We start from the raw sequence: 115,343 nt of genomic DNA on the forward strand, positions 1-115,343 counted from the left end.
GTCCTTAGCTCAGCTGGATAGAGTACCTGGCTACGAACCAGGCGGTCGGAGGTTCGAATCCTCCAGGACGCGCCACTCATTGAAAAAGCCTCGCAATTGCGAGGCTTTTTTGTATCTAGACATCTGAAATATGGCGTAGGATCACTAGAGCCTATGTTCCTTCTTTTTAAAAGCGAATATGTGCGTATCTAAGCAATTTGCTATCAAGTTTCTGTCGCATTGTGTGAAATCATCTTGATTATCCCTCCTATACACTGACTTCCATTTTTCATTTCAATTACTCTCATGTAGTCACTTTGTTTGTTATTTGTTTATTTATTGTTAATCTTGTTCATCTTTTTGTTTTTGTTGGTTTTTACTGCGTGAGTCCCGATTTGATTTTGAAATCTAAATCGCAGTTTTTATTTATGTCCTCCTTTACTCTGTTCGTAAGGTGATAGCGATTTGAAGTGATTATTTTGTCATGAACTGTGATCTGGGTAGTGAATAAATAATCATTTATCAGGATTACTACAAACCTTCCTTAAACAAAATTGACAAAATTTAACCAATCGAGATAATCCATGGGTCGGGATTTGACACTATTAAAGTCCTGCACGTTGTCAGGATGACAAAGAAAGGAAGCAACATGACTAATATAGGAAGCCTGCTAGTAGATGCGGCCACCCTGATGCTAACGGGGATGGCGGTCGTATTTATTTTCCTCACTATTCTTGTTTATCTCGTTCGGTTAATGTCGAAATTGGTACCAGAAGAAGTACCAGAGCCGATCGCAGCACCAAAAACAAACACTAATATTCAATCAACCTCTTCAGCTGTTAGTCCACAAGTAGTGGCGGCGATCTCGGCTGCGATTCATAAACATCGCGCCTCATTCGCGAAGTAGCCGAACTAGGATTAAAAAGGAGTTTAAGAGCATGTCTAAACCACTAGCTATTACTGATGTGGTCCTTCGTGATGCCCATCAATCACTATTTGCTACGCGTATGCGTATTGAGGATATGCTGCCTATCGCAGCTGAGTTGGATAAGGTTGGTTACTGGTCTCTAGAGACTTGGGGTGGTGCAACATTTGATTCTTGTATTCGATTCTTAGGGGAAGACCCTTGGGAGCGTTTACGTGAACTAAAAAAAGCGATGCCTAATACACCAATGCAAATGCTACTGCGTGGTCAAAACCTTTTAGGATACCGCCATTATGCCGACGACGTAGTAGAGAAGTTTGTTGAACGCGCGCATGCTAACGGCATGGATGTATTCCGTATTTTTGATGCAATGAATGACGTGCGAAACTTCCAGAAAGCCGTGAAAGCAACGGTTGATGTTGGTGCGCATGCTCAAGGTACGTTGTCTTACACAACGAGCCCAGTGCATAACGCAGACACTTGGGTTGACTTGGCAAAACGCCTAGAGGATTTAGGTTGTCATTCGCTGTGTATTAAAGATATGTCTGGCTTACTTAAGCCTTATGAAGCGGAAGAGCTTATCACGCGTATCAAAGCGTCTTGTGATGTGCCATTGGCACTTCATTGTCATGCAACAACGGGGCTGTCTACAGCAACAGCGGTAAAAGCAGTAGAAGCCGGTATTGATATTCTCGATACTGCGATTTCTTCAATGAGTTGTACTTACGGTCATACACCGACTGAAACGGTAGTCGCTATGCTAGAAGGCACCGAGCGAGATACCAATTTGAAACTCGAGCAACTGGAACCTATCGCCGCATATTTCCGTGAGGTACGTAAGAAGTATGCGAAGTGGGAAGGCCAGTTAAAAGGAGTCGATTCACGCATCCTGATTGCTCAAGTGCCTGGTGGTATGCTGACCAATATGGAAGGCCAGTTGAAAGAGCAGGGTGCTGCGGATCGCATTGATGAAGTATTAGAAGAGATCCCTCGTGTACGTGAAGATCTTGGTTTCATTCCATTGGTGACTCCAACTTCACAGATCGTCGGTACGCAAGCGGTGATTAACGTTCTTACTGGCGAGCGCTACAAGAGTATTACCAAGGAAACCGCTGGCCTATTGAAAGGTGAGTACGGTCAAGCGCCAGCCGAGTTAAATGCAGAACTGCAAGCGAAAGTGCTTGATGGTAAAGAGCCAATTACCTGTCGTCCTGCCGATTTACTTGAGCCTGAAATGGAGACGCTTACGGTTGATCTGATGGAGAAAGCGAAATCAGAAGGCATTAAGCTAGCAAGTGAGCGTGTTGATGACGTACTCACTTATGCACTTTTCCCTCAAGTTGGGCTTAAGTTCCTTAAGAATCGTGAAAACCCAGAAGCATTTGAGCCTGCACCAACGCTAGAAGCTGCGAAGCCTGCTGTACCTGTAGCTCAACCGGCAACTGGTGGTGTAGAAACTTATAGTGTACGTGTTGACGGGCAGGTGTATGAGGTGGAAGTTGGCCCTCAAGGTGAACTGACATCTGTTGCTCCTTCTAATGCACCGGCAAAATCGGCTACACCTAGCGCACCTTCTAATGCTTCAGCAGAAGCGGTACCTGCTCCTCTTGCAGGTAACATCTTCAAAGTGAATGTTCAGCCTGGTGCTGAGGTAGCTGAAGGCGATGTATTGCTCATCCTTGAAGCGATGAAAATGGAAACTGAAGTACGAGCGGCGCGTGGTGGTGTGGTTCAAGAGCTGAACGTTAAAGAAGGCGATGCTGTCACAGTAGGTGCGCCTCTGTTGAGCCTGGCGTAAGGGAGTATCATGGACGGATTGTTAACCCTTTGGGCAGAAACAGGGATCGCTAACTTCGAGTTCGGCCAAATCTGTATGATGCTGGTTGGTTGTACTTTGCTGTTTTTGGCAATTAAAAAAGGATTTGAACCTTTACTGTTATTGCCGATTGGTTTCGGTGCTATTTTGGCGAATATTCCAAATGCTGGCTTTACTGAGCCTGGTGGCTTGCTCTACTACGTTTACTACATTGGGATTGAATCGGGTGTGTTCCCGCTATTGATCTTCATGGGTGTGGGCGCGATGACCGACTTTGGTGCTTTGATCGCAAACCCAAAAACGTTGTGGTTAGGTGCGGCTGCGCAGTTTGGTATTTTTGCAACACTGTTTGGCGCTATTTTGCTCAACTATGTACCTGGCATGGAGTTCTCCATGGCAGATGCTTCGTCTATCGCGATCATCGGTGGTGCTGATGGGCCGACAGCGATTTTCTTAGCGAGTAAGCTCTCTCCAGATCTGCTAGGTGCGATTGCAGTCGCGGCATACAGCTATATGGCATTGGTGCCGATCATCCAGCCACCAATCATGAAAGCACTGACAACCAAGGAAGAACGTCAAATTAAGATGGCTCAGCTTCGTCATGTTGGTAAATGGGAGAAAGTCATCTTCCCGCTTGCCGTATTACTGATGACGATTCTGTTCTTACCTTCAGCTACGCCATTGGTTGGTATGTTCTGTTTGGGTAACTTGATGCGTGAAGCTGGTGTGGTCGATCGTTTATCGAAAACTGCTCAAAATGAATTGATCAACATAGTGACTATCTTTTTAGGTCTTGGTGTTGGTTCTAAGCTGCAAGCTGAGCAGTTCTTGAACCTAGAAACGTTAGGTATCTTGGGGTTAGGTGCAGTTGCATTTAGTATCGGTACTGGTGCGGGCGTTCTGATGGCGAAACTGCTTAACAAGTTCTCGAAAGAAGACATCAACCCACTTATTGGTGCGGCTGGCGTTTCTGCGGTACCAATGGCCGCGCGAGTCGTAAACAAAGTTGGTTTACAAGCTAACCCGCAAAACTTTTTGTTAATGCATGCGATGGGACCAAACGTTGCTGGTGTGCTGGGTTCAGCCGTTGCGGCTGGTATATTGTTAGCACTTGTTGGTTAGACATTATTGAAAATGGAATGATCAACCAATTTACAAAATCACGATTAACTTAGGTTAACAAAATGGTTTATAGTCAAAGGGATGCTTTCGCATCCCTTTTTGTTTTCTTGCAGGGAATGGTTTATGGAACACAAACAGATCGTTATCACTGAGTTTGGTGATGCCAACGTACTCGCGATTCAACATGCTTCTACACCATCACCACAGCCTGGTGAAGTCTTAGTAAAAGTCGCTTTTTCAGGCGTAAATCCTATTGATGTCAAAACTCGAGCTGGGCTCGGTTGGGCGGCAGCGCAGAATAAGGACAATTTACCTTGGGTGCCAGGTTACGACATCTCAGGAAAAGTGATGTCTTGTGGAGAGGGGGCGTCACGTTTTAATGAAGGTGATGAGGTGGCTGGATTTATTGGTTTCCCAGTTCGAGGCGGTGGTTACAGCCAATACATCTGTGTTCCAGAAACTGAGTTAAGTCATGTTCCTAGCTCTGTCACTTTAGAGGCGGCTGCTGCATTACCGTTGGCGGGACAAACTGCGGCACAAGCTCTCAGTAAGGCTAATGTGACGGAAAACGATCGCGTACTTATCCTCGCTGGAGCCGGTGGTGTTGGACACCTCGCGGTACAAATTGCGATCGCGACGAAAGCGGAAGTCTTTACAACCTGCAGTGAACGAAATTTAGATTACCTTGCGACGCTCGGTGCTCATGCAGTGAACTATCAATTTGCACCAGTGTCAGAACGTGTTGAAGATGTTGATGTTTTGATTGATTTAGTAGGCGGAGATGCTGCGTTAGATGCGCTTAAATGCCTGAAAGACAATGCGAGAGTCATCACCGTTCCAACCATCACAGCTGAGCTGATTTGTGAAAAAGCCAAACTCCTAGGCTTTGAGGCTAGTGGCATGTTGGTTGAACCAGACCCTGCGCAGTTAGATACCTTGTTGTATATGGTCGGCGTTGGCTTACTGAAGACTGAAATTCAACAGGTTTATCCTATGAGTGATGTCATTGGTGCTCACCAGCAGGTCGAATCAGGAAGAACCAGAGGCAAGGTGTTGCTTGATATGACATGCTAGAAGTATTTAACACGAGTTTTGAAAGTTTAGCGCTTTGGTTTTCAGATTCAGCATTATGGGTGCTTTTCATGACCGGTTTTCTCAGTGCCACGTTGTTGCCTGGTGGTTCTGAGGCGGGCTTAGTTGCCACTCTCTCATTAAATCAATACTCCGTTTCTTCAATTGTTATGGTCGCTACTATCGGTAATACGCTTGGTGGCTTAACAAATTATTGGCTTGGCTTGTGGATTCCCAACAAAGCACAAGAGGAAAAGCACGGTCATACCGCATTAAAGTGGCTCTCTAAGTATGGCTATTGGGGATTATTTTTTAGCTGGTTACCTGTAATTGGAGACCCGCTGTGTTTAGCCGCAGGGTGGCTAAGAATGAAGTTTCTGCCTTGCGTGATTTTAATATTTTTAGGAAAGGCTGCTAGGTATAGCTTACTTGCGGCCATCTATCTCGGATTATTTTAAGGAAAGTACATGAAGATGTTTTGGGTTGGCGCGTGTTCACTGTTGGTGATCACGGGCTGTGCATCAAATACGCCAGTTTCATCACTGCCGAAAGGGGTAACTTTCGTTGAGTCATCGAAAGCTGAAGAAGGCAAAGTTAAGATTCCATACCAAAAGTATAAACTCGATAATGGTTTAACGGTGATCTTAGCTCCTGAAGATTCTGACCCATTGGTCCATGTGGATGTGACTTACCATGTTGGTTCAGCTCGTGAAGAAGTGGGTAAGTCTGGTTTTGCGCATTTCTTTGAGCACATGATGTTCCAAGGCTCAGAGAACGTTGGTGACCAAGAGCACTTCAGAATCATCACAGAGGCTGGCGGCACGTTAAATGGTACAACAAACCGCGATCGTACTAACTACTTTGAAACTGTCCCTGCTAACCAGCTCGAGAAAATGCTGTGGTTAGAGTCTGACCGTATGGGCTTTTTGTTGGATGCGGTTTCTCAACGCAAATTTGAAATTCAGCGTTCGACTGTAAAAAATGAGCGAGCTCAGCGTTACGATAATCGTCCTTATGGCTTAATTTGGGAGCGCATGTCCGAAGCGCTATATCCTGAAGGTCATCCGTATTCGTGGCAAACCATTGGTTATGTTGAAGATCTTGATCGTGTTGATGTGAACGACCTCAAAGCGTTTTTCTTGCGTTGGTATGGCCCAAACAATGCGACTATCACGATCGGTGGTGACTTAGACGTTGAACAAACTCTAGAGTGGGTAAATAAGTACTTCGGTTCGATTCCTCGTGGTCCTGAGGTTGAAAATGCGCCGAAACAACCTGCAAAACTGCAAGAAGACAAATACATCACGCTAGAAGATCGTATTCAACAACCTATGGTGATGATCGCGTGGCCAACAACCTACAACGGCGAAGAAAGCCAAGCGTCTCTCGACACGTTATCAGAAGTATTGGGTGGCGGTACCAACAGCGTGCTCTACCAAGACCTAGTGAAGACTCAAAAAGCGGTCGATGCTGGTTCATTCCATGACTGTGCTGAACTGGCGTGTAACTTTTACGTTTACGCAATGGGTGATTCTGGAGACAAAGGCGACCTATCAAAACTGTACGACGAGCTTTTACAATCACTTAATCAGTTTGCGGAAAAAGGCGTGACAAAAGATCGCCTTGAGCAGTTGAAGGGTAAAGCGGAAGCGGATGCTATTTTTGCGCTAGAAAGCGTTAAAGGTAAAGTGACTCAGTTGGCTTCCAACGAAACATTTTTCGGCGATCCTGATCGTCTTGAGCAACAGCTTGAACAAATCCGTGCAGTTACGCCGACTTCGGTAGAAAAAGCGTATACGGACTTTATCCAAGGTAAGAACAAAGTGACCCTAAGCGTGGTCCCAAAAGGAAAAACAGACCTTGTCGTAAAACCTGCGACCTTTGTGACACCAAAGCGTACGTTGCCAGAATATGAGAAGATTTCCGATGACCAATTGGCGTATCGTCGTGCGACCGATAACTTCGATCGCTCAGTGCAACCGCCAGTAGGAGAACCAGTGAAAGCGACGATGCCAGAGCTGTACGAGTTACATTTCAAGAATGGCTCAGAGCTGCTTGGTGCAGTTAGCGATGAAACGCCGACGGTGATGATGCAATTTAGTCTACCTGCCGGGACACGTTTTGTTGAAAAGGGTAAAGAAGGTCTTGCCCAATTGACCGCTGCGATGTTGCAAGAAGGCACAACGAAACGCAGTGTCGAAGAGATTCAAGCTGAGCTTGATAAACTGGGTAGTGTTATCTCTGTTAATGCCACAGGTTATACAACAAACATCAGTGTTTCTGCTCTAGAAAAGAACTTAGAGCCGACGTTAAAAATTGTCGAAGAGATGTTGCTGTCTCCTGCATTTAATCAAGATGATTTCGAGCGTGTAAAAATGCAAGCGCTAGAAGGCCTGGTATATGAGCACCAAAATCCAAGTTGGATGGCGTCACAAGCGAGTCGCCAGGTGCTCTATGGGGATTCGGCTTTTGCTCGACCAAAAGACGGCACGCAAGCAGGTGTCAGTGCATTAACGTTGGATGATGTCCGTGAATTCTACTCGAAGCATTACACGCCACAAAGTGCGCAAATCGTCGTTGTTGGTGACATCAATAAACAGGAAATTGAGCAGCAACTGACGTTCTGGAAAAACTGGCAAGATGAAGCTGCGCCATTGTATGCACCGCAAAGCATTGCTGCATTAGGTGAGCAAAAGATCCATCTTGTTGATAAACCAGGAGCGCCGCAAAGTGTGGTCATGATGGTTCGTCAAGGTATGCCTTACGACGCAACGGGCGATTTTTACCTAAGCCAACTGGCAAACTTCAACTTAGCTGGGAACTTCAATAGCCGCATCAACCAAAATCTACGTGAAGACAAGGGTTACACATACGGTGCTTACGGCTATTTCTCTGGTAATCCAGAAACAGGCTCGGTGGTTTTCACCGCGCAAGTACGAGCGGATGCAACGGTTGCTTCGATCATTGAGATGGAAAATGAGCTAAATGAATACTCGCAGTCAGGTATTACTGATGAAGAGATGAAATTTATGCGTCAAGCGGTCGGTCAAAAAGATGCACTGAAATATGAAACGCCAACACAAAAAGCGGAGCTCATCAGTGATATTCTTAAGTACAACCTCGATCATGATTACTTGCAGCAAAGAAACGCTATCGTAGAAAAAGTTGATAAGCAGACGTTGAATGCGCTGGCTCAGAAATGGTTTGATCCAAATGACTATCAAATTATCGTCGTTGGTGATGCTAAATCGTTGCGTCCTCAATTAGAAAAGTTGGGGAAAGACGTAGAAGAGCTTGAAATCATTCGATAGAGTACACATTTAATAGCGGAGAAACGTTTCTCCGCTATTCATCTAGATAAGCAACTTTTCGTGGGTTATTTATCTAGATGCATTAACTATCAATAACTTAGCTTACACTTGTGTTATGTAACAAGTGTCCTGCTCCCAATATAAGCGAACCTCATTTTGACTGATTTTGCTGCGCGACTAAAAAAAGTTGCATCAAACCCCGAAGTATTTAAGCAGTTTGGACGCGGTGTTGAGCGAGAAACTTTGCGCTATCGTCAGGATGGACATCTAGCTACAACTCCTCATCCTGAAGGGTTAGGCTCTGCGTTCACAAATCAATGGATCACAACGGATTTTTCGGAATCATTGTTAGAGTTCATTACGCCTGTGTCACATGAAATTCCAGAACTGATGGCACAGCTGAAAGATATCCATCATTTCACTCAAACCAAAATGGGTGAAGAGAAAATGTGGCCACTATCAATGCCTTGCTACGTAGGCTCAGAGGATGATATTCAGTTAGCCCAGTATGGCTCTTCGAATGCAGCGAAAATGAAAACGCTGTACCGAGAAGGCCTAAAGCGTCGCTATGGCAGCCTGATGCAAATTATTTCAGGTGTCCATTTTAACTTCTCGTTTCCTGAAACATTTTGGGATGCGCTCTATGGCGAGCAAGATGAACAAGCCCGCCAAGATGCTAAGTCTGATGCGTACTTTGCGTTGATCCGTAATTACTACCGCTTTGGCTGGATGATTCCCTACTTCTTTGGTGCATCACCAGCGTTATGTGGCTCTTTTATTCAAGGTCGTGAAACCGATCTGCCATTCGAGAAGATTGGCGGGACATTATATTTGCCGAAGTCGACGTCTTTGCGTTTGAGCGATCTTGGCTATACCAATAGTGCTCAAAGTGTGCTGAAAATTGGTTTTAACAGCATTGACCAATACCTCGATGGTTTGAGTGATGCGATTCGCCACCCATCAGAAGAGTTTGCGAAAATTGGGGTAAAAGTGGATGGTGAATACCGCCAGCTTAATTCCAATATCTTACAAATTGAGAATGAACTGTACGCTCCGATTCGTCCAAAACGTGTATCGAAAAGTGGTGAGAAGCCTTCAGATGCGTTACGACGCGGTGGTGTCGAATACATTGAAGTTCGTTCTCTAGATGTTAACCCATTCAGCGCAGTGGGCTTAAATGAAGAGCAAGTACGATTCTTGGATCTCTTCCTTACCTGGGCGGCCTTGTCAGACTCAGACCCTATGGATAACTGTGAATTAGAGTGTTGGCGCGATAACTGGAATAAAGTCATTGTTTCTGGCCGTGAAAAAGGTCTAATGCTGCAAATTGGTTGCCAAGGTGAGCGTCTATCTCTACAAGATTGGGCACACCGAGTTTTCGTCGAGTTACGTCAAATAGCACAGCAAATGGATATGACCGCTGGTGGCAGTGCATACCAAGATGTGTGTAATCAACTCGAGACATGGATTGATAACCCAGAACTAACGATCTCTGGTCAACTATTAGAGCTAACGAAAGAGCTGGGTGGGCTAGGTAAAGTTGGTTGTACTCTTGGTATGAAGTACCGTGATGAAAACCTAGCTCACGGTTATCAGTACTATTCACAAGATACGATGGAAACGGAAGTAGCGTCGTCCGTGGAAAAACAAAAGCAAGCAGAGCAGAGTGACACGCTTTCTTTTGATGATTTTTTGGAAGATTACTTTGCTTACCTGAAGCAGTAATGACTAACTAAGGATTGGTGCGGTTGAACATTAAGTCGTCAGTAGTAGCGGTACTTGGAAGCGTGTTACTTGCAGGTTGTGCTACGGCACCGCCAAAGCAGCAGAATAACTTATGCGAGATATTCCGAGAGAAATCCGGTTGGTACGATGATGCCAAAGATATGGAAGATGAATGGGGGACCCCTATTCATGTCGCTATGGCCATCATTAAACAAGAAAGCAGCTTTCGGCACGATGCAAAACCACCTAAAGATTATTTGCTAGGGTTTATTCCTTGGGGACGAGTCAGCAGTGCGTATGGTTACGCTCAAGCTCAAGACCCTGCTTGGGAAGACTTCCAAGATGCGACAGGTCAGGGTGGCTCTCGTACCAACTTCGATGATTCTATGATGTTTGTCGGTTGGTACACTCATGAAACACGGCGTCAGCTAGGGATTTCATTATGGGATCCCTATAACCAGTATCTGGCTTATCATGAAGGGCGAGGTGGGTATAAGCGAGGTACTTATAATCGAAAGCCTAGTTTAATCAAAGTCGCTCGACGTGTTGAACAAACAGCGAAAACTTATGGCTGGCAGCTGAAGCAATGTCGTCAGGAATTAGAAGACAACAGCAGCTGGTTCTTTTAGCCCACAGTCTGTTCATGTGCTGTAGGGATGAATGACATTTATCCATTACCGAAAGGTACTGGAGTTACAATCAGGAGAGATGTAATGCCTTTACTCGATAGTTTTACCGTGGACCACACTCGTATGAATGCACCCGCTGTACGAGTGGCGAAAACCATGCAGACCCCAAAAGGGGATACGATTACTGTTTTCGACTTACGCTTTACTGCGCCAAACAAAGACATTCTTTCTGAAAAAGGTATTCACACCCTAGAGCACCTTTATGCAGGCTTTATGCGTAATCACCTAAACGGTGATTCTGTTGAGATCATCGATATTTCGCCTATGGGTTGCCGCACAGGTTTTTACATGAGCCTGATTGGCACACCATCAGAGCAGCAAGTCGCAGATGCGTGGATTGCAGCAATGGAAGATGTGCTGAAGGTAGAAAGTCAGAATAAGATCCCTGAACTTAACGAATACCAATGCGGCACGGCAGCAATGCACTCTTTAAAAGAAGCACAACAGATCGCAAAGAACATTTTGGATGCTGGTGTTTCGGTGAACAAAAATGATGAACTTGCTTTGCCTGAGTCGATGTTAAAAGAGTTGCGCATCGACTAGGTGCTCATTAAGAAGCATATTGCCCCAATAAGTAAAAAGCCTGACATGAGTCAGGCTTTTCTTTTGGTTATTTGGATGTCGATTTTTTCTTCTTCGGATAAACACGAACGAGCTTGATTCGGTTCTCTTCAATCTCAACAAGTTCCATTGGGTGACCCGCTACTCTCACACTTAGATGGCTCTCAGGAATATCTTCCAAGTGTTCTAAAATGAGCCCGTTTAGCGTTCTCGGGCCATCCGTTGGTAAATCCCATTTCAGGCCTTTGTTGATATCTCGGATATTGGTGCTGCCTTCAATAAGAAAGCTTCCGTCACCTTGAGGACTGATTTCATCAGAGAGGCTTGGAGAAATGGACGTCGTGAACTCACCAATGATCTCTTCCAGAATATCTTCAAGAGTGATTAGACCGATGATATCACCGTACTCATCCACGATCAGACCGATACGTTGCTTGTTACGTTGGAATTTTAACATTTGCACGTTCAGTGGTGTGCCTTCTGGGATGTAATAGACCTCATCAGCAGCACGTAATAGCGTTTCTTTGTTGAATTCGTTCTTTTCCAACATCAGACGATAAGCTTCACGCAAGCGCAGCATGCCAACCACTTCATCAATTTGGTCACGATAGAAAACTATGCGTCCATGTGGTGAGTGGGTTAGCTGGCGAACAATGGATTTCCAGTCGTCGTTAATATCAATACCGGTAATTTCATTGCGTGGGACCATAATGTCGTTCACGGTGACGTGCTCAAGATCTAAAATAGACACTAGCATGTCTTGGTGTCGGCGAGGGATCAAACCGCCAGCTTCATTTACCACCGTACGCAGCTCATCGGAGCTAAGATGATCTTCTGCTGAGTGATCCGCTCTTACACCAAGTAAGCGGATAAAGCCATTCGTAATAAAGTTAACAAGCATCACTAAAGGCGACAGTAACTTCATCAGTATGGTCAATAATATACTGCTCGCGTAGGACACACGTTCAGGGTAAAGCGCTGCAATTGTTTTAGGGGTAACCTCGGCAAAAACCAATACAACCATAGTTAGTGCACCGGTTGCGATAGCGACACCTAAATCACCATACAAACGCATACCAATAATGGTCGCGATAGCAGACGCGAGAATATTAACGAGGTTGTTGCCGATAAGAATAAGACCAATCAAACGATCTGGACGGTCTAATAGTCTTTCGACTCGCTTAGCACCCTTATGCCCGTTTTTGGCTAAGTGTTTTAAGCGATAACGATTCAGAGACATCATCCCTGTTTCTGAACCGGAAAAGTAACCTGATATGACGATAAGACACGCGAGTAGCGCAAACAAGATACCCGTAGAGATGTCGTCCAAAACGTTGCTGTTCCTTGTAAGTATTGGGTTATATAACGGTTGAGTAAGTCCGTTAAGTCAAAGAGTTAAGGCGTACTGTATTTTATCTAGCCTAAAATATAAAGGATAGGAGCCCTAGAGCTCCTTAATTCAAGATGATTTCTTTTACAAAGCGACTGCCAAAATATGCCAGAGTCAACAGTGTTGCTCCTGCAACAGCGAACCATGTGACTTTTCTACCACGCCAGCCTTTTTGATAGTGACCCCAAAGTAGTATTGAGTACACCACCCAAGCGATGAAAGAAAGAATGCCCTTATGTGCCTTACCTTGGGCAAACATATCCTGCACAAAGACAAAGCCAGTAATGAGCGTGGCAGTTAACAATAAGTTACCGATCAAAATAATTTTGAAGAGTTGACGCTCCACCATTAATAGAGGCGGCAGGTTTGGGTTAATCGCCAAAGATTTTTTTGCTTTCAGTTTGTGATCCAGCCAAGCCAACTGAAGCGCATAGAGTGCCCCGATAGTTAAAGTCGCGTATGAGAAGAGCGCAAATGAAATATGAATGAGTAGCTTAGGGTCATTCTCTAGGTGCTTTATAAACGTGCTTGGCAAAAATGTGGCAGCAGATAAATTGATGGCAGCAAAGCTATAAACGACAGGCAATAAAAACCACAGTCGGTTTTTCAACATAGCAAGGCTCATGACCAGAGAAATAATAAAACTGATCAAAGAAGCCACGTTGAGAATACTCAGGTTTTGACCTGAACCATCAAAAATCAGATCACTCAAAATCCACGCATGAAAAACAAGCGCACAGGCAGCACTAGCAAACACTGTTTTTGCTTTGATTCCTGACTGTTGTGAGAGTCCGGGTATGATGGTCGCAATCGCCAAGACATAAAGTATGGCGGCCGCGATGGCTATTAAGCTATCCATGAATCCTAAATATTATTGTGCACGATGGAGAAATTATACCTTGCATTACACTTTGGGGCTACGTTATATCCGACATCAATCGTGAGAGATGAGATATTGAAATTAATAAGTTACCGCACCATATATAAATAGAGACAAGAATAGGACAGCGGTACGGGTATGACTCAGACCTTGGCTAATGTATACTCACACTAATTAATCGCCATTTTAGCGAAGAGACAAAGATGTTTGAGAATTTAACGGATCGATTATCCAAAACGCTGAAAAATATCAGTGGCAAAGGTCGTCTGACCGAAGACAACATTAAAGAAACCCTACGTGAAGTCCGAATGGCTCTACTTGAAGCTGACGTTGCGCTTCCGGTCGTTCGTGAATTTGTGAACCGCGTTAAAGAAAAAGCGGTGGGCGTAGAAGTTTCTAAATCTCTGACTCCAGGTCAGGAATTTATCAAGATCGTTCAAACAGAACTTGAAGCCGTAATGGGTGAGTCGAATGAGGCGCTAAACCTTGCCGCTCAACCACCTGCTGTGCTTCTTATGGCAGGTCTACAAGGTGCGGGTAAAACCACATCGGTAGGTAAGTTATCTAAGCTTCTAAAAGAACGTGACAAGAAGAAAGTTTTGGTTGTGTCTGCCGACGTTTACCGTCCTGCGGCAATCAAGCAGCTTGAAACACTGGCATCAGACATCGGTGTTGACTTCTTCCCATCATCACCAGACCAAAAGCCTATTGATATCGCCAATGCAGCGATTGACCATGCGAAGAAAAAATTCTACGACGTACTTATTGTCGATACCGCAGGTCGTTTGGCAATTGATGAAGAGATGATGGGGGAGATCAAAGATCTTCACGCAGCTATCAACCCAGTAGAAACGCTATTTGTTGTTGACGCCATGACGGGTCAAGACGCAGCAAATACAGCAAAAGCCTTTGGCGATGCGCTACCTCTTACCGGTGTAGTTCTAACTAAGGTTGATGGTGATGCTCGTGGTGGTGCGGCACTTTCAGTACGCCATGTCACGGGCAAACCAATCAAATTCTTGGGTGTCGGTGAAAAAACTGACGCGCTAGAACCGTTCCACCCAGATCGTGTTGCTTCACGTATTCTTGGCATGGGTGACGTTCTGTCTTTGATTGAAGACCTACAACGCAACGTTGACCAAGAAAAGGCAGAAAAGTTAGCGAAGAAGTTCAAAGAGAAGAAAGGTTTCGACCTTGAAGATTTCCGTGAACAGCTAGGCCAGATGCAAAACATGGGCGGCATGATGGGGATGATGGATAAGCTTCCAGGAATGTCCCAGCTACCAGACAATGTGAAAGATAAAGTCGATGACAAGATGTTCAAACAGATGGAAGCGATCATCAGCTCCATGACAATGAAAGAACGTCAACGCCCAGAAATTATCAAGGGCTCGCGCAAGAAGCGTATCGCGGCTGGTTCTGGTGTGCAGGTTCAAGATGTAAACCGCTTACTAAAACAGTTCACCCAAATGCAGAAAATGATGAAAAAGATGCAAAAAGGTGGCATGAAAGGCATGATGCGCAACATGCAAGGCATGATGGGCGGCATGGGTGGTGGCGGTGGCTTCAACCCATTTGGTCGTTAATTAATCGATCACGCATAGATTCAGGGTGTTAGGTACGTCACAAACTTTAAATTCAATTTATGTTGGTGAAAAAGTAACTAAACTCCTTGCATTGCTCCGGGAGAAGAGTAAAATTCCGGAGCTTTATTTTGGCACGAGACCCCAAACTGTTTAATTTCTTGAATGGTTTTTGGGGTTAATTTTATTTTTGAGAAAGCAAAGAGGACGACATGGTAACCATTCGTTTGGCACGTCACGGCGCTAAAAAGCGTCCATTTTATCAAATCGTAGTAGCGGACAGCCGCAACGCTGCAACTGGCCGTTTCATCGAGAAAGTTGGTTTCTTCAACCCAACTGCTAAAGGTCAAGAAGAAGGTCTACGTCTAGACCTAGACCGCGTTAACCACTGGGTTGGTCAAGGCGCGTCAGTATCTGACCGTGTTGCTAAGCTAGTTAAAGACGCTCAAAAAGCGGCTTAATTTTTTACTTGAAAAGTAGAAACTAGTTTATGTCGATGAAAGGTAAAGAAACAATGAGCAACGAAAAGATTGTTGTAGGCAAGTTTGGTGCTACTTACGGCATTCGTGGTTGGCTTAAGGTTTTTTCCTACACAGACAATGCTGAAAGCATTTTCGATTACAGCCCTTGGTACATTAACCAAAAGGGCAAGTGGGTTGAGTACAAAGTAGAAAGCTGGAAGCGCCATAACAAAGGTATGGTGGCTAAGTTGGAAGGCATGGATGTTCGTGAAGACGCACATCTAATGACGAACTTTGAAATTGCTATTGACCCTGCGGTACTTCCTGAATTGTCAGAAGATGAGTTCTACTGGCGCGAATTGTTTGGGATGCAAGTTGTAACTACTAAAGGTTACGATCTAGGTGTCGTTACTGACATGCTAGAAACTGGCTCAAACGATGTTCTGGTTGTTAAAGCAAATCTTAAAGATGCTTTCGGGCAGAAGGAACGATTAATCCCGTTCCTTGAAGAGCAAGTGATCATTAATGTTGATCGCGAAGCTCAACGGATCGAAGTTGACTGGGATCCTGGATTCTAATCTCCAAAATTACAGAGCGAGATAAACATGTGGGTTGGCGTTATTAGCCTTTTTCCAGAAATGTTCCGTTCTGTTACTGATTTTGGAGTAACAGGTCAAGCGGTTAAAAAAGGTCTTTTGTCGATTGAGACTTGGAATCCTAGAGATTTCACTCACGACAAACATCGCACAGTCGATGACCGACCTTACGGTGGTGGCCCTGGTATGTTAATGATGGTTCAGCCTTTGCGCGATGCCATTCATACCGCGAAAGCAGCCTCACCGGGCAAGACGAAAGTCATCTACCTTTCTCCTCAAGGTCGCAAGCTCGACCAGAAAGGAGTGGAAGAACTGGCAACGAATGAGAACTTGCTTCTGATTTGTGGTCGTTATGAAGGGGTAGATGAGCGCATCATTCAATCTGAAGTCGACGAAGAATGGTCGATTGGTGATTTTGTGATGACGGGTGGTGAGATACCAGCCATGACGTTAATCGACTCTGTCTCTCGGTTTGTTCCGGGTGTACTAGGGGATTTCGCGTCAGCAGAAGAAGACTCTTTTGCGAATGGCTTGTTAGATTGCCCTCACTATACGCGTCCAGAAGTATTGGATGACAAAGAGGTACCAGCGGTACTGATGTCAGGCAATCACAAGGACATTCGTCAATGGCGACTCAAGCAGTCGTTGGGCCGTACTTGGCTAAGAAGACCAGAGCTCCTGGAAAACCTAGCTCTGACTGACGAACAGGAACAATTACTTGCTGAGTTTGTTAATGAGCATAAAGCCATTAAAGAACATAACGCAAAGTAACCTAATTTATTTAGTATCAGTTTATTCTAGGAATTTAAAAAATGAGTAACATCATCAAAGCTCTTGAAGAAGAGCAAATGAAATCAGACCTACCTAAATTTGCACCAGGTGACACTGTTGTAGTTCAAGTTAAGGTAAAAGAAGGTGACCGTGAGCGTCTACAGGCTTTCGAAGGCGTTGTAATCGCAATCCGTAACCGTGGTCTACACTCTGCTTTCACTGTACGTAAGATCTCTAACGGTGAAGGTGTTGAGCGTACGTTCCAAACACACTCTCCAATCGTTGATAGCATCGAAGTTAAACGCCGTGGTGCAGTACGTCGTGCCAAGTTGTACTACCTACGTGAGCGTTCTGGTAAGTCTGCTCGTATCAAAGAGAAACTTGCTAAGAAGTAATGCTATAACTAGCGTTCTCATCTTAAACGGAGTCCTTTTAGGGCTCCGTTTTTTTATTTGTGTAATTAGCTTGCTCGTTTCTTTTCACCCGACCTGCACTGTCGATGCTCATGCACTGACGTACACTCCACGCCTCTGTCTTGTTGTGAATAGATTCCTGATGCCGCTATGGCTCCTCGGAATGACAGGAAATGATGGTCAAAGATTATAGAGTACCGTGGTTAAAATTCGTCATTCTGGACAGCGACGAAGGAGCGTGATTCAGAATCTACTAGTCGAGCATGCAAGTGTTTAAGTTGTTAGCTTCATCCTTACTGTGAGTAGATTCCTGATGTCGCTATGGCTCCTCGGAATGACGGAAAATGATGGTCAAAGATTATATAGCACCGAGGTTAAAATTCGTCATTCTGGACAGCGACGAAGGAGCGTGATTCAGATTCCCCAAGAAGGAACCTAGGGTATTCCTTTACCCTAGGTCTCAATTTAATACTGGTCTTCAGACCAGCCATCACTATCGGACATATCGGGTGCGCCTGGGATGGTGTTTTCTTCATCTGCCCATTCACCAAAGTCAATCATTTGGCATTGTTTACTGCAGAAAGGGCGATGAGGACTTTGTTCTCCCCATTCTACGTCGGCGCCACATTGTGGGCATTGAACGATGGTAACTTTAGACATAGTTGAGCGTCCCATTACTAATTGGTGTTAAAGGGTAGTATACCTAAACGAATTAAAGATGGCTTATTCAACGCGCTATTGCTGCTACGAAATTTTATCAAATATAAGCGCAATAAAGCGTTGAATTTTAGATTATGGAGGCGAGGCGTAGTGTCGTCTTAGCTGCACACAGCAAGTTCAAATTCAATATCTTGTGTGCACGCTTGACCGTTTTCAAACGACATGAACTTGATCGCAAAGCGGTTTTTATGGCCTGAAATCATAGGATAAACGCCATATTCCATTGGGATGTGAAGTCTTAGAATGTTGGCTTCATCAGCGTCACTTTGGAAGAAACCTGCACGACCGATTTGAGCTTTGAAATGTCCGGTTTCTCTAGTGAGCTTTAACCATAACGAAAGCGCATCAGATAAGGGCTTTAAGCTTGCTTGCCACTGTTGTGCATCACGCTTTTTACGTTCAATAGGTAGATGAAGCCAGTAGTGTAATGCTGGCAGGTCAAAACAGCATGAACCACCCGGTAGATTAAAGCGTTGGCGGATAGAGCTTAAGAAGCGATCTTCTTTTAGTGCTTGACCAAAACGCTCTGCACCCATCAGTTGGCTATGAACGACATCTATCTCTTGTAGTAGGGTGTTTAATGCGTCTTGATCGACGCCATCAACATTTAGCCAATGGCGGTACGACAGTCGTTGTTTCTCTAAATCTTTGGCCAGTTCACTTTTCAGCTGGATCTGTTCGAAGATTTCAACCATATCGAATAACGCACGGAAAAACAGTTGATACTGATGATTTTCGCTAAACCCAGAGGCCAAGTGAGCCTGACGCAGCAGAGACTCCACTCTTAGATAAATACGAGTTTTCTCATTTAACGGATGTTCAAATTTGTGCGTGGTCATCGACATAAGCCTTTGTGAGTTTCGTTCCTATTTTCGCAGATTTTTCTTACACATGGCTAGGTACTTTTCGTGCAAATCTGTGATTTGAAGCAAAAGATCAGGGTCACTTGGATTATTCTTAACCACATCGTCTGCAAGCGCGAGCCTTTGCTCTCTTGATGCTTGAGAGGCAAGGATGGCGCGAACTTGATCTTCACTCACATTGTCTCGTTTCATCGTGCGAGATATCTGTGTATTCGGTTCTACATCGACGACAAGAACGCGATCACACAAACTATCTAGCCTGTTTTCTACGAGCAACGGCACCACAAGTAACGCATACTCTGAAGTGACTTGCTGCAAATCTTCGATCATCTTTTCACGAATTATCGGGTGCAACAGTGCGTTGAGCCATGCTTTTTCATCTGAATTCGAAAAGATTTTTTCTCTCAGCTTTGCGCGATCTAAAGTTTGGTCTTCACGAACGATATCGTGACCAAAGTGTTCAATAATCGCGTTTAGGCCGGGAGTACCTGGCTCGACAACTTCTCTTGCTACAATGTCGGCATCGACGATATCGATTTTAAATTGTTGTTTGAACAGATTCGCGACGGTTGTTTTTCCACTAGCGATACCACCTGTTAAACCAATAACCAAAGCCATTTACACTCCTAGAACTGAAGTAAAGTACCAGTTTAAAATCTGGTCGCCCCAAATTAAGCTTATCCAACCAGCAATTGCTAAGTAAGGACCGAAAGGGAAAGCTTTTTCAATTCCCTGCTTTTGCAAGCGTAGTTGAATGATGCCAAATACGATGCCAACCACAGAAGAAAGTAGAATGATCATCGGCAGTGACTGCCAACCTAGCCAAGCTCCTAGTGCCGCCAGTAGTTTAAAATCACCATACCCCATTCCTTCTTTACCAGTAAGTAGCTTAAAGCCCCAGTAAACGGACCAGAGACATAGGTAACCAGCAATAGCACCAATGACAGAATCTTGTAGAGTAACAGGACTTATTTCGACTAATGCTAAGACAATGCCAGCCCAAGTTAATGGTAATGTTAATTGGTCAGGTAACAACATAGTATCGAGATCGATAAATGTTGCGGCGATTAAGATAAAAGTGAAAAAGAGTAGGGCAACGGTAAAGTAACTAAAACCAAAGTGGTAAGCGACAAAGCCTGAGCAGAACGCAGTGAGCAGTTCAATCAGTGGATAGCGTGCGCTAATGGCTGTCTGACAGTTGTGGCATTTGCCTTTTAAAAGCAGCCAGCTAATCACAGGGATGTTGTCTCGAATACGTATCGGCGTTGCGCACTTCTGACAGGAGGAGCGTGGGACGCTCAAGGTCAGCACTTCTTTAGGAGGTTCTATTTTGTATTCAGGAAATGACTCGGCACATTCGCGTCGCCATTCTAGTTCCATGATTTTAGGTAGTCGATAAATAACCACATTGAGGAAGCTACCCACGATCAGACCGAAGATGGTGGCAAACACAACGAATAGCCAAGGGTAGTACTGGAATACTTCCATATTTGTCTCTTGAGCGATGAGTGAAATCAGCAAGATGCTGTTTTAAAGGAGTTAACAGCTCATTCTAGCCCAATACACTCATTAAGTTAAAGATTGGCAAGTACATCGCTGTCACTAATCCGCCAACAACGATACCTAAAAAAACGATAATTAGTGGCTCTAGAATTTTACTAAGGTTGTCGACGGTGTTGTCGACTTCAAACTCGTAGATTGTTGCAACTTTATTGAGCATATCGTCAAGTCGACCAGACTCTTCACCGATCATAACCATTTGTAACACCAATTCAGGGAACACATTACAGTTGCGCATAGCTACATACATTGGCATACCTGCGGCGGTATCACGGTAAACTTCTTCTATGGCGAGTTGATAGTGCAAGTTTCCTGATGTTTTTGATGTAGTTTTTAAACTGGTTAGAATTGGAATGCCCGCTGTAAAGCTTGTGGCGAGTGTTCGACTAAATTTGGCGATCGCTGCTTTTGATAATACAGGCCCAAGGACAGGAAATTTAAGCACAGATCGATTGAGCGTTAAGCGAAAAGAATCTGAACGCTTAGAGAGGATTCTCGCCGAGATGAATAAACTAATGGAGCCTAGTGCGATAAACGGACTCCAGTTTTGTGTCCAGGCGGAAAGATCTAATACTTGCCTGGTAAACCAAGGTAAGTCAGCACCAAAACCAACAAACATTTTTTCAAACTCGGGAATGACTTTGGTGAGCATGATAAACGACACGCCTAACGCGACTAGTACTACCATCGCTGGGTAGATCAGTGCTTTGATCACTTTCGCACGGAGTTGTTCATTTTTTTCTCGGTAGGTGGCTAAGCGCTCGAACACTTCCGCTAAGTTACCGGATTGCTCACCTGTGGCGATAAGATCGGTATAGAGTGGGTCAAAGTGTTCACTTGCAGTGCGCATGGCTTTTGACATGGGCGTCCCCGCTTCAACGGCGCGTGTCACGCTCATCAAAATGGATTTCATCTCTGCTTTTTTGTGATTTTCTGATACCAATTTTAAAGCCTGAACTAAGGGTACACCGGTTATCAACATCGTCGAAATCTGACGGGTAAACACCGTGATGTCTCTGGCTTTCACGCGATGGCTGAGTTTAGTGAGAAACGAAATACTGCTTTTCTTTAACTTCTTGATCTTGATGTGCTGTGCGTCTAGACGCTCGCGTACTTCAATTTCTGTCATCGCGAGGGTTTGCCCAGATGTCTTTTTGCCTGAACTGTTGATGCCTTTCCAGCGGAAGTTTTTAAGTTGTGGTGTAGTGCTTTTCATAGAGGTGACTGCTGATTAAAGGATTAAAAATAAAGTACGCGCTGTAGTTCACTAAAACTTGTGATCCCTTGTTTGAGTTTTTCTATGCCCGACATTTGTAACGTGCTCATACCATTTGCGATGGCGAGTTTTTCTAGTTCATGTACCGAGGCGCCTTTAATAAGCGCTTCGGAAAGAAATTCATCAAAGCGCATCACTTCATAAATCCCCGTTCGGCCGGAATAACCATGGGTACACTCATTGCATCCATCGGGATTGGCTTTAAAAATGTTGTCGCTTGTTTGAATTCCGAGATGTTGTAGCTGAACGGTAAGCTCTTGCGACTGTTTGCAGTGCGAGCACAGTTTTCGGGCCAAGCGCTGGGCAATAATCAAACTAAGAGATGAGGCCAAGTTAAAGCTTTCTACGCCCATGTTTGATAAACGAATCACCGTTTCAGCCGCAGAATTGGTATGCAAGGTTGAAAGTACTAAGTGACCGGTTTGCGATGCTTTTATGGCTATTTCCGCAGTGTCTAAGTCACGAATCTCACCGACCATTACCACATCGGGGTCTTGACGAAGAAAAGAGCGTAATGCCTCTGCGAAGCCAAAGCCGATCTTGGGCTGTACTTGTACTTGGTTAATGCCCGATAAGTTAATTTCTACCGGATCTTCTGCTGTGGAAATGTTGATTTCTGGCTTATTGAGTATACTCAGCCCAGTGTACAGAGATACGGTTTTTCCGCTCCCGGTTGGGCCTGTCATCAGAATCATGCCTTGTGGGCGACGCAGCGCATCCAAGTACAATTGTTTTTGTTGTTCGCTATAACCAAGCTTGTCGATATCCAATGACGCAGAGCTGCTGTCGAGCAGTCGTAGTACAATTTTCTCTCCAAATAGAGTAGGCAGCGTGGATACACGCATATCAATTGCGGTGTCTTGATTCAACTTGAGCTTAATACGCCCATCTTGTGGTAAACGTCGCTCTGCAATATCAAGCTTAGAGAGGATTTTGATACGAGCGGATAAGCGGCGACTCAAGTGGCTTGGTGGCTGCTGTGTTTCAATTAAGATGCCATCACAGCGCAGGCGCACGCGGTACATCTTTTCATAAGGCTCAAAGTGGATATCGGATGCGCCTTTGCGCACAGCGTCCAATAGAATTTGGTTGATGTAACGGCTAACAGGAGACTCATCTTGGCTCAAGTCTTCAATGTTGTCGATTTCATCTGCGCCCACGTCAACTAGGTTGGCCAACTCTTCTTGGTTGATCTCTTTTAACCCGGACTTCTCATGACTCAATGAACGACCATACAAGCGTCGAATTGCCGCGCTGAGTTGACTAAAATCCCCCAAGACCAATTCAACCTGTAAACCAGTGGCAAAGCGAAAATCATCTTCTGCTTGTTGGTTGGTGGGGTCGGCAACCGCTAATAATAACGTTGAAGACGTACGCTGGAGTGGGAGTGCGTTATGCCGCGTGATTAATTCCCTAAGGCCAAGTTGCTGACAAAGCGAAGCATACTCGTACTGAGATAACTCGGGCTGATTTAAACCAAAGAGAGAACTTAAGTGCTCAGCGAGTTCGCTTGATGTAAATAATCCAGAACTGAGTAAAGCCTCTGGCATCGAAATGCCAGAAGCTTTGACTTGCTCTATTAACGATTCTTCTTGGGAAAAGGTCAGTACTCCTTTTTGACGAAGAATGGTTGAGAGGTTTGTTAACATTAGGTTTTATCTACAAGCTTTTGGTACTTCATTGCTTGTTAATTTGCTATTAGTTGTAAATGTACATGCCCACCCACTATTTGACTTGGCAATTTCTACAAAGGCCGTGCTTATAGAAGAAGTATTACCAAATAGGAACTTAATGGTTCCATTTGCACCGCTGATACTCTCGAATGATAGAGTGCCAAGTTTGTTCATTCCTGACGTTGCACCAACAGCAGTAAAGCCCGCTGAATCATTAGTCGGGAAAGCACCGACTTCTTGAATATGCATATCTATATTAGTGATAAGAGATTTAGCGGTTGCTAACCCAGTAGCTGCTTCTGACTTTTTTACATAGTTTTGATAAGCAGGGATCGCGATAGCTGATAGCACCCCAATAATTGCTACCACAATCATCAATTCAATTAGCGTAAAACCTTGCTGTTTTTTCTGTTTACTGTTTTTCATTTTTAACCCTTTCCTAAAAATTAATAATGCTCTTGCATTGGCGAAAGATTATGGAGAGTTAAGGTGGGTTGAAAATGGGGAAGGGATGGGCTCTCGAGTGAGATAAAACTCTTTGGTGAAAAGTTGCATATCGCATGCAGAGTTTTGCGAGTAGTACTATTTTTTTAGTGGATAAAAAAGAAAGGGCCAATTGGCCCTTTTAAATGATTAGTTACTCACAACTCACTGAGTTAGTTGAAGTAATTGAGATTGTGTTGCTTTTATTATTTGAAGCGCATCGAAAGATCCATCGCTTTTAGATGCTTAGTCAACGCGCCTACCGAAATGTAATCGACACCGGTTTCTGCGTATTCTGCGATGGTCTCTAGCGTAATGTTGCCGGAGTTTTCTAAAGCGGCACGACCTGCGTTAATCGCTACGGCTTCACGCATCATTTCTTTTGTGAAGTTATCTAGCATGATGATGTCGGCACCGGCGTCTATCGCTTGTTTCAACTCTTCTAAGCTTTCCGTTTCTACTTCTACCGGTTTGCCTGGGTTAAGCTCTTTCGCTTTCTGGATGGCTTGAGTGATGCCACCACAAGCAATAATGTGGTTTTCTTTAATGAGGTAAGCGTCGAACACGCCGATGCGATGGTTAAAGCCACCACCACACGTCACGGCGTATTTTAGTGCGCTACGCAGACCAGGAATGGTTTTGCGTGTGTCTAGTAGACGACACTCAGTATGCGCGATCTTTTCAGCGTACTCTGCGGTAACTGTTGCGCAGCCAGACAACGTTTGGATGAAATTCATTGCGTTACGCTCACCAGTCAACAGGTCACGAGCAGGGCCTGTCAGCGTGCAAAGGGTTTGGTTAGGTTCTACTTTATCGCCGTCCTTTACGTGCCATTCAATGCTGACCTTGCCACCGAGCTGTTTAAAAACTTCATCAGCCCATACTTGACCACAGAACACACCATATTCGCGAGTAATAATCGTTGCGGTATTAACCGCATCGGCAGGGATCAAAGATGCAGTAATGTCGTTATCTGCGTCGACACTGCCACCTAGATCTTCTTTTAAGGTATCAGCGACAGAGCGAGTGATCTCTAAAGGGAGTTGTTGTTTAAGGTATTCTAGGCGTTCTTGAATGTTGTGTGTGTTCTTCATCGCAAATCTTGTCTTGAAAGGGAGATGGCAACGAATGATACTCTCCGGTGTCAATAATTTCAGCAGTTAATTTGCAAAGTAGAGAGGTTGATATGCGCCCAATTATCGAGAATGGCTGGCTGACACAAGCAAAGCATGTTCCGTCACCATTTTTTGATGCCCGCTCTGATATAAACGACATCTCTCTGCTGGTGGTACACAATATCAGTTTGCCTCCTGGGCAGTTTGGTGGACCATATATAGAGGACTTCTTCACTGGCAAGCTAGACCCAAGTGAACATCCATTTTTTGAAGTTATTCACAAAATGGGCGTTTCTGCACATTGCTTGATTAAGAGAAACGGCGAGGTTGTTCAATTTGTTTCTTTTCTCGATAGAGCATGGCATGCCGGTCAATCCAGTTTCGCGGGCAGGGAGCGTTGTAATGACTATTCCATTGGTATCGAGCTTGAAGGGACAGAATTTACTGCCTACACAGAAGCGCAATATCAATCACTTGCAGAGATCACTGAGGTGATTATGCAATCTTATCCTCAAATCACCCCGCCACGAATTACCGGTCATCAATATATTGCGCCCTTGAGAAAAAGCGATCCTGGTCTAAGCTTTGATTGGGTGAAATATAGACTGCTTATACAGCGTTGATTTGTAGCGAAAGTGTAAATTCAAAAAAGCGAAATAAATAAGGCATACGATCAGGTATGCCTTTTTTTGATACCAGAAATATTAATGATTGTTAAAAGTTAACTACATTTTTACGCTCGTAAATGCCGTTTTGGTGAATAAATAGACTGATAATTTTGTCATTTTCTGTATTTCTTTTCCAAAACTGCTAGCACGTCGACTTCCCATTTGTATGCTTTATGTAATTGGTCATACCAATTCTATTGCTGTTTTAACAGTCGATTGTTATCAGAGTGTTGGAAGTAAGCTCGTTCTATGATTTAGGTCAATTTTCGGCTGGACAGTGGCGTTTTAATTATGTTAATTTCTGCACCAACTTAAAATTGGTATTACCAATTACCTGCAAGAGTAGAAGAACAATAAATTATGGCTTATCAAAGGATTCGTCAGCCAAAACTCTCTGATGTTATAGAACAAGAGTTAGAAAGGTTGATAGTGGAAGGAACATTGTCTCCGGGGCAACAACTGCCTCCAGAGCGTGAACTGGCAAAACAGTTCGATGTGTCTCGTCCTTCAGTCCGAGAAGCCATTCAACGCTTGGAAGCGAAGCGTTTGTTGACTCGTCGCCAAGGTGGCGGAACATTCGTAAGTGAGAATATCTGGAAGAGCTTTTCAGATCCCTTGTTGAATTTGTTGTCTAGTCATTCTGAAACCCAGCTTGATGTGCTTGAGTCTCGTCATGCGATGGAAGGAATTTCAGCCTACTTTGCAGCTTTACGTGGTACCGAAGAAGATTTTGCGCGTATTCAAGGTTGCCTTGAGCGCATTAGCCAAGAGCAAGCAAACAACGATATCGAAGCTGAATCTGCGGAAGTGATGCAATTTTTGATCGCTTTGACAGAAGCCGCGCACAACGTGGTTTTGTTGCACATTGTTCGAAGCTTAGCACCTTTGCTTGAGCAAAATATTCTACAAAATTTTAAATTACTACGTCGCCGCCCAGAAGCGGTCGAGAAAGTCAGTAAACACCGAGCCAATATCGTGGATGCGATTGTTTCTGGTCAGCCTGAAAAGGCGCGAGAAATGTCCCACTCGCACTTGGCTTACATCGAAGAAACATTGTTGGATTTGACTCGAGAAGAGTCTCGACGAGAGCGTTCTCTACGTCGAATTCAGCAGGGTAACGACTCGTAAGAGCGTTACTTAAATAAGTAGATCCAACCAACAGAAGGATAGATCGCCATGTCTGATATGAAGCATGACGTAGATGCACTGGAAACTCAAGAATGGCTACAAGCGCTTGAGTCAGTTGTACGTGAAGAAGGTCTAGAGCGTGCTCAATTCCTATTAGAGCAAGTTCTAGATAAAGCACGTCTAGACGGTGTTGATATGCCAACAGGTATCACAACTAACTACATCAACACGATTCCTGCAGACCAAGAACCAGCATACCCAGGTGACACAACACTTGAGCGTCGTATTCGCTCAATTATTCGTTGGAACGCTATCATGATCGTTCTACGTGCATCTAAGAAAGACCTAGAGCTAGGCGGCCACATGGCGTCTTTCCAGTCTTCTGCTGCGTTCTACGAGACATGTTTCAACCACTTCTTCCGTGCACCAAACGAGAAGGATGGTGGCGACCTAGTTTACTACCAAGGTCACATTTCACCAGGTATCTACTCACGTGCATTCGTTGAAGGTCGTCTAACTGAAGAGCAGCTAGACAACTTCCGTCAAGAAGTAGACGGCAAAGGTATTCCTTCATACCCTCACCCTAAACTGATGCCTGAATTCTGGCAGTTCCCGACAGTATCGATGGGCCTAGGTCCAATCGCTTCTATCTACCAAGCTCGTTTCCTTAAGTACCTAGAAGGCCGTGGTCTTAAAGATACTTCAGAGCAGCGCGTTTACGCGTTCCTAGGTGACGGTGAGATGGATGAGCCAGAATCACGTGGTGCTATCTCTTTCGCTGCGCGTGAGAAACTAGACAACCTATGCTTCCTAATCAACTGTAACCTACAGCGTCTAGATGGCCCTGTAATGGGTAACGGTAAGATCATTCAAGAACTTGAAGGTCTGTTCAAAGGTGCTGGTTGGAACGTAGTGAAGGTAATCTGGGGTAACAACTGGGATTCACTACTAGCTAAAGATACGACTGGTAAGCTTCTACAGCTTATGAATGAAACGATCGACGGCGACTACCAAACATTCAAATCAAAAGATGGCGCGTACGTACGTGAGCACTTCTTTGGTAAGTACCCAGAGACAGCTGCACTTGTTGCTGACATGACTGATGACGAAATCTTCGCACTTAAGCGTGGTGGTCACGAGTCTTCTAAGCTATACGCGGCATACAAAAACGCGGCAGAAACTAAAGGTCGTCCAACAGTAATCCTAGCTAAGACTGTTAAAGGTTACGGCATGGGTGAAGCGGCTGAAGGTAAGAACATCGCGCACCAAGTTAAGAAGATGGACATGACTCACGTACTACACCTACGTGACCGTCTAGGTCTTCAAGACATCCTAACTGACGAAGCAGTGAAAGAACTTCCGTACCTGAAACTTGAAGAAGGTTCAAAAGAGTACGAATACCTACACGCTCGTCGTAAAGCGCTACACGGCTACACGCCACAGCGTCTACCAAAATTCACTCAAGAATTCATCGTTCCTGAGCTAGAAGAATTCAAGCCACTACTAGAAGAACAGAAGCGTGATATCTCTTCTACTATGGCATTCGTACGTGCACTAAACGTTCTACTTAAGAACAAGAACATTGGTAAGAACATCGTTCCTATCATTGCTGACGAAGCACGTACATTCGGTATGGAAGGTCTGTTCCGTCAAATCGGTATCTACAACCCGCACGGTCAAACTTACACACCAGAAGACCGTGGCGTTGTTTCTTACTACAAAGAAGCGACTTCAGGTCAGGTTCTACAAGAAGGTATCAACGAGCTAGGTGCTATGTCTTCATGGGTTGCTGCTGCGACTTCATACTCGACAAACGACCTACCAATGATCCCGTTCTACATCTACTACTCAATGTTCGGCTTCCAACGTGTTGGCGACATGGCGTGGATGGCTGGTGACCAACAAGCACGTGGTTTCCTACTAGGTGCAACTGCGGGTCGTACAACGTTGAACGGTGAAGGTCTACAGCACGAAGACGGCCACTCGCACATTTTGGCGGGTACGGTTCCTAACTGTATTTCTTACGACCCAACATTCGCGTACGAAGTAGCAGTAATCATGCAAGACGGTATCCGTCGTATGTACGGTCCAGAACAAGAAAACGTGTTCTACTACCTAACGCTAATGAACGAAAACTACGCAATGCCAGCAATGCCAGAAGGCGCTGAAGAAGGCATCCGTAAAGGTATCTACAAGCTAGAAACTTACACGGGCGACAAAGCGAAAGTTCAGCTAATGAGCTCTGGTACTATCATGAATGAAGTACGTAAAGCAGCTCAAATCCTAAGCGAAGATTACGGTGTTGCTTCTGATGTTTACTCTGTAACGTCATTCAACGAACTAACTCGCGATGGCCAAGATGCAGAGCGTTTCAACATGCTTCACCCAGAAGCGGAAGCGAAAGTACCTTACATCCAAACAGTAATGGGTACTGAACCTGCTATCGCAGCAACTGACTACATGAAGAACTACGCAGAGCAGGTTCGTGCATACATTCCTGCTGAGTCTTTCAAAGTTCTTGGTACTGATGGCTTCGGTCGTTCAGACAGCCGTGAAAACCTACGTCGTCACTTCGAAGTGAACGCAGGTTACGTAGTAGTAGCAGCGCTAACTGAACTAGCGAAACGTGGCGAAGTTGAGAAATCTGTAGTTGCAGAAGCAATTAAGAAATTCGACATCGACACAGAGAAAACAAACCCGCTATACGCTTAATTAAGAAGGTAGATAAGAAATGGCAATCGAAATTAATGTACCAGACATCGGTGCGGATGAGGTTGAAGTTACTGAGATTCTTGTAAGCGTTGGCGACAAGGTTGAAGAAGAGCAATCTCTGATCACAGTTGAAGGCGATAAAGCTTCTATGGAAGTTCCTGCTTCTCAAGCGGGTATCGTTAAAGAAATCAAAGTTGCAGAAGGCGACAAGGTTTCTACTGGTTCTCTAATCATGATTTTCGAAGCCGAGGGTGCAGCTGACGCTGCACCTGCTCCTGCGGCAGAAGCAGCTCCAGCAGCAGCTCCAGCTCCAGCAGCAGCGGCAGAACTAAAAGAAGTTCACGTACCAGACATCGGTGGTGATGAAGTAGAAGTTACTGAAATCATGGTTGCCGTTGGCGACAGCATCGAAGAAGAGCAATCTCTTCTAACTGTTGAAGGCGACAAAGCTTCTATGGAAGTTCCAGCGCCATTCGCAGGTACTCTAAAAGAGATCAAAGTTGCAGCAGGCGATAAAGTATCGACTGGCTCACTTATCATGGTATTCGAAACAGCAGGTTCAGGCGCTCCAGCAGCACCAGCGGCAGCTGAAGCTCCTGCGGCAGCAGCTCCAGCAGCGTCTGCGGCAAAAGAAGTGAACGTTCCAGATATCGGCGGCGACGAAGTTGAAGTTACTGAGATCATGGTTGCGGTTGGCGACACAGTGGAAGAAGAGCAATCTCTAATCACTGTTGAAGGTGACAAAGCTTCTATGGAAGTTCCTGCACCATTCGCTGGCACAGTTAAAGAAATCAAGATTGCAGCTGGCGACAAAGTGTCTACTGGCTCACTAATCATGGTATTCGAAGTGGCGGGCGCAGCACCTGCTCCTGCAGCAGCTCCAGCTCAAGCGGCAGCACCTGCAGCTCCAGCTCCTAAAGCAGAAGCTCCAGCGGCAGCAGCTCCAGCAGCGACTGGCGATTTCAAAGAAAACGATGAGTACGCTCACGCGTCTCCAGTTGTTCGTCGTCTAGCGCGTGAATTTGGCGTTAATCTTTCTAAGGTTAAAGGTTCTGGTCGTAAGAGCCGTATCCTAAAAGAAGACGTTCAAGCTTACGTGAAAGATGCACTTAAGCGTCTTGAGTCTGGCGCAGGTGCAGCAGCATCTGGCAAAGGCGACGGCGCGGCTCTTGGTCTACTACCATGGCCAAAAGTGGACTTCAGCAAGTTTGGTGAGACAGAAGTTCAACCGCTATCTCGCATTAAGAAGATCTCTGGCGCAAACCTACACCGTAACTGGGTAATGATCCCGCACGTTACACAGTGGGATAACGCAGACATCACGGCTCTTGAAGCATTCCGTAAAGAGCAAAACGCGATTGAAGCGAAGAAAGACACTGGCATGAAGATCACACCACTTGTGTTCATCATGAAAGCGGTAGCTAAAGCGCTTGAAGCGTTCCCAGCGTTCAACTCTTCTCTATCAGAAGACGGTGAGAGCCTAATTCTGAAGAAATACGTGAATGTTGGTATCGCGGTAGATACACCAAACGGTCTAGTTGTTCCTGTATTTAAAGACGTGAACAAGAAAGGCATCTACGAGCTATCTGAAGAGCTAATGGCGGTTTCTAAGAAAGCACGTGCTGGTAAGCTAACTGCGGCTGACATGCAAGGTGGCTGTTTCACTATCTCTAGCCTAGGCGGTATCGGCGGTACAGCGTTTACTCCAATCGTAAACGCACCAGAAGTTGGTATCCTAGGTGTGTCTAAGTCAGAAATGAAACCGGTATGGAACGGTAAAGAGTTCGAACCGCGTCTACAACTTCCACTGTCTCTATCATACGACCACCGTGTGATCGATGGTGCTGAAGGTGCGCGCTTCATCACTTACCTAAACTCATGTCTATCTGACATTCGTCGTCTAGTTCTGTAATAGAAATTAGATGAATGAGAGGCGGCAACTTAGCCGCCTCTGCTAATCATAATTACCGACAATTTGGTTATCAGCCTTGCTTCGTTCAGGGTTTTCACAATCGAATTGTTGTCTAGCTCACAGGCTAAATTGATTTACTTTTCACACCATTAACATCTCTGTAAACTGTTAGCGGTCTGAAAATAACTGTTTAAAACAAATCTCTCTTAAACATAAAAAATCGATACCCACTCAGCCTGTTAGGGATAATGACTACAAGAGGTCAAAATGAGCAAAGAAATTAAAGCCCAAGTTGTTGTACTTGGTTCTGGTCCTGCTGGTTACTCCGCTGCATTCCGTTGTGCGGACTTAGGTCTTGAAACTGTACTAGTTGAACGTTACAGCACGCTTGGCGGTGTATGTCTGAACGTGGGTTGTATCCCATCTAAAGCACTGCTTCACGTTTCTAAAGTAATTGAAGAAGCGAAAGCGATGGCTGACCACGGCGTTGTGTTCGGTGAGCCTCAAACAGACATCAGCAAAATCCGCATCTGGAAAGAAAAAGTTGTTAACCAACTAACTGGCGGCCTAAGCGGTATGGCTAAGATGCGTAACGTAACAGTAGTTAACGGTTACGGTAAGTTCACTGGCCCTAACTCTATCCTTGTAGAAGGCGAAGGTGAGCCAACAGTTGTTAACTTTGACAACGCAATCGTTGCGGCTGGTTCTCGTCCAATCAAACTGCCATTTATCCCGCATGAAGACCCACGTATTTGGGACTCTACTGACGCTCTTGAACTAAAAGAAGTGCCAGAAAAACTGCTTATCATGGGCGGTGGTATCATCGGTCTAGAAATGGGTACGGTTTACCACTCTCTAGGTTCTAAAGTTGAAGTTGTTGAAATGTTTGACCAGGTAATTCCTGCAGCAGACAAAGATATCGTGAAAGTATTTACTAAGCGTATCAAAGACAAGTTCAAGCTAATGCTAGAAACGAAAGTAACAGCAGTTGAAGCAAAAGACGACGGTATCTACGTTTCAATGGAAGGCAAGAAAGCGCCAGCTGAAGCTGAGCGTTACGATGCGGTTCTAGTTGCTATCGGTCGTGTACCAAATGGTAAGCTAATCGACGGTGAAAAAGCGGGTCTAGAAATTGACGAGCGCGGCTTCATCAACGTTGATAAGCAAATGCGTACTAACGTTCCTCACATCTTCGCGATCGGTGATATCGTTGGTCAACCAATGCTTGCTCACAAAGGTGTGCATGAAGGTCACGTAGCTGCTGAAGTTATCTCTGGTAAGAAGCACTACTTCGACCCTAAAGTTATCCCTTCAATTGCGTACACTGAGCCAGAAGTAGCTTGGGTTGGTAAGACTGAAAAAGAAGCGAAAGAAGAAGGCATCAAGTACGAAGTAGCAACATTCCCATGGGCAGCATCAGGTCGTGCAATCGCATCTGACTGTGCAGACGGTATGACTAAGCTAATCTTCGACAAAGAAACTCACCGCGTAATCGGTGGTGCTATCGTTGGTACTAACGGTGGTGAACTACTTGGTGAAATCGGCCTTGCAATTGAGATGGGCTGTGATGCAGAAGATATCGCTCTGACTATCCACGCTCACCCAACTCTACACGAGTCTGTAGGTCTAGCTGCTGAAGTATTTGAAGGTTCAATCACTGACCTGCCAAACAAAAAAGCAGTTAAGAAGAAGTAAGCTTTTTCTGACTGAATGATAGAAGCCGCTGCATTGCAGCGGTTTTTTTATGCTTGTCATATAGGAATATAAATGTGTGCTTAGCAGACAATAAAAAGCCCACCAAACGGTGGGCTGACATATATCACGAGTTAAGCTTTAGTGTTCACGGTTGTAAATGCAAAGCATATCTAAGTATGAATTCACTAGATGTTTCAGTTCCGCTTCACCTTTAGCGCGGTTCGCTTGGACAAACAGTGAGTAACAAATACCGTGGAACAGGTTTGCCAAGTGTTCTGAATCGTGCTGGTCACACACCTCACCGCGTTCAATTGCTTTAATGAACATGTTTTGTACTAGCAGCTGGTTAGTGCGGTTAGTTGAAACAAACAATGGCCATACTTCGTCACGTGTTGAAGCACTCCACTCGAACCATACTTTTAGCCAGTGGCAGTCTTGGCTGACAAGCTCGATCATCGCATTAGTAATATTGGCGATGTTTTCACGTGCGTGTAAGTCTAGGTCTATGTTATCAGATAGGAAGTTTGAGAATTGACGTACGACGTGATTGAGAACTTCATCCACCAAGTCTTCGCGTGTAGGGAAGTAGTTAAAAACAGTCGCCACAGAAACTTGAGCAATTTCTGCGATATCTGCGTGACCACCACGACCGATGCCGCGGCGCGCAAATACTTCCAATGCGATTTCCATTAACTGTTGCTTACGCTTAATTGGAGAAAGCCTAGTTCTAGGTCTCTTTGCAATTGAGTCCATATCCATTTTCCTTGCCATTTGAGTTGATATTGGGGGTAACCCCCTAATTGATTATTTTAATAGTTGCTTAAAGCAGTGATGAGTGTAATGGTGCATATGCACAAGGTCAACATCTGTAGAACAATTTATATACAGTAATGTCATTATTATTGATAAATTTAGCTATGAACTTTATAAAACTAAGACCTTCTTCCAAGATTTTTTGGCAACAGGATGCGACTTTCAACCCAATGAACGTGGTGATACACTACACGCCGTAAGATTAGGTGATCGTTTGCGTGCGACTTACCTCAACCCACAAATTTAGATTGAGCACAGTATGAAACATACAATAGAAGTCATGATTTCTGAGCAAGAAGTTCAGGAGCGAGTTCGTGAATTAGGCAAACAAATTACAGAGCGTTATCAAGGTAGTGAAGATCTTGTGTTGGTAGGCTTATTGCGTGGCTCATTTGTATTTATGGCAGACTTGGCACGTGCTATCGAACTGACTCACCAAGTTGATTTTATGACTGCGTCAAGCTACGGCAATACGATGGAAAGCTCACGTGACGTTCGTATCTTGAAAGATTTGGATGATGACATCAAAGGTAAAGACATTCTGCTTGTTGAAGACATCATTGACACTGGTAACACACTAAATAAAATCCGTGAGATTCTTTCGCTACGTGAGCCGAAGTCTATCGCTATTTGTACGCTCCTAGATAAGCCATCTCGTCGTGAAGTGAATGTTCCTGTGGATTGGATTGGTTTCGAAATCCCAGATGAATTTGTCGTTGGGGTGGGTATTGATTACGCGCAGAAATACCGCCACTTACCATACATCGGTAAAGTTGTACCTCAAGAATAATCATCGAGTTCAGCATTAAAAATATAAAAAAACGCCCATCTAAGATGGGCGTTTTTTGTTCAACTTTTAGATATGACTTAGCGACAAAGCAGCTTGTTGTCTGTATTTAGAATCGTCGAAAGAGCTTTCTGGTAAGACGCTTCTACGGTTTCCTTAGAGTTAGAACGAATGCCTAAGTACTCTAAGCGACCATCTTCAATTCCGTATACCACACCATGAATTTCAACATCTTGCCCACGCTCCCAAGCGTTTTGCAGGATGGTTGAGTTACCCAAGTTGTACACTTGCTCTGCAACATTAAGCTCGCCTAGTTTATCCGCTCGATCTTGTTGCGGCATTTGATCTAGGTAAGTGCGGTGTTTGAAATAGATATCTCTGATATGTAACAGCCAATTATTAATAAGACCTAGCTTAGGGTTATCAATGGCTGCGTTTACGCCACCACATCCATAGTGTCCACAGACAATGATGTGTTTAACCTTAAGCACGTCTACGGCGTACTGGACGACAGATAGACAGTTGAGATCAGTATGGATAACTTGGTTTGCAACATTCCGATGAACAAAGAGTTCACCTGAGTATAGTCCGGTTAGTCGCTCGGCAGGAACGCGGCTATCAGAGCAGCCAATCCAAAGAAAATCAGGCTTTTGACCCTCTGCGAGTTTTGCGAAGTATTCAGGTCGATCAGATTTGATCTCTTGAGACCATTTCGAATTGTTTTCAAATAACTGTTTTATTTCCGGCATTTTGCAAACTACTTCCCTTAAAAGACAAAATCGCTGCCGCTGTTTGTGTGCACATGCAAGCGATCAGTGTTGTAACTATACACAATGTTACAATTTCGATCTCGTTAAATATTCGTCAGATAGGACTCATCTGACTAGTTTTCATTAAGAAAAAAGTAAAATCTGGTGAAACTATTTGTGGTGTGAATTTAGCCTTAATCTATTTATGGTTTAAATTTTCGCCTAGCTCGTTAAAGTAGTGATATTTTACTTTTTAAAATTGAATGCAGGGAAAATCAGCAGTGTTCGGTAGTCGTTTTGAAGATATCAATTTCAAAGGGGATGTGTTTGGCGGGGTAACCACGGCGATTATCTCTCTCCCTCTGGCGTTAGCGTTTGGTGTTGCATCCGGAGCCGGGGCTGAGGCCGGCCTTTGGGGGGCAATAATGGTCGGTTTGTTTGCCTCGTTATTTGGTGGTTCTAATACGTTAATATCAGAACCGACAGGGCCAATGACGGTAATCATGACCGCAGTATTAACCAGTATGATGGCGAAATACCCAGAAACGGGCATGGCTATGACTTTCACAGTTGTCATGATGGCTGGAGCGTTCCAAATCCTATTGGGGACGTTAAAACTGGGTAAATACGTTACCTTGATGCCTTACAGCGTTATTTCCGGGTTTATGTCTGGCATAGGTGTGATTCTTATCATTCTGCAGTTATCGCCTTTGATGGGGCATGCCGCGCCTTCAGGGGGAGTACTCGGAACGTTATCTGCTTTGCCGGAGACCATTTCTAACCTTAAGTTCAGTGAGTTGTTTTTGGGACTACTGACTTTGGGGATTCTTTTTTTCTTCCCTAAGCAATATCGTAAATACGTTCCTGCACAGCTCGTGGCATTGGTCGCGGTAACTTTATTGTCTGTGATTTTCTTTGATACAGAAGATATTCGTCGTATCGGTGAAATTCCTGCTGGGTTACCTTCTCTCGTCGCACCATATATTGACACAGATATGTTTGTCGAGATGGTCATTGATGCATTAGTGCTCGGCACGTTAGGTTGTATTGATACTTTGTTAACGGCGGTTATCGGTGACTCATTAACTCGTAAAGAACACGACTCAGATAAAGAGCTGCGAGGTCAAGGGTTAGCTAACATGATCTCTGGCTTGTTTGGTGCGCTGCCGGGGGCGGGAGCTACTATGGGAACGGTAACGAATATCCAAGTAGGGGCTCGTTCGCCATTATCTGGTGTGATTCGTGCACTAATGTTGGCGTTGGTTGTACTGGTTGCTGGCGGGTTAACAGAGCCAATCCCGATGGCTGTGTTAGCAGGCATTGCGGTGTATGTTGGCTTTAACATCCTAGACTGGAGCTTTATTCAGAGGGCACATAAGGTAAGCTTTTCCGGAATGGCGGTGATGTATGGCGTTATGTTGCTTACAGTCTTCGTTGATCTTATCGTTGCGGTGGGTTTAGGCGTCTTTATCTCGAACATTATCATCATCGAGCGTTTGAGCCGAGAGCAGGCGCGACAAGTAAAAGCGATCAGCGACGCGGATGAAGATGATGTGCCGCTGACTGACAGCGAGCGTGGTTTGTTGGATCGTGCTAATGGTAAAGTGCTGTTCTTTTATCTTTCCGGTCCGATGATCTTTAGTGTTTCTAAAGCCATTTCACGTCAGCACTCTAGTATTTCGGACTATGACGTGATGATTCTCGATCTTACGGATGTACCAATGATTGATGTGACCGTCGGTTTGGCGTTAGAGAATGCGATTAAGGATGCTCTCGATGCCAATTGTGCCGTGTATTTATTATGCCCGAATGAGCGAACACGAGAACAGCTAGAGAAATTCCATGTGATTGACCTTGTCCCGGATGAAAATATGTACCAATTCCGTTACGAAGCATTGAATGCGGCGGTGGCACATGTTGAGGCAGACCAGTATCAGCGCATAACGGCGTAATCATTCTGACAGTTAAAAACGCAACAGTGTCCTGTTGCGTTTTTTTATGCTCTATTTTGTCTTACTCAGAGATAACCTTTACGAGGTAAGGGTTATATTTCCAATATTATCGAAAGGTTTATTTGTAATCATCGTTATTCAACGATAAACTGATGGACCTCCAATACGATACCCAAGGCGATTTTGTAGTAAACCGCTGCTAAATATGAGTCGGTATTAGTAATCACAAACAAACGGCAATCAAGACCTTATGTACGCATTAGAAATTGAACAACTGCGCAAGACGTATGCAGGTGGCTTTGAGGCGTTAAAAGGTATAAGTCTCCAAGTGAAAAAGGGTGACTTCTACGCGCTTCTGGGTCCCAATGGTGCAGGAAAATCGACCACGATTGGCATCATTTCCTCCTTAGTGAATAAAACCTCCGGAACGACGAAAGTTTTCGGTTATGACATTGATACCGACCTCGAATTGGCCAAGCAGAATTTAGGCTTGGTGCCACAAGAGTTCAACTTCAACCAGTTTGAAACCGTTGAGCAAATTGTGATGCAGCAAGCTGGCTATTACGGTGTGTCTAAAGTATTAGCCAAAGAAAGAGCAGAAAAATACCTGAAAAAATTGGATTTATGGGAAAAACGCCAAGAGCGTGCTCGTAACCTATCCGGAGGGATGAAGCGTCGTTTAATGATCGCAAGAGCTTTGATGCACGAGCCGCAATTACTCATTTTAGATGAACCAACGGCTGGAGTGGATATTGAACTACGCCGCTCAATGTGGGGGTTTCTGAAAGAGATCAACCAAGAGCAAGGAATTACGATTATTTTAACGACACACTACCTAGAAGAAGCGGAGATGCTGTGTCGAAATATCGGCATTATTAATCGTGGTGAGCTGATTGAAAATACCACCATGAAGGCGTTACTAGGTAAGCTAAGCGTCGAGACATTTATCTTGGATATTGAGTCAGAAGTCGAGGTGCCTGAGCTTGAAGGTGTTAATCGACAAAGTATTGTTGATGGCTCTTTAGAGATAGAACTAGATAAAAGCCAAGGATTGAATTCGGTATTCAGTCAGTTAACAGAGCATGGCATTAAAGTTCTCTCAATGCGTAACAAAGCCAACCGACTTGAAGAGTTGTTTGTCAGCATTGTAAGAGAGGGGAGTAATTAAATGTACGGTTTATATTGGACGGCATTTCGCAGCTTGCTGAGCAAAGAAGTCACTCGTTTTACACGTATTTGGGTGCAAACCTTAGTGCCGCCAGCCATTACGATGACGTTGTACTTCATCATTTTCGGCAATCTTATTGGCTCTCGAATTGGTGAGATGAGCGGCTTTAGTTACATGGAGTACATTGTTCCAGGTTTGATCATGATGTCGGTGATCACCAACTCATACTCGAACGTGGCGTCGTCATTCTTTAGTGCAAAGCTACAGAAGAACATTGAAGAACTGTTGGTGGCACCGGTACCAAACTATGTGATTATTGCTGGCTATGTGATGGGCGGCGTGACTCGAGGTTTGTTGGTCGGTGCAATTGTTACTTGTGTGTCACTTTTGTTCGTTGATTTGCAAGTGGAGCACTGGGGCATTATTGTCGCGACTGTCTTCATGACGTCGGTTGTATTTGCTCTCGGTGGCTTGATCAACGCGGTTTACGCAAAAACGTTTGATGATATTTCGATCATCCCTACGTTTGTATTGACTCCTTTAACTTACTTGGGAGGAGTCTTTTATTCGATCAGTCTGCTGCCTGAATTTTGGCAAGGCGTTTCTAAGATCAACCCAATCGTCTACATGGTGAATGCGTTCCGCTACGGCTTTTTAGGTGTCTCGGATGTGGGCATTGTCACTTCATTTAGTGTACTTGCAGTGTTTGTTGTAGCACTGTATGCCATTGCGCATTATCTAGTAACCAAAGGGATTGGGCTAAGAAGCTAAGCCATTCTCATAAAGCAAAGAGCGGCGATTCACGCTGCTCTTTCGCGTGCATAACAATACATACCCATACAATTTTTCGGTTTTTATCATGGTAGGTTTCAATCATTTGTAATAAATGAGTGATCCTATGAATATTGTCCCGCCGCCGCCTTTCTCCTATCAGTTACTTAAGCCCCAATATTGGTCTGTATGGCTGGCATTTGGATCTTTAGCGATTCTTGTTAATGTACTGCCATACGTAGTATTGCGAATCTTAGGTAGAAGCATCGGCTGTATTGCGATGCATGTAATGAAGCGCCGACACAAGATCGCTCTGCGTAATCTCCAGCTGTGTTTCCCTGATTTTACGGATTGGCAATGTAAGGACGTAGTACGAAAAAACTTTCAATATACTGGAATGGCGATCATCGAAACCGGTATCGCTTGGTTTTGGCCAGATTGGCGGATACGTCGGATAACCTCTATTGTTGGAAAAGATCGTTTACTCGCTGAGGAAAATAATGGACGTGGTGTGTTGGTGGTGTGCAGTCACCATTTAAACTTGGAGATAACCGCTCGTATTTTTAGCCAGTTTGCCCAAGGTTATGGCGTTTATCGCCCAAATTCGAATTCTGCTTATGAGTTTATTCAACATCGAGGTCGAACTCGTTTTGGACATCAAATGATTGATCGAAAAGACGTGAAATCAATGCTCAAAGTTCTGAAGAATGGTCATCGACTTTGGTATTTGCCCGACCATGATTATGGCGTTAGCCATTCTGTTTTTGCGCCGTTTTTTGCTGTTGAACAAGCGGCGAGTACCGTCGGGTCTAGTGTTCTCATTGATGCAACAAAGTGTGCGGTTATATCTGGCGTTACAGTGAGTAAAAATCACCATTACACGCTGTACATTGGAAAAGACATTAGCGAGCGTTTCGAGAGACGTAATGCGGTTAAAGCGGCAAGCATCTTGAATCAAGAGCTTGAGAAAATGATAAAACGTGATATTCCAGCGTGGATGTGGCTGCACAAACGGTTTAAAACTCGCCCTGAAGGGTTAGATTGCGTCTATACGTAGAGTATAAAAAAGGTCGACTAAGAGTCGACCTTTTTACTTTTATGACTCAGAGCTCACTCTGCGCTCTCTGAGTTTGTATTGTTAGATTCAGCTTCTTCCTTCGCTTCGACAACCATATCTACCGTTTGGTTATCGATAAGACGAGCTTTGCCTAGGAACGCAGACATCAGAATGACAGCTTGTGTCGTTTCTGGTGTGATCACTTGTAATGTACGAGCATCACGAATGAAGATCTCATCAGGGTGCAGACCTGCAGCTCGAAGTTGGTCGCTTGCATCTTCGATGATCGATGCGTAGTCATCGCGGCCACCGCGAATGGCACTGCTGATCCAACGCATTGTACGAGCAAGTACAGGCGCACGTTGACGCTCGTCCAGCGTAAGCAAGCCATTGCGTGAACTCATTGCTAAACCGTCCATTTCACGTACGGTTGGTACACCGATGATTTCAATGTCCATTGCTAGGTCATCAACCATCTTGCGGATAACAGCAAGTTGTTGGAAGTCCTTCTCGCCGAAGCACGCGACATCCGGTTGTACGATGTTAAACAGCTTATTCACAATCGTCGTCACGCCACGGAAATGACCTGGTCGAGACGCGCCTTCGAGAATTGTTGATAGGCCAGGGACATCGACGAAGGTTTGCTTATCCAGGCCTTCTGGGTAGATAACTTCTGGTGTTGGCGTAAATACCACATCGACCCCTTCAGAGGTTAACTTGCTTAAGTCTTCCTCTAGCGTGCGTGGGTAATTATTTAAATCGTCAGCACGATCAAACTGCATCGGATTAACAAAAATGCTTACGACAACGATATCAGCGTATTCGCGTGCTTTACGCACTAAAGTTAAGTGGCCTTCGTGAAGGTTGCCCATGGTAGGGACAAACGCCACTTTACGACCTTCACGTTTAAAGGTTTTAAGGTGTTCACGAACTGCTGAGATTTCCGCAAAAGTTTGCATGCATTTATCCTCTAGGCAATGGTATGAGCGTCGTCTGGGAATACACCGTTGGCTACATCTTCAATGTATTTAGTAACGGCTTTGCGCATATCACCTGTTTCAGCAAGAAAGTTTTTGGAGAATTTCGGCATGTAGTTGGCAGAAATACCAAACATATCATGCATTACGAGAATTTGACCATCTGTTACGTTACCTGCACCAATACCGATAACAGGAACGTCAAGCACTTGCGTAATACGTTCAGCAAGCTCAGCTGGTACGCATTCTAGTAAGACGATTTGAGCGCCTGCTTCTTGCAGCGCTAATGCGTCTTTTACCATGCGGTCTGCTTTTTCTTGATCGCGACCTTGGATTTTGTAACCACCAAAAATATTAACAGCTTGAGGAGTTAAACCAAGATGAGCACAAACTGGAACTGATCGTTCAGTGAGCATTTTCACCGTGTCGACAAGCCAGTCACCACCTTCAATTTTTACCATATTGGCACCAGCACGCATCAGTTTAGCCGCATTTTCGCAAGCTTGCTCTGGCGTGGTGTAGCTCATGAATGGCATGTCTGCCATCAACAAACAATTTGGGCTACCAGCGCGTACGCAACGAGTATGGTAAGCGATATCATCGACCGTTACTGGCAGAGTATCGTTGTGACCTTGCAAAACCATACCTAGAGAATCACCGACAAGAAGTACTGGCATTTCTTGGCTTTCAAACAGTTGGGCAAAGCTCGCATCATAAGCGGTTGAAGTAGCAAATTTACGACCTTCTTGCTTCCACTTGATTAGGTCGTTGATGGTCATTTTTTTCATGGTTTTATCCTTACTAGGAGTTGGCTATGACTGCCAGATACTGAGGCCGTTTCTATCTACTTGTTCCAGTAGTTTAGAGACCTCGGTCCCATCAGGGAGTTGTAAACTTGGTGCAATTTCCGCAAGAGGGTAGAGTACGAATTCACGCTCTTTCATTCCATAATGAGGAACGATCAGCCTCTCGGAATTAATCACCTCATTGCCATAAAGCACAATGTCGAGGTCCAAGGTTCTTGGTCCCCAGCGTTCGTCTTTACGGACACGCCCTTGTTCTTGCTCTATAGCTTGTGTGCAATTGAGCAATTCAATAGGCGTCAAACTGGTGTTAATAGACACAACCGCATTGATGTAATCCGGTTGGTTTTGTGGCCCCATTGGCGTGCTGCTGTATAGCGAAGAAGCTTGAACAAACTCTGATTTAGGCAGCGTTTTTAATGCTTCAATCGCTTGCTTCGCTTGGCTGACAGGATCAGCCAAGTTACTGCCTACCGCAATGTACGCTGTAATCATGATTTGGGCTTACTCTTTTTCTTGCGATAAGTTTTACGGCGGCGCTGGCCTGTTTTCGGTGATTGACCGTCTAAGTCGGCAGCCATTGCTTGACGCATTTCTCGGCCTGCATTTTGAAAAGTTTCCCACCACTTGGCAAGCTTCTGAGTGTCACCACCTTCAATTTCACCGCGCATTTCAAGAAAATCAAAGCCAGCTCTAAATTTATTGAGCTCCATAAGACGGAATGCACGTTTACCGTTACGTCGTGGAAGACGAAGCTGTAACTGCCAAATCTCGCGAATGGTTGCGGTGTGGCGTCTTGGAATGGCAATTGTGCGAACTTGCTCGTCAAGAATGATGTTGCTCGCTTCCATAATGGCGTCGTAATGGCCTAAGTTGCGCTCTTCCATCAGTTCATCGGCTTTCGCACACAGTGGGTACCACAGCATTGCAGCAAACATAAATGCTGGATTGATGCGTTTCCCATCTTCGATGCGCATGTCGGTAGAATCTAGGACAAGATCCAACATCTGCTCAGTGTGAGAGGAGTAATCTTCTGTAAAGTGCGCTGCAATCGTCGGGAATAGTTGCTGGAATAGGTTGTACTCACGCAGTAGGTGGTAGGTTTCTAAGCCATGACCGGATTGCAATAATTTGAGTGACTCTTCAAAAAGACGCGCTGACGGAATGTCACCGAGCAACGGTGCCATGTGTTCGATTGGCGCTGCGGTGTCTTCTTCAATATCAAAGTCTAGTTTTACCGCGAAACGAACCGCACGCAGCATGCGTACAGGGTCTTCACGGTAGCGTGTTTCTGGATCACCAATCAGTCGAATTAGGCGATCTTCTAAATCTTCAATACCACGTGCGTAGTCGTGAATCGAGTAATCTGCGATGTTGTAGTACATCGAGTTAATCGTGAAATCACGGCGCTCAGCATCTTCATCGATGGTGCCGTAGACGTTATCACGCAGCAGCATACCCTCTTTTGATTGCTGAGAAATGCTCTTATTCTTTTGCTCTTGGTGGTGACCACGGAATGTCGCAACCTCAATGATGTCTCGGCCAAACATAATATGAGCCAAGCGGAAGCGGCGACCAATCAAACGGCAGTTACGAAATAGCTGTTTGATCTGTTCCGGCGTTGCGTTGGTCGCAATGTCAAAATCTTTTGGTTTTTGTCCAAGCAGTAAGTCTCGAACCCCGCCACCCACAAGAAAAGCATCGAAACCAGCACCATTTAGGCGGTACAGTACCTTCAGCGCATTATCACTGATCTGCTTACGCGAAATGTTGTGCTCTTCACGAGTTATTACATTGAGAGCGAGCTCTGGAATTGTGGCAGGTTCGCTTGGTGTATAGTCGTTTGTATTCATGTGCATCTGGCAATAACTGGGTTTAATCCAATCTTGCTTTGGTTAGTTTTATACGCCTCTAGGGCCTAATTTGCGGCTAATGATAGCCTACACAATGCCATTTGAGAATCACGGTGTGATCTCGATCTCTGCTGGAAGCTGTTCCAACCGCCAGTTTTCGCAGCCCCAACGAAGAATATCTTCTATGTTGGCCGCCCTTACGGTTTCAGGTATCTCGAAACCTAAAAATGTCATGGCGCGCAATAAAGTAGGTTTTGGTGTATCTATATCAATAGCCGTCGCGTGATTTTGTTTCGACAATTTATTGCCGTTGTTGTCCATCGCCAATGGTAAATGCAAGTAGCTAACTTCTGGCTGACCAAGTATTTGGTACAGGCTAATTTGACGCCCTGTCGGCTCGATTAAGTCTGCACCTCGCACGACTTCTGTGACGCCTTGGTCGATGTCGTCCAATACTACCGCAAGATTATAAGCAAATAATCCATCTCGACGTTTAATAATGAAATCTTCATTAACGAGTTGCTCTGGAATAGTAATGGTTCCCCGCTTTTGGTCGAGGAAATAAGCGACAGGCTTGGTCATTTTTAGGCGAATCGCGCCGTCTTTCAAGTTTTTATCGCGGCAAGTGCCAGGATAAAAACCGCCATGCTCTTTAATTTGCTTACGAGTACATTGGCAATAATAGGCTTCTCCATTTTCGAGCCATTTGTTTATTTGAGCTTGGTAAAGGTCGTGACGTTCGCTCTGGTATACCACTTCTCCATCCCAATGCAGCTGATAGGCCTTGAGTGCCTCTAGGATAAGTTGCGCTGCACCTGGCATTTCTCTTGGTGGGTCTAAGTCCTCAATACGTACTAACCAAGCTCCGTTTTGTGCTTTCGCTTGAAAATAACTGCCAAGAGCGGCAATCAGTGAACCAAAATGCAGTGGACCAGAAGGAGATGGGGCGAATCGACCTACATAGCGTGTCATGCGTGTATCTCGAATTTAGTAAACAAATAGGGTGCGAAGATAGCCAAAACAAAAAGGGAGCCTGAGCTCCCTTCAACAATCATAATGCTGGGTGATTAACCTTGCATTTGCTTCTCTTTGATTTCTGCAAGTGTTTTACAGTCAATACAAAGGTCAGCGGTTGGACGTGCTTCAAGACGGCGAACGCCAATCTCTACGCCACAAGACTCACAGAAGCCAAAATCGTCTTCTTTGATTTTATCCAAAGTCTTTTCAATCTTCTTGATCAAACGGCGTTCGCGGTCACGGTTACGCAGTTCTAGGCTGAACTCTTCCTCTTGAGAGGCGCGGTCAACTGGATCTGGGAAGTTTGCTGCTTCGTCCTGCATGTGGTGAACAGTACGATCCACTTCAGCTCTTAGCTGGTCGCGCCAAGCTGTTAAGATTTTCGTAAAGTGTTCAACCTGCTCTGGTGACATGTACTCTTCACCAGGTTTTTCCTGATATGGCTCCACGCCGGCAATGGCTAGGATGCCTATCGTTTTCTTCTTTGATTCTGGCATACAGCATCTCCTACTTACACCTAGTCAACTGCTACGCAGTCAATTTAAGGCGGGTATCTATAGCAAAAAGAGGCGGTGCAAGCAAATACTGAATCGCAAAGTTATCGTCAATGTGAAGACGACATCATTTTTTCTCTTAATTGATAAAATCAATAGCGGAAATCAGCTTCATTCCAGTATCGCTCAGTTCAGCTTTGTAGCAGAGAACTTCCACTCCAGCGTCTTGTGCTTGTTTGAGTAATAGTGAATATTTCGCGTCTATATGGTGCGCCGCGGATACTTTTTCAATACCTGAATGTAAAACAGTGAATAAAAGTATGGCTCTACTTCCATTTTGTGCCATTTCTGTGAGCTCTCTCAGGTGTTTTTGTCCCCGAGTCGTGACCGCATCTGGGAAGTATCCTTGTCCAGTAGAGTCGGTCTCATCAAGAAGAGTGACGCTTTTCACTTCTATATAGCACTTTGGCTTGTCGTCTGCGCTGAGCAAGATATCAATTCGGCTATTTTCATTGCCGTATTTCACCTCAGTTTGAAGTGTGTCATAACCACAAAGCTCTGAAATGACATTATTTTCAATAGCCTCTACGGCTAATTGATTGGCACGCGCGGTGTTGATACAAATACGGTGGCCTTGTTCGGTCTCACTCAACTCCCAACTATTGGGGTATTTTCGTTTCGGGTTGTCGGAAGTAGAAAACCAAACCTTGTTTCCGGGCGTTGCACAACCCGTCATTGCACCTGTATTTGCGCAGTGGATTGTACGGGTTTCACCAGTATCGAGCTCGATATCGGCAAGAAAGCGTTTATAACGTTTGAGTAGAGTGGCGGACTCTAAAGCGGGTGTGAAATGCATTTGCTTATTTAGACAAAAAATTTTTTATGTACAATGTTGCCACCATTACACCATAAGGTATTTCCTTTGTCACAATTGCCGATTGAAGCCGTGATGCCTGAGTTGCTGACGGCGGTCAAAAATCAACATCAAGTGATCTTAAAAGCGGCGCCTGGTTCCGGTAAGTCGACTTACTTCCCTTTGCAGTTACTCTTAAATCATTCGGTTGCTGGAAAAATCATCATGCTTGAGCCAAGACGACTCGCGGCGCGTAACATTGCCCGTTATCTTGCTGAGCAATTGGGAGAACAAGTTGGTCAACGCGTGGGTTATCGAGTTCGTGGCGAGGCAAAGGTAAGTTCTGCAACGCAGCTGGAGATCGTGACCGAAGGGATCATGACTCGGATGATTCAAACTGACCCAGAACTGGATGGGGTTGATCTACTGATCTTTGATGAGTTTCATGAACGCAGCATTCATGCCGATACCGCTTTGGCATTCAGTTTAGAAGTTCAAGAGGCATTGCGAGACGATCTCAAGCTGGTGGTAATGTCGGCAACGCTTGACCAACAAGCATTACAATCGTTGTTGCCGGAAGCCAGTTACATTGAATCTGAAGGGCGCAGCTTTGATGTGGCAATGCGCTACCAGCCGTTAGGTGTGAACGAGCATTTACCTACGAGTATGGCAAAAACAATAGAAAGTCTTATGAACAAAGAGTCTGGATCTTTGTTAGCTTTCCTACCGGGTGTTGGTGCCATAAAACAAGTTGAAGAGCGGTTGTCTCATTTAGCGGATGATATCGACGTATGCCCACTTTATGGTCAACTGAGCTTTGCAGATCAACAAAAAGCGATTACGCCAGCAGAACAAGGTAAGCGTAAAGTCGTTCTAGCGACCAACATTGCAGAAACTTCACTAACGATTGAAGGCATTCGCCTCGTCGTTGATTCTGGGTTAGAGCGTATTGCCCGCTTTGATTTGAAAAACGGTTTAACACGCTTAGAGCAAACATGCATTGCACAGTCTTCAGCGATTCAGCGTGCAGGACGAGCGGGACGAATAGAAGAGGGCATTTGTGTTCGTCTTTATTCTGAAAACCAGTTCAAGCAGCAACCGCTGGTTCCCCAACCCGAAATTTTTCATTCCGATTTGGCTAGTTTAGTTATGGAGCTTGCCTTTTGGGGAACGGGTGATATCCACGATCTAAAGTGGCTTGATGTTCCCGCTAATGCGTCATTGGAACAAGCGAAGCAGCTATTGGTGTCATTGGGACTACTGACGGAAAAAGGGCAATTAACGTCCGAAGGAAAACAGGCGCATGAACTAGGCGTTGAGCCTCGTGCGGCTGCGATGCTAATTAAAGCGCAATCTTACAGTGATAAGATGTTAAATGCTGCTTTGGCGGCGGTCGCACTGATTGAAGAGCCAGAGAGAAATGCTACCAATATCTCTTATAGCTTGCATCGTTGGCTTGTTGGTACTCATCCAAAAAAGTCGATGTTGTTCAAGCGTGCTCAATCTCTGGCATACAAATTGGATACGGTATTTGACCTGAAAGGCGTGGATGAAGATGCATTACCGCTGGTGTTAAGTTTGGCATTTCCAGATCGCATTGCACAGCAGCGCACAAATCAATTTGGGCGATTTACTTTGGCTAATGGTCATGGTGCAGAATGTCGTCAGGAAGACATGCTAGGTGGCTGTGAGTATTTGGTTGCCGTTGACTTAATGCGTTCTCATTCTAATTCAAGTCAAATTCATTCGGCATGTGAATTGGATGTCAATATATTGCGAACGACCTTTGATACGCTATTTTCGTCTGAAGAAGTAGTGGACTGGGATGAAAAAAGAGGCCGTCTAATAGCTGAGCGACAAATAAAACTCGGTCTGCTGGTCGTTGAACGCGAGCCGTTGCCAAGCCCGGACAAAGAAAAAATGACACAAGCTTTACTCACGTATGTCCGCCGCCAGGGCTTACAGAGTCTAAACTGGACACCGGCAGCGGAGAGCTTGTTAGCTCGGATTCGTTGTGCGGTGGAATGGTTACCTGAGCAGTCATGGCCAATGTTTGATGAAGTCAGTTTGCTGGATTCATTAGGGGAGTGGTTAGAACCATACATGACGTCTGTCAGTTCGGTTAAAGACCTGAGCAAGATAAACTTGGTCGAAGCGCTTAATGCTCGATTAGGTTGGCCACTCAATCAACAACTGGATGAATGGTTACCTGAGCATTACCAACTGCCCACAGGTTCAAAGAAGCGTATCCGTTACCAATATGGCCATGAGCCGATATTATCGGTGCGTATGCAAGAAGTATTTGGGGAGAGTGGTTCCCCAACGGTGGCTCTTGGCCGCAAGCGTTTGGTGCTTGAACTGCTTTCACCGGCACAACGTCCATTGCAAGTAACGTCGGACTTGGCGGCTTTCTGGAACGGAAGCTACAAAGACGTTCAAAAAGAGATGAAAGGGCGCTACCCAAAACACGTTTGGCCAGATGATCCTGCCAATCATGTAGCAACAACGAAAACAAAAAGACAATTGAATAATGACTGACAGCAAGAAGCCTAGCGCGAAAAAAGCGCCAGCGAAGAAAAGTACAACCAATAAAGGAGCCGCAAAACAGACTCGACGTACGCCGAGTAAAAAGCCGACTAACGAGAAACGTTCGTGGTTGAAAGTTCTGTGGTCGTTTAGCTGGAAAGCTGGCGTTGCACTTGCCGCTGTTTTGCTGTTTGTTGGGATTTACTTAGATAGTGTGGTGAAAGAACGCTTTGAAGGCCAGCTGTTTGAGCTGCCAACGGTGGTTTATGCCCGTATCTTGAATCTAAGCCCTGGTGAGAATATCACCATCCAAGAACTGCGCAACGAGCTAGATGTGTTGAATTACCGTAAAGTGAGTCAACCTCGTTACCCAGGCGAATATTCCTCTTCTTCCACTCGGATTGAATTGATTCGTCGTCCATTCGAGTTTGCCGATGGTCCCGAGCCGGATCGTCACATTATGCTGCATTTTTCTGATTCTGGCTTGCAACGTATTCAGTCTTTAGAATCTCGAGGAGACCTTGGTTACTTGCGCCTAGAACCGAAGATGTTGGGCATGCTGGAGAAAGACCGTGATGAACAGCGCCTTTTCTTACGTCGTGATCAGTTCCCTGAAATTTTAGTGGATGCGCTGCTTGCGACCGAAGACCGGGATTTTTATCAACATGACGGGGTGTCACCGCTCGCGATTGCACGTGCATTGGTTGCGAACATTAAGGCCGGTCGTACTGTTCAAGGCGGTAGTACGTTGACTCAGCAACTGGCAAAAAACCTATTTTTGACTCGTGATAAAACACTGTGGCGTAAAGTTCGAGAAGCGTATATCGCGCTAATTTTGGATTACCGTTACAGCAAAGATCGTATCTTAGAAGCCTACCTAAACGAAGTGTACCTAGGTCAAAGTGGAGGTGAAGCGATCCACGGGTTTGGCTTGGCGTCGCGTTACTATTTTGGGCAGCCAATCCAGGAGTTGCGAATCGATCAGCTGGCGATGTTAGTTGGGATGGTAAAAGGACCGTCTTACTACAACCCAATTCGTTACCCTGAGAGAACGAAAGAGCGTCGTGATCTCGTTCTGCGCCTGTTAATGCAGCAAAACATGTTGACTTCAGAGCAGTATGAACAAGCTGTAAGTCGTCCACTCGATACGCAAAGCAAGCCACGTATTGCGAGCCGTCAGCCAGCTTATTTCCAACAATTGAGTATTGAATTAAAAGAAAAAGTTGGGGAGCGATTTAAGGCAGAGACCGGACTGCGCGTATTTACGTCTCTGGACCCAGTATCGCAAAGCAAAATGGAACAAGCTATCGCGAAAAAGATCCCAGAACTAGCTAAACGGGGTGGTAAAGAGTTAGAAGCCGCTGCTGTGGCCGTTGATCGCCATAGTGGTGAAATCCGTGCGATGGTTGGTGGTAAACGTGTCGGTTATGAAGGCTTTAACCGCGCGCTCAATGCCAGTCGTCCGATTGGTTCTTTAGTGAAACCAGCGATTTACTTAACGGCTCTAGAACAACCGGATAAATACAACCTAGGCACGACGCTACACGACACGCCGTTAAGTCTGAAGAGCAGTAAAGGTAACGTGTGGACGCCGCGCAACTACGATAGAAAATATCGTGGTGATGTGCCACTTTACATTGCTTTAGCGAAATCACTTAACGTACCAACCGTGCGCTTAGGTATGGCACTTGGCATTCCTGAAGTCTCCAATACTTTAGAGCGTTTGGGCGTGAACAAAGACGAAATTCGCCCAGTGCCTTCGATGTTTTTGGGTTCGTTTTCTTTGACGCCATTCGAAGTCGCACAGATGTATCAGACTCTGACGAATTCAGGTAAGCGTGCAAAACTGACCGCTCTGCGCTCAGTCATGGATATGGAAGGTAATGTGCTGTATCAATCCTTGCCTCGTTCATCAAGAGCCGTGGATGAACAAGCAGCATGGCTAACGACCTACGCGATGAAACAAGGGGTTGCTCAAGGCACTGGCCGCTTCTTACAAAGCCAGTTTGGTTGGGCTGCATTGGCAGGAAAAACGGGTACCAGTAATGATAACCGCGATAGTTGGTTTGTCGGTGTTGATGGTCGTGAGGTGACGACAATTTGGCTAGGCCGCGACGATAATAAACCCGTGAATCTAACGGGGTCGAGTGGTGCATTACGAGTATACGCAGAGTACTTGAAGCAGCGTATTCCTGAGCGTTTAGAGCTCCCATGGCCAAGAGAAATCACCACATTAGGGTTCAAGCCTACATCTGATGGAGGTTTAGAAATGAACTGCCGTAGTGATTACAAACTGCCGGTTTGGGATAAAACCGGTCAGATAAAGCAACAGTGTGAGAAGAAATCAAACTGGTTAAATAGCATATTTGATTGGTAGCATCGCCAAATCAACAACATTAGCTTGTTTATCTGATTAATTCTTAGTACATATTAGGGCGTGTTAGTACAGTACTGCTAGCACGCCCTACTTGATCAGATATTCAATAAAGGAAGAAGTGAATGTTCAAAAAGCTGTTATCAAGCCCATCGGTTCGCAACTTTGCGCTTTGGGTTAGTACCTTTTTGATGATCACTCCTTCTGTTTCCCTCGCCAACTCTCTAACAAAAACGGATGACTTGGAACCTCGACCAAAGGTGGCGGTTGTGCTCGCTGGTGGCGGAGCGAAAGGGGCGGCACACATTGGAGTTTTAAAAGCATTGGAAGAAATGCAGATTCCTGTGGATATTGTGACCGGTACCAGTATGGGCGCCTATGTGGGTGGGCTTTATGCCACGGGGATGAGTGCTGATGAAATCGAGAGTTTTATCTACACCGTCGATTGGGGCAGCGGTTATCGAGATCGTGTTGACCGTAGCCAACGTAGAGTTCGTGACAAAGAGTATGAAGACCGCTATCAAATTAATACCGACCTCGGCTTAAGATTCGGTGAGGTACGAGCACCAACGGGTGTGGTGCAAGGCCAGAACATGTTGCGAGTATTGCGTGAGACTACAGGGAACTTAGGGCGATTCGATTCTTTTGATGATCTTGCCATTCCCTATCGTTCTGTTGCGACAGATATTCTTGCCCTAGAAGAAGTCGTACTGGGCAATGGTTACCTTGTTGATGCAATGATGGCTAGCATGTCTGTACCAGGAGCGCTTCCTCCTTATAAGCTCAATGGCCATATGCTTGTTGATGGCGGCGTCGTCAATAACATGCCTGTCGATGTGGCTCGCGCCATGGGGGCTGATGTCGTTATTGCCGTCGATATTAGCACCGATTACAAAACCGAAGATGAATTTACGGGGCTGTTTACTGTCGCGGACCAACTCTCTAACTATCTCGTTCGTCGTAGTACACAACAGCAAGTGGACGAGCTTGAACCTCAAGATATCTACATTCGTCCCAATGTGGGCACCATGGAAACCGTCGAGTTCGACAAAATGCCTTGGGCTTTTCAAGCTGGGTACGATATTACCAAGCAGTTAAAAGACAAGCTGAAAGGGTTGCGCTTGTCCAATGCGGACTATCAAAAATACATCGATCGCAAACAAGAAGTTCGTAAAACTTTGATTTATGGCGATCAGCGTGTGGTTGATGACATAGTGATTGTTAATAACACGCACTACAGCGATGTGTTGTTGACGAATCGTATTGAATTAGAAACCGGACGTCGTATTTCAACGGCCGAAATTGAGAAAGCCGTTGAAAACCTCTACGCGTTAGATAGGTTCGAGCTCATCACTTATCACTTTGAAGAAGTTGATGGTGAGACATTGTTGGTTTTTGATGTTAACGAGAAGTCGTGGGGGCCTAATTATCTCAACTTCCGATTTTTTCTTGAAGATGACTTCGATACAGATAGCCAGTACGGCATAGGAATATCGACCAACTTTACCAATTTAAACTCTCATGGCGCGGAGTTGGCGTTCAACGTAGAAATGGGCACGGATAAGCTGATTGAAGCTGAGTTGTATTCCCCTGTTTTATCTAGCCAAGAACTTTTTGTATCGGGGCGAATTTCCTATGGTAGTGAGAGCCGAAACTTACCTTTAACAGAGCCTCAAGCACCAGATTTAGAGTCAGTAAATGACTTTTTTCCGGTCACTTACGATGATTTTACAACAGAGTTAGCGATAGGTATCCAACCCACATTGTGGCAAGAACTTCGATTTGGCGCTCGCTACTCTACCGGAGATATTGAGCTTTCTACTTTGGCTTCTGCTGGTAAATTGGATTTTGAACGTCGTGGCCTGTTTGCCAACTATCGCCTGGATACACTTGATGATTTCGCATTTCCGACTCGTGGACTTTTAGTCGATCTCGAATATTTAGTGTCTCATGATCAAAGTCCTCAAGGCGTTAGCCTTTTAGAAACTGACAAAATTATTGAAGATACCGTGTATGAAATCTCTGCACGATTTAAAGGTGCAGTGAGTCATCAGCGTCATACTTTAGTCGGACATGCTGAATATAGTTTTGTAGAGAGTAAAAACTCATCTTTACCGCTTGATCCCAGAGAGTTGGGCGGCTTCTTAAGCCTATCGGGAATCCCAAGAAATAGCCTGATCGGACAGAACTTATTTTTCAGCAGTTTGGTGTACCGATATAAGTGGTTTGATAATGATTTCGGATTGTTTGAAGCTCCAGTCTACCTGGGCGCATCGGTCGAATATGGCGGTGTTTGGTCTGATAATGATCTGAAACTAAACGAAGCGCCGCTTTACAATGCTGGTTCCATCTTCTTTGGTGTTGACTCACCAATAGGACCAATAATGTTGGCATACGGTCGTACCGAGCAAGATTTGGATGCTGTGTATTTGATCGTAGGAACATCGTTTAATTAACCGGGTATGAGAAAGCAAAAACTTGGCATATTTGGTCAAAATTAGCAGAACTTTAGTCGTAAGTTGCTATGTTGGTCAAAATGATAAGATTTTAATTTAAGGTTAAATTTGCTATTATTTTGCCCACAGTTTGGCCTCTACGGCGCTGTTTCTCAATCATAATTGAATGAAAACAAGGGCAATGGAGAGCCAAGTTTCCAAGGATGTTCACTCCTTTACTTTAACAATAGTAATAATAGAGGAGGAACCGCAATGAGAGGAAAAAGTCGTGCTTGAAGCCTACCGTAAACACGTCGAAGAGCGTGCTGCTGAAGGAGTTGTTCCTAAACCGCTAGACGCAGAACAAGTTGCTGGACTTGTAGAACTTCTGAAAAATCCCCCGCAAGGTGAAGAAGAAGTCATTCTTGACCTACTTGAAAACCGTATCCCTCCAGGTGTTGATGAAGCTGCTTATGTAAAAGCGGGTTTCCTAACAGCAGTAGCAAAAGGTGAAGTTAAATCACCATTAGTGAGTCGTGAAAAAGCGGCTGAACTGCTAGGCACTATGCAAGGTGGTTACAACATCGAACCGCTAGTTGAGCTATTGGATGATGAAGCACTGGCAGAGATCGCAGTAAAAGCGCTGTCTCATACGCTGCTGATGTTTGATGCTTTCTATGACGTAGAAGAGAAAGCGAAAGCAGGCAATGCGCATGCACAGAAAGTACTTCAATCATGGGCTGATGCTGAGTGGTTCCTTTCTAAGCCTAAGCTTGAAGAAAAAGTCACTCTAACCGTATTTAAAGTAACAGGTGAAACGAACACGGATGACCTTTCACCTGCACCTGACGCTTGGTCTCGTCCTGATATCCCAGTACACGCACTGGCGATGCTTAAAAACGAGCGTGAAGGAATAAACCCTGATCAACCGGGTACTATTGGCCCGATCAAGCAAATTGAAGAGTTAAAAGACAAAGGTCATCAATTGGTTTACGTTGGTGATGTTGTTGGTACTGGCTCTTCACGTAAATCGGCAACCAACTCAGTGCTTTGGTTTATGGGTGATGATATCCCTTACGTTCCAAACAAACGAGCTGGTGGGTATGTGCTTGGTGGCAAAATTGCCCCTATCTTCTTTAACACAATGGAAGATGCTGGCGCACTACCAATTGAAGTTGACGTAACTAAGCTCAACATGGGCGATGTTATCGATGTTTACCCATATGAAGGTAAAGTTTGCAACCACGAAACTGGTGAGGTTCTAGCTGAGTTCTCGCTAAAAACAGAAGTACTGATTGATGAAGTTCGTGCTGGTGGTCGTATCCCATTGATCATCGGTCGTGGTTTGACAGACAAAGCGCGTCAATCGCTAGGTCTTGAGCCTTCGGACGTATTCCGCAAACCTGGTGAAATCGCAGATTCTGGCAAGGGTTACACGCTTGCACAGAAAATGGTTGGTAAAGCATGTGGCGTAGAAGGCATCCGTCCTGGAACCTACTGTGAGCCGAAGATGACGACAGTAGGCTCGCAAGATACTACAGGCCCTATGACTCGTGATGAACTTAAAGACTTGGCGTGTCTCGGCTTCTCTGCTGATCTTGTCATGCAGTCTTTCTGTCACACATCGGCTTATCCAAAACCAGTAGACGTTAACACTCACCATACACTTCCGGACTTTATTATGAACCGCGGTGGTGTATCTCTTCGTCCTGGTGACGGTATTATCCACTCATGGCTAAACCGTATGCTACTACCGGATACTGTCGGTACGGGTGGGGACTCACATACTCGTTTCCCTCTGGGTATTTCATTCCCAGCAGGCTCGGGCTTGGTTGCCTTTGCAGCTGCGACAGGCGTTATGCCGCTAGACATGCCAGAGTCAATCTTGGTTCGTTTTAAAGGTGAAATGCAACCGGGTATTACACTGCGTGATCTTGTTCATGCCATCCCTTACTACGCGATTCAGCAAGGTCTACTAACGGTAGAGAAAGCGGGCAAGATCAACGAATTTTCTGGCCGTATCCTTGAGATTGAAGGCTTAGAAACGCTAACGGTTGAGCAAGCATTTGAGCTTTCTGATGCATCTGCAGAGCGTTCGGCGGCAGGTTGTACTGTGAAATTGTCTCAAGAGTCGATCGAAGAGTACTTAAACTCTAACATCGTGATGCTGAAGTGGATGATCTCTGAAGGCTACGGTGATCGCCGTACTATCGAGCGCCGCATTACTGCAATGCAAGAGTGGCTAGCAAACCCTGAGCTGATGCAAGCAGATAAAGACGCTGAATACGCACATGTGATTGAAATCGATATGGCTGAAATCAATGAGCCAGTACTATGTGCACCGAATGACCCAGATGACGCTCGTTTGTTGTCTGAAGTACAAGGCACAGCGATTGATGAAGTGTTCATCGGTTCTTGTATGACGAACATCGGTCACTTCCGCGCAGCAGGTAAATTGCTTGATAAGTTCAATGGCCAGTTAGCGACGCGCCTTTGGGTAGCGCCACCAACAAAGATGGATAAAGACCAACTGATTGAAGAAGGCTACTACGGTATCTTCGGACGTGCAGGGGTGCGTATTGAAACGCCAGGGTGTTCACTTTGTATGGGTAACCAAGCACGTGTTGCAGATAAATCAACAGTAATGTCGACTTCAACGCGTAACTTCCCGAACCGTCTGGGTACTGGTGCGAATGTTTACCTATCGTCAGCTGAGCTAGCTGCAGTAGGTGCAATCCTAGGTAAGATTCCAACCAAAGAAGAATACCTAGAATACGCGAAGCAAATCGACGCTACGGCAACGGATACGTACCGCTACTTGAACTTCCATAAAATGGATCAATACACCAAGAAAGCGGACGAAGTGATCTTCCAAGAACCGGCATAATCAGAAATGCACAATTCGAAAGCACCTCATATGAGGTGCTTTTTTTATGGGAGCAATTCGCTATACTCGCACCAAATTGATACGAAATAGGCAATCTCGGTGGAATTTGAATTCATTCGTAACACGTTGATGGGCGAGTACTACGTAAAATGTAGCATGGGACATGAGATTGTAGGGCGCTGGTTGCAAGAAGAAATTGGCAAAGATCCGATGAATATTGCACAGGTTGAAAAGCTAATTGAGCGGTCATTTTCAGCGCCTTCTCAGGAGCATAACCTAACAGGCACGGAAATTAGCTTGATGATTCAGGGCGACGAAGTTCTTGTACAAGAAAACGCATTAGCCCATGAATATGATGTCGAGATGGAAAGTGAGTTCGACTTCTACAATGCAGAAAGTACAGCAAGTTGTGGGATAGAGGATTTCATGACACTTATCGAACAATGGAAAGACTTTTTGAACATTTAATGCACAGTTTTGGGTAACTTCTCTGCCGTTGCTTTAAATTTGTGAAAAGGGCGCACCGATATGGTGCGCTCTTTTTGTTTATAGATATGTAAATTGAGGTTAGCTTTTATTATTCAATGACTTAAAAACTTGGCACGTAGATTGGATTATAAGAAGTGTTTCAGGATGAAAGCTTCGGAGATAACTCAATGAAAATAATCAATGCCATTATTAAGCCGTTTAAATTAGACGATGTACGAGAAGCATTGGCTGATGTCGGTATCGAAGGGATGACAGTATCAGAAGTTAAAGGGTTCGGTCGTCAAAAAGGTCACACGGAATTGTATCGCGGTGCAGAGTATCAAGTTGATTTCCTACCAAAGGTGAAAATTGAAATCGCGACTCACGCAGACAATGTAGATCGTGTTGTTGAAGCAATTACAAAAGCTGCGCAAACCGGAAAAATCGGCGACGGTAAAATTTTTGTTTACGATCTGAACCAAGCGGTGCGTATCCGAACTGGCGAAATGGACGCAGAAGCACTTTAAGAATTCAAAGGATTGGAGATACTTATTATGGAATTAACAACAACAGTAACCGAGTTACGTTACGCACTTGACACCTTTTTCTTCCTCATTTCCGGTGCGTTGGTAATGTGGATGGCAGCAGGCTTTGCGATGCTAGAGGCTGGCCTTGTGCGCTCTAAAAACACAACAGAAATTCTTACGAAGAACATCTGTTTGTACGCCATCGCATGTACGATGTTTCTGATCGTCGGTTATAACATCATGTATGTCGATAATGGAGAAGGAGGCTGGTTACCTTCATTTGGTACGCTAATTGGTACTCAAGGTGAAGGGGCCGACCACTCTTTAGAGTCTGACTTCTTCTTCCAAGTTGTCTTCGTTGCAACTGCCATGTCCGTCGTTTCTGGTGCGGTAGCTGAGCGCATGAAGCTTTGGTCTTTCTTGATTTTCTCTGCGATTTTAACTGCGTTTATCTATCCAATGGAAGGTTACTGGACATGGGGTGGAGGCTTCCTAGCAGAAGCTGGATTTAGTGACTTTGCGGGTTCTGGTATCGTACATATGGCAGGTGCTTCTGCTGCTCTTGCTGGTGTGTTACTGCTTGGCGCGCGTAAGGGTAAGTACGGTAAAAATGGTGAAATCTATCCGATTCCAGGTTCTAACATGCCTTTGGCAACGTTGGGTACTTTTATCCTTTGGTTTGGCTGGTTTGGATTTAACGGTGGTTCTCAGTTGATGGTTTCAGATTTTGAGAATGCTACAGCGGTAGGTCAGATCTTTCTAAACACTAACGCAGCAGCGGCTGCCGGTGCAATTGCGGCGCTATTCGTTTGTAAAACTACTTGGGGTAAAGCCGATTTAACGATGATTCTCAATGGCGCGCTAGCTGGCTTGGTTGCCATCACTGCAGACCCTCTATCGCCATCACCACTGTACGCGGTTGCGATTGGTGCGGTGTCGGGTGCACTAGTTGTATTCAGTATCATTGCTCTAGATAAACTTAAAATTGACGATCCAGTAGGTGCTATCTCAGTTCACGGTGTGTGTGGTTTCTTCGGCCTAATGGTAGTGCCACTGAGCAACGGTGATGCAACGTTTGGTGCACAGCTTTTAGGTGCCGTAGTTATCTTTGCTTGGGTATTTGGTGCCAGCCTAGTTGTGTGGGCAATCTTGAAAGCAACCGTTGGGATTCGCGTTACAGAAGATGAAGAAATGGAAGGTATGGACATGCATGATTGTGGTGTTGGTGCTTACCCAGAGTTTGTTACGGTGAAATAATCATTAGCTTGTAATAAATGGTTACACACTTAACACAATAAAACCTGCTCCGATGAGCAGGTTTTTTAATATTCGTCATTGTCTTCTTATTGAACATACATATAATAACGCAACTGATAAACGTTATCATTAGCATGGTAAAGGATTAAACAATGAAAAAACTGCTAACTCTTTCAGCACTAACTTGCGCTACTCTAGCTCCAACAGCAATGGCTGCTGAAGAAGTGAACGTCTACTCTTACCGTCAACCTTTCCTAGTTGAACCTATGTTCAATGAGTTCACTAAAGAAACTGGCATCAAAGTAAACGTAAAATTTGCTAAAAAAGGCTTAGCAGAAAAGCTAGCTCAAGAAGGTGAGTACAGCCCTGCTGACGTTATTCTTACGACAGACATCAGCCGTCTAGCTGAACTGACAAACAAAGGTTTAGTTCAGAAAGTCGATAGCAAAATCATTGAAGAAAACGTACCTGCTCAATACCAAGATAAAGAGAATGAGTGGTTTGCTCTAACTCTACGTTCTCGTAGCGTTTATTCATCACGTGATCGCGTAGGTAAACTAGGCGCAGATTTCAACTACGCAGACTTAGCTAAGCCAGAGTTCAAAGGTAAAATTTGTACTCGTAGCGGTAAGCACCCGTACAACGTTTCTCTAGTTTCAGCAATGATTGCTCACAATGGCGAAGCAGAAACCAAAGAGTGGTTGGAAGGCGTGAAAGCAAACCTTGCTCGCAAACCACAAGGCAACGACCGTGCACAAGTTAAAGCGATCAAAGAAGGCCTATGTGATGTTTCTCTAGGTAACAGCTACTACCTAGGTAAAATGGTTAACGACAAAGAGCAAAAAGCTTGGGCTGATGCAGTTTACATCAACTTCCCTAACCAAGAGACTACAGGCACTCACGTGAATATCTCTGGTATGGCGATGGCGAAGTACTCTCCAAACAAAGACAATGCTGTGAAGCTAATGGAATTCCTAACGGGTGACAAAGCGCAGCAAATGTACGCAGAAGTTAACTATGAGTACCCAGTTAAAGAAGGCGTGAAGCGTTCTGAGCTTGTGGAATCTTGGGGTGACTTTAAAGCAGACAAGCTTTCTCTAGACGATATTGCAGCCAACCACGAAGCGGCAATTAAGCTATTAGACGAAGTGAAATTTGACCTTTAATTCCTTGTGGGGGTATAACAGTACCCCCATTTGATTAAAGGATATGAGATGTATTTGCAACAGCATTTGTATTTCATACAGCCTTGCAGTAATTAGGCGATGAAAGATAAACACTCTTTATGGAAAACCAGTAGTGGGGTAATAACTCTGCTACTGGTTTTGCCGATCTTAGCGATCTTCTACACCGCGATTGGTGAAACGGATGATTTGTTTGCTCATTTAATGGCAACGGTCATGCCGACTTATATTTTTAACACGGTTGCGCTAACTGTTGGCGTAATGGTGCTGTCCTTAATTCTTGGTATTCCAAGCGCTTGGATAATGGCCATGTGTAAACTGCCGACCGAAAAATGGTTGCAGTGGGCATTGGTACTACCTCTTGCAATGCCAGGTTATATCATTGGTTATATTTTTACTGATTGGTTTGATTTTGCAGGCCCGATTCAGATCTTTTTGCGTGATGTAACCGGATGGGGACCTGGCGAGTATTGGTTCCCTGACATTCGTACGTTGCCTGGTGCGACCTTTGTGTTGGCTTTGGTGTTGTATCCTTACGTGTATTTATTGTGCCGGGCTGCGTTTATGGAGCAAAATGTCTCTTTATTGCAAAGCGCGCGTTTGCTCAAGTGCTCTCCATGGGAAAGTTTTTGGCGCATCTCGATGCCGTTAGTAAGACCCTCTATCGCAGTGGGTTTATCATTGGTCGCAATGGAGACCATTGGTGACTTTGGTACGGTAAGTTACTTCGCGGTGAATACGTTAACCACAGCGGTCTACGATACTTGGTTGGGGTACTCTAATCTTAATGCGGCAGCCAAGATTTCTGCCATGATGCTCGTCATTGTAGTACTGCTTCTTAGTGCCGAACGATACAGCCGCCGTAAACAAAAGCTTTTTCAAAGCCAATTTAACAGTCACGAAGATTTTCGTTACGAGTTGACGGGCTGGAAAAAGTGGACCGCACTAGTTTGGTGCTGGGGCTTGGTTTCGGTCGCGTTTATTTTGCCGCTACTACAGCTGATTGATTATGCGATCACTTATTTTGCACAGAGTTGGACCTCAGAGTTTCGTGAATACGCATGGAATAGCTTAGTTGTGTCTGTTATTGCTGCGATTATTGGTGTTGCTGTCGCACTGATCGTTAACTTTACCCATCGAGTCAATGGTAAACGAGAAAGCTTGGCATTTATGCGTCTTTCTTCTATGGGCTATGCAGTACCAGGAACGGTACTAGCCATCGGTGTGATGGTCGCTGTGCTGTTTATGGATCATCGTGTCAACGACGTTGCTAAAGCCATGGAGTGGGGAAGGCCGGGACTTATCTTTTCTGGTTCCATGTTCGCACTAGTATTTGCCATGGTTGTGCGCTTTTCCGCGGTAGCGATTGGTAGTATCGAAAGTAATTTAAATAAAATTTCTCCGTCGTTAGATATGGCATCGCGCACTATGGGTTGTAAGCCCAATGCCATGCTGTGGCGCGTGCACTTTCCGCTGGTTAAGCGCGGTGCACTGATTGCGGCTTTATTAGTGTTTATCGAGTCAATGAAAGAGCTCAATGCGGCTTTGTTACTTCGTCCGTTTAACTTTGAAACACTAGCCACATACGTTTATAACTTCGCCTCGGATGAGCATTTAGAATTGGCCGCTTTACCAGCGGTCCTGTTGGTTCTTGTTGGGTTGATCCCGCTTGTTGTTGTTAACCGTTCACTGGAGCAAAATCACTGATGAGCTGTGCATTATCAATTAAAAACCTAACGTGCCAATATGATGATCAAACCGTACTCGAATCATTGTCTCTTGAGGTAGAACAAGGGCAGATTGTCTGTTTGCTAGGAGCTAGTGGCTGTGGGAAAACAACACTATTAAAGGCCGTTGCGGGATTATTGCCGTTAACGTCAGGCGAAATGAGTCTAAATTGCGTCACAATTGATGATGGGGAAAACTGGTTGCCGCCAGAACAGCGTAATATAGGGATGATTTTCCAAGATTACGCACTTTTTCCTCACTTGACGGTGGAGCAAAACATTGCCTTTGGCTTAAAGCAGTGCTCGACAAAAGAGAAAAATGCCAAAGTTCAAGAGATGTTAGAACTCGTGCATCTTCAAGGTTATGGCGATCGTTATCCTCATCAATTGTCTGGTGGACAGCAGCAGCGTGTTGCGATTGCTCGCTCATTAGCTTACAGCCCAGACTTACTGTTACTGGATGAACCGTTTTCTAATATTGATACGCAAGTTCGCCATGAGTTGATAAGTGAGATCCGTAAGATTTTTAAGGCCCAAGGTGTGACTGCCATTTTTGTTACGCATAGCCGTGAAGAGGCTTTTGCTTTCGCCGATAAAATGGCAGTGATGAACAATGGAGTCATCGAGCAATATGGCACAGCATCTGAGCTTTACTACCAACCTTCAAGTAAATTTGTCGCTGATTTCTTAGGTGGTGGCAGTTACCTTGCTGCTAAACGAGTTTCGAATTCAGAATATGAAACCCACTTGGGCGTGGTTGAAGCCACGGCTCAACAAGATATTCCAGTACAGGCGGAGTGCTCTTTACTGCTAAGACCGCAGCATGTACAAATTCAATCCGATGAAGATAGTTCGGTAACCGTATTGGAACAGCATTTTATGGGTGATCACTGCCGTTATGTGATTAACGCGAATGGTGACCGTTTGTTAGCTACAGCTTCGCAAGCATTAAATATAGGTGAGTCCGTCGCGGTGAAAATTGAAACGCAAGGCGTCCTGGCATTTGCTTAACGCTCCTGAGTATCTTTGCTATCTCGTTTACGACTTTCCAACATACAATAAAAAAGCCCGGCTGTGGAGCCGGGCAAGTGCTCTTCTCCTGTTGATGAGCGCCTTTTCAGACAGCGTTGACTCTCATCATAGTGCTCGAAGCGGGCACAAGGTTCAGTTATAAAGACAAGAAGTCTTTAAACTGTTGAAGAACACGTTCCGCAGTGTCCTTATCTTGCATCTCTGCAAAAATTCGTAGCAGTGGCTCAGTGCCAGAGAAGCGAGCGATGATCCAACCGCCGTTTTTGAAGTAGACTTTCGCACCATCTTCATAGCTGACTTTTTCGATTTCAAACTCAAACTCAGGCAACTGCTTTTCAACATAAATCTTGTTGAACAGTACGTCTTTTTGCGCTGGTTTGAACTTGCAATCGCCTTCTGCCATGTAGGCATAGCCGTACTTGCCGTAGATTTCATCCAGCAACTCAGACAGCTTCTTGCCGGTTACTGAAATCATTTCTACCAATAGACTTGATGCGAATACGCCGTCTTTACCTTTGATGTGGCCGCGAATGGTTAGGCCGCCAGAGCTTTCCCCGCCAATCAGTGAGTCATCCGCTTCCATTTTGGAGCTGATGTGCTTAAAGCCTACAGGAACCTCAAAGCATTTCTCGCCATGATCTTCGGCGACTTTATCGAGAAGGTGTGTGGTTGCGATGTTACGTACCACGGAGCCTTTCCAGCCTTTGTATTCAAGTAGGTAGTAGTAAAGCAGCAGTAGCACTTCATTTGGATGAATGAAGTTACCTTTTTCGTCGATAATACCAAGACGGTCCGCATCGCCATCAGTACCGATGCCAATATCGTAACCTTGCTCTTTCACTAGGTGCATCAAACGGTAGAGTGTTGCAGCGCTTGGCGAAGGCATTAACCCACCGAAATCTGGGTTTTTGCCATCGTTAATCACATCAACGTCACAGCGGCCGTTGATTAATACGGTTTGCAGTGCGTTTTTCGCGACACCAAACATTGGGTCGATCAAAACACGTAAATTCGCCTTCTTGATCGCTTCGATGTCGATAAAGTCGATGATTGAGTCAACGAATTCGTTCATCGGATTAATGATTTCAATCAGCTTATCTTCAACCGCTTGTTCAAAGTCGACGCTTTTTACATCTTGCGCAGTGAGCGCGTCTATTTGTGATTCGATTTTTTGGGTGATGATTTCATCTGCGTCACGACCGCCTTCAATGAAGACTTTAATGCCGTTGTAATCGGCAGGGTTGTGTGATGCGGTAATACATGCCGAGTATGCGCAGCCCATTTCTTTCGCTTTAAACATTACGATAGGTGTTGGGACAAATTTGTCGATAAAGCTGACCACAATGCCGTTTGCTGCTAGAACTTCAGCGAACCAACGACCTGCTTTATCGGAAAGAAAACGACGGTCATAGCCAATCACAAAACCGCGATCAGCAACCGATTCGTTATTCGTGATGTTTGCAACTGCTTGGGCAACCAAGCGTACGTTATCTTTGGTGAACTCCTCACCGATAAATGCACGCCAACCGCCTGTACCAAATTTGATCATGATTCGATCCTCGATAAGAGCGGCATCCCACCGCGTCTTAAATCTTTGCTAGCGAACCGATGCACTTGTAAAACATAAATGCACCGGATAAATCAAAAGGGGAGAAGGACTCCCCCAAAAGATGATTAACCTAGAGTAACGATAACTTCGTTTACTGAACCTTCCGCTTGAACTGGGACAGAGGCACCATTCACTGCTTCACCGTTCACAGTAATCGACTTAACGCCTTTGCTTACTGAGTTTGGGTTAACTACTTTGATGTTGTACGTTGCACCTAGCCATTGACGAGTCACTTCGAAACCAGGCCAGTTCGTTGGGATACATGGATCGATAGTTAGGCCATCGAAGCCTGTACGCACACCAAGGATAAAGTTGGTAACAGCGAAGTAAGCCCAGCCTGACGTACCTGTTAACCATGGGTGGTTTGCACGACCGTGGTCTTGGTGGTCACGACCCATGATGAACTGTACGTATGAGTAAGGTTCTGCAATACGTTTTTCGATGATGTCGTTCTGGTTGTATGGGTTCAGTGCATCGTAGAACTTCATTGCACGATCACCACGACCCAGTTTCGCTTCAGCTACCCAAGCCCATGGATTTGGATGCGAGAAGATCGCACCGTTCTCTTTTACGCCTTGGTAAACACGAGTTACGAAGCCGATATCATCATTCGGTGTTGCAAAAGATGGTGAGTTTAGGTGGAGGCCGTATTCAGAGAATAGGTTCTCATCGACAGCGTCCATCGCTTTTTCGCCGCGCTCTTGAGATACCGCACCAGAAAGTACCGCAAGTGTGTTTGACTCTAGGTGTACACGACCTTCTTTTTGTTGCGCTGTACCGATCTTTTCGCCGTTTTTCGTTAGACCACGGATATACCAGCCGCCTTCTTCGTCCCAAAGGTGTGTTTCACACGCTTCACGCACGTTTGCTGCCATCTCGGTGTATTTTTCAACGTCGGCTTCCTTACCTAGGTATTTCGCTAGGTCGATGAACTCCTGCAGTGCCCAGAAATGTAGGAACGACACCATTGAAGATTCGCCGCCACCTAGGTTCAGACAGTCGTTCCAGTCTGCACGCAGACCTTTACAGATACCGGTTTGACCTACGTATTCAGCCGAGAAGTCTAGCGCGGCTTTCATGTGGTCATAAACCGTTGCATCGCCACTGTCGGCGTAAGGGATCACTTCGTCGAAGAAGCTGTGCTCACCGGTTTCCATCACGTACTTACAGATGGTTGGAACTAGCCATAGGTGATCATCAGAACAGGTGTCTTCGATGCCGTGAATTTTGTCTTCATCAGAAGGTGTTGGAACTACGGTTGGAGATTTAGATGGTTTAACATCAGCTTTTTCTGGATCAAACCAATCTGGATCGAATAGGTGTAGACCGTAGCCCGCTTTTACTTGGCCGCGCAGTAGGTCAACGATACGTTTGCGCGTCATTGCTGGGTTAGCGTGAGGAACTGAGATTGCATCTTGCGCTGTATCGCGGTAACCAAGACCAGTACGGCCTCCCACCTCGATGAATGAAGCAAAGCGAGACCACACCACACACGTTTCCGCTTGGTATAACGTCCAAGCGTTGATCATGGTATCTAGACCTTCGTTTGGTGATTTCACTTGGAACTTGCCACAACGCTCATCCCAGTGTGCTTTGATACCCGCAAATGCGTTGTCGACTTCTGCAAGGTCTTGGTACTTAGCACGCAGACGCTCTCCGTTGCCTTTACCGATACCGAGAATGTAAGCAAAGCGAACTTCTTCACCCGGCTGAATAGTAAATTGCTTATGCAAAGAGCCACAGTGGTTGTAACAAGTTTGCGCTGTATTGAAACACTTACCTTGTTCTACCGCTAACGGGTTTGCTTCGTCACGGTATAGGCCTAGGAAGCTGTCACGTTGGCCGTCGTATGAATCTGGGGCAAATGTTGAAGCTAGGTAGTAGAAGCCTTCGAAATTGTTGGTGTTGTAGTACAGGTCGTACTCTATCACGCCTTCGTTGTAAGCCGTACCTGCCGAGTACAGAGACATCTGATGGTTTTGGTTATCAGATTGAATGTGGCTGAATGAGAACTCAACAAATGAGAATGCACTGATCGTACGTGGTTTGTCAGAGGTGTTTTTAATCACTACATCCCAGATTTCAGCGTCTTCGCCTTTTGGCACGAACAGAGTTTTTGTTGCGGTAATACCGCTGTATTCACATTTGAACTTAGAGTAAGACAAGCCGTGACGAACTTCGTAGTTTGCTTCGTCTAGGCTCTTCGCAACTGGTTGCCAAGAGATTGACCAGTAATCACCTGTCTCATCATCACGCAAGTAAACGTAGTGTCCTGGGCGATCGAATGTCGCATTTGGACGGAATTTAGTAACACGGTTGTATTCTGGAGAGTTGTAGAACGAGTAGCCACCCGCGTTGTGCGAGATAACCGTACAGAACTTCTCAGTACCTAGGTAGTTGGTCCATGGTGCTGGTACGTCAGGGCGAGTGATGACGTATTCGCGATTCTCGTTATCGAAATAGCCGTATTTCATTTGTGTCTTTCCTTTTTACGAAGCTGCATCAGCAGCCAAAATTTAAAAACTCTTCAAGCGTGATGTTTCGACATCAGTTTTGTATTACTTCCACGGTTTACGGTAATTCACTCCCTGCAAATCAAGCAGAGGTAGATGGCCTTTCAAGCGTGATAAATAGTCGGTCCAATCTCGGTGTTGTTTGTCTGTCCAACATGCTTCTGCCATTGCAGTTAAACGAGGGAAGATCATGTAGTCCATGCGAGGTTGGTTATTGATAATTTCGCACCATAATGCTGTTTGAATGCCCCAAATGCGCTTACGTATTGGGTCGTCAGCAGGCACTTCAGCGAGCGGCTCGTAGTTGTAAGCTTTTTCTAGTGGCAGTGGGTTTGCCCAGTCCACGCCCGGTTCTTCAGGTGCGTAGTCTTGGGTCATATCTAGGTAAGTGGTTTGTGCTGGTTGCAGCACCACATCAAAGCCTTGGCGAGCACAGTTCAATGCCGCTTCTTCGCTTAGCCATGAGTAGATCACCGTATCTTTACTGACTTTGTCGCCGTGTTGAGCTTCTTCCCAGCCCAGCATGCGTTTGCCCAATTTACGAAGTTTGTCTTCGGCATAACGCAAGAAGTGTCCTTGCAAATCTTTGTAGTCGCTGTAACCCAGTTGTTCCATTAGTGCTTGGCATGCTGGGCTTTTTGACCATACGCCGTTAGGTACTTCGTCGGCACCAATATGAACGTAAGGCGCAGGAAAAAGTGCAGAGACTTCTTCTAGCACTTTGTCGATAAATTCATAACTCCCCGGCAGAGCAGGGTTAATGACGTTGTCGTTGTAATGCTGAATACTGCGGTATTCGGTGGTATCTTCCGCTTCTACCAATAGGTGTGGTAACGACTTGATGGCGGCTCGGCAATGACCAGGTACATCAATTTCAGGAATGATGGTGATGCCGCGTTGCGATGCAAATTCGATAACGTCTTTGATGTCTTCTTGTGTGTAGAAGCCGCCGTAACGTTCATCAAAGTGCGTGTACTGTGGTTCATTGATCTCATCCAATCCGCGCCAAGCACCAATATTGGTCAGTTGAGGCAGTGATTTGATTTCAATTCGCCAACCCTCATCGTCGGTAAGATGCCAATGGAACGTATTGAACTTGTAATGAGCCAGTTGGTTGATCAAGCGTTTGACTTGCTTAACGGAGTGAAAATGACGAGCACAATCCAGCATCATACCGCGGTAACGAAAACGTGGCCTGTCCTTGATTGAACAGCAAACTACTTCCATTGAGTTAGGTTGATCGCCAACTTTGATTAGTTGTAATAACGTTGCACAAGCATGGGTAAAACCAGACGAAGATCCTGCTTCAATTTTGATTGACTCTTCGGCTACTTTCAGTTTGTAAGCGCCTTCATCCAAGGTTGGGTTGCCTTTGAAGATGATCTGACTGCCATTGTCTGATGCGAACTCAAATTGGTGAATGCGCTTAAGCTCATCAAGTAGCCATTCTTTAGCTGAATTGGCCAGGCTTGAATAAACCGCGACGCCAGCATGATGATCAAAGCTAAAATAGTGATCGCTGACCTCAATATGGTTTGGTTTTGGCAGCAAGGGCTGTGCATGGGTTAAACTTGCAGGAATCTCACTGCGTTCACGGTATGGTGAAGCTAATACGATAGGCGTGACATCCACTTGTGCGCGCTGTGGGTTTCCATCAACGACAAAGTTGATCATCGCTTCGTTAAAGCCATCCGAGTAATAACGGAATGGGTTCGAACCAATACTGAATTCACAGTAATAGTGATGGTTGGCAGCCAGTACCACCCCTTCTGGCTTAAGTGTGCAAAAACTACCAATTTGAGTCAGTTGACCATTTGAAACGCTGTCTGGAAGAATGTAACGATCGAAAGCGAAAGTTAAGCTCCAGCTGTTTAGGTCTTGGTCGCTCAAGTTATGAAAGGTGAGGCCAAAGCGGCAGTTTTGTTTCTGCTCAGAAAGGACTACGAGATCAACACGATATTCCATATCTACTCCTACGCCGCACTGAGCGAGTAAAGGTTATGTTCTGGTTTGCCAGCAAACATAATTGCGCCTTCAATCGCGTCAAACTGTGGCTCAACAATCCATTGCTGAACTGGTGGTGAAAGCCAACGTACAATGCGTTCAGCTATGCTGCCCATTAAACAAATACGTGTTGCGCCGCGCTTGTTTAATGCCACGAGAAACATTTCTATATCCGCTGCGGTTTGCTTCAGCATTTCAATGGCCAGTGCATCGCCTTGTTCCGCATGTTGGAAAATAGCCGGAGAAAACTGCCCATAATCACGAGGAAGCGCCTGTTTTGACCACGCCACCACGTTGTCGACCTCATTTTCGAAATGCGTCATAACGTGTTGTGCTAGGGGCGTTTTTTCTCTGATGCCATCTTCAGCTAACAAAACTTGCTGAACTAGGCGTAGCCCCATCACTGCGCCGCCACCTTGATCCGAAATAGGGAACTCACGACCACCGACAACATGTTGCTCCAATCCGTTAAGGTAGATGCCACAAGAACCGGTTCCCGCAATCATGATTGCGCCATCTTCGCCATTGTGCGCACCAACGCACGCACCGTAAGCATCGGTATTCAGAGTCATACTGGCAAATGGATGAGGAAGAGACATGAAGGCTTGCCAAGATGCTTTGTGCTCTGCGCCAGCAAGGGCTAAGCCGACGTGCATCGACGCGAAATCTTGTTGTGTCAGACCGCCTTGCTCGGTAGCCGAAGTGATGGATTCAAGAATCGAAGCCATTGCTATTTCAGCACCTAGCATGATGTTGGCACTGCCGCTTTTGGCCTCGCCAAGAAAATTACCTTGTGAATCTTTAATCCTGGCTCGACATGACGTGCCGCCACCATCGATACCGACAAAATACATTCCCATGATTATTCTTCCTTCATATTTTTAGAGGTCGCCAACTGAGAAACATGCTGAGCTTGACTCATTATCGCGAGTAAGTACCAAGCGCCATGCGGGATCCATTGTTCGCCCCAGCGCCAGTTTTGTAACACGTCTTCTTTTTGTGCTGGTGGGTTAAATGCAATGTCTTCCTCGTCTTCAAAGCCGCCAGTGATTCCGTTACACACGCCACCTTTTGCGTTGAAGAAACCATATTGAGGGAGGTAATCAGGGTTGTTACGACCATGGCCATCTAGCATGCACATGTCGTATGGGTTTAAGCCTACAACCCAGTTCAATGCATCTTGAGCAAACACAGAAAGTTGTTGCTGTACTTCTTGCGACGCTATATGCGGTTGAGCAAGGTACGCCATGGTTGCGAGTGAGCCCAGTCGAGCATTCTCGCCTTGCCACCAATAGCCGGACTCATTGTTGTGTGCGACAAAAAATGCCTCGCGTTTTGACTCATTTACGCCTTTAACATATTGGCGAGGGTAACCGAATGGGTTGATCACTTTATTCGATATTGTGATCTCAAACTCACACGCTAGGTTGACGATACGTTTTACCGATTCCGCTCGTGCTGAGTCGTCTTCAATTGATAGATATTCGCATAGGGCAATAACTGGTAGACCAGCTTCGGCTGCGTGAAAATATGGACGGCTGCCGTCTTGGTTTGCTGACCAAAAGTGTTGAATCTGCTCGTCGCTCATTTGGCGTGCAACTAAACGTTGCGCCCACAAACGGCTCTCTTCCAAGTAGCGAGTTTCTTTGGTTGCTTTAAACAGTTCTACACAAGCCAGTAGCGCACAGTATTCGTCGATAATGTTTTCTTCCCCATCATTGAGGTACTGTGTATTGTGCTCTTTTAAGTGCCAGTAACCATTTTCGGCAGCGTTGCGGTATTTTTGTTGATCGTATTCACCGTGAACACTTAAACGCGACGCTGCCGCTAGCGCTGCAATGGCGACACCGCCACCTTGTCGAAAGCCTGCTTGATAGTCGTCAAATTTGTGACCAAGTTGAGTTTCGTACGCGCAAATCTCGCGTTGCGCAGTATCTTTGCTCCACTTGTCAAAGACCGTCATGTAGAAAAAGCCTTTTTCGTTTTGCATACGCACAAGAAAGTCTGCACCGAACAGGGCTTCTTCAATCAGACGTGTACGTGTGAAAGCTGCAATGTCTTCGCTTCCTTCAAGCAATGAAACCCCTTTTAGGATGTTCCAAACCACCATTGGGGTTTGTTGAGGATTCAAATAATTCGCGTATGAAAGGTGGCTTAAATACTTGCTAACGTCTCCAGATGCGTCGTACCAGCCGCCGTGTACATCAACCTTTTTATTGGAGTTTAGTACTGGAAGTTGTCGATCTTGTTGATCGAAGATCCCGCCGCAACGTTGCGATTTGAAGTAGTGGATCACATCTGACAAAGTTTGATCCAACAGAATGTGTTCGCCAACGATGAAAGAGAAAGAGCGCGTATCTTCTACATGCAAGAAATAGTCACCTGACGTTGTGAAAGAGGAAAAGTCGATGAGGTAGAAATAGCCCTGATGCCAGTTCGCCACTTTACCTTGTTCTTCAACCGCAAAAGTTGCCACGGTTTGCTCGCTAGTGGCACAAATCAATTGAGCAGTGTAAGAAGACAAGTGTGGTTGTTCGGTCTGGATAATGGCTTTCTTTGGGCCCAGACGTTCATAACCAATGTGGTTAGTCAGTAGCAGCATTCAATGTCTCCGGGAAACGATAAAAACAGGAATGGGCCAGGCTGAACCTGACCCTCGTTATGATTAATCTTCAAATAAGTAACAGCGGACAAAGTGGTTGTCGGACAGTTGAGTGACGCCTGGTAGTCGTTCACGACATTTGTCGGTAGCGTGTACACAACGTCCAGCAAATGGACAGCCGACAGATTCTGGTGTCCAAAGTGGGATTTCCCCTTTGTTGCCTTTCAGTTTCTCGTGAATAGACTTCGATGGATCTGGAACCGCAGATACCAACAGTTGCGTATATGGGTGTTGAGGGTCGTGAATGATTTCTTCAGTATCGCCCCATTCAACCATGTGACCTACGTACATGACCGCAAGATCTTCAGCAATGTAACGCGCTGTTGCGATGTCGTGAGTGATGTAAAGCAGAGACATTTGTTTCTCGAACTTCATCTCTTCCATCAAGTTCAGAACACCGGCACGGATTGATACATCGAGCATCGATGTTGGCTCATCCGCCAATACCACTTCTGCACCAACTGCGATGTTACGAGCTAGGTTTACACGTTGACGCTGACCGCCAGATAGCTGGTGCGGGAACTTTTGCGCCGTTTCTTTTGGTGGAATAAGACCAACTTGTTCAAGTAGGTCGTACACACGCTCTTCCAGTTCTTTCTTGTTGCCCGGTGCTACTTTCTTATGAATCAGCAGCGGGCGCGCAATATGGTGGAAGATATTGTGTGTTGGGTTTAGCGAGCCAAACGGGTCTTGCCACACCATTTGTACACCTTCACGGTAGGTCATTAAATCGTGACGAGAGGTGATGTCTTGGATATCACGACCTTTGTATTCAATGATGCCATCGGTTGGTGCGTACATTTTTGCAATCATTTTTGCAGTAGTAGACTTACCTGAACCAGATTCACCTACCACTGACAAGCCGCGGCTCTTGTACATTTTGAAAGAGACGTCGTTGATTGCACGCATCTTAGATTGTTTGATTGAGTTACTGTTTAAAGGGAAGTCCTTAACGACATTTTTACCCTCAATCAGCAGTTCGCCGAATTGTTTGCTCATAATTCTCTCCAGTGTAATTTTTGTTCTTAGCTAGCGTTTTTTTGTTGTTAAACCTTAGCTTGAGCAATGGTGTCGCCGTACAAATGGCAATTTGAGAGGCGACCTGGTTCAATTTGACGTAATTGGGTTGGTACACGTGTACATGCTTCATGTACGCGATTGCAACGAGCTTGGAAGCGGCAGCCCTGTGGTACTTCTAGCAAGTTCAAAGGGTTACCTGGAATACCAGTCAATTTGGTCTTTGGTCCAGTTAGTGGAGGGAAAGAGCTACCCAAGCCTTTGGTGTAAGGGTGGTAAGGACTTTCCAGAATTTGCTTAGAAGGCGCGACTTCAATCAACTCACCTGAGTACATGATGCCGATACGATCCGAGAACTCGACCATCAATGACAAGTCATGTGTGATGAACAGAATTGAGAAACCAAACTCTTCTTTAAGCGCGTAAATTTTTTGTAGAATTTCACGTTGAACCACTACATCCAATGCGGTAGTCGGTTCGTCCATGATGATCATTTTTGGGTTCAGAGCCAAAGCGATTGCGATTACTAGACGTTGACGCATACCACCAGAGAACTGGTGCGGGTAATCACTCAATCGGCTAGGGTGGATATCAACGATTTCCAGCAGACCTTCAGCGCGTGTTTTTGCTTGAGCGCGAGTCATATTGGTATGACGCATGATGACGTCACAGAACTGCTCTTCCATGGTTAGAACAGGGTTCAAAGCGTTCATCGCACTCTGGAATACCATCGACATTTCACTCCAGCGGAACGCTTGCATGCGATCATCGCTGTACTGAAGGATATCTTCACCGTTGAAGATAACCTCACCACCTGTGATAAACGCTGGTGGCTTATGAAGGCGCATTAGTGAGAAGGCAACAGTGGATTTGCCACAGCCAGATTCACCAGCCAGACCGAATACTTCACCTGGTGCAATGTCGAAGCTCACGTTGTTACAGGCGCGGACATCGCCCGCGTCTGTGATGTAGTCTACGCATAGGTTACGGATGGAAATTAGTGGTGCAGTCATGATTATTTATCTCCGCTCCATAGTGCATTTTGTGGTGCCAGTTCAGGCTCACGCTCTTTCTTGTCTTTTGCTGCTAGTTTTTTCCAGCGTTTCATGCCTTTGTGAGAACGAAGTTGAGGGTTCGCAATTTCGTCAACGGCAAAGTTCAACAGAGCAAGACCAGTAACCAGTAGTGTTAGGGCAATACAAGGTGCTAGTACTTCCCACCATGCGCCAATCAGCATGGCTGATGAGGTTTGCACGTTGTAAAGCATGATGCCCCAACTGATCGTGTTGGCATCACCCAAACCTAGGAACGAAATGACCGCTTCAGTGTTGATCGCCAGCATTACTGAGCCAATGAAGCTCGCACCGACAATTGGGATAAGGTTTGGTAAAATCTCAACAAAGATGATGCGGAATGAAGACTCTCCCAATACTTCGGCAGCTTTAACGAACTCTTTCTCGCGTAGTGCCATAGTTTGAGAGCGGACAACACGTGCACCCCATGCCCAAGAAGTACCAGCGATAATCAAGGCAATGGTGAGTGGGCCTGCTTCACCGATAAAGGCCGCCAACACGAATAGCAATGGATACTGCGGAATTACTAACATGATGTTCATCGCGGCACTCAATACGTCATCCACTTTACCGCCGAAGTAACCTGCCGATATACCAATGACTGTTGCTAAGAAACACACGATGATGCCAGCACCAAAGCCTACACCCAGTGATACTCGTGCACCGTAAGCCACCTGCGACCAGATATCGCGACCCATTCGGCTAGTACCTAATACGTGGTCGGCCTTTTTAGACATAAGCAGTGTACGACGATCGTCTGCTAGGTTTTTAGCGACCCAACCATCAGGGTTGTTTTGTGCCTGTTTTACAACAAAGCTTGGGTATTCGTGTGGGTTACCGGTTCGCTTGTCTGGCGCATGCTTTGTAAGTAAAGGAGCGGCAATCGCAACGAACACGAACAGCGTAACAATGCCAAGACCAATGCGAGCAAATGCGTTACCTAAAATAAGTTTGAATAGTTCTTTCATGATTATTTGCCTCCCGTACGTAGGCGAGGGTCTAGAATCATGTACAGCATGTCAGCCATTAAGTTGAAGCACAGCATGAACATCGTCATGATAATTAACTGACCTTGAAGTACTTGGTAGTCACGAGCGTGAATTGCGTTAAGTAGAACAGTACCTAGGCCTGGGTAGTTGAAAATCATCTCGATGATTAATTGACCTCCAATGGCCATACCTAAAGACATAGACAGTGCGGTAACACTTGGAAGTAGTGCGTTACGTGCGGCGTAATTAAAGACGACGCGGTTTTCACTCAGCCCTTTACCTTTAGCCATCGTGATATAGTCTTCGGCGAGAAGGTTGATCATGTTGTTACGCATGTTAACTAGGAAGCCACCAATTTGAACGATGGTTGCACAGAATAGAGGTAGTACAGCGTGGTAACCCACGTTCTTGATGAACTCCCAGCTTGTCCAATCAGGAATAGTACCTGGCGTGTAAGCATAGCCAGATGGGAACCATTTCAGGCCAATCGCAAAGGTAAACAGCGCTAACATTGCGATAACCATTTGTGGAATAGCTTGAATGATCAATGTGCCAGGCGTTACGAATGCATCGTACTTACTACCGCGCTTCCAGGCGGCAAAAATACCAAGGACAGAAGCGATGGAGAAAGAAAGTACAACCGCAGTACCAGCTAGAAATAGTGACCAGCCAAATGCACTACCTAGTAAAGAATTAACTGAAAGTGGGTAGAACTGGATTGAGGTGCCCAATTCCCAACTTAGAATGTTTTTAATGTACGAGAAGTACTGAATGTAAATTGGCCCATCAACGAAACCGAGCAGTTCTTTCATTGCTGCGATTCGTTCTGGAGTCACCTGTACTGAAGCATTAGCAAACATCATGGTAACTGGGTCACCAGGCATTGCTCGCGGAATAATAAAGTTTAACGTCGCTGCAACTAAGAGCGCGACAAGATAGAACGACAAACGTCTTAAAAAATAACCCATAACTCACACCTTACTCACCCAGATTTTTTCCCTGTTTCTGGTTTCAGGTCGCTCCTAGCGAAATTTAGAGCGAAAAATCCCCTGACGACGAGCGCCACATATTGGTTTCGTTAACAAGGGATTTTTATAGGCGGCACACGGGATGTATGCCGCTTTAAATGAACTTCTACTTATTTAACTGGTTTTAGGTCCAGTACGTGAAGTAGACGCTCTGGGATACCTGCCCAAATGTTTGGACGGCCCTTAGGGTTTTCTTCGTTCCACCAACCAGTGAAGCGAGTTGTGTTGTATTGGTACATGTACGCGCCAGATAGCACAGGAATAGTTACTTGGTCCTGAGCAATGATCTTCTGAATGCCATGAGCGATCTCTAGCTGTTCTTGCTTATCTGCTGTCTTGTAGAAGCTGTTAAGAAGACCGTCTAGCTTATCGTTCTTGTAGAAGTGCATTGCAAAGCGAGGCATGCCGTCACCAGCTTGTAGCTTCGAGTTGTAGCCACTATCCCAGTACAAGTGTGGATCTGCACCGTGGAAGTAGTTGGTGTAAGCAACGTCGTAAGTACCTTCTAGCATTGCTTGGTTGTATACCGAGAAGTCCGGTGTACGAGCACGAGCTTTAATGCCCACTTCTGCTAGTTGCTCAACGGCTAGTTGTACTGTGTTGTTGAAGTCAGTCCAACCGTTTGGTGATTGAATTAGGAGCTCGAAAGACTTGCCAGATGGTGTATCCACAAAGCCATCTTTGTTTACATCTTTGAAGCCAGCTTTAGCTAGAAGCTTTTTCGCACCTTCCGCGTTGTATGTGTTGTAGCCTTTGTACTTGTTGTGCGTCTCTTCATCAGACCAAGCTTCGAATGCGTAGCCAAGGCCAGATGCGAAGTCGTTCACTGTACCGCCGCCGTAGAAAGCGATATCAATGATAGTTTGACGGTCTAGCGCCATAGAGAACGCACGACGGAAGTCAACGTTAGTTAGTGCTTCGTTTTTCGCAGCGTCTGGGTTTTTGAAGTTCACTACAAATGCTTGAGTACCCGCTGGTGGGTACCAGTAGTGGTGATTCGGACTTGCTGCAGCGTACGTACGGTCGATGTCTGGTACGAATGAAGACGTCCAGTCCATTTCGCCGTTAACGATTTTGCCCAAGAATTGGTCGTTGTTCGCGATTTGCGGCACACGCAGACAGTCTACATCTAGGTTGTCTGCATCCCAATAATTCGGGTTCTCACACTGGATATATAGCTGCGGTGTGAAAGTGTCGATTTCGGTAAATGGACCACTGCCTACTGGATTTTCGTTTGTGAATGTTGCTGGATCTTTTACTTTGCTCCATACGTGCTTAGGTACGACGGGTACTTTCGCAATTTCGTAAGGAACGTTTGAGTTTGCTTCGCTTAGACGGAATTTAACTTGGTAGTCGTTAACTTTTTCTACGCCAGTCACCCAAGAGTTGATACCAGATTGGTCTAGCTCTGGCTTCTCTTTAACTAGGTTGAAAGAGTAAACAACATCATCAGCGGTAAACGCTTTGCCATCAGACCATTTTACGCCCTTACGGATATCGAAGGTTACGCTCATCAGGTCATCAGCCATGGTAAAGTTTTCTGCTAGACGAAATACAGGCGTGTTACCGTGCATTTCGTTAAAAACAACGAGCGGCTCGTAAATAAAGTCGGTTGTTGTGTGCAGGTTAGTTGCACCCAAGAAAGGGTTAAAGTTACGAACGAAAGTTGTAAACTCTTTAGGGTGGATAGTCAGTTCACTGCGTTCAGCCGCAGTAGCTACCGATGCAAAACCTGTAGTAGCCGTTGCAATAATTGCTGTTGCTAGTGCTGTTTTTTTAATATTGGCAAGCATAGCTGTTCCTTACTATTTGCTTTCATTTCACTAAATGGAATTGAATGTCATCAATTGATAAACACTCTCTAAGACCTACCTCTTGTACATGCCTTACTCATTACAACATTGAGTTTCGCCAAGAGTGGCCTGTAGGCCTTAGGCAGGAGTAAGAAAACACCTTATCCATAAAATAATCAAACTTGATTCCCGTTAAAAACGTTAAAATCTCTGAGCTCTCCGTTATAAACGTTATTTTGGCTAATTTTAACCAGTAGAGGGACAAAAAATAAACGTTGATATGCGTCGCAGTTTATATCCTTGTTAATAATGAGTGTTGGTGATTACTAACCTGGTGATCCATTTAAAATATACGTTTCTTGCTTGGTTTCTAGGTTCGGAGATCTCGCTCACATGCAGAAATGGTGTTAATTAATCAGCTAAAAATTAATCTGCCGTTCTGTTGTGATTAAGTTCGCAATCTCTATCAATAGTTCGTCAAAATCCGCTTGTTATCTGAAAAATGGCCTTTTTTATCGACAGTTTTCTTCCGTTTGTCGTCCTTTTTTTATTGTATGAATGAAGTTTTTTGGTTGCTCGAACTTACCTAATTAAGGCCAGTTAAATGGATAAGATCGTACGTTTGAAGACCAACAATAGATAGCGATGTCTAACCGAATGTTCGTTATTGGAAATATGTTAATGGGGTAGGAAGAGGCGGTCTCTTTTATCTCTAGGAAGGGAATACTTGAATAACAAAAAAGCCCAGCATGCACGCTGGGCTAGTTTTTTTGATAAATATTAGCTGGTCAATAGTCGCTGTAGTTTATCTCGTTGTGCTTCTATGTATGCTCTCTCGGGGCTCTGTTCTTTGCAGTGTTCGAGAATGAACTCTATCGAGCTTAGCACCGTTCTCCAACGTGGTGTTTTGGGTAATGTTTCTATACGCATGTATTTATCTAAAGTGCGTGTTTGCAAAGTACTACGGTCTAGATAAACGCGCCACAAGCCACTTTGCTCTGCAAATGCGAACTTACTTTCACCCGTTACAGATTCCCAATACTCTAAAGCATGTGTCATTGCGTCTACTAGAACTTCTCGCATAAGTTCTTGCTTGTCTTTTTTATTACCGAGCGCTTTGTCTGCAAGGCGCGTAAATTCTCCGCCAAGCTCTTTTAGCTTTTGCAATTGGTCTTTGTCACCATCAAATGCATAACTTGAAAGCACTTCTACGGCGGTTTCTAGATTATGTATGCGAGCGGCACTGGCTCCACCGCCGACATTAAAGATGTACATGATATCTAACCCTGAACCTTCAGGGAGCTTAAGAATGTCTGCTTCGATGTTCTGACGAATATCTTCAATATAGATATCAATCTTGCCACAGTAATGAGGTTGTTTGACGGTCAGATATTTAGGGGCAATCAGCTCATCAGCAGATGAGCGCTTTAGCTGTTCTAAGCTGCGCTTGAATAGCTTACAAGCAGCTTCGTTAGCAAAGCGAATACGCTTGTCTTCACGTAGACAGATGATAGCTTCAGGAGCCGATTCTAGCTGTTCCAACAAACGACCTTGAGTCTCAAGTAAGCTTGCTTCAACGACTGCACGCTGTCTAAGTTCAGACTCTAGCACTTTGTTTTCCATATGGCGCATTTCTGCTTTACTTGCCGTTAAATGCGCTTGGATACGTGCCGCCAACTCTTGTTTATTAAATGGTTTCGATAAATAGTCGTTGGCTCCTGCTTCAAAACCTCTTACACGATCTTCTGTTTGACTGAGTGCGGTGAGCATAATGATTGGCAACTCGGCATGATCATAGGTTTCACGTAGTTCACTACAAACTTGGTAGCCGCTCATGCCTGGCATCATGATATCCAATAACAGAAGTTCCGGCTTCTCTTGCTCGACGAGCGCTAACGTTTCTGGCCCATCGGAGACGGTACGCACACGATAGCCCTCTAAACGTAAAAAGCTTTCAAGCACGCGTAAGTTTACTGGTTCATCGTCAGCAACATACAGTAACGGGCCGTCTGGGTTTTCTGGAAGTGATAAGTCTTCACTGTTCTCTACATTAACTTCAGGAATTTGGAAGTGCCCGTGCGCAGCTAGAGTCTGGGTTGCTTGGATTTCTTCTTCACTGGCGAGCGGTAAAGTGAAACTGAAGGTAGTTCCGACCATTGGTTGGCTACTGACGTATAACGAGCCTCCCATTAATTCGATCAATTGACGGCTAATGGAGAGCCCAAGTCCTGCACCTTGACGATAACGGCTCGCGTCTTGCCCTGCTTGGATGAGTGGTTCAAAAATATGTTCAAGTTGTTCTGCGGGAATTCCTTGTCCAGTATCCACAACTTGTACGCGTACATGATCATCTACCACATTAGCGGAGATAACAATTTTACCTTCTGAGGTGTATTTAATCGCATTGCCAATCAGGTTATATAGCACTTGTTCAAGGCGTTGCGGGTCAGCTGACACTGCTTTTAAATCCGCAGGGACTTGGTTGATGATGCGGATGGTTTTACTTCCGAGTAAATGGCTAGAAAGCTCTAAAACCAATCGTGTTGCACTGCCCAAACTCACTGCTGATTTCTGGATATCCATGCTTCCATAACGCATTTTATGATAATCCAACAAGTCATCGACTAGATTAGCGAGACGCTGACCACTTTTAATGATGATATCAAGCTGATATTTCTGGCTAGCGGGGATCGCGCCATTGGCGCCGGACGCTAAGGTTTCAGCAATCCCGACCATGCCGTGTAACGGTGTACGAAGTTCATGAGAAGTCGTGGCTAAGAACTCATCTTTTAATTTATCGGCCAATTGCAGTTCTTCATTCTGTTTCTGAATGATCTGTATGTTGCTTTCTAGTTCTTCATTTTGCTTCTTAATGGTTTGAATCTTCTCTCGAATAGAGCGTTGCATTCGTTCAAAGCTTAACGCAAGCCGACCAATTTCATCTTTACGAACCGTATTAAAAGACGTGTCATCAAGATCCCCTGCAGAGACCTTTTCGGCAACCCAAGTCAATTTCAGCAACGGAGAAGTGATAAAGTTTGATAAATAGTGAGAAGCGATCACCACAAGGATAATGGCGATCAACATAGCGATAACGAATAGTTTTTCGAGTTGATGGATACGAGCGAAAGCTTCGTTTTCTGGTAACTGTACGACGAGCGCCCAAATCACACCACGAGTTTCAATCGGTGCATAAGCCGCGATGATCTCTTCACCTAAACTGTTTGTGTAAGTGCCGACACCAAATGCACCAGAGAGTGCTTTATCGATCACTTCTAAGCTGTTCTTAATGTCGTCTTGTTTCGTGTTAATTGTGCGAGGTTGGTGATCATTTCCAACCAGCAAGGTGTTAATGGATGACTCTCGGTTGGCGTCTGCGGCTAACTTAGTGATGCCATTATTTGGCAAGCGGAACATGGCATAGCTGTGTAGATAACCTTGCTGAACAATTGGTGCACCTAGCCAAGCGACTGATTTCCCCCCTTCCAGCTCGAAGTCAGACACAATCACAGGAGTGTAGTCTTCGTTTACTTTTCGACGTTCAGTCACATCATCGGCGAGACGCTTGAAAGTTTTGCCAAGTGCCGAGTCTTTGTAGGGGCCTGATAACAAGTTCGTTCCGTAGTTATCGTCTTTGTTGATCGAGTAGGTGACGTTACCATTGATGTCGACCAGTAAAATGTCATTAAAATCAGAGCGCTTGAGGAGCTCTAAGTAGGCCCAATGATAGCGTTTATGTAAAAGCCGGTAACGTTCACTTCCTACATAGTTGGATGACTCGGGTAACGTTGAGGTTTTGATTTGGTCTCCGCTGCCCTCGATGTAGCGCTGTTGGGCGTTTTTACGAGACTCTTCAATATCATTGCCTAAACGACTAAAAGCATTGACGAGACCGTAGAATCGGCCACCACTGGCGTAAGCCAACTCTGAGCGCACAAAGCCCATGACTTCGGTTTCTCGTGCCTCAAAGTAGTCGATGATTTGCTGCTGTTTTGTATCTCGAACAGACAGTAAGTGCGAGGTGCTTTGTTCTTGCAGATCTTTACTGTGGGACTGCAAGAAAAAGATCGCAGTAATGGTAAGAGGTGTGATACTGAGCACCAGAAATGCGGTCATCAGTGTACTCTGAAGGCGCTTAAATTTCTGTTTTTTGTAGAATTTAAACATGGATAAGATTACAACTCATAATGGGCAGTTCTAAAACATACTTCGCTGCCGAGGTTCTCGTTAAAAACGGATAAGATGTTCAACTAGATAGAATTAACAAAATTAACGAGTTTTTTTTCTTTGACAAGAAAGTTAGTTGTAAAGCGTGCAGGGTGACGCAGTTTTTCTTATGAGTGTTGAATTTATGAGAAAAAATCGCGCAGGTTTGTGCCTGCGCGGGGGGAAGTTATGATTTTTTCGCGTAGTAGATAGAAAATTTATTGGTCTTATTTAGCGTCTCGCAATTATTAAACGCCCGCTCGATAATTGGTGGGTATTTTAAGAAGCTATTCGCGACAATCACCATTTCGCCGTCTTTGGTTAGATATTGTGGTGCCTGACCCAACAAGGTTTCCGCTGCGTTGTAATTTGTGTCTAGACCACTGTGGAATGGCGGGTTGCTGACGATAAAGCGGTAGTCTTTTGCGGTATCCGAGTATATATCTGATGCAAATACGCGTCCGGATAAACCATTCGCTTCTAATGTGGCTTGGCTAGAAGTGATCGCATAAGCATTAATGTCACACATCTCAATCGCGATCTCTGGATTCGCTTTCGCCATAAACGCACCGAGCACACCTGCACCACAACCAAAGTCGAGCACTTTGCCCGACAGCTTAGGTAAGGTTTCAAGCAGCAATCGGCTACCTAAGTCGAACTCGCCATGGCTGAATACGCCAGGTAGGCTCTTAACCGCTAGCGACTTCTCACCGAGTGTAACAGTGTAAGACTTAAACCAATCTGCTTGGTTGAAAGGTTTTGGTTCATTGAGGCAATTACCCCAGTAAAATGAGCAGCGACGAGCAGAGTCGTACTTGTTCACAGGGCCGTATTCTTGGAACATCTTCTCGATGCTCTTGATCCCGGAGCGGTTTTCACCAACGATGACGATTTCGGTGTTAATGCCCAGTTTCGCCATCAACATCGCCAGCAAGTATTCTGCTTCGGCTTTTGCTTTTGGCCAGTATAAAAGGACCATGTCTGCTTTTGTTTCAACATCAAACACAGAGCCAAAATGACTTTTCACTTTGTCAGAGGTTTGAATTTGGCGGTAGTAGCTATAGTTGGAAGTAAACACTTCAACAGACTCACAATGAGCCACTAACTCAAGAGGAAATAGGTCTTCAACTTCACCAGCGACTAAAACGTGTTTTCCGTTGAAGTATTCAAGTTGGCGCTGAGCTATTTGGCTAGGAGCGATATAAGCAGACATAAATTTGGTTCATCAGAAATAATTTGGGGCAGATTTTCGCACAATCTGCCCCAAGCTTGAAGTGATTAAGCGGTGACTAGCTGTTGTCTTGTTGGTTAAGGAAGTCTTTGAATTCTTCCTCGTAGATATTAAACAGTACCATGGTCACGGCAAAAATAAGTGGGCCGTAGATAAGACCAATCAAACCAAACAGATGCAGACCACCCAGTAATGAGAAGAAAATCATAAGGGTATTCATGCCGGCGCTGCCTTGCATTAGCAACGGGCGCAATAGGTTATCTATAGAGCCAACGACAACTACACTCCACACCGTCAAGAAGATAGCCCAAGTCATATCGCCTGTTAAGAACAAGTACGCTGCTGCAGGAATCCAGATTAGCGCGGTTCCTATCACTGGAATAAATGATGCAAAGCCCATCATCGTTCCCCAAAATAACCCAGGGAAGCCTGCTAGCCACATACCGATACCGCCAGCCAGACCTTGAGCAATCGCTGTCATGAATGAGCCCATTACGGCTGATTTAGAAACTTGCTCTATCTCTGTCAATATGCGGTCTTCTTGGCTACGTGAGAGTGGCAGGATATGACGAATCGCAGAGATAATTTTGTCGTGGTCACGAAGCAGAAAAAACAGCACAAACAGCATTAGGAAGAAGTTCATTAGGAAGTTGGTTGCGTCTCCTAAAATCTTTGCGCTGATAGCGACTAAGTTAGAGCCAAACGATGTGGCAAATTGACCAATTTTCTCAGCAATGGCTTTGGGCTCGATTTTATCAAAAGGTAAGTACTCATTAACAATCGCTAAGCCTTTGATAACGAAAGGATGTTGGAATATATCTTGGATACCACCATTGGTAACCCAATTATATGTATTTTGTGAGAAAACAGAGCCTTGCTGAACAATGGCGGCAAACACAAATAAAAGCGGGATAACAATAATAAACGTCAAGACGACACATGACAGCAGTGCTGCCATATTTGGGTGCTTGGGAATTTTCTGCTCAAACCATTCGTGTATCGGAAACATGAGCAAAGAAATGATAAAAGCCATCACAATGGAATTGATATATGGCTCAACCAATAAGTAGCAAGCAAAAGCAGCGGCGAGTAAAGCAACCATTAGTACTCGGTGACTCGACGTTATTTTTACATTATTTGGCATGGTATTAGTCCAACTTACAGGTGACGTTTACGGTTTATGCCTTCAATGATGGCGTGTAACCTTTATTACTTTGCACTCTTAACTCTTTCAAGCTTATGACAATGCCGAATTAGAGCAGGGCGATGTACCTTGCTATAATGACTACAAATCAGTCGGTTATCAATCAAGAGATGAGCTATGGGTTGTTGCAACGGTGATAAAAAGTGTCAAACCGAGAAAAAAGCTAAGCGAATACCGTGGTTTGGCATTGTCGTTGGGGTATTAGCGATATTGGTTATTTTGAATTGGCAATAAAAAAGGACCGTTACGGTCCTTTTCTAAATGCGTTATCGCCGTTTTTAGCGATTATTTCGCTTCTTCTGCAAGAACAGCAAAACAGCGGTCAGCCGCTTCTAGTGTAGCATCAATCTCTTTTGAACCATGAGCGAGTGAAGTAAAGCTCGCTTCAAACGCAGATGGCGCAAGGTAGACACCGTGTTTTAGCATTAAGTGGAAGAAACGCTTGAAGCGTTCTACATCGCACTTCGTTACGTCTTCGTAGCAAGTTACTTTTTCTTGGTCAGTGAAGAAGAAGCCGAACATACCGCCCACTTGGTTAACAACTAGCGGAATACCGTGTTTTTCTGCTAGAGACTTAAAACCTTCAGCAAGTTGTTTCGTTTTAGAAGCTAGGCGCTTTTCGTTGCCTTCTTCTTTTAGAAGGTTCAAACATGCGTAGCCTGCTGCCATTGCGACAGGGTTACCGGAAAGGGTACCAGCTTGGTAAACTGGGCCTGTAGGTGCAACGTATTGCATCACTTCTTTACGGCCACCGAAAGCACCTACTGGCATACCGCCACCAATCACTTTACCCAGTGTCGTTAGGTCGGGTTTGATGTTGTAGTGTGCTTGCGCGCCGCCTAGAGCAACACGGAAGCCTGTCATTACTTCATCAAAAATTAGTAGCGCGCCTTCTTGATCACAGATTTCACGTAGCCCTTCGTGGAAGCCTTCCACTGGTGGAATACAGTTCATGTTGCCTGCTACTGGCTCAACGATGATACAAGCAATTTCGCCTTTGTTCGCAGCAAATAGCTCGCGTACAGAATCTAGGTCGTTGAATGTTGCTGTTAGCGTGTGCTTAGCAAAATCTGCAGGAACGCCAGGAGAGCTTGGTTGGCCTAGAGTTAGTGCACCAGAACCTGCTTTTACTAGCAAGCTGTCAGCGTGGCCGTGGTAACAACCTTCAAATTTCATGATCTTGTCGCGACCGGTGAAGCCACGTGCAAGGCGAATCGCGCTCATCGTAGCTTCAGTACCAGAACTTACCATGCGGATTTGATCCATTGATGGAACAAGCTCAGAAACTAATTCTGCCATCGCGATTTCAAGTTCTGTTGGCGCACCAAAGCTAAGACCGCGTTGCGCTGCATCAATTACTGCTTCGCGGATAACTGCGTGGTTGTGGCCAAGAATCATTGGACCCCAAGAGCCAACGTAATCAATATACGCTTTACCATCGGCATCAAAAATCAGTGGACCGTCTGCTCGTTCGATAAATAGCGGAGAGCCGCCAACGCCGTTGAATGCACGAACTGGTGAATTGACACCGCCAGGGATGGTTTGCTGAGCTTTTTGATACAGCTCTGATGATTTGGTCATGGGGTTATCCTCTTTTGATTGCTCGGACCAAGTGGAGCGCATTGTACCTAGCTATAATCAAGTTAGAAACGTTTTGCTTAATTTATGTGTTGTTTCGCAGTGTAATCTTATATATCCGCATCTGTTATAAAGAATCGGCGGCGAATACTTGAACGAGTTTGTCAGGTATTGGATAATCGTCTCAATTAGCACAAATTTGACGTCTTGCTTTAGGCTTGACGCATTACACGAGTGAGAGAGGTCTTCGTGAGCGAAGTAAACGTACCATTATCTTTTTCTGACGCAGCAGCATCTCGCGTTAAAGCATTGATTGCTGAAGAAGAAAACCCAGCATTGAAACTGCGCGTATACATTACTGGCGGCGGCTGCAGCGGCTTCCAATACGGCTTTACTTTTGATGAAAATGTAAACGAAGGCGATACGACAATCGTAAACAGTGGTGTAACACTGGTTGTAGACCCTATGAGTCTGCAATATCTCGTTGGCGGTATTGTTGACTACACAGAAGGGTTGGAAGGAGCGCGCTTCTTCGTAAATAATCCAAATGCAACGACAACATGTGGTTGTGGTGCATCGTTCAGTGTGTAATTAACACCTAACAGGCAGCTAATGGCTGCCTGTGCTTTATGTAGAAGGATGTCACGTAAAGCGCACGCTCGCAGATATGCAGAGAAATAATAAAAAGGACTTTATATGTCTGGACTTTCTTTTGGACGCCGAATTGTCGAGCGCCCTTGGCTAGTATCTCTTATCCTCGTCTTACTTCTTGTTGCATGGCTAACCATCGGCCAACTCAAAGCACAAGATGATCATCCTAACTCTTCAACATCCACGAACACAACACCACTTGCAAAGGTGATGTTTGATACTTTTCTTGCCGAACCTACCAGTAAAACCATTGAATTGTATGGACGAACAGCGCCCAATCGTCAAGCGCGTCTTGGCGCCGAAGTTGCCGGTAAAATAGTCAGTCTTAACATAAAGAAAGGCCAAGCGGTCAAACAGGGACAAGTGATCGCAAACATCGATAAGCGCGACCTTGGCATTCAACTTAAACGGGCCCAGGCGATGCTGTTGGTTAAAGAGAAAGAGTTTAATGCAGCTAAATCGCTAAAAAGTCGCGGACTGCAAGGTGAGGTTGCATTTGCGACAGCGCAAGCAGCGTTGGTAGATGCACGTGCGAATTTGAGTAACGTGCAAACGGCTTTAAGAAATACTGAGGTTAAAGCGCCATTTGATGGCATCGTAGATCATCACTTTGTTGAGTTAGGTGATTTTGTCGGGATTGGCGATCCTATTGCGACGGTCATTGATTTGGATACTTTAGTGATTGAAGCCGATGTCAGTGAACGGCATATACAATATCTTAAGGAAGGCCTAGAAGCCGACGTAAGAACCATTAACCAACAGCATCATCAAGGTCGTGTGCGCTACATTGGACGTGTTTCTTCTGCTTCTACTAATACATTTCCAATTGAAATCGAAATTGATAATCAAGACGCAAGAATTCCTGCCGGTATGAGCGCAGAAGTACAGCTGCCTTTGAGTGAAGTGTTGGCAGTAAAGGTTACGGCTGCCATGTTAGCACTAGATGAAGAAGGTAACTTAGGTGTCAAGACACTGCGTAATGAGTATGTTGAGTTTGTTCCAATTCAACTCGTTAAGGCCGAGGATGATGGTGTGTGGCTCTCTGGGTTAGGAGAGCGTGCAGACATTATCGTGCTGGGACAAGGTTTTGTGCGAGATGGTGATCAAGTACTGGCCAATAAAGTTGATGACGTAGTTGTTGAAGCGGCTAGTGAGCAGTAAGGAGCACTTATGTACACTCTGATTGATGCTGCGTTATCCCGCGCTCGCACCATGCTGACATTACTGGTGATGATCTTAATTGCCGGTGTCATTACTTACGTCACTATCCCCAAGGAATCGAGCCCAGATATTACCATTCCTATTATCTACGTTTCTGTTGGGCATCAAGGCATTTCTCCCGTCGATGCCGAACGTTTATTAGTTCGGCCAATAGAGCAAGAGTTGCGCTCTATTGAAGGCGTAAAAGAGATGACCTCTGTGGCATCAGAAGGTCATGCTTCGGTGACGCTGGAATTTAGTGTTGGAGTGGATCTTGATAAAGCGATGGCAGATGTGCGTGATGCGGTTGATCTTGCAAAGCCAAAATTACCAGAGGACAGTGATGAGCCAACGGTAAATGAAGTCACGTTTGCATCTGAAGAGCCTGTGTTGACTGTTGTTCTATATGGCACCGTACCAGAGCGGACCATTGTACAGATTGCCAGAACGCTACGTGATCGTTTGGAGAGTTTCCGTCAGGTTCTTGAAGTTGAAATCGCAGGGGATCGCGAAGACATCGTGGAAATAGTTGTCGATCCGCTATTGATGGAAAGCTACGGTCTCGATCAAGCGGATATCTATAATTTAATTGCCTTGAATAACCGAGTTGTGGCTGCGGGGTTTGTCGATACTGGATATGGACGCTTTTCGGTAAAAGTCCCATCGGTTTTTGATTCACTGAAAGATGTGCTTGAATTACCGATCAAGGTGAATGGCAAAGAGGTGATCACTTTTGGCGATGTGGCGACAGTACGGCGTGCATTTCGCGATCCTGAAAGTTTTGCTCGTTTAGATGGCGAATCTGCCATCGTTTTGGACGTAAAAAAACGGGCAGGGGAAAACATTATTGAAACGGTTGAGCTGGTAAAAGAAGTACTGGCTCAGGGACAGAAGCGCGCCGAGTGGCCCGACAATTTGCAAGTTAAATACACTTGGGATCAATCCGACGATGTCAAATTGATGCTCAGTGATCTACAAAACAATATCTTATCCGCAATTATCCTCGTAGTTATCGTCATTATTGCCATATTGGGGGTTAGGACCGCGCTTCTCGTGGGGATTTCTATTCCAGGATCGTTCTTGACTGGGTTGTTGGTGTTATCGGTATTTGGGCTGACGGTCAATATCGTCGTACTGTTTGCTTTAATTATGGCGGTAGGCATGTTGGTGGATGGTGCCATTGTGGTGACAGAGTTTGCAGATCGGCGCATGCAAGAAGGAACGCCACGTAAAGAAGCCTATCGAGATGCAGCAAAGCGAATGGCCTGGCCTATTACCGCATCCACAGCAACCACATTGGCTGCGTTTGCTCCGTTACTTTTCTGGCCAGACATCACTGGTGAGTTCATGAAGTACTTACCACTTACTTTAATTGCTACCTTGGCCGCTTCGCTGATGATGGCTTTATTGTTCGTTCCTGTCATCGGTGGGATCATTGGCAAGCCTCAAGTAGTCAATCAGAAAGCTCAGCGAGAAATGGTGGAGCTGCATAACGGCAACTTTGAAAAAGCGACTGGCATTACCAAGCTTTATTACCAGACTCTGTCGGTAGCGATTCGTCATCCATGGAAAGTCTTACTCAGCGCGATACTGCTAGCGGCAGGTGTCGGATTCACTTACAACAAAGCTGGCTTGGGTGCAGAGTTTTTCCCTGAAGTGGACCCTGCCTTTTTTACCGTTAAAGTTCGTTCTTATGGTGACCTGTCTATTCACGAAAAAGATGTTGTTATGCGCGAAATCGAGAAGGTGATGCTCGGTCATGACGAGTTTGAAAGTGTCTACACGCGCACAGGAGCGAGCGATAATGGGGACGAGATTGGCCAGATTCAAATAACGCCTGTGGATTGGCAGTATCGACGCAAAGTGAAAACCATTATTGAGGAACTAAAAGAGACGACAGACCGCTTTTATGGTGTTGAACTTGAGTATAAATTCCCGGACGCAGGACCGCCTGTCGAGCATGATCTCGTGATTGAAGTATCATCACGAAATTTGAGTGTTAGTGCGTTAGATGAAGCGGCCAAAAAAGTACGACATTGGGCTGATGGTAATCCTGCACTGACCAACTTGAGTGATACCACTAATAAGGAAGGGATTGATTGGCAAATTGATATCCAGCGAGATGACGCTTCTCGCTTTGCAGCGGATGCTACCTTAGTCGGGAATACCGTCCAGTTTGTTACGAACGGCTTGAAAATAGGCGATTATTTGCCCGATGATGCGGATGAAGAAGTCGATATTTTGGTGCGCTATCCGCAAGATAAGCGCGACATAGGTCGATTTGATCAACTGAGAGTGAAAACGGCAGCTGGTCTGGTACCGATTACGAATTTTGCTCAAATCAAACCAGATCATAAGCAAGACACTATTCGTCGGGTCGACGGTCATCGAGTTATCAATATTAAAGCGGATATGGTGGAAGGTTACAATTTGGCGCTTGAGTTACCTAAGATTGCCGCTGGAATGGAACAGCTCGACTTACCGGAAGGCATTGAATATAAGATTCGGGGTCAAAATGAAGAGCAGGAAAACTCATCAGCATTCTTGCAAAATGCTTTTATTGTCGCGCTTGGTGTGATGGCTTTGATTTTAATTACGCAGTTTAATAGCTTTTATCAAGCTTTCTTAATCCTTAGTGCAGTGCTGTTTTCTACCGTTGGTGTCTTCGCTGGATTACTTATTTTCCAAAAGCCATTTGGCATCATTATGTCGGGAATTGGAGTGATTGCGTTGGCTGGTATCGTGGTAAACAACAATATTGTTTTAATCGATACTTATAATCAGATGCGTAAACGTGGTTTAGAAAAATCTGAGGCTATTTTACGTACGGGTGTGCAGCGTTTAAGACCCGTTTTACTTACGACGGTGACCACCATATTAGGCTTATTGCCAATGGTGTTAGAAATGAACATCGACTTAGTTAATCAGAAAGTGGAGTTTGGCGCACCAAGCACTCAATGGTGGTCTCAGCTTGCGACCGCTGTCGCGGGTGGTTTGGCGTTTGCGACTTTGCTAACGTTAGTTCTGACACCGTGTTTGCTTATGCTCGGGAGAGAGCATCACTCCGAACAGTAAGCTTTATCGTGATGATATCGACAAAACAAAAAGGCAGCTTCGCTGCCCTTTTCAATACCTGGCTTACTTCATTGCTAGCAGTTTGCTGTAGCGTTCAAGCTTGTCCATGCTAATTTTCGCGTTTGCCATGAAAGTTTGTCTCGCTTTGCCTGTCAGGGATTTAGATTGTGGCAAATTCACCGTGCGCGGGTTTTTATGGACACCATTCACAAGGAACTCATAGTGCAGGTGAGGGCCAGTTACACGGCCAGTTCCGCCAAGCGTACCAATGGTTTGGCCTTGCTTAACGCGTTGACCAGCTCGTACAGTACGTTTGGTTAAGTGCAGGTACTTGGTAATGTAAGTATTGCTATGTTTAATGAAAACGTAGTTACCATTAAATTTGTTGTAAGACGATTTTTGAACAACGCCATCACCAGCCGCCCAAATCGGGGTGCCCACTGGTGCCGCATAGTCCGTGCCTCTATGAGGACGAACGCGTCCCGTCACTGGATGTAAGCGGCGTGGGTTGAAATTAGACGAAACTCGACGGAAGTCCAACGGCGCGCGTAAGAATGCTTTTTTCATTGCACGCCCATTTTCGTCGTAATACTTGCCACTTTTCTGATCCAATATTGCGGTAAAGGTATCGCCTTGGTTTTTAAAGATCGCAGCAATGATTTTTCCACGGCCGATTACTTCACCTTCTACCACTTCCTCTTGGTAAAGTACTCGGAAGCTGTCGTTTTTACGAATATCTAAAGCAAAGTCGATGTCCCAACCAAATATGCCAGCCAGTTCCATGATTTGGTTACCATTTAATCCAGAAGATATTCCTGCATTCCAAAAGTTTGATTTGATGGTGGCTTCAGCGTAGTTGTACTGGAAGTCGACTTCTTTTTTATCAACTTCAGAAACGTACTTGCCGTCTTTTAATGTGATACGAAAAGTCTCGAACGCGCTTAGTGTTCTTCTTAGCTGCACCAAGTTGTTATTTTCGTCAAAACCAAATTGCAATCGGTCACCAGGTCGAAGCCGAGTTAACTGTTTTTCCACTTCTTTGTCTGATGACACCAGTTCATGTAATAGACGAGCAGAAAGCCCTACGCGACTAAATAAGATGGCAGCACTCTCGCCATTTTTTACCTTGTATGTCTCCCAGCGCAGCACGGCGGGAACCGCAGGCGATGAACTATTTAGTGCACTGAGTTCGAGGGAAACTGGCACAGGATAATGTTGACCAACTTTTAATCGGCTCTGCTGCGGGTCTAGGTCTTGCGGATCAGGTAAAAAGAAGAGCGCGAAGATAATCAGCGCACTAAAAAAACCGATCAATACTTTGTGCAAGAGTGGAAGTCGGACAAAAATCGAATGCATGAGGTACTTGATTGCTAAATTAAACGGAAAAAGTGACAACTACCTAGTCTAACGTGTTTCAAAATGCATCGCTATTCAAGTAATATGTTCAGCTATTATATTTTTGCCAAATCTGTGGGAGTGAACAAGAATGGCGAGCATTGAAGCTGCACTAGCCGAGATTAAGCGCGGTGTTGAAGAGCTGATTCCAGAAGAAGAGCTAATCGCAAAACTAAAAGAAGACCGTCCTCTACGTATTAAATTGGGCGCTGATCCAACAGCACCTGACATTCACCTAGGCCATACGGTTATTTTCAATAAGCTTCGCTTGTTCCAAGAACTAGGTCATGAAGTGACGTTCCTAATCGGTGACTTCACTGCAATGGTTGGTGACCCAACAGGTAAAAACACAACTCGTCCACCGCTAAGTCGTGAAGACGTATTGCGTAACGCTGAAACGTACAAAGAGCAAGTGTTCAAAATTCTCGATCCTGCAAAGACTAAAATTCAGTTTAACTCTGAGTGGCTGTCTGAACTGGGCGCAGAAGGTATGATTCGCCTTGCGGCAAACCAAACCGTTGCTCGTATGCTAGAGCGTGACGACTTTAAAAAGCGTTACGCGGGTGGTCAGCCAATTGCTATTCATGAGTTCATGTACCCACTTCTACAAGGCTGGGACTCAGTAGCAATGGAAACGGATGTTGAATTAGGTGGTACAGACCAGAAGTTCAACCTTCTAATGGGTCGTGAACTGCAAAAGTCTCACGGTCAAAAACCTCAGGTTGTACTGATGATGCCGCTTCTAGTGGGCCTTGATGGCGAGAAGAAGATGTCTAAGTCAGCAAACAACTACATCGGTATCAGCGAAGCGCCAAGCGAAATGTTTGGTAAAATTATGTCTATTTCTGATGACCTAATGTGGAGCTACTACGAGCTGCTCTCTTTCCGTCCTCTGGAAGAGATTGCTCAATTCAAAGCTGATGTAGAAGCGGGCAAAAACCCTCGTGACATCAAAGTATTGCTAGCAAAAGAAATTATTGCTCGTTTCCACAGTGAAGCCGATGCCGATGCAGCAGAGCAAGAATTCGTAAACCGTTTTGCGAAGAACCAAATTCCTGATGAAATGCCAGAGTTTGACTTTGACGCAGGTCGCCCAGTGAGTAATCTGTTGAAAGAAGCAGGCTTATGTCCATCATCGTCAGATGCGATGCGCATGGTTAAGCAGGGCGCTGTGAAGATTGATGGTGAAAAAATTGCGGACAGCAAATTTGCTCCAGAAGCGGGTACTTACGTGTTCCAAGTAGGCAAACGTAAATTTGCTCGTATTACTATTCAGTAATTCATAATGACTGCAAATGAAAGCGTCCGAAGGGCGCTTTTTTTGTATGAAAATTTAGCAAAAACGGCAAAGTAAAACTTCCATACCTGATGAACTTTGTTACTATACTTGCGCTGCCAATAATGGCAGCGCTATCGGAGATTTACATGAACAATACCGACCATCCTCCCAGTCGTTGGGTGAGTAAGATTAAGGGAGCGAAATAACCCGCTTCGGTATTGGCGATCTCCGCCTTACCTAAGTGGTGAGGCATCTTTTCTAATTTTCTTCTCGTTATTTCCTTCATACATTCTGAATAGACAGTGCATTCGCATTGGTTTTCTCTGTGCATCTTAATTGTTGTCTGACTTTTAGCGTGCAAGAGTGGCTTTTCATGCTTTGTCGATGGTCGTTACCAATGCCAATCGGGAGATTCGCCATGACGGTAATGAACAACACTTTTATTGAAACAACACCAAACTTTTCTGAAGTAGAAATTGGTGCAGCTCGCAATGCATTCTTGCAGTACGAGCAAGAGCAACAAGTCCATTTGCTTACGGTTATGCCGATTGATGAGGCTGTAGGTATTTTACAGCATTGCTCTGTCGGCTATGTGAATAGTCTTATTGCTCAACTTGAGCAAGCAGGTCATGACAAACGCGCACGTCATTATGCTCACCAACTGGGTCTGCATATGTCTGAAGTTGATACACCCGATGGTTATTTATCAACTAGTGTTTTAGGGCATGTAAAACAGCGTATTGGATGGATCATTGCGCTGGCTCTTTTAGGGATAGTGTCAGGCTTGATCATCGCTCAGTATGAGGACACCCTTAGTCAGCTTGTTTTACTTGCAGTGTACATGCCAGTGATTGCAGCTGCTGGTGGTAACACAGGAACACAAGCAGCAACTTTGGTGATTCGTGCTCTTGCTACTGGAGAGTTAAAAAAGCGCCAATGGTTAGAAGTTTTGTGGAAAGAGAGCCGAGTCGCTCTATTTATTGCGCTAGCGATCGCTATCGTGATGATTGGACGCATTATGTTGTTTAGTGCAGGACAATCAACAGGAGGCTTTGAACTGACCGATATCGCACTGGCAATAGCAGTTGCGCTGTTCATTCAAGTCACCATTTCTACAACATTGGGCGGGCTGTTGCCAATTATTGCACGAGCTTGCAAGTTGGACCCAGCCGTATTGGTGAGTCCAGTTCTTGCGTCTATCGTCGATATTTCAGGAATGTGGATTTACTTTAACGTGGTGAACTATTTCTTAGGTATTGCCTGACTAAAGTTCACAATGTCATTGTAAAAAAGCTGCTCAAAATGTGTAATCGGGGCGATGACAGGTGTGCTGTCGTCCCGTTTTTCTGGGAAGTAGTCTGAAACAAACTGAACAAAAATGGTGTTAGGTTGACCATTTTTATCCAAGCCATATCCAGCCATATTGTAAGTCCCGTAGATAGAGCCACTTTTCGCTATCAGCTGTCCTTTAATTGGAAGTTTTCGCATACTTTGTCGGTACTTTAATGTGCCGGATTCACCTGATTTCGGCATGATGGCAATCAATTTGAGTTCGTTTTCATGCTTCCAAATATAGCGCAGCATTTCAGCCATCTTGGTCGCGGAGATCCGGTTATTTCGCGAAAGTCCTGAGCCGTCTTCTAGGCGCGCATTACGAATATCAATACCAGTGTTGGCGAAAATGATCTGCTTGATCGCTTCTGTACCGTTAGTAAAACTGCCTGGCTGAACGAAAAATTTAGCACCAAGTGTTTTGGTTAATGTGTCGGCAATCAAGTTGTCAGAGTTTTTGAGCATATCTTCAAGAATGTCTGGTAAGGCCTTTGATTGATGCATTGCGATGAGCTTTCGCTGCTTTTCTGGCGCCGTACCGACCCTAATCTTTCCTGATACCCCAATGTTGAGCTCCTTGAGCAAAGTCGCCAACCTTTGACTGGTGTAACGCTCAGGGTCTTGAACCGCAAATTTCAGTGGCAATGGTTTGTCTCTTTCAACCAAGCACCCTGTTAGCTTGTAGTTGTTATCGGGATTTGCAACTAAACCTAAGTCACAATGACGACTTTTCTTAATGGTTTTAGAAACTGTTTCTACGGTACTTGTGACACGAATAGGTTGATGCTCTGGTACGTAGACCCGCGTTCCACCATCTTTTTGTGTATAGATAGAGGCTTGTACACAGTTGTTATTGAGTGTGATGGTCGATGCCGGAGCGCTGTAGCAAACTCCCAAGATATCCCACGGCCAGCCCACCGCACGGTTATAACCAGTGAATGCGCTGTTATCGAGCCATAGGTCACCGTTAATCCGTTTTAAGCCATTTTTCTTAGCTAGAGTGAGAAGTGATTTTAAGTCGTTGGTTTGGAGTGTTGGGTCGCCGACAAAGTAAATCACTGCATCTGAGTTCGACGTTTCCAGCTTGGTTCGAAACCGGAAATTATCACCCAGTTCTAGCTTTGCGGCTAATGCGGTGACGATTTTTAATGTACTCGCTGGTGGGAACAGTTGTTCGGTAGGATGAACACCGTCAAGCTCAGCATTTTCACTGAGTTTCTCCGCAACTAAACTGATGCGGGCGCCTTCAGGCAACACCTCTTGATGAGGGTACGCTTGTGAAAAAGCAGAAAGTAATGAAGAGAATATGAGCAAGAGCCAACGTAAACGCATAATGATACTTTCTAAGGTGAGTTATGTGATTGAGTATACGCAAGTCCTTTCAATATGCTAGGTAACTAAAGAAATGCTTCAAATGTCTTCATGAATGAGACACGAGAGAAAGGCGCGCTGCTTAAAATGAAGTATAAAAAATGCCCGCTTAAAGCGGGCATTCGATATTCTAGTCAAAGACCGGAATTAGAAGTCGTAACGTAGACCTAGAGCTAGCTCGTCTTCAGCATCGATCTTAGTTGCAACTGTTTTGCTAGTGTCAGTTGAACCAAACTTGTCACCTGCATCAATCAGGTTGAAGTTGTAAGAAATGTAACCACGGAAGTTAGGCTTGAAGTAGTAAGAAGCATCAACAGCGAAGTTGTTTGCAGAAGTTTCGTTGTTAGTTTCTGCATTGTTGTATGATGTTGTAAATACTGTTTGGCCTAGAGTGTAAGCACCCGCTAGCTCGTAACCAGTGTAATCAACTGTGTTACTGTTGTTTGAATCTTCCATTTTCTCGCCGTCAGTGAATACACCAGCGAAGTAAAGATCAGACATTGTGTAAGATGCAGCTAGCATGTACTCGTTAGCTTTGTCTTGATCTGCGTAACCAGCACCTAGCTCAAGACCAGTGTCAGCTAGAGCGTAGATTGCAGATAGAGAGTAACCGTCTTGTTTGTTGTCGTAGTACTCACCAGTGTTTTTGTTTTCCATACGATCAGCGAAGCGGTAGCTTGCTTTTACGCTTAGGTTTTCAAACTGGCCTTTGTAAGCCATCATGTTGTCTGTACGGTCTGATACAGCTAGTTTGTCTGCTGCAGAGTTACCGTGGTAAGCCATGATATCTGTGAAGTCAGTGATAACGCCTAGTGCACCTTCAGTTTTACCGTATGCGAACTCACCGTAAGCACCGCCAAGACCAGCGTAAGCAAGACGAGTTTCTAGATCGCTCTTGTCGTCGCCGTCTACAGTACCGTTTTGAGCAGTCTCAAATTCACCTTCCCAGAAACCAACACCGTATAGGTTGTCATTGATTTCTTGTTTACCAAGGAAGTTTAGACGGATGCGAGATTTGTCTTGAGCGTCGCCATCTTTCATAGATAGACGTGCTTCAGCACGGCCGCCCATTTCTAGAGAAGTACCGTCTTGGTTGTAAAGTTCAGCTGCGTTTACGCCAGTTGCCATAGCTGCTGCAGATACAGAAAGAGCAATTAGAGTCTTTTTCATCTTATTTGTCCTAGTTAGCTGTCCATAATCATTGTTGTATGGGGGAGAGGTGATCTCTCACAAGTTGTTGGTCCAAAATTGGCTAATTGAGCGATATAGTTCGCACTTGTAAGCCATTGATCTAACAACTCGCTGGACATGTTTTACTGCTAAAGTTTCCGTATGAGTTAGTAAAATGATATAAATCCCACTGATGAACACTGTTCAATTGTGTGTTGTTTTTATTTAAATTACTGTTTTTAATTGAAATTATTGGCAATGACATTGGCCTGACATTGATTAGTTTTTATCTTTTTTGAGGTTTTTGGTGTAATGAACAGTGTTGTTTTTCAATAAATTGAGAAGGTGATTCGCCCTAGAACCGCTCTAAAAGTGAGTTATATCATTATGCCGAAAAGGCATAGTCTTGCTGTCTTTCGAATTAAGATGATTTCGTCCGGGAGTTTGTTTACACTAAACGAAATACATCTTTAAGCGCACTACCCAGTCCTATGACAGGGTGGGCTTTTTTTGTCCAAAGACCCATTTGGGCTTGAGGTTATAAAATGGAAAAAGTTCCAATGACACTACGTGGCGAGCAAAAGCTACGTGCAGAACTCGATCGTCTACTTAAACTACGTCCTCAGATCTCAGAGGCAATTGCTGAAGCTCGTGAGCTAGGTGATTTAAAAGAGAATGCTGAATATCACGCCGCTCGTGAAGAGCAGGGCATTTGTGAAGCACAAATCCGTGACATTGAATACAAACTGTCAGTTGCTCAAGTTATTGATGTAACGAAGATGGAGAACACGGGTAAAGTTATTTTTGGTTCAACCGTAACCTTGATTGATATCGACACCGAAGAAGAAAAAACGTACCAAATCGTTGGTGATGACGAAGCCGATATCAAAGCAGGTCGCATTTCAGTGAGCTCACCTATTGCTCGTGGCCTGATTGGCAAGATGGAAGGCGATGAAGTTGCTATTCAAACTCCGGGTGGCGCGAAAGACTTCGAAATTGACCGAGTAGAATATATCTAGGTCGTTTGGAGTAGCATTACTGCCCTGATAAAACGCAAAAAGGTCGCCTCAGGCGACCTTTTTTCTTCAGCAACGTAAGTAGAGTTACTTACGAGGGATTTCGATTTTACGCTCTTCAGACTGGCGGTATAGCACAAGCACTTTACCAATAGTCTGAACTTTTTCAGCGCCCGTCTCACGTACGATAGCGTCGATGATTAGCTGTTTTGTTTCACGATCTTCCGAAGCAACTTTTACTTTGATAAGTTCGTGATGGTTAAGAGCGATTTCAATTTCTGCTAGCACGGCTTCTGTAAGTCCATTTGCGCCCATTAGCACAACAGGTTTTAAACTGTGAGCTAGGCCTTTAAGGTGCTGCTTTTGTTTGGTGCTTAGGTTCATTACGCGGCCAATTTTCTTTAAAATAAGGGTTGAAAAAAGCTATTTTAACGCCATCTATTGCTGAAGACTATAATTTATTGAGTAATAGGTAGCGCCTATTAAAACAATAGCTCCAATTTGTGCCTTGTTGGGATTAAAATGAGTAAACAAAAACATTCGGCTAGTTCTGGTCGTTGGTTGAAAGAACACTTTGATGATAAATACGCGAATGAAGCCCGAAAAAAAGGCTACCGCTCACGTGCTTATTTCAAGATCGATGAGATTCAAACGAAAGATAAATTGTTAAAGCCTGGAATGACAGTCGTCGACTTGGGGGCTGCGCCGGGCGGATGGTCTCAATATGCTGCTAAGATAGTAGGGGACAGTGGTCAGATCATCGCGTGTGACTTGCTTCCTATGGACCCGATTGCTGGCGTTAGCTTTTTACAAGGCGACTTTCGTGATGATGCGGTATTGGAAGCTTTGCTAGAAAGGATCCAACCTTCCATGGTAGACGTAGTAATGTCTGATATGGCGCCTAACATCGCGGGAAACAATTCTGTTGATCAACCTCGCGCTATGTATTTAGTTGAATTAGCTTTAGATATGTGTCGACAAGTTCTAGCGCCTAATGGTAGCTTTGTCGTAAAGGTTTTCCAAGGGGAAGGCTTCGATCAGTATGTGAAAGAAGTCCGAGACATGTTTAAAGCCGTAAAAATTAGAAAACCAGACTCATCGCGAGCTCGCTCTCGAGAGGTCTTCGTCGTAGCCACTGGTTACAAAGGTTAACCATTTTGCTCTCTTGAGAGCGTGTTAACACTATAGCTACAGTTAATGAACTGTAGTACCCTACCTTTAATTACAATTAGTTATCGAGAGGCTTACACCTTGAGTGACATGGCAAAAAATTTAATTCTGTGGCTTGTTATCGCCGTCGTATTGATGTCGGTATTCCAGAGCTTTGGCCCTGGAGAAAGCAATGGCAGAACCGTGGATTACACCACGTTTGTACAGGAAGTTGGCCAAGGCCAGATTCAAGAAGCAACTTTTAAAGACGGTGAAATTAGCTTTGTTCGTCGTGGCGGCGGTGCCAAAATGGTCACTTACATGCCAGTGTATGACCAAAAGCTTCTAGATGACCTAATTAACCAAAACGTGAAAGTACAAGGCACGCCTCCAGAAGAGCAAAGCTTGCTGGGTACTATCTTCATCTCTTGGTTCCCAATGATCTTACTAATTGGTGTATGGATTTTCTTCATGCGTCAAATGCAAGGCGGCGGTGGTAAAGGCGCCATGTCTTTTGGTAAGAGCAAAGCTCGAATGATGAGCGAAGAACAAATCAAGACAACTTTTGCTGACGTTGCAGGTTGTGACGAAGCAAAAGAAGACGTGAAAGAGCTGGTGGACTACCTACGCGATCCAAGCCGCTTCCAAAAGCTGGGCGGTAAGATTCCAACGGGTGTTCTAATGGTTGGTCCTCCTGGTACGGGTAAAACGCTTCTAGCGAAAGCCATTGCCGGTGAGGCGAAAGTACCATTCTTTACTATCTCTGGTTCTGATTTCGTAGAAATGTTCGTTGGTGTTGGTGCATCTCGTGTGCGTGACATGTTTGAACAAGCAAAGAAAGCCGCACCTTGTATCATCTTTATCGATGAGATCGATGCGGTAGGTCGTCAACGTGGCGCAGGTGTTGGTGGTGGTCATGATGAACGTGAACAAACACTAAACCAAATGCTCGTTGAGATGGATGGTTTCGAAGGTAACGAAGGTATTATCGTTATCGCTGCGACTAACCGTCCGGATGTGCTGGACCCTGCGTTACTGCGTCCTGGTCGTTTTGACCGCCAAGTGGTAGTTGGTCTTCCAGATGTACGTGGCCGTGAACAGATCCTAAAAGTTCACATGCGTAAGGTCCCTCTAGCGGGTGATGTAGAGCCTTCTCTCATCGCACGTGGTACTCCAGGCTTCTCTGGTGCTGACCTAGCAAACTTAGTTAACGAAGCAGCCCTGTTTGCTGCGCGCGGTAACAAGCGCAACGTTTCTATGGTTGAGTTTGAACTGGCGAAAGACAAAATCATGATGGGTGCTGAGCGCCGTTCAATGGTGATGTCTGAGGAAGTGAAAGAGTCAACCGCATACCACGAAGCGGGTCACGCGATTGTTGGTCGCTTGGTTCCTGAACACGATCCAGTGTACAAAGTGTCTATCATTCCACGTGGTCGTGCGTTGGGTGTAACAATGTACCTTCCAGAGCAGGACCGCGTGAGTATGTCTCGCCAACACCTAGAATCAATGATTTCTAGCTTGTATGGTGGTCGTTTAGCAGAAGAACTTATCTACGGTGCTGACAAAGTATCAACCGGTGCTTCTAATGATATCGAGCGCGCAACAGATATTGCTCGTAAGATGGTTACTCAATGGGGTTTCTCTGAAAAGCTTGGCCCTCTGCTGTATGCAGAAGATGAAGGCGAAGTGTTCTTAGGACGTAGTGTAACTCAGACTAAACATGTGTCTGACGATACAGCGAAGTTGATTGATGACGAAGTTCGTCAGATCATTGACCGCAACTACGATCGTGCGAAGAAGATTCTTCAAGAGAACATGGATATCATGCATGCGATGAAAGATGCGCTGATGAAGTATGAAACCATTGATGCTCGCCAGATTGATGACTTAATGGAGCGCAAAGCTGAAATTCGTGAGCCTGCGGGCTGGAGTGATAACTCAGCAAGCAAAACAGAAGACAGCGACAAGCCTCAAGCAAAGCAAGAAGTTAAAGAAGAAGCAATGGATACTGCGAAAGATGCAGAACAGCCTAGCTCTTCTGGAACAACTTCTAACGAAGCGCCTGAAAAGAAAGACTCTGAATAAAGAGTATCGATAATATTAAACCCCGAGTTATCTCGGGGTTTTTGTGTTTATGATGATGATTACAGCAAATAACAAATCTTTGGACCTTTCGCGTCCACATGTCATGGCCATTCTAAATGTGACACCGGATTCCTTTTCGGATGGCGGTAAATACAACTCAATTGAACTTGCTCTTGCTCAAGTTGATAAAATGATAAAGGCTGGTGTAAGTATTGTTGATGTTGGTGGTGAATCGACAAGACCTGGTGCACCGGATGTGTCTTTGGAAGAAGAGCTTAGGCGTGTTGTCCCAGTAATCAAAGCCATTCGTGAAAAGTATGATGTGTGGATTTCCGTTGACACCAGTAAAGCAGAAGTGATGCGTCAAGCAATTGATGCTGGGGCTGATTTGATCAATGACATCCGCTCGCTGCAAGAGCCAGGTGCTCTGGAAGTCGCAGCAGAAGCAAACCTTCCAATTTGTCTGATGCATATGAAAGGTCAGCCTAGGACCATGCAAGTTGACCCTCATTACGATGATTTAATGGGGGACGTGTCGGCTTTTCTAGAAGAACGTATCGCGGCGTGTGAAGCAGCAGGGATTGATAAATCTCAACTGATTCTCGATCCTGGGTTTGGCTTTGGCAAAACAATCGAACACAATTATCATATGCTTGCTCATCTTGAAAAGTTTCATGAATTCGGCCTGCCTATTTTGGCTGGCATGTCTCGTAAATCCATGATCTTCAAACTGTTAGACAAGCCAGCGGCAGAGTGTACGAACGCAAGTGTCGTTTGTGCTACGATTGCCGCGATGAAAGGCGCGCAGATCATTCGCGTGCATGACTTTGAAGAGACAATCGAAGCGATGAAAGTTGTTGAGATGACGAAAAACAATATTTAAAAATAATAAAGGAAAGTTTATGTCGAATGAAAGACGTTACTTTGGTACTGACGGTGTGCGCGGTAAAGTAGGACAATACCCAATCACTCCAGACTTCGTACTTAAGCTTGGCTGGGCTGCTGGTCGTGTACTAGCGAAACAAGGCACAAAGAAAGTTATCATAGGTAAAGATACACGTATTTCAGGTTATATGCTTGAATCTGCACTAGAGGCAGGCCTTGCAGCTGCGGGACTTAAAGCAACATTTACTGGTCCCATGCCAACTCCAGCTGTGGCCTATTTAACTCAGACTTTCCGTGCCGAGGCTGGTATTGTGATTTCTGCATCACATAACCCATATTACGACAACGGCATTAAGTTCTTTTCTTCTGAGGGTACTAAGCTACCTGACGATATCGAATTGGCGATCGAAGCTGAGTTAGATAAAGAAATTGAATGTGTGGAGTCTGCTGAGCTTGGTAAAGCAACCCGCCTAAATGATGCAGCTGGTCGTTACATCGAATTCTGTAAGAGTACTTTCCCATCTGAGTTGAGCCTTGCGAACTTTAAGATCGTAGTAGACTGTGCGCACGGTGCAACGTACCACATCGCTCCAAATGTTTTCAAAGAACTTGGGGCAGAAGTTATCGCTATGGGCGTAGAGCCTAACGGCATCAACATTAATGAAAACGTGGGCGCAACAGACGTACGAGCTCTTCAACAGCGTGTTGTTGAAGAGCAAGCGCATCTTGGTCTCGCGTTTGATGGTGATGGTGACCGTATCATTATGGTCGATCACTTGGGTAACAAAGTTGATGGTGACCAAATTGCTTATATCATCGCTCGTGATGCACTTCGTCGTGGTGAGCTAAAGGGTGGTGTTGTTGGTACACTAATGACTAACTTGGGTATGGAAAATGGTTTAAAGCAGCTAGGCATTCCGTTTGTACGTGCAGCTGTTGGTGACCGTTATGTCATGGAGCAACTGCTAGAAAAAGGTTGGAAAATTGGTGCTGAAAACTCAGGCCATGTGATCTTATTAGATAAAGTCACAACCGGCGATGCGATTGTTGCTGCACTTCAAGTACTTGCTTCTGTAATTGGCAGCGATATGTCTTTGTATGAACTATCGCAAGGAATGACATTATATCCTCAGGTTTTAGAAAATGTCCGTTTTTCAGGAGAAAGTAACCCTCTTGAAGCTACAGCTGTATTAAACGCTGTTGCTGAAGTCGAGGCAACGCTTGGTGATAAAGGGCGTGTACTGCTGCGCAAGTCTGGCACTGAGCCTTTGATCCGCGTTATGGTGGAAGGCGAAGATGGTGAACTAGTTCAACACTCAGCATTGAAAATCGCTGAGGCTGTTAAAGCAAGTTGTTAATCATTGCGTTAAAGCATGTCTTGAATGAAAAGGGCATCTTTTGCCCTTTTTTTGAGCGCTTAACGCATTGGCATTGATTTTTTACTAATTTTCCCTTGTCAGCGTTACTGGCTTTCGCTAGTATTGCTCCGCCTCCCGTTAGGAGGTCGCTAGCCTTGTTCATAATGATTTATTCTTTTGAACGGCGCTGGCTCAACAATTTGGAACATAGGTGGAAAAAATGTTTTCAGTTCTACTTGTGATTTACCTGTTGGCAGCGCTTGGTGTGATTGGCCTTGTGTTGATTCAACAAGGTAAAGGCGCAGATATGGGAGCCTCGTTCGGTGCTGGTGCTTCAAACACAGTGTTTGGTGCTGGCGGCTCAGGTAATTTCTTAACCCGAACAACTGCTATTTTAGCAACCGTATTCTTTATCGTTAGCTTGTTACTTGGTCGTATGTCTACGCACCAGACTGAATCACAATGGGTAGACCCAACGTTAGGTCAACCAGTTGTTGAACAAGTTAAGGATGCAGCGAGTGAAGTTCCTGCCCCTGCGGGTGATGAAATTCCTCAATAAGCTGTAAGGTTTTGATGCCGAGATGGTGAAATTGGTAGACACGCTAGCATGAGGTGCTAGTGCCTTAGGTGTGAGGGTTCGAGTCCCTCTCTCGGCACCATGTATTTACAAACTTGTAAATCACTTGTTTGCGAGTATAATGCTCAGCAAGTCGGACGCGGGGTGGAGCAGCTTGGTAGCTCGTCGGGCTCATAACCCGAAGGTCGTCGGTTCAAATCCGGCCCCCGCAACCAATCTCTTTCTTTAAAAGGAAATCGTAGATTGGCAAGTTTGCGTAGTGCTAACCACACTACGAGTTAAGAAAAGCAATTGTTGGCTATTCTTAACGTATCAGGGTCCAGCAGCATAAAACCCCGACTATCGGGGTTTTTTGTTATCTGAGCTTTTTGAAATAGCTCAGATACTGCTTGGTTTTTTGATTGGGCTCTGAGCCCTTTTTTTGTTTCTGGAGTGGTTAAATGACTGGTTTAGAAAGACAACTTACTGAAATGCTTGACGCGCCAGTAGCGGCATCAGGTTATGAGTTAGTTGGATTAGAATTCATTCGTGCAGGCGCGCACTCAACGTTACGTATCTACATTGACCATGAAAATGGTATTAACGTAGACGACTGTGCAGAAGTTAGCCACCAAGTTAGTGCAGTTTTAGACGTTGAAGATCCAATTTCTGTTGCTTACAGCCTAGAAGTGTCTTCTCCAGGTTTAGAAAGACCACTTTTTAAAGCAGCACATTACGAGCAATTTATTGGTCACGAGGTCAGCATCGTATTGAAAATGGCTGTAGCAAACCGTCGTAAGTGGAAAGGTATTATCCACGGTGTTGATGGCGAAACAGTGACAATTACTGTAGACGGTCAGCAAGAAGAGTTTGCTCTAAGTAACATTTCCAAAGCTAACCTGATCCCTAAATTTTAGTTCCCTAAAAAAGTTTAAGCTTAGAGGCTAAATACAATGAGTAAAGAAATTTTAGCGGTAGCAGAAGCGGTATCGAACGAAAAAGCGGTACCTCGTGAGCGTATCTTTGAGGCTCTTGAGATTGCTCTAGCAACTTCTACAAAGAAAAAATACGAAATCGAAATCGACGTACGTGTTGCCATTGACCGTAAAACCGGTGAATTTGTAACTTACCGCCGTTGGTTAGTTGTTGATGACGTTGAGAACCCTACAAAAGAGATCTCACTAGAAGCAGCGCAATACGAAGATGACTCAATCGAGCTTGGCGACTACGTAGAAGACGAAATCGAATCAGTAACGTTTGACCGTATTACGACTCAAACTGCTAAGCAAGTTATCGTTCAAAAAGTTCGTGAAGCTGAGCGCGCACAAATCGTTGAACAGTTCATTGACAATGAAGGTGATCTAATCACTGGTGTCGTGAAAAAAGTAAACCGTGACACAATCGTGCTTGATCTTGGTAATAACGCTGAAGCGGTAATCCTGCGTGATGACCAACTTCCTCGTGAAAACTTCCGTCCAGGCGACCGCGTACGTGGCCTTCTTTACAAAGTCGCGCCTGAAGCACGTGGTTTCCAATTGTTCATCACTCGTTCTAAGCCAGAAATGTTGGCAGAACTGTTCCGTGTTGAAGTGCCTGAAATCGCAGAAGATATTATCGAGCTTAAAGGCGCAGCACGTGATCCTGGTTCTCGCGCTAAGATCGCTGTCAAAACAAATGACAAACGTATCGACCCTGTAGGTGCGTGTGTTGGTATGCGTGGTGCACGTGTACAAGCTGTTTCTGGCGAACTTGGTGGTGAGCGTATCGATATCGTTCTTTGGGATGATAACCCAGCTCAATTCGTTATCAACGCAATGGCGCCAGCTGATGTTGCTTCTATCATCGTTGATGAGGATGCACATTCAATGGACATCGCAGTTGAAGCTGACAACCTAGCGCAAGCTATTGGTCGTAACGGTCAAAACGTGCGTCTAGCATCTCAACTAACCGGTTGGGAACTGAATGTTATGACAGTTGCTGATCTTCAGAAGAAACACGCTGAAGAATCACAAGCATCTATTGAAAACTTCATGAAGTACCTAGATATTGAAGAAGACTTCGCTCAACTTCTTGTTGAAGAAGGTTTCTCAACGCTAGAAGAAATCGCATACGTGCCAGTTAACGAGCTACTAGAAATCGATGGTTTGAATGAAGAACTAATCGAAGAGCTTCGTGGACGTGCAAAAGATGCACTAACGACGATCGCACTAGCACAAGAAGAGTCTTTTGAAGGTCTAGAACCAGCTGAGGACCTACTTGCACTTGAAGGTCTTGAGCGTGAGATGGCATTTAAATTGGCAGCGAAAGGTGTAGCGACACTGGAAGATCTTGCTGACCAAGGTATTGACGATTTAGAAGGTATCGAAGGCCTGACCGAAGAACGTGCAGGTGAGCTAATTATGGCCGCACGTAACATCTGTTGGTTCGGCGAAGAAGCATAATTTTCGGCAAGGAGGAAGCGGCATGACACAATTAACAGTTAAAGCACTGAGTGATGAGATTGGTACGCCAGTCGACCGCTTGATTGAACAACTTGCTGACGCTGGCATTAAAAAGGCGAGCTCTGACAATGTTACTGATGAAGAGAAGCAGAAGCTTCTCTCTCATTTAAAGAAAGAACACGGTGATAAATCAGGTGATTCAGAGCCGACTCGCCTTACGCTTCAGCGTAAAACTCGTAGTACACTTAGTGTGAACGCGGGTGGTGGTAAGAGTAAGAATGTTCAGGTTGAGGTGCGCAAAAAACGTACATACGTGAAGCGCAGCACAATTGAAGATGAAGCGAAACGTGAAGCTGAAGAAGCAGCACAACGTGAAGCAGAAGAAGCAGCAAAACGTGCAGCAGAAGAAGCTGCAAAACGTGAAGCTGAAGAAGCTGCAAAACGTGAAGCTGAAGAAGCTGCAAAACGTGAAGCGGAAGAAAAAGCGAAACGTGAAGCTGAAGAAAAAGCGAAGCGAGACGTAGATACGAATGCACAACGTAATGCTGAAGAAAAAGCAAAGCGTGATGCTGAAGAGAAAATTAAGCAAGAAGCAGCGCGAAAAGAGGCCGACGAGCTTAAACGTCGTCAGGAAGAAGAAGCTAAGCGTAAGGCTGAAGAGGAAAGTCAGCGCAAGCTTGAAGAAGCTCGCGAATTGGCTGAAAAGAATAAAGAGCGTTGGTCTGCTGCAGAAGAGAAAAAGGGTGATATGGAAGATACAGATTACCATGTAACGACTTCACAATACGCACGTGAAGCCGAAGATGAAGCAGATCGCAAAGTAGAAGGCGGTCGTCGTAAGAAGAAAAAAGCAGCTTCGGGTAAAGACGACCAAGCTCGCGGTGGCCGTAACAACCAACGTGGCGGTAGAGGTCGTAAGGGCAAACTTGCTAAGCCGACTTCAATGCAGCACGGGTTTGATAAGTCAGCAACGGTTGCTAAGCAAGACGTTGTAATTGGCGAAACGATCGTTCTATCAGAACTTGCTAACAAGATGTCGGTTAAAGCGACAGAAGTTATCAAAGTAATGATGAAGATGGGCGCTATGGCGACTATCAACCAAGTGATCGACCAAGAAACAGCACAACTTGTTGCTGAAGAAATGGGCCATAAAGTAGTTCTTCGTAAAGAGAACGAACTGGAAGAAGCGGTACTATCTGACCGTGACACTAACGCGGAAGCAGTTCCGCGTGCTCCAGTTGTTACTATCATGGGTCACGTTGACCACGGTAAAACGTCAACACTTGACTACATCCGTCGCACACACGTTGCTTCTGGCGAAGCGGGTGGTATTACTCAGCACATTGGTGCGTACCACGTTGAAACAGACAACGGCATGATCACGTTCCTTGATACTCCTGGACACGCAGCGTTTACTGCAATGCGTGCTCGTGGTGCTCAAGCAACAGATATCGTTGTTCTTGTAGTTGCAGCAGACGATGGCGTAATGCCACAAACAGTAGAAGCGATTCAGCACGCGAAAGCGGCAGGCGTTCCTCTAATTGTTGCTGTGAACAAGATCGATAAAGAAGACGCGAACCCAGATAACGTTAAGAACGAGCTTGCTCAATACGACGTTATTCCTGAAGAGTGGGGCGGTGAGAACATGTTCGTTCACATCTCTGCTAAACAGGGTACAAACATCGATGGTCTTCTAGAAGCAATCCTTCTTCAGTCTGAAGTTCTTGAACTTACAGCTGTAGCTGAAGGCATGGCATCTGGTGTTGTTGTTGAATCTCGCCTAGATAAAGGTCGTGGTCCAGTTGCAACAGTACTTGTTCAATCAGGTACACTAAACAAAGGCGACATCGTTCTTTGTGGTCAAGAATACGGCCGTGTTCGTGCAATGCGTGATGAGCTAGGTAAAGAAATTACTTCGGCTGGCCCATCTATCCCTGTAGAGATCCTAGGTCTTTCAGGTGTACCATCTTCAGGTGATGAAGCAACAGTAGTTCGTGACGAGCGTAAAGCGCGTGAAGTAGCTAACTACCGTGCTGGTAAGTTCCGTGAAGTGAAACTTGCTCGTCAGCAGAAATCTAAACTAGAGAACATGTTCTCTAACATGACTGCTGGTGAAGTTGCTGAACTTAACGTTGTACTTAAAGCAGACGTTCAAGGTTCTGTAGAAGCAATCGCTGACTCACTAGTTAAGCTATCTACTGACGAAGTTAAAGTGAACATCGTTGGTTCTGGTGTAGGTGGTATTACGGAAACTGACGTAGTACTAGCGGAAGCTTCAAACGCAATCATCCTTGGCTTTAACGTTCGTGCAGATGCTTCTGCTCGCCGTGCTGTTGAAGCCGCAGCTGTTGACTTACGTTACTACTCAATCATTTACCAATTGATTGATGAAGTGAAACAAGCAATGGGCGGTATGCTTGCTCCAGAATTCAAGCAAGAGATCATTGGTCTTGCTGAAGTTCGTGACGTGTTTAAGTCACCGAAACTGGGCGCTATCGCTGGTTGTATGGTTACAGAAGGTGTGATCAAGCGTAACAACCCAATCCGTGTACTACGTGATAACGTTGTTATTTACGAAGGTGAACTAGAGTCACTACGTCGTTTCAAAGATGACGTTCAAGAAGTTAAGAATGGCTACGAATGTGGTATCGGCGTTAAGAACTACAATGATGTTCGCGTTGGTGACCAAATCGAAGTCTTCGAAATCGTTGAAATTAAACGTACTCTAGACTAATTGACTAAAATTACTAATATTGTCTTTGAAAGATAAGTAGTAATTGGTTGTTGAATACACCATGGGGGGCTGGCTTTGACCAACCCCCCATTCTTTCTATATAAGAGTAAAGATATGTCAAAAGAATTTAGCCGCACGCAGCGCGTTGCACAGCAGCTGCAAAAAGAACTAGCGATGATCCTTCAACGTGAAGTTCGTGACTCTCGCCTTGGCATGGTGACGATCTCAGACGTAGAAGTCTCTCGTGACCTAGCTTACGCAAAAGTATTTGTGACCTTCCTGTGTGTGGGTGAGCAAACACCAGAATCATGTCTAGCAGCGCTACGTGAGCACGAAGTGCACATTCGCATGATGTTAGGTAAGCGTATTCGTCTACGTTTAACGCCAGAAATCCGCTTCCACTATGACAATACGCTTGTTGAAGGTATGCGTATGTCTAACCTAGTGTCTGAAGTCGTTAGTTCAGACAAACAAAAGCAAAAAGATTCTGGTCGTGAGGACGAAGAATAATGGCTCGTCGTCGTAAAGGTCGTCCAATTAATGGCGTTATACTGTTGGACAAACCAACAGGTATCTCTTCCAATGATGCACTGCAAAAAGTAAAGCGAATCTACTTTGCTGAGAAAGCAGGCCACACTGGAGCCTTGGACCCATTAGCGACAGGCATGCTGCCAATTTGCTTGGGTGAAGCGACAAAATTTTCTCAGTTTCTTCTTGATTCTGATAAACGCTACCGCGTGATCGCAAAGCTGGGTGAACGTACCAATACGTCTGACTCGGATGGTGAAGTTGTAGAGACGCGTCCAGTCGATGTTACGTTAGACAAGCTAGAAGCGTGCATTGATCAGTTCCGTGGTGAGTCTGATCAAGTGCCTTCCATGTTCTCTGCGTTGAAGTATCAAGGTAAACCCTTGTATGAATACGCTCGTAAAGGCATCGAAGTTCCGCGTGAATCTCGTAAGATCACGGTATATGAGATTGTTCTTCACCGTTTTGAAGGCGATGAAGTAGAGATGGAAGTGCACTGCTCTAAAGGTACCTATATTCGTACTATCGTTGATGATCTGGGCGAAATGTTAGGTTGTGGTGCGCACGTAACTATGCTTCGTCGTACTGGTGTTGCTAAATACCCTTACGAGAATATGGTAACACTTGAGCAACTAAATGAGTTGCTAGAGCAAGCTCACCGAGAGGAACGAGCGCCTCGAGAACTACTGGACCCGCTACTTTTGCCAATGGATACAGCGGTAGAAGACTTACCAGAAGTCAACTTGGTGCCTGAACTGGCGGATATGGTCCAACATGGGCAGCCCGTTCAAGTATTTGGTGCTCCGACTGAGGGCTCACTTCGCCTTACTATGGGTGAAGAACGCTTGTTTATTGGCGTTGGCGAAATGAACGAAGATGGCAAAATCGCTCCTAAGCGATTGGTCGTGTTCCGAGATGACGTTGCATCCAAGTAAATGATTGAAAATACCGACCTGAGTGTCGGTATTTTTATATTGCACGAGATAGGAAATTTCCCTATAATCCGCGCTTCGCGTAGCGGCTGAATCAGAGATTGGCTGCTACAACTTTAAACCTACTCTTATTAGGAGAGAATTATGTCTCTGAATGCAGAAACTAAAGCAGCAATCGTTGCAGAATACGCACAAGGCGAAGGCGACACTGGTTCACCAGAAGTTCAAGTAGCTCTACTTACAGCTTCTATCAACCACCTACAAGGTCACTTCAAAGCGCACAAAGGCGATCACCACAGCCGTCGTGGTCTTCTACGCATGGTTTCTCGTCGTCGTAAGCTTCTAGATTACCTAAAAGGTAAAAACCTAGCTCGCTACCAAGACCTAATCAAACGTCTAGGCCTACGTCGCTAATCAGCGACTGCATAGCAGTTTGTCTAAAAAGGGGCTTTATGCCCCTTTTTTGTTGCCTAAATTTAGCCAAATTAGACTTATGCCGTTATAATACTGGCGGCTAAACCTTGTAAGAGGTTTTCTCAAAAGCTCATAGCATTACAGTCAACCACGTCGACCAAAAGGTCGCGACTATTCAAAAGGAATTTCCGAGTTTCTTTTTACTAGTCGCGATTCGTAATGCCTTGAGTGTCAATTAACACATCTAAGATTTCTTTAAGCACTAAAGGAAGATTAGAAACAAGGAATAACAATGTTCGAAAAACCAGTTGTTAAAACGTTCCAGTACGGTAACCACACAGTTACTTTAGAAACTGGCGTTATTGCACGTCAAGCTACAGCAGCAGTTATGGTCACAATGGATGATACGTCTGTATTCGTATCTGTTGTAGGTAAAAAAGAAGCCGTTGCAGGTCAAGACTTCTTCCCACTAACGGTTAACTACCAAGAGCGTACTTACGCTGCGGGTAAAATCCCAGGCGGCTTCTTCAAACGTGAAGGTCGTCCTTCTGAAGGCGAAACGCTAACAGCTCGTCTAATCGACCGTCCAATCCGTCCGCTATTCCCAGACGCGTTTAAAAACGAAGTTCAGGTTATCGCGACAGTAATGTCTGTAAACCCAGATGTTCAGCCAGATATCGTTACAATGATCGGTACTTCTGCTGCTCTTGCTATCTCTGGCATTCCATTCAACGGCCCTATCGGTGCGGCGCGTGTTGGTCATATCGATGGTCAGCTTGTACTTAACCCTAGCCAAACTGAACTAGAAACTTCTAAGCTTGACCTTGTTGTTGCAGGTACAGAGTCAGCAGTACTGATGGTTGAGTCAGAAGCGGACAACCTAACTGAAGAAGAAATGCTAGCGGCGGTTGTTTATGGTCATGACCAACAACAAGTTGCTATTCAAGCTATCAACGAATTCAAAGCAGAAGTTGCAACTCCTGCTTGGGATTGGGTTGCTCCTGAAGAGAACACAGCGCTTAAAAATAAGATTGCTGATCTAGCAGAAGCTAAACTTGTTGAAGCTTACCAAATTACTGAGAAAATGGCTCGTTACGACCGCATCCATGAGATCGCTGCGGAAGTAAATGAAGTTCTTCTTGCTGAAGATCCTGAAGCAGACACAAAAGAAATCCACACTATCTTCCATGATCTAGAGAAGACAGTAGTACGTAGCCGTATTATTGCAGGTAACCCTCGTATCGATGGCCGTGAAAAAGACATGGTTCGTGCACTAGATGTACGTACTGGTGTTCTTCCTCGTACTCACGGTAGCGCGCTATTCACTCGTGGTGAAACTCAGGCGATCGTTACTGCAACGCTAGGTACTCAGCGTGATGCTCAAATCATCGATGAGCTAACTGGTGAGCGTAAAGATCACTTCCTACTGCACTACAACTTCCCTCCATACTGTGTAGGTGAAACTGGTTTTGTAGGTTCTCCTAAGCGTCGTGAAATCGGCCACGGTAAACTGGCGAAGCGTGGTATTGCTGCAGTAATGCCTTCTGTTGATGAGTTCCCATACACAGTACGTGTTGTATCGGAAATCACTGAATCTAACGGTTCATCTTCAATGGCTTCAGTATGTGGTACTTCTCTTGCGCTTATGGACGCAGGTGTACCAATCAAAGCATCTGTTGCTGGTATCGCAATGGGTCTTGTTAAAGAAGGTGACGATTTCGTTGTACTTTCTGACATCCTTGGTGATGAAGACCATCTAGGTGACATGGACTTTAAAGTAGCAGGTACTAACACTGGTATCACTGCACTTCAAATGGACATCAAGATCGAAGGCATCACTAAAGAAATCATGCAAATTGCGCTTAACCAAGCTCAAGGTGCACGTAAGCACATCTTATCTGTAATGGATGAAGCAATCTCTGGTGCTCGTGAAGACATCTCTGAATTTGCTCCGCGTATTCACACGATGAAGATCAGCGCTGAGAAGATCAAAGACGTTATCGGTAAAGGTGGTGCAGTTATCCGTGCTCTAACTGAAGAGACTGGTACAACTATCGAAATCGAAGACGACGGTACTATCAAGATTGCGGCAACTGAAGGCACTGCTGCGAAAGAAGCTATCCGCCGTATCGAAGAGATCACTGCTGAAGTTGAAGTGGGCCGTATCTACACAGGTAAAGTTGCACGTCTAGCAGACTTCGGTGCATTCGTAACGGTTCTTCCAGGCAAAGATGGTCTTGTACACATTTCTCAAATCGCAGAAAAACGCGTAGAGAAAGTGTCTGACTACCTAGCTGAAGGTCAAGAAGTTCAAGTTAAAGTTCTTGAAATCGACCGCCAAGGCCGTGTACGTCTAAGCATGAAAGAAGCGGTAGAAAAGCCAGCTGAAGAAGCTGCTGCTGAAGCACCGGCTGCTAAAGACGAGTAAGACAAAATGAGACTTTCAGCCTTTTATTAGATTAAGGGCCTGAAAGCATGTTATAAAAGGGGAGCATTTTCGCTCCCCTTTTTTGGTTTGTTTCGATGTATTAACCTCAAACGAGGTTATCGCCTATATTGCATTAAGAGAAACAAATCTTGAGCGGTCCAAACAGGAGTATCAATTAGTGAAATGGTTTCAAACCGCAATTTTATGTGTTGCTATCGCGCTGACCGGTTGTGCAAATACTTCTCAACAATCAGCACAAAAGTGGTTATATCCACCGATGGCGGTGCCACTTCAGCCTAGTGTTCAACAAGAAGTACAAATCGCGCGTCTCTCGCAGTTGCTACAACGTCCCGACCTTAGTGATGAAGTGCGCGCTAAAATGCATTATGAGCGCGGTAGCTACTACGACAGCGTTGGTTTGCGTGATCTTGCCCGTTTGGACTTTAACCAGTCTTTGCAGTTGAATCCTGCTCAGCCGGACATCTTCAATCTTTTGGGAGTATACTTTACCCAAGTAGGAGAGTTTGATGCGGCATATGAAGCGTTTGACTCGACCATAGAGTTGGCTCCTGATAATACCTATGCTGAGCGCAACCGTGCGATTGCACTGTATTATGGTGGCCGAATCGATCTCGCTTTAGAAGATATGACCAAGCATTATCAAGAAATGCCAACGGATCCTTTTCGTTCATTATGGCTGTACATCATCGAAGCTGAGCAAAATCCAGAGCAAGCAAAAGCCAATCTTCAACGGCGTTATTTACGAGATCGTAGTGAAGAGTGGGGATGGGTTCTTGTTGCCATCATGCTACGAGACGTCTCGGACGAAGACGCGCTTAAAGCAATTATGGATGGAACGAGAGAGAACTATCGCCTAGCTGAACGATTGACGGAAACGTATTTCTACCTTGGAAAGCGTAATCAGCTTGAAGGTGATATCGCAAGTGCCATCTCACTTTATAAGCTCGCGATTTCGTTCAACGTTTACGATTATGTTGAGCATCGCTATTCTTTCTTGGAGTTGGCGCAAATTTACGATCAATTACAGCAAGATAGATTGGCCAAGTTAAAGGCTGCCAAGAAGCTGGAAATTGAATGATTTAGAGCCGCTCGATGAGAGCGGCTTTTTTTATGATTGAACTTGATGAGTGACTCATTTAAAATAGTTAGTCTTGCTAACTAAGTGGTGGTGGCTTTTATGGCATTAGAAGAAAGCTTGATTGATTTAGAGCGTTTTTGCGCCAAAGCTTGGCGTGTCTATGCCAAAGAAGATCCATTATCACATCTAAGCTTTAATGAGTTCGATTATTTACGTGTGATTCAGGTTTACCCTGAGGGTGTGCGAATAACCGATCTTGCAGAAGAGCTGCAAGTGACTAAGCCTTCCGCATCGACAATGGTTGTGCGTCTGGAAAAAAAGGGTTTGGTGAAACGCATCGCATGTAATGAGGATGCTCGTGCTAAGCGTGTGTTGCTTACGGAAGAAGTCGCAGAAAAAATGTCTTTGGAGCAGGTAGTGTACAAAGATATCTCTGACCAAATGATGCAACAATTAAATCAGCAAGAAGCTGAACAGTTACAAGCTTTATTGAATAAAGCATTGAGTAATAAGTCATTTTAAACTAAAG

General features: G+C 45.0%; 91 protein-coding genes and 2 tRNA genes. 56 read left to right on the forward strand and 37 right to left on the reverse strand.

Features of this window, described 5'->3' with window-relative positions:
* Positions 1–628 precede the first annotated feature (628 nt).
* The 9 genes from R7Q48_RS12830 to luxS all read left to right on the forward strand — a co-directional run bounded on the left by R7Q48_RS12830 (position 629) and on the right by luxS (position 11,181).
* On the forward strand, positions 629–886 hold the full coding sequence (locus R7Q48_RS12830; protein ID WP_005379932.1) for an oxaloacetate decarboxylase subunit gamma: 258 nt from the start codon (positions 629–631) through the stop codon (positions 884–886).
* A 31-nt stretch (positions 887–917) separates the two neighbouring features.
* Entirely contained in the window at positions 918–2,702 is a 1,785-nt protein-coding gene (oadA, locus tag R7Q48_RS12835; RefSeq protein WP_053349862.1) for a sodium-extruding oxaloacetate decarboxylase subunit alpha, read from the forward strand.
* Positions 2,703–2,711: 9 nt separating this feature from the next.
* A complete protein-coding gene (locus R7Q48_RS12840; RefSeq protein ID WP_005379935.1) occupies positions 2,712–3,842 on the forward strand; it encodes a sodium ion-translocating decarboxylase subunit beta in 1,131 nt (376 codons plus the stop codon).
* A gap of 123 nt (positions 3,843–3,965) precedes the next feature.
* Positions 3,966–4,916, forward strand: a complete 951-nt coding sequence (locus tag R7Q48_RS12845) for an NADP-dependent oxidoreductase (protein WP_005385434.1) — start codon at positions 3,966–3,968, stop codon at positions 4,914–4,916.
* Positions 4,910–5,371: a YqaA family protein gene (locus R7Q48_RS12850; protein WP_256903005.1), complete on the forward strand. Its 462-nt coding sequence runs from the start codon at positions 4,910–4,912 to the stop codon at positions 5,369–5,371. The genes R7Q48_RS12845 and R7Q48_RS12850 overlap by 7 nt, the downstream gene beginning before the upstream one ends.
* A gap of 9 nt (positions 5,372–5,380) precedes the next feature.
* A complete protein-coding gene (locus tag R7Q48_RS12855) occupies positions 5,381–8,224 on the forward strand; it encodes a M16 family metallopeptidase (protein ID WP_256903006.1) in 2,844 nt (947 codons plus the stop codon).
* A gap of 156 nt (positions 8,225–8,380) precedes the next feature.
* A complete protein-coding gene (gene gshA / locus R7Q48_RS12860; RefSeq protein WP_005385430.1) occupies positions 8,381–9,949 on the forward strand; it encodes a glutamate--cysteine ligase in 1,569 nt (522 codons plus the stop codon).
* Positions 9,950–9,972: 23 nt separating this feature from the next.
* A complete protein-coding gene (locus tag R7Q48_RS12865) occupies positions 9,973–10,578 on the forward strand; it encodes a hypothetical protein (RefSeq protein WP_005379943.1) in 606 nt (201 codons plus the stop codon).
* 84 nt (positions 10,579–10,662) lie between these two features.
* The gene (luxS, locus tag R7Q48_RS12870; RefSeq protein WP_017820391.1) at positions 10,663–11,181 is read left to right on the forward strand and encodes an S-ribosylhomocysteine lyase; all 519 of its coding nucleotides are present in this window, start codon (positions 10,663–10,665) and stop codon (positions 11,179–11,181) included.
* A 67-nt stretch (positions 11,182–11,248) separates the two neighbouring features.
* Here the strand turns inward: luxS and R7Q48_RS12875 are convergent, their stop codons facing one another.
* The gene (locus R7Q48_RS12875) at positions 11,249–12,529 is read right to left on the reverse strand and encodes an HlyC/CorC family transporter (protein WP_005379948.1); all 1,281 of its coding nucleotides are present in this window, start codon (positions 12,527–12,529) and stop codon (positions 11,249–11,251) included.
* 124 nt (positions 12,530–12,653) lie between these two features.
* Positions 12,654–13,448 (reverse strand): inner membrane protein YpjD, encoded by a 795-nt coding sequence (locus R7Q48_RS12880; RefSeq protein WP_005379950.1) that lies wholly within the window; start codon positions 13,446–13,448, stop codon positions 12,654–12,656.
* Positions 13,449–13,672: 224 nt separating this feature from the next.
* On the opposite strand from R7Q48_RS12880, the gene ffh reads away from it, so the two are divergent.
* The 5 genes from ffh to rplS all read left to right on the forward strand — a co-directional run bounded on the left by ffh (position 13,673) and on the right by rplS (position 17,275).
* Positions 13,673–15,055 (forward strand): signal recognition particle protein, encoded by a 1,383-nt coding sequence (gene ffh, locus R7Q48_RS12885; protein WP_005385423.1) that lies wholly within the window; start codon positions 13,673–13,675, stop codon positions 15,053–15,055.
* A 209-nt stretch (positions 15,056–15,264) separates the two neighbouring features.
* The gene (gene rpsP, locus R7Q48_RS12890) at positions 15,265–15,513 is read left to right on the forward strand and encodes a 30S ribosomal protein S16 (protein WP_005379962.1); all 249 of its coding nucleotides are present in this window, start codon (positions 15,265–15,267) and stop codon (positions 15,511–15,513) included.
* A gap of 29 nt (positions 15,514–15,542) precedes the next feature.
* The gene (gene rimM, locus R7Q48_RS12895; protein ID WP_005379964.1) at positions 15,543–16,091 is read left to right on the forward strand and encodes a ribosome maturation factor RimM; all 549 of its coding nucleotides are present in this window, start codon (positions 15,543–15,545) and stop codon (positions 16,089–16,091) included.
* Between the two features lie 27 nt (positions 16,092–16,118).
* Positions 16,119–16,880, forward strand: a complete 762-nt coding sequence (gene trmD / locus R7Q48_RS12900) for a tRNA (guanosine(37)-N1)-methyltransferase TrmD (RefSeq protein ID WP_005385420.1) — start codon at positions 16,119–16,121, stop codon at positions 16,878–16,880.
* A gap of 41 nt (positions 16,881–16,921) precedes the next feature.
* Entirely contained in the window at positions 16,922–17,275 is a 354-nt protein-coding gene (gene rplS / locus R7Q48_RS12905) for a 50S ribosomal protein L19 (protein ID WP_005379971.1), read from the forward strand.
* 483 nt (positions 17,276–17,758) lie between these two features.
* On the opposite strand, the gene yacG is transcribed toward rplS, so the two are convergent.
* The 8 genes from yacG to nadC form a co-directional block, all read right to left on the reverse strand.
* A complete protein-coding gene (gene yacG, locus R7Q48_RS12910; protein ID WP_017635922.1) occupies positions 17,759–17,953 on the reverse strand; it encodes a DNA gyrase inhibitor YacG in 195 nt (64 codons plus the stop codon).
* A gap of 158 nt (positions 17,954–18,111) precedes the next feature.
* Complete coding sequence (gene zapD, locus R7Q48_RS12915; RefSeq protein WP_005373086.1) at positions 18,112–18,852, reverse strand: cell division protein ZapD; 741 nt, start codon at positions 18,850–18,852, stop codon at positions 18,112–18,114.
* A gap of 27 nt (positions 18,853–18,879) precedes the next feature.
* Positions 18,880–19,494 carry a dephospho-CoA kinase gene (gene coaE / locus R7Q48_RS12920; protein ID WP_213871673.1) on the reverse strand — a complete coding sequence of 205 codons (615 nt, stop codon included), beginning with the start codon at positions 19,492–19,494 and terminating at the stop codon, positions 18,880–18,882.
* Positions 19,495–20,364, reverse strand: coding sequence for a prepilin peptidase (locus tag R7Q48_RS12925; RefSeq protein ID WP_172563497.1), 870 nt, complete (start codon positions 20,362–20,364; stop codon positions 19,495–19,497).
* Between the two features lie 64 nt (positions 20,365–20,428).
* Positions 20,429–21,652 (reverse strand): type II secretion system F family protein, encoded by a 1,224-nt coding sequence (locus R7Q48_RS12930; protein WP_172563498.1) that lies wholly within the window; start codon positions 21,650–21,652, stop codon positions 20,429–20,431.
* A 23-nt stretch (positions 21,653–21,675) separates the two neighbouring features.
* Positions 21,676–23,361, reverse strand: a complete 1,686-nt coding sequence (pilB, locus tag R7Q48_RS12935) for a type IV-A pilus assembly ATPase PilB (protein ID WP_256903008.1) — start codon at positions 23,359–23,361, stop codon at positions 21,676–21,678.
* A 6-nt stretch (positions 23,362–23,367) separates the two neighbouring features.
* Positions 23,368–23,811, reverse strand: coding sequence for a pilin (locus R7Q48_RS12940; protein ID WP_064354289.1), 444 nt, complete (start codon positions 23,809–23,811; stop codon positions 23,368–23,370).
* A gap of 263 nt (positions 23,812–24,074) precedes the next feature.
* On the reverse strand, positions 24,075–24,962 hold the full coding sequence (gene nadC, locus R7Q48_RS12945; protein WP_170890514.1) for a carboxylating nicotinate-nucleotide diphosphorylase: 888 nt from the start codon (positions 24,960–24,962) through the stop codon (positions 24,075–24,077).
* Between the two features lie 92 nt (positions 24,963–25,054).
* On the opposite strand from nadC, the gene ampD reads away from it, so the two are divergent.
* From ampD to lpdA, 5 genes are all read left to right on the forward strand, one after another.
* Positions 25,055–25,606 (forward strand): 1,6-anhydro-N-acetylmuramyl-L-alanine amidase AmpD, encoded by a 552-nt coding sequence (gene ampD, locus R7Q48_RS12950; protein ID WP_025768186.1) that lies wholly within the window; start codon positions 25,055–25,057, stop codon positions 25,604–25,606.
* 405 nt (positions 25,607–26,011) lie between these two features.
* Entirely contained in the window at positions 26,012–26,779 is a 768-nt protein-coding gene (gene pdhR, locus R7Q48_RS12955; RefSeq protein WP_005379989.1) for a pyruvate dehydrogenase complex transcriptional repressor PdhR, read from the forward strand.
* 48 nt (positions 26,780–26,827) lie between these two features.
* On the forward strand, positions 26,828–29,491 hold the full coding sequence (gene aceE, locus R7Q48_RS12960; RefSeq protein WP_005386612.1) for a pyruvate dehydrogenase (acetyl-transferring), homodimeric type: 2,664 nt from the start codon (positions 26,828–26,830) through the stop codon (positions 29,489–29,491).
* A 19-nt stretch (positions 29,492–29,510) separates the two neighbouring features.
* A complete protein-coding gene (gene aceF, locus R7Q48_RS12965; protein ID WP_005396678.1) occupies positions 29,511–31,403 on the forward strand; it encodes a pyruvate dehydrogenase complex dihydrolipoyllysine-residue acetyltransferase in 1,893 nt (630 codons plus the stop codon).
* 267 nt (positions 31,404–31,670) lie between these two features.
* The gene (gene lpdA, locus R7Q48_RS12970; protein ID WP_238843849.1) at positions 31,671–33,098 is read left to right on the forward strand and encodes a dihydrolipoyl dehydrogenase; all 1,428 of its coding nucleotides are present in this window, start codon (positions 31,671–31,673) and stop codon (positions 33,096–33,098) included.
* Between the two features lie 138 nt (positions 33,099–33,236).
* Here the strand turns inward: lpdA and opaR are convergent, their stop codons facing one another.
* Positions 33,237–33,851, reverse strand: a complete 615-nt coding sequence (gene opaR, locus R7Q48_RS12975) for a transcriptional regulator OpaR (protein WP_005379994.1) — start codon at positions 33,849–33,851, stop codon at positions 33,237–33,239.
* Positions 33,852–34,170: 319 nt separating this feature from the next.
* On the opposite strand from opaR, the gene hpt reads away from it, so the two are divergent.
* Entirely contained in the window at positions 34,171–34,701 is a 531-nt protein-coding gene (gene hpt / locus R7Q48_RS12980) for a hypoxanthine phosphoribosyltransferase (protein WP_005379995.1), read from the forward strand.
* Positions 34,702–34,778: 77 nt separating this feature from the next.
* Here hpt and can read toward each other — a convergent pair whose 3' ends face one another.
* On the reverse strand, positions 34,779–35,447 hold the full coding sequence (gene can, locus R7Q48_RS12985) for a carbonate dehydratase (protein WP_005379996.1): 669 nt from the start codon (positions 35,445–35,447) through the stop codon (positions 34,779–34,781).
* Positions 35,448–35,728: 281 nt separating this feature from the next.
* On the opposite strand from can, the gene R7Q48_RS12990 reads away from it, so the two are divergent.
* The 4 genes from R7Q48_RS12990 to R7Q48_RS13005 all read left to right on the forward strand — a co-directional run bounded on the left by R7Q48_RS12990 (position 35,729) and on the right by R7Q48_RS13005 (position 40,395).
* Entirely contained in the window at positions 35,729–37,399 is a 1,671-nt protein-coding gene (locus R7Q48_RS12990) for a SulP family inorganic anion transporter (RefSeq protein ID WP_318132321.1), read from the forward strand.
* Positions 37,400–37,649: 250 nt separating this feature from the next.
* A complete protein-coding gene (locus R7Q48_RS12995; protein WP_005380000.1) occupies positions 37,650–38,567 on the forward strand; it encodes an ABC transporter ATP-binding protein in 918 nt (305 codons plus the stop codon).
* Positions 38,568–39,338: an ABC transporter permease gene (locus R7Q48_RS13000; protein WP_005386598.1), complete on the forward strand. Its 771-nt coding sequence runs from the start codon at positions 38,568–38,570 to the stop codon at positions 39,336–39,338.
* A 127-nt stretch (positions 39,339–39,465) separates the two neighbouring features.
* Positions 39,466–40,395, forward strand: a complete 930-nt coding sequence (locus R7Q48_RS13005; RefSeq protein WP_256903009.1) for a Kdo(2)-lipid IV(A) acyltransferase — start codon at positions 39,466–39,468, stop codon at positions 40,393–40,395.
* 53 nt (positions 40,396–40,448) lie between these two features.
* On the opposite strand, the gene panC is transcribed toward R7Q48_RS13005, so the two are convergent.
* The 7 genes from panC to sfsA form a co-directional block, all read right to left on the reverse strand.
* Positions 40,449–41,354: a pantoate--beta-alanine ligase gene (gene panC / locus R7Q48_RS13010; RefSeq protein WP_005380005.1), complete on the reverse strand. Its 906-nt coding sequence runs from the start codon at positions 41,352–41,354 to the stop codon at positions 40,449–40,451.
* Positions 41,355–41,365: 11 nt separating this feature from the next.
* Positions 41,366–42,160, reverse strand: coding sequence for a 3-methyl-2-oxobutanoate hydroxymethyltransferase (gene panB, locus R7Q48_RS13015; RefSeq protein ID WP_005386592.1), 795 nt, complete (start codon positions 42,158–42,160; stop codon positions 41,366–41,368).
* A 24-nt stretch (positions 42,161–42,184) separates the two neighbouring features.
* A complete protein-coding gene (gene folK / locus R7Q48_RS13020) occupies positions 42,185–42,670 on the reverse strand; it encodes a 2-amino-4-hydroxy-6-hydroxymethyldihydropteridine diphosphokinase (protein ID WP_005380007.1) in 486 nt (161 codons plus the stop codon).
* On the reverse strand, positions 42,667–44,034 hold the full coding sequence (pcnB, locus tag R7Q48_RS13025; RefSeq protein ID WP_005386589.1) for a polynucleotide adenylyltransferase PcnB: 1,368 nt from the start codon (positions 44,032–44,034) through the stop codon (positions 42,667–42,669). Before pcnB ends, folK begins: the two co-directional genes overlap by 4 nt.
* A 102-nt stretch (positions 44,035–44,136) precedes the next feature.
* A complete protein-coding gene (gene gluQRS, locus R7Q48_RS13030) occupies positions 44,137–45,000 on the reverse strand; it encodes a tRNA glutamyl-Q(34) synthetase GluQRS (protein WP_248486969.1) in 864 nt (287 codons plus the stop codon).
* 95 nt (positions 45,001–45,095) lie between these two features.
* Entirely contained in the window at positions 45,096–45,542 is a 447-nt protein-coding gene (dksA, locus tag R7Q48_RS13035) for an RNA polymerase-binding protein DksA (RefSeq protein ID WP_005386584.1), read from the reverse strand.
* Positions 45,543–45,678: 136 nt separating this feature from the next.
* A complete protein-coding gene (gene sfsA, locus R7Q48_RS13040) occupies positions 45,679–46,395 on the reverse strand; it encodes a DNA/RNA nuclease SfsA (RefSeq protein ID WP_213876183.1) in 717 nt (238 codons plus the stop codon).
* A 33-nt stretch (positions 46,396–46,428) separates the two neighbouring features.
* Here sfsA and hrpB point away from each other — a divergent pair, with 33 nt between their 5' ends.
* From hrpB to R7Q48_RS13090, 10 genes are all read left to right on the forward strand, one after another.
* On the forward strand, positions 46,429–48,930 hold the full coding sequence (gene hrpB, locus R7Q48_RS13045) for an ATP-dependent helicase HrpB (protein ID WP_318132322.1): 2,502 nt from the start codon (positions 46,429–46,431) through the stop codon (positions 48,928–48,930).
* A complete protein-coding gene (gene mrcB, locus R7Q48_RS13050) occupies positions 48,923–51,295 on the forward strand; it encodes a penicillin-binding protein 1B (RefSeq protein WP_017820402.1) in 2,373 nt (790 codons plus the stop codon). Before hrpB ends, mrcB begins: the two co-directional genes overlap by 8 nt.
* A gap of 122 nt (positions 51,296–51,417) precedes the next feature.
* On the forward strand, positions 51,418–53,748 hold the full coding sequence (locus R7Q48_RS13055; RefSeq protein ID WP_005380018.1) for a patatin-like phospholipase family protein: 2,331 nt from the start codon (positions 51,418–51,420) through the stop codon (positions 53,746–53,748).
* A 268-nt stretch (positions 53,749–54,016) separates the two neighbouring features.
* Positions 54,017–56,614, forward strand: a complete 2,598-nt coding sequence (acnB, locus tag R7Q48_RS13060) for a bifunctional aconitate hydratase 2/2-methylisocitrate dehydratase (protein ID WP_005380009.1) — start codon at positions 54,017–54,019, stop codon at positions 56,612–56,614.
* A 99-nt stretch (positions 56,615–56,713) separates the two neighbouring features.
* The gene (locus R7Q48_RS13065; protein WP_318132323.1) at positions 56,714–57,082 is read left to right on the forward strand and encodes a YacL family protein; all 369 of its coding nucleotides are present in this window, start codon (positions 56,714–56,716) and stop codon (positions 57,080–57,082) included.
* 188 nt (positions 57,083–57,270) lie between these two features.
* Positions 57,271–57,609: a P-II family nitrogen regulator gene (locus R7Q48_RS13070; RefSeq protein WP_005386570.1), complete on the forward strand. Its 339-nt coding sequence runs from the start codon at positions 57,271–57,273 to the stop codon at positions 57,607–57,609.
* Between the two features lie 27 nt (positions 57,610–57,636).
* Positions 57,637–58,866, forward strand: coding sequence for an ammonium transporter (locus R7Q48_RS13075; RefSeq protein WP_005386568.1), 1,230 nt, complete (start codon positions 57,637–57,639; stop codon positions 58,864–58,866).
* Between the two features lie 152 nt (positions 58,867–59,018).
* Positions 59,019–60,032, forward strand: a complete 1,014-nt coding sequence (locus tag R7Q48_RS13080) for a Fe(3+) ABC transporter substrate-binding protein (protein ID WP_005386566.1) — start codon at positions 59,019–59,021, stop codon at positions 60,030–60,032.
* Between the two features lie 99 nt (positions 60,033–60,131).
* Positions 60,132–61,757, forward strand: coding sequence for an ABC transporter permease (locus tag R7Q48_RS13085; RefSeq protein WP_005386564.1), 1,626 nt, complete (start codon positions 60,132–60,134; stop codon positions 61,755–61,757).
* Entirely contained in the window at positions 61,757–62,788 is a 1,032-nt protein-coding gene (locus R7Q48_RS13090) for an ABC transporter ATP-binding protein (RefSeq protein WP_005380055.1), read from the forward strand. The genes R7Q48_RS13085 and R7Q48_RS13090 overlap by 1 nt, the downstream gene beginning before the upstream one ends.
* A 157-nt stretch (positions 62,789–62,945) precedes the next feature.
* Here the strand turns inward: R7Q48_RS13090 and R7Q48_RS13095 are convergent, their stop codons facing one another.
* The 14 genes from R7Q48_RS13095 to hemL form a co-directional block, all read right to left on the reverse strand.
* Positions 62,946–64,358 (reverse strand): phosphoglucomutase/phosphomannomutase family protein, encoded by a 1,413-nt coding sequence (locus R7Q48_RS13095; protein ID WP_017635906.1) that lies wholly within the window; start codon positions 64,356–64,358, stop codon positions 62,946–62,948.
* 125 nt (positions 64,359–64,483) lie between these two features.
* Complete coding sequence (locus R7Q48_RS13100) at positions 64,484–66,892, reverse strand: GH36-type glycosyl hydrolase domain-containing protein (protein WP_318132324.1); 2,409 nt, start codon at positions 66,890–66,892, stop codon at positions 64,484–64,486.
* An 84-nt stretch (positions 66,893–66,976) separates the two neighbouring features.
* The gene (locus tag R7Q48_RS13105; RefSeq protein WP_256903011.1) at positions 66,977–68,896 is read right to left on the reverse strand and encodes a beta-N-acetylhexosaminidase; all 1,920 of its coding nucleotides are present in this window, start codon (positions 68,894–68,896) and stop codon (positions 66,977–66,979) included.
* 8 nt (positions 68,897–68,904) lie between these two features.
* Positions 68,905–69,795 carry an N-acetylglucosamine kinase gene (locus R7Q48_RS13110; RefSeq protein ID WP_005380046.1) on the reverse strand — a complete coding sequence of 297 codons (891 nt, stop codon included), beginning with the start codon at positions 69,793–69,795 and terminating at the stop codon, positions 68,905–68,907.
* Positions 69,796–69,797: 2 nt separating this feature from the next.
* Positions 69,798–71,537 carry a glycoside hydrolase family 9 protein gene (locus R7Q48_RS13115; protein WP_256903013.1) on the reverse strand — a complete coding sequence of 580 codons (1,740 nt, stop codon included), beginning with the start codon at positions 71,535–71,537 and terminating at the stop codon, positions 69,798–69,800.
* 63 nt (positions 71,538–71,600) lie between these two features.
* Positions 71,601–72,596 carry an ABC transporter ATP-binding protein gene (locus tag R7Q48_RS13120; RefSeq protein ID WP_005380041.1) on the reverse strand — a complete coding sequence of 332 codons (996 nt, stop codon included), beginning with the start codon at positions 72,594–72,596 and terminating at the stop codon, positions 71,601–71,603.
* A 47-nt stretch (positions 72,597–72,643) separates the two neighbouring features.
* Entirely contained in the window at positions 72,644–73,627 is a 984-nt protein-coding gene (locus R7Q48_RS13125) for an ABC transporter ATP-binding protein (protein WP_318132325.1), read from the reverse strand.
* 2 nt (positions 73,628–73,629) lie between these two features.
* Positions 73,630–74,655: an ABC transporter permease gene (locus R7Q48_RS13130; RefSeq protein WP_047102642.1), complete on the reverse strand. Its 1,026-nt coding sequence runs from the start codon at positions 74,653–74,655 to the stop codon at positions 73,630–73,632.
* Between the two features lie 2 nt (positions 74,656–74,657).
* Positions 74,658–75,644: an ABC transporter permease gene (locus R7Q48_RS13135; RefSeq protein ID WP_005380038.1), complete on the reverse strand. Its 987-nt coding sequence runs from the start codon at positions 75,642–75,644 to the stop codon at positions 74,658–74,660.
* A gap of 170 nt (positions 75,645–75,814) precedes the next feature.
* Positions 75,815–77,497, reverse strand: a complete 1,683-nt coding sequence (locus tag R7Q48_RS13140; protein WP_005380037.1) for an ABC transporter substrate-binding protein — start codon at positions 77,495–77,497, stop codon at positions 75,815–75,817.
* A gap of 780 nt (positions 77,498–78,277) precedes the next feature.
* Positions 78,278–81,664, reverse strand: a complete 3,387-nt coding sequence (locus tag R7Q48_RS13145; protein WP_256903014.1) for a response regulator — start codon at positions 81,662–81,664, stop codon at positions 78,278–78,280.
* 226 nt (positions 81,665–81,890) lie between these two features.
* A complete protein-coding gene (gene rsmC / locus R7Q48_RS13150) occupies positions 81,891–82,916 on the reverse strand; it encodes a 16S rRNA (guanine(1207)-N(2))-methyltransferase RsmC (RefSeq protein WP_005386543.1) in 1,026 nt (341 codons plus the stop codon).
* A 76-nt stretch (positions 82,917–82,992) separates the two neighbouring features.
* The gene (locus R7Q48_RS13155; protein WP_256903015.1) at positions 82,993–84,078 is read right to left on the reverse strand and encodes an AI-2E family transporter; all 1,086 of its coding nucleotides are present in this window, start codon (positions 84,076–84,078) and stop codon (positions 82,993–82,995) included.
* 345 nt (positions 84,079–84,423) lie between these two features.
* Positions 84,424–85,719, reverse strand: coding sequence for a glutamate-1-semialdehyde 2,1-aminomutase (hemL, locus tag R7Q48_RS13160; protein WP_136976647.1), 1,296 nt, complete (start codon positions 85,717–85,719; stop codon positions 84,424–84,426).
* 246 nt (positions 85,720–85,965) lie between these two features.
* On the opposite strand from hemL, the gene erpA reads away from it, so the two are divergent.
* The 3 genes from erpA to vmeK all read left to right on the forward strand — a co-directional run bounded on the left by erpA (position 85,966) and on the right by vmeK (position 90,642).
* Entirely contained in the window at positions 85,966–86,307 is a 342-nt protein-coding gene (gene erpA / locus R7Q48_RS13165; RefSeq protein ID WP_005380031.1) for an iron-sulfur cluster insertion protein ErpA, read from the forward strand.
* Between the two features lie 105 nt (positions 86,308–86,412).
* Positions 86,413–87,528 (forward strand): efflux RND transporter periplasmic adaptor subunit, encoded by a 1,116-nt coding sequence (locus R7Q48_RS13170; protein ID WP_256903016.1) that lies wholly within the window; start codon positions 86,413–86,415, stop codon positions 87,526–87,528.
* Between the two features lie 9 nt (positions 87,529–87,537).
* Complete coding sequence (gene vmeK, locus R7Q48_RS13175; protein WP_213871659.1) at positions 87,538–90,642, forward strand: multidrug efflux RND transporter permease subunit VmeK; 3,105 nt, start codon at positions 87,538–87,540, stop codon at positions 90,640–90,642.
* 63 nt (positions 90,643–90,705) lie between these two features.
* Here vmeK and R7Q48_RS13180 read toward each other — a convergent pair whose 3' ends face one another.
* Complete coding sequence (locus tag R7Q48_RS13180) at positions 90,706–91,998, reverse strand: peptidoglycan DD-metalloendopeptidase family protein (RefSeq protein ID WP_054579093.1); 1,293 nt, start codon at positions 91,996–91,998, stop codon at positions 90,706–90,708.
* A 130-nt stretch (positions 91,999–92,128) separates the two neighbouring features.
* Between R7Q48_RS13180 and tyrS the strand changes: the two genes are divergently transcribed.
* Positions 92,129–93,316 (forward strand): tyrosine--tRNA ligase, encoded by a 1,188-nt coding sequence (tyrS, locus tag R7Q48_RS13185; RefSeq protein WP_017820416.1) that lies wholly within the window; start codon positions 92,129–92,131, stop codon positions 93,314–93,316.
* Positions 93,317–93,734: 418 nt separating this feature from the next.
* Positions 93,735–94,580, forward strand: a complete 846-nt coding sequence (locus tag R7Q48_RS13190; protein WP_005380062.1) for a magnesium transporter — start codon at positions 93,735–93,737, stop codon at positions 94,578–94,580.
* On the opposite strand, the gene dacB is transcribed toward R7Q48_RS13190, so the two are convergent.
* The gene (gene dacB, locus R7Q48_RS13195; protein WP_318132326.1) at positions 94,559–95,980 is read right to left on the reverse strand and encodes a serine-type D-Ala-D-Ala carboxypeptidase; all 1,422 of its coding nucleotides are present in this window, start codon (positions 95,978–95,980) and stop codon (positions 94,559–94,561) included. The two genes, R7Q48_RS13190 and dacB, sit on opposite strands and share 22 nt — an antisense overlap.
* A gap of 186 nt (positions 95,981–96,166) precedes the next feature.
* Complete coding sequence (locus R7Q48_RS13200) at positions 96,167–97,189, reverse strand: porin (protein WP_005380064.1); 1,023 nt, start codon at positions 97,187–97,189, stop codon at positions 96,167–96,169.
* 545 nt (positions 97,190–97,734) lie between these two features.
* On the opposite strand from R7Q48_RS13200, the gene greA reads away from it, so the two are divergent.
* Positions 97,735–98,208, forward strand: a complete 474-nt coding sequence (gene greA, locus R7Q48_RS13205) for a transcription elongation factor GreA (protein ID WP_005380065.1) — start codon at positions 97,735–97,737, stop codon at positions 98,206–98,208.
* Positions 98,209–98,292: 84 nt separating this feature from the next.
* Here greA and yhbY read toward each other — a convergent pair whose 3' ends face one another.
* Positions 98,293–98,589 carry a ribosome assembly RNA-binding protein YhbY gene (gene yhbY, locus R7Q48_RS13210; RefSeq protein WP_005380066.1) on the reverse strand — a complete coding sequence of 99 codons (297 nt, stop codon included), beginning with the start codon at positions 98,587–98,589 and terminating at the stop codon, positions 98,293–98,295.
* A gap of 138 nt (positions 98,590–98,727) precedes the next feature.
* On the opposite strand from yhbY, the gene rlmE reads away from it, so the two are divergent.
* From rlmE to R7Q48_RS13290, 16 genes are all read left to right on the forward strand, one after another.
* On the forward strand, positions 98,728–99,357 hold the full coding sequence (gene rlmE / locus R7Q48_RS13215; protein ID WP_005388985.1) for a 23S rRNA (uridine(2552)-2'-O)-methyltransferase RlmE: 630 nt from the start codon (positions 98,728–98,730) through the stop codon (positions 99,355–99,357).
* A 108-nt stretch (positions 99,358–99,465) separates the two neighbouring features.
* Positions 99,466–101,439: an ATP-dependent zinc metalloprotease FtsH gene (ftsH, locus tag R7Q48_RS13220; RefSeq protein WP_213987384.1), complete on the forward strand. Its 1,974-nt coding sequence runs from the start codon at positions 99,466–99,468 to the stop codon at positions 101,437–101,439.
* Positions 101,440–101,491: 52 nt separating this feature from the next.
* The gene (gene folP, locus R7Q48_RS13225) at positions 101,492–102,322 is read left to right on the forward strand and encodes a dihydropteroate synthase (RefSeq protein WP_017820419.1); all 831 of its coding nucleotides are present in this window, start codon (positions 101,492–101,494) and stop codon (positions 102,320–102,322) included.
* Between the two features lie 19 nt (positions 102,323–102,341).
* The gene (gene glmM / locus R7Q48_RS13230) at positions 102,342–103,682 is read left to right on the forward strand and encodes a phosphoglucosamine mutase (RefSeq protein WP_213987383.1); all 1,341 of its coding nucleotides are present in this window, start codon (positions 102,342–102,344) and stop codon (positions 103,680–103,682) included.
* A gap of 220 nt (positions 103,683–103,902) precedes the next feature.
* Positions 103,903–104,241, forward strand: a complete 339-nt coding sequence (secG, locus tag R7Q48_RS13235; protein WP_005380080.1) for a preprotein translocase subunit SecG — start codon at positions 103,903–103,905, stop codon at positions 104,239–104,241.
* A 16-nt stretch (positions 104,242–104,257) separates the two neighbouring features.
* Positions 104,258–104,341: transfer RNA gene (locus tag R7Q48_RS13240), tRNA-Leu, on the forward strand.
* A gap of 56 nt (positions 104,342–104,397) precedes the next feature.
* Positions 104,398–104,474: transfer RNA gene (locus R7Q48_RS13245), tRNA-Met, on the forward strand.
* A gap of 225 nt (positions 104,475–104,699) precedes the next feature.
* Entirely contained in the window at positions 104,700–105,155 is a 456-nt protein-coding gene (gene rimP / locus R7Q48_RS13250; protein WP_005386424.1) for a ribosome maturation factor RimP, read from the forward strand.
* A 36-nt stretch (positions 105,156–105,191) separates the two neighbouring features.
* Positions 105,192–106,679 carry a transcription termination factor NusA gene (gene nusA / locus R7Q48_RS13255; RefSeq protein WP_005380084.1) on the forward strand — a complete coding sequence of 496 codons (1,488 nt, stop codon included), beginning with the start codon at positions 105,192–105,194 and terminating at the stop codon, positions 106,677–106,679.
* 22 nt (positions 106,680–106,701) lie between these two features.
* The gene (gene infB / locus R7Q48_RS13260) at positions 106,702–109,413 is read left to right on the forward strand and encodes a translation initiation factor IF-2 (RefSeq protein ID WP_005380086.1); all 2,712 of its coding nucleotides are present in this window, start codon (positions 106,702–106,704) and stop codon (positions 109,411–109,413) included.
* 114 nt (positions 109,414–109,527) lie between these two features.
* Positions 109,528–109,923, forward strand: coding sequence for a 30S ribosome-binding factor RbfA (gene rbfA, locus R7Q48_RS13265; RefSeq protein WP_005380087.1), 396 nt, complete (start codon positions 109,528–109,530; stop codon positions 109,921–109,923).
* Entirely contained in the window at positions 109,923–110,876 is a 954-nt protein-coding gene (gene truB, locus R7Q48_RS13270) for a tRNA pseudouridine(55) synthase TruB (RefSeq protein WP_017820421.1), read from the forward strand. The genes rbfA and truB overlap by 1 nt, the downstream gene beginning before the upstream one ends.
* Before the next feature lie 141 nt (positions 110,877–111,017).
* A complete protein-coding gene (gene rpsO / locus R7Q48_RS13275) occupies positions 111,018–111,287 on the forward strand; it encodes a 30S ribosomal protein S15 (RefSeq protein WP_005380094.1) in 270 nt (89 codons plus the stop codon).
* 292 nt (positions 111,288–111,579) lie between these two features.
* Complete coding sequence (gene pnp, locus R7Q48_RS13280) at positions 111,580–113,715, forward strand: polyribonucleotide nucleotidyltransferase (protein WP_005380098.1); 2,136 nt, start codon at positions 111,580–111,582, stop codon at positions 113,713–113,715.
* A gap of 178 nt (positions 113,716–113,893) precedes the next feature.
* Positions 113,894–114,814: a lipoprotein NlpI gene (nlpI, locus tag R7Q48_RS13285; protein ID WP_256903017.1), complete on the forward strand. Its 921-nt coding sequence runs from the start codon at positions 113,894–113,896 to the stop codon at positions 114,812–114,814.
* A 99-nt stretch (positions 114,815–114,913) separates the two neighbouring features.
* Positions 114,914–115,336: a MarR family winged helix-turn-helix transcriptional regulator gene (locus R7Q48_RS13290; RefSeq protein ID WP_005380103.1), complete on the forward strand. Its 423-nt coding sequence runs from the start codon at positions 114,914–114,916 to the stop codon at positions 115,334–115,336.
* Positions 115,337–115,343: the final 7 nt, after the last annotated feature.

The organism is Vibrio sp. 378, assembly GCF_033339435.1.

Bases quoted from the DNA above. Each gene is read 5' to 3' on its own strand.
- R7Q48_RS13135 (WP_005380038.1), bottom strand. From the start codon at position 75,644: ATGGGTTATTTTTTAAGACGTTTGTCGTTCTATCTTGTCGCGCTCTTA.
- pcnB (WP_005386589.1), bottom strand. From the start codon at position 44,034: ATGCACATGAATACAAACGACTATACACCAAGCGAACCTGCCACAATT.
- ftsH (WP_213987384.1), top strand. From the start codon at position 99,466: ATGGCAAAAAATTTAATTCTGTGGCTTGTTATCGCCGTCGTATTGATG.
- opaR (WP_005379994.1), bottom strand. From the start codon at position 33,851: ATGGACTCAATTGCAAAGAGACCTAGAACTAGGCTTTCTCCAATTAAG.
- rimP (WP_005386424.1), top strand. From the start codon at position 104,700: ATGACTGGTTTAGAAAGACAACTTACTGAAATGCTTGACGCGCCAGTA.
- coaE (WP_213871673.1), bottom strand. From the start codon at position 19,494: ATGGCTTTGGTTATTGGTTTAACAGGTGGTATCGCTAGTGGAAAAACA.
- R7Q48_RS13125 (WP_318132325.1), bottom strand. From the start codon at position 73,627: ATGACTGCACCACTAATTTCCATCCGTAACCTATGCGTAGACTACATC.
- R7Q48_RS13120 (WP_005380041.1), bottom strand. From the start codon at position 72,596: ATGAGCAAACAATTCGGCGAACTGCTGATTGAGGGTAAAAATGTCGTT.
- R7Q48_RS13090 (WP_005380055.1), top strand. From the start codon at position 61,757: ATGAGCTGTGCATTATCAATTAAAAACCTAACGTGCCAATATGATGAT.
- secG (WP_005380080.1), top strand. From the start codon at position 103,903: ATGTTTTCAGTTCTACTTGTGATTTACCTGTTGGCAGCGCTTGGTGTG.
- R7Q48_RS12845 (WP_005385434.1), top strand. From the start codon at position 3,966: ATGGAACACAAACAGATCGTTATCACTGAGTTTGGTGATGCCAACGTA.
- R7Q48_RS13155 (WP_256903015.1), bottom strand. From the start codon at position 84,078: ATGCCAAATAATGTAAAAATAACGTCGAGTCACCGAGTACTAATGGTT.
- vmeK (WP_213871659.1), top strand. From the start codon at position 87,538: ATGTACACTCTGATTGATGCTGCGTTATCCCGCGCTCGCACCATGCTG.
- R7Q48_RS13170 (WP_256903016.1), top strand. From the start codon at position 86,413: ATGTCTGGACTTTCTTTTGGACGCCGAATTGTCGAGCGCCCTTGGCTA.
- rimM (WP_005379964.1), top strand. From the start codon at position 15,543: ATGTCGATGAAAGGTAAAGAAACAATGAGCAACGAAAAGATTGTTGTA.
- rbfA (WP_005380087.1), top strand. From the start codon at position 109,528: ATGTCAAAAGAATTTAGCCGCACGCAGCGCGTTGCACAGCAGCTGCAA.
- lpdA (WP_238843849.1), top strand. From the start codon at position 31,671: ATGAGCAAAGAAATTAAAGCCCAAGTTGTTGTACTTGGTTCTGGTCCT.
- hpt (WP_005379995.1), top strand. From the start codon at position 34,171: ATGAAACATACAATAGAAGTCATGATTTCTGAGCAAGAAGTTCAGGAG.
- can (WP_005379996.1), bottom strand. From the start codon at position 35,447: ATGCCGGAAATAAAACAGTTATTTGAAAACAATTCGAAATGGTCTCAA.
- glmM (WP_213987383.1), top strand. From the start codon at position 102,342: ATGTCGAATGAAAGACGTTACTTTGGTACTGACGGTGTGCGCGGTAAA.
- infB (WP_005380086.1), top strand. From the start codon at position 106,702: ATGACACAATTAACAGTTAAAGCACTGAGTGATGAGATTGGTACGCCA.
- pilB (WP_256903008.1), bottom strand. From the start codon at position 23,361: ATGTTAACAAACCTCTCAACCATTCTTCGTCAAAAAGGAGTACTGACC.
- R7Q48_RS13000 (WP_005386598.1), top strand. From the start codon at position 38,568: ATGTACGGTTTATATTGGACGGCATTTCGCAGCTTGCTGAGCAAAGAA.
- folK (WP_005380007.1), bottom strand. From the start codon at position 42,670: ATGATTACAGCGTACATTGCGGTAGGCAGTAACTTGGCTGATCCTGTC.
- rpsP (WP_005379962.1), top strand. From the start codon at position 15,265: ATGGTAACCATTCGTTTGGCACGTCACGGCGCTAAAAAGCGTCCATTT.
- R7Q48_RS13085 (WP_005386564.1), top strand. From the start codon at position 60,132: ATGAAAGATAAACACTCTTTATGGAAAACCAGTAGTGGGGTAATAACT.
- yhbY (WP_005380066.1), bottom strand. From the start codon at position 98,589: ATGAACCTAAGCACCAAACAAAAGCAGCACCTTAAAGGCCTAGCTCAC.
- nadC (WP_170890514.1), bottom strand. From the start codon at position 24,962: ATGAAGAACACACACAACATTCAAGAACGCCTAGAATACCTTAAACAA.
- R7Q48_RS13140 (WP_005380037.1), bottom strand. From the start codon at position 77,497: ATGCTTGCCAATATTAAAAAAACAGCACTAGCAACAGCAATTATTGCA.
- rpsO (WP_005380094.1), top strand. From the start codon at position 111,018: ATGTCTCTGAATGCAGAAACTAAAGCAGCAATCGTTGCAGAATACGCA.
- aceE (WP_005386612.1), top strand. From the start codon at position 26,828: ATGTCTGATATGAAGCATGACGTAGATGCACTGGAAACTCAAGAATGG.
- R7Q48_RS13180 (WP_054579093.1), bottom strand. From the start codon at position 91,998: ATGCATTCGATTTTTGTCCGACTTCCACTCTTGCACAAAGTATTGATC.
- R7Q48_RS13095 (WP_017635906.1), bottom strand. From the start codon at position 64,358: ATGATCAAATTTGGTACAGGCGGTTGGCGTGCATTTATCGGTGAGGAG.
- R7Q48_RS12880 (WP_005379950.1), bottom strand. From the start codon at position 13,448: ATGGATAGCTTAATAGCCATCGCGGCCGCCATACTTTATGTCTTGGCG.
- R7Q48_RS12940 (WP_064354289.1), bottom strand. From the start codon at position 23,811: ATGAAAAACAGTAAACAGAAAAAACAGCAAGGTTTTACGCTAATTGAA.
- gluQRS (WP_248486969.1), bottom strand. From the start codon at position 45,000: ATGACACGCTATGTAGGTCGATTCGCCCCATCTCCTTCTGGTCCACTG.
- R7Q48_RS13055 (WP_005380018.1), top strand. From the start codon at position 51,418: ATGTTCAAAAAGCTGTTATCAAGCCCATCGGTTCGCAACTTTGCGCTT.
- aceF (WP_005396678.1), top strand. From the start codon at position 29,511: ATGGCAATCGAAATTAATGTACCAGACATCGGTGCGGATGAGGTTGAA.
- pdhR (WP_005379989.1), top strand. From the start codon at position 26,012: ATGGCTTATCAAAGGATTCGTCAGCCAAAACTCTCTGATGTTATAGAA.
- tyrS (WP_017820416.1), top strand. From the start codon at position 92,129: ATGGCGAGCATTGAAGCTGCACTAGCCGAGATTAAGCGCGGTGTTGAA.
- luxS (WP_017820391.1), top strand. From the start codon at position 10,663: ATGCCTTTACTCGATAGTTTTACCGTGGACCACACTCGTATGAATGCA.
- ffh (WP_005385423.1), top strand. From the start codon at position 13,673: ATGTTTGAGAATTTAACGGATCGATTATCCAAAACGCTGAAAAATATC.
- yacG (WP_017635922.1), bottom strand. From the start codon at position 17,953: ATGTCTAAAGTTACCATCGTTCAATGCCCACAATGTGGCGCCGACGTA.
- truB (WP_017820421.1), top strand. From the start codon at position 109,923: ATGGCTCGTCGTCGTAAAGGTCGTCCAATTAATGGCGTTATACTGTTG.
- R7Q48_RS13105 (WP_256903011.1), bottom strand. From the start codon at position 68,896: ATGGAATATCGTGTTGATCTCGTAGTCCTTTCTGAGCAGAAACAAAAC.
- trmD (WP_005385420.1), top strand. From the start codon at position 16,119: ATGTGGGTTGGCGTTATTAGCCTTTTTCCAGAAATGTTCCGTTCTGTT.
- greA (WP_005380065.1), top strand. From the start codon at position 97,735: ATGGAAAAAGTTCCAATGACACTACGTGGCGAGCAAAAGCTACGTGCA.
- hrpB (WP_318132322.1), top strand. From the start codon at position 46,429: ATGTTGCCACCATTACACCATAAGGTATTTCCTTTGTCACAATTGCCG.
- R7Q48_RS13145 (WP_256903014.1), bottom strand. From the start codon at position 81,664: ATGTTTAAATTCTACAAAAAACAGAAATTTAAGCGCCTTCAGAGTACA.
- R7Q48_RS12925 (WP_172563497.1), bottom strand. From the start codon at position 20,364: ATGGAAGTATTCCAGTACTACCCTTGGCTATTCGTTGTGTTTGCCACC.
- panC (WP_005380005.1), bottom strand. From the start codon at position 41,354: ATGCAAACTTTTGCGGAAATCTCAGCAGTTCGTGAACACCTTAAAACC.
- R7Q48_RS13200 (WP_005380064.1), bottom strand. From the start codon at position 97,189: ATGAAAAAGACTCTAATTGCTCTTTCTGTATCTGCAGCAGCTATGGCA.
- R7Q48_RS13100 (WP_318132324.1), bottom strand. From the start codon at position 66,892: ATGAAATACGGCTATTTCGATAACGAGAATCGCGAATACGTCATCACT.
- R7Q48_RS13070 (WP_005386570.1), top strand. From the start codon at position 57,271: ATGAAAATAATCAATGCCATTATTAAGCCGTTTAAATTAGACGATGTA.
- R7Q48_RS12850 (WP_256903005.1), top strand. From the start codon at position 4,910: ATGCTAGAAGTATTTAACACGAGTTTTGAAAGTTTAGCGCTTTGGTTT.
- R7Q48_RS13290 (WP_005380103.1), top strand. From the start codon at position 114,914: ATGGCATTAGAAGAAAGCTTGATTGATTTAGAGCGTTTTTGCGCCAAA.
- R7Q48_RS13005 (WP_256903009.1), top strand. From the start codon at position 39,466: ATGAATATTGTCCCGCCGCCGCCTTTCTCCTATCAGTTACTTAAGCCC.
- R7Q48_RS13190 (WP_005380062.1), top strand. From the start codon at position 93,735: ATGACGGTAATGAACAACACTTTTATTGAAACAACACCAAACTTTTCT.
- R7Q48_RS12995 (WP_005380000.1), top strand. From the start codon at position 37,650: ATGTACGCATTAGAAATTGAACAACTGCGCAAGACGTATGCAGGTGGC.
- R7Q48_RS12830 (WP_005379932.1), top strand. From the start codon at position 629: ATGACTAATATAGGAAGCCTGCTAGTAGATGCGGCCACCCTGATGCTA.
- nusA (WP_005380084.1), top strand. From the start codon at position 105,192: ATGAGTAAAGAAATTTTAGCGGTAGCAGAAGCGGTATCGAACGAAAAA.
- zapD (WP_005373086.1), bottom strand. From the start codon at position 18,852: ATGACCACGCACAAATTTGAACATCCGTTAAATGAGAAAACTCGTATT.
- mrcB (WP_017820402.1), top strand. From the start codon at position 48,923: ATGACTGACAGCAAGAAGCCTAGCGCGAAAAAAGCGCCAGCGAAGAAA.
- folP (WP_017820419.1), top strand. From the start codon at position 101,492: ATGATGATTACAGCAAATAACAAATCTTTGGACCTTTCGCGTCCACAT.
- pnp (WP_005380098.1), top strand. From the start codon at position 111,580: ATGTTCGAAAAACCAGTTGTTAAAACGTTCCAGTACGGTAACCACACA.
- R7Q48_RS13110 (WP_005380046.1), bottom strand. From the start codon at position 69,795: ATGGGAATGTATTTTGTCGGTATCGATGGTGGCGGCACGTCATGTCGA.
- ampD (WP_025768186.1), top strand. From the start codon at position 25,055: ATGCGCCCAATTATCGAGAATGGCTGGCTGACACAAGCAAAGCATGTT.
- R7Q48_RS12930 (WP_172563498.1), bottom strand. From the start codon at position 21,652: ATGAAAAGCACTACACCACAACTTAAAAACTTCCGCTGGAAAGGCATC.
- R7Q48_RS13080 (WP_005386566.1), top strand. From the start codon at position 59,019: ATGAAAAAACTGCTAACTCTTTCAGCACTAACTTGCGCTACTCTAGCT.
- oadA (WP_053349862.1), top strand. From the start codon at position 918: ATGTCTAAACCACTAGCTATTACTGATGTGGTCCTTCGTGATGCCCAT.
- R7Q48_RS13115 (WP_256903013.1), bottom strand. From the start codon at position 71,537: ATGCTGCTACTGACTAACCACATTGGTTATGAACGTCTGGGCCCAAAG.
- rsmC (WP_005386543.1), bottom strand. From the start codon at position 82,916: ATGTCTGCTTATATCGCTCCTAGCCAAATAGCTCAGCGCCAACTTGAA.
- R7Q48_RS12855 (WP_256903006.1), top strand. From the start codon at position 5,381: ATGAAGATGTTTTGGGTTGGCGCGTGTTCACTGTTGGTGATCACGGGC.
- dacB (WP_318132326.1), bottom strand. From the start codon at position 95,980: ATGCGTTTACGTTGGCTCTTGCTCATATTCTCTTCATTACTTTCTGCT.
- hemL (WP_136976647.1), bottom strand. From the start codon at position 85,719: ATGACCAAATCATCAGAGCTGTATCAAAAAGCTCAGCAAACCATCCCT.
- rplS (WP_005379971.1), top strand. From the start codon at position 16,922: ATGAGTAACATCATCAAAGCTCTTGAAGAAGAGCAAATGAAATCAGAC.
- rlmE (WP_005388985.1), top strand. From the start codon at position 98,728: ATGAGTAAACAAAAACATTCGGCTAGTTCTGGTCGTTGGTTGAAAGAA.
- panB (WP_005386592.1), bottom strand. From the start codon at position 42,160: ATGAAAAAAATGACCATCAACGACCTAATCAAGTGGAAGCAAGAAGGT.
- sfsA (WP_213876183.1), bottom strand. From the start codon at position 46,395: ATGCATTTCACACCCGCTTTAGAGTCCGCCACTCTACTCAAACGTTAT.
- R7Q48_RS12840 (WP_005379935.1), top strand. From the start codon at position 2,712: ATGGACGGATTGTTAACCCTTTGGGCAGAAACAGGGATCGCTAACTTC.
- R7Q48_RS13075 (WP_005386568.1), top strand. From the start codon at position 57,637: ATGGAATTAACAACAACAGTAACCGAGTTACGTTACGCACTTGACACC.
- R7Q48_RS13130 (WP_047102642.1), bottom strand. From the start codon at position 74,655: ATGAAAGAACTATTCAAACTTATTTTAGGTAACGCATTTGCTCGCATT.
- dksA (WP_005386584.1), bottom strand. From the start codon at position 45,542: ATGCCAGAATCAAAGAAGAAAACGATAGGCATCCTAGCCATTGCCGGC.